This window comes from Pseudarthrobacter sp. NamE2 (assembly GCF_005796205.1).
Classification (GTDB): Bacteria; Actinomycetota; Actinomycetes; order Actinomycetales; family Micrococcaceae; genus Arthrobacter.
Map to the genome: position 1 here is coordinate 1 of NZ_VAHN01000011.1, position 108,971 is coordinate 108,971.

Annotated in this window: 108 protein-coding genes, 3 tRNA genes and 8 pseudogenes; 74 read left to right on the forward strand and 45 right to left on the reverse strand. The window is 66.5% G+C overall.

Annotated features, from left to right (window positions below; genetic code table 11):
* Positions 1–311: pseudogene (locus tag FDW83_RS19300) on the reverse strand (hypothetical protein); the annotation flags it as partial.
* A 127-nt stretch (positions 312–438) separates the two neighbouring features.
* Here FDW83_RS19300 and FDW83_RS13335 point away from each other — a divergent pair.
* Complete coding sequence (locus FDW83_RS13335) at positions 439–876, forward strand: hypothetical protein (protein ID WP_138138581.1); 438 nt, start codon at positions 439–441, stop codon at positions 874–876.
* 7 nt (positions 877–883) lie between these two features.
* On the opposite strand, the gene FDW83_RS13340 is transcribed toward FDW83_RS13335, so the two are convergent.
* Positions 884–1,918: an NAD-dependent epimerase/dehydratase family protein gene (locus tag FDW83_RS13340; protein WP_138138582.1), complete on the reverse strand. Its 1,035-nt coding sequence runs from the start codon at positions 1,916–1,918 to the stop codon at positions 884–886.
* A gap of 146 nt (positions 1,919–2,064) precedes the next feature.
* On the opposite strand from FDW83_RS13340, the gene FDW83_RS13345 reads away from it, so the two are divergent.
* From FDW83_RS13345 to FDW83_RS13395, 11 genes are all read left to right on the forward strand, one after another.
* A complete protein-coding gene (locus FDW83_RS13345) occupies positions 2,065–2,991 on the forward strand; it encodes a sigma-70 family RNA polymerase sigma factor (protein ID WP_240720981.1) in 927 nt (308 codons plus the stop codon).
* Positions 2,992–3,182: 191 nt separating this feature from the next.
* Positions 3,183–3,719, forward strand: a complete 537-nt coding sequence (locus tag FDW83_RS13350) for an HAD-IIIA family hydrolase (RefSeq protein ID WP_138138583.1) — start codon at positions 3,183–3,185, stop codon at positions 3,717–3,719.
* Positions 3,719–4,807, forward strand: coding sequence for a glycosyltransferase family 9 protein (locus FDW83_RS13355; RefSeq protein WP_138138584.1), 1,089 nt, complete (start codon positions 3,719–3,721; stop codon positions 4,805–4,807). The genes FDW83_RS13350 and FDW83_RS13355 overlap by 1 nt, the downstream gene beginning before the upstream one ends.
* The gene (locus tag FDW83_RS13360; protein WP_138138585.1) at positions 4,804–5,883 is read left to right on the forward strand and encodes a glycosyltransferase; all 1,080 of its coding nucleotides are present in this window, start codon (positions 4,804–4,806) and stop codon (positions 5,881–5,883) included. Before FDW83_RS13355 ends, FDW83_RS13360 begins: the two co-directional genes overlap by 4 nt.
* Positions 5,880–7,133: a glycosyltransferase gene (locus tag FDW83_RS13365; protein WP_138138586.1), complete on the forward strand. Its 1,254-nt coding sequence runs from the start codon at positions 5,880–5,882 to the stop codon at positions 7,131–7,133. Before FDW83_RS13360 ends, FDW83_RS13365 begins: the two co-directional genes overlap by 4 nt.
* Entirely contained in the window at positions 7,130–7,879 is a 750-nt protein-coding gene (locus FDW83_RS13370; RefSeq protein WP_138138587.1) for an SIS domain-containing protein, read from the forward strand. Before FDW83_RS13365 ends, FDW83_RS13370 begins: the two co-directional genes overlap by 4 nt.
* Positions 7,876–9,330 (forward strand): PfkB family carbohydrate kinase, encoded by a 1,455-nt coding sequence (locus FDW83_RS13375; RefSeq protein ID WP_138138588.1) that lies wholly within the window; start codon positions 7,876–7,878, stop codon positions 9,328–9,330. Before FDW83_RS13370 ends, FDW83_RS13375 begins: the two co-directional genes overlap by 4 nt.
* A gap of 50 nt (positions 9,331–9,380) precedes the next feature.
* Complete coding sequence (locus FDW83_RS13380) at positions 9,381–10,082, forward strand: SDR family oxidoreductase (RefSeq protein WP_138138589.1); 702 nt, start codon at positions 9,381–9,383, stop codon at positions 10,080–10,082.
* A 40-nt stretch (positions 10,083–10,122) separates the two neighbouring features.
* The gene (locus FDW83_RS13385) at positions 10,123–11,556 is read left to right on the forward strand and encodes an aldehyde dehydrogenase (RefSeq protein ID WP_138138590.1); all 1,434 of its coding nucleotides are present in this window, start codon (positions 10,123–10,125) and stop codon (positions 11,554–11,556) included.
* The gene (rfaE2, locus tag FDW83_RS13390) at positions 11,553–13,121 is read left to right on the forward strand and encodes a D-glycero-beta-D-manno-heptose 1-phosphate adenylyltransferase (protein ID WP_138138591.1); all 1,569 of its coding nucleotides are present in this window, start codon (positions 11,553–11,555) and stop codon (positions 13,119–13,121) included. Before FDW83_RS13385 ends, rfaE2 begins: the two co-directional genes overlap by 4 nt.
* Before the next feature lie 67 nt (positions 13,122–13,188).
* Positions 13,189–14,100 carry a spermidine synthase gene (locus tag FDW83_RS13395; protein ID WP_138138592.1) on the forward strand — a complete coding sequence of 304 codons (912 nt, stop codon included), beginning with the start codon at positions 13,189–13,191 and terminating at the stop codon, positions 14,098–14,100.
* Here the strand turns inward: FDW83_RS13395 and FDW83_RS13400 are convergent.
* On the reverse strand, positions 14,097–14,993 hold the full coding sequence (locus FDW83_RS13400) for a LysR family transcriptional regulator (protein ID WP_138138593.1): 897 nt from the start codon (positions 14,991–14,993) through the stop codon (positions 14,097–14,099). The genes FDW83_RS13395 and FDW83_RS13400 overlap by 4 nt on opposite strands.
* A gap of 129 nt (positions 14,994–15,122) precedes the next feature.
* Here FDW83_RS13400 and FDW83_RS13405 point away from each other — a divergent pair, with 129 nt between their 5' ends.
* Positions 15,123–16,505: an MFS transporter gene (locus FDW83_RS13405; RefSeq protein ID WP_138138594.1), complete on the forward strand. Its 1,383-nt coding sequence runs from the start codon at positions 15,123–15,125 to the stop codon at positions 16,503–16,505.
* A gap of 41 nt (positions 16,506–16,546) precedes the next feature.
* Positions 16,547–17,296: a 3-hydroxybutyrate dehydrogenase gene (locus tag FDW83_RS13410; RefSeq protein ID WP_138138595.1), complete on the forward strand. Its 750-nt coding sequence runs from the start codon at positions 16,547–16,549 to the stop codon at positions 17,294–17,296.
* 102 nt (positions 17,297–17,398) lie between these two features.
* Here the strand turns inward: FDW83_RS13410 and FDW83_RS13415 are convergent, their stop codons facing one another.
* The 3 genes and pseudogenes from FDW83_RS13415 to FDW83_RS13425 all read right to left on the reverse strand — a co-directional run bounded on the left by FDW83_RS13415 (position 17,399) and on the right by FDW83_RS13425 (position 19,760).
* On the reverse strand, positions 17,399–17,662 hold the full coding sequence (locus tag FDW83_RS13415) for a hypothetical protein (protein ID WP_138138596.1): 264 nt from the start codon (positions 17,660–17,662) through the stop codon (positions 17,399–17,401).
* A 355-nt stretch (positions 17,663–18,017) separates the two neighbouring features.
* Positions 18,018–18,224, reverse strand: a pseudogene (locus tag FDW83_RS13420) (LysE family translocator); the annotation flags it as partial.
* Between the two features lie 45 nt (positions 18,225–18,269).
* Positions 18,270–19,760 carry an amino acid permease gene (locus FDW83_RS13425; RefSeq protein ID WP_171027558.1) on the reverse strand — a complete coding sequence of 497 codons (1,491 nt, stop codon included), beginning with the start codon at positions 19,758–19,760 and terminating at the stop codon, positions 18,270–18,272.
* Between the two features lie 240 nt (positions 19,761–20,000).
* On the opposite strand from FDW83_RS13425, the gene FDW83_RS13430 reads away from it, so the two are divergent.
* The 4 genes from FDW83_RS13430 to FDW83_RS13445 all read left to right on the forward strand — a co-directional run bounded on the left by FDW83_RS13430 (position 20,001) and on the right by FDW83_RS13445 (position 24,761).
* Positions 20,001–20,822, forward strand: a complete 822-nt coding sequence (locus tag FDW83_RS13430) for an IclR family transcriptional regulator (RefSeq protein ID WP_138138598.1) — start codon at positions 20,001–20,003, stop codon at positions 20,820–20,822.
* Positions 20,823–21,015: 193 nt separating this feature from the next.
* The gene (locus FDW83_RS13435; RefSeq protein ID WP_138138599.1) at positions 21,016–22,767 is read left to right on the forward strand and encodes a urocanate hydratase; all 1,752 of its coding nucleotides are present in this window, start codon (positions 21,016–21,018) and stop codon (positions 22,765–22,767) included.
* A 2-nt stretch (positions 22,768–22,769) separates the two neighbouring features.
* Positions 22,770–24,362 (forward strand): histidine ammonia-lyase, encoded by a 1,593-nt coding sequence (hutH, locus tag FDW83_RS13440; protein WP_138138600.1) that lies wholly within the window; start codon positions 22,770–22,772, stop codon positions 24,360–24,362.
* A 162-nt stretch (positions 24,363–24,524) separates the two neighbouring features.
* Positions 24,525–24,761, forward strand: coding sequence for a hypothetical protein (locus FDW83_RS13445; protein WP_138138601.1), 237 nt, complete (start codon positions 24,525–24,527; stop codon positions 24,759–24,761).
* A gap of 91 nt (positions 24,762–24,852) precedes the next feature.
* Here the strand turns inward: FDW83_RS13445 and FDW83_RS13450 are convergent, their stop codons facing one another.
* Positions 24,853–25,113, reverse strand: a complete 261-nt coding sequence (locus FDW83_RS13450; RefSeq protein WP_171027559.1) for a hypothetical protein — start codon at positions 25,111–25,113, stop codon at positions 24,853–24,855.
* A gap of 231 nt (positions 25,114–25,344) precedes the next feature.
* On the opposite strand from FDW83_RS13450, the gene FDW83_RS13455 reads away from it, so the two are divergent.
* Positions 25,345–26,220, forward strand: coding sequence for a fumarylacetoacetate hydrolase family protein (locus FDW83_RS13455; protein WP_171027560.1), 876 nt, complete (start codon positions 25,345–25,347; stop codon positions 26,218–26,220).
* Here FDW83_RS13455 and FDW83_RS13460 read toward each other — a convergent pair.
* The 4 genes from FDW83_RS13460 to FDW83_RS13475 are packed head-to-tail and all read right to left on the reverse strand — an operon-like array spanning position 26,217 to position 29,723.
* Positions 26,217–26,609 carry a universal stress protein gene (locus FDW83_RS13460; RefSeq protein ID WP_138138602.1) on the reverse strand — a complete coding sequence of 131 codons (393 nt, stop codon included), beginning with the start codon at positions 26,607–26,609 and terminating at the stop codon, positions 26,217–26,219. The genes FDW83_RS13455 and FDW83_RS13460 overlap by 4 nt on opposite strands.
* Complete coding sequence (locus FDW83_RS13465) at positions 26,606–28,213, reverse strand: tripartite tricarboxylate transporter permease (RefSeq protein WP_240720982.1); 1,608 nt, start codon at positions 28,211–28,213, stop codon at positions 26,606–26,608. The genes FDW83_RS13460 and FDW83_RS13465 overlap by 4 nt, the downstream gene beginning before the upstream one ends.
* Entirely contained in the window at positions 28,213–28,716 is a 504-nt protein-coding gene (locus tag FDW83_RS13470; RefSeq protein WP_138138603.1) for a tripartite tricarboxylate transporter TctB family protein, read from the reverse strand. Before FDW83_RS13470 ends, FDW83_RS13465 begins: the two co-directional genes overlap by 1 nt.
* Entirely contained in the window at positions 28,713–29,723 is a 1,011-nt protein-coding gene (locus FDW83_RS13475) for a tripartite tricarboxylate transporter substrate binding protein (protein ID WP_138138604.1), read from the reverse strand. The genes FDW83_RS13470 and FDW83_RS13475 overlap by 4 nt, the downstream gene beginning before the upstream one ends.
* 294 nt (positions 29,724–30,017) lie before the next feature.
* Between FDW83_RS13475 and FDW83_RS13480 the strand changes: the two genes are divergently transcribed.
* Complete coding sequence (locus tag FDW83_RS13480) at positions 30,018–31,592, forward strand: sensor histidine kinase (protein ID WP_138138708.1); 1,575 nt, start codon at positions 30,018–30,020, stop codon at positions 31,590–31,592.
* On the forward strand, positions 31,589–32,254 hold the full coding sequence (locus FDW83_RS13485; RefSeq protein WP_138138605.1) for a response regulator: 666 nt from the start codon (positions 31,589–31,591) through the stop codon (positions 32,252–32,254). The genes FDW83_RS13480 and FDW83_RS13485 overlap by 4 nt, the downstream gene beginning before the upstream one ends.
* Before the next feature lie 24 nt (positions 32,255–32,278).
* Here FDW83_RS13485 and FDW83_RS13490 read toward each other — a convergent pair whose 3' ends face one another.
* From FDW83_RS13490 to hutG, 3 genes are all read right to left on the reverse strand, one after another.
* Entirely contained in the window at positions 32,279–33,289 is a 1,011-nt protein-coding gene (locus FDW83_RS13490) for a cation transporter (RefSeq protein ID WP_138138606.1), read from the reverse strand.
* Complete coding sequence (locus FDW83_RS13495; protein WP_138138607.1) at positions 33,286–33,777, reverse strand: ABC transporter substrate-binding protein; 492 nt, start codon at positions 33,775–33,777, stop codon at positions 33,286–33,288. Before FDW83_RS13495 ends, FDW83_RS13490 begins: the two co-directional genes overlap by 4 nt.
* A gap of 99 nt (positions 33,778–33,876) precedes the next feature.
* Positions 33,877–34,860: a formimidoylglutamase gene (hutG, locus tag FDW83_RS13500; RefSeq protein ID WP_138138608.1), complete on the reverse strand. Its 984-nt coding sequence runs from the start codon at positions 34,858–34,860 to the stop codon at positions 33,877–33,879.
* 175 nt (positions 34,861–35,035) lie between these two features.
* Between hutG and FDW83_RS13505 the strand changes: the two genes are divergently transcribed.
* The gene (locus FDW83_RS13505) at positions 35,036–36,340 is read left to right on the forward strand and encodes a sodium:proton antiporter (protein WP_138138709.1); all 1,305 of its coding nucleotides are present in this window, start codon (positions 35,036–35,038) and stop codon (positions 36,338–36,340) included.
* 2 nt (positions 36,341–36,342) lie between these two features.
* Here FDW83_RS13505 and FDW83_RS13510 read toward each other — a convergent pair whose 3' ends face one another.
* Positions 36,343–37,785 (reverse strand): NCS2 family permease, encoded by a 1,443-nt coding sequence (locus FDW83_RS13510; RefSeq protein ID WP_138138609.1) that lies wholly within the window; start codon positions 37,783–37,785, stop codon positions 36,343–36,345.
* Between the two features lie 109 nt (positions 37,786–37,894).
* Here FDW83_RS13510 and FDW83_RS13515 point away from each other — a divergent pair, with 109 nt between their 5' ends.
* Positions 37,895–38,509: a copper resistance CopC family protein gene (locus tag FDW83_RS13515; RefSeq protein WP_138138610.1), complete on the forward strand. Its 615-nt coding sequence runs from the start codon at positions 37,895–37,897 to the stop codon at positions 38,507–38,509.
* 12 nt (positions 38,510–38,521) lie between these two features.
* On the opposite strand, the gene FDW83_RS13520 is transcribed toward FDW83_RS13515, so the two are convergent.
* The gene (locus FDW83_RS13520) at positions 38,522–39,148 is read right to left on the reverse strand and encodes an NAD(P)-binding protein (protein ID WP_138138710.1); all 627 of its coding nucleotides are present in this window, start codon (positions 39,146–39,148) and stop codon (positions 38,522–38,524) included.
* 462 nt (positions 39,149–39,610) lie between these two features.
* Between FDW83_RS13520 and FDW83_RS13525 the strand changes: the two genes are divergently transcribed.
* From FDW83_RS13525 to FDW83_RS13545, 5 genes and pseudogenes are all read left to right on the forward strand, one after another.
* The gene (locus FDW83_RS13525) at positions 39,611–40,651 is read left to right on the forward strand and encodes a universal stress protein (protein ID WP_138138611.1); all 1,041 of its coding nucleotides are present in this window, start codon (positions 39,611–39,613) and stop codon (positions 40,649–40,651) included.
* 19 nt (positions 40,652–40,670) lie between these two features.
* A pseudogene (locus FDW83_RS13530) lies at positions 40,671–41,155 on the forward strand (PEP-utilizing enzyme); the annotation flags it as partial.
* A 52-nt stretch (positions 41,156–41,207) separates the two neighbouring features.
* Positions 41,208–42,386 (forward strand): hypothetical protein, encoded by a 1,179-nt coding sequence (locus FDW83_RS13535; RefSeq protein WP_171027561.1) that lies wholly within the window; start codon positions 41,208–41,210, stop codon positions 42,384–42,386.
* A complete protein-coding gene (locus FDW83_RS13540; RefSeq protein WP_138138612.1) occupies positions 42,383–43,375 on the forward strand; it encodes an ABC transporter ATP-binding protein in 993 nt (330 codons plus the stop codon). The genes FDW83_RS13535 and FDW83_RS13540 overlap by 4 nt, the downstream gene beginning before the upstream one ends.
* A 70-nt stretch (positions 43,376–43,445) precedes the next feature.
* A complete protein-coding gene (locus FDW83_RS13545) occupies positions 43,446–44,243 on the forward strand; it encodes an ABC transporter permease (protein WP_370281300.1) in 798 nt (265 codons plus the stop codon).
* A 9-nt stretch (positions 44,244–44,252) separates the two neighbouring features.
* On the opposite strand, the gene FDW83_RS13550 is transcribed toward FDW83_RS13545, so the two are convergent.
* The 3 genes from FDW83_RS13550 to FDW83_RS13560 are packed head-to-tail and all read right to left on the reverse strand — an operon-like array spanning position 44,253 to position 46,617.
* The gene (locus tag FDW83_RS13550) at positions 44,253–45,173 is read right to left on the reverse strand and encodes a cation diffusion facilitator family transporter (protein WP_138138613.1); all 921 of its coding nucleotides are present in this window, start codon (positions 45,171–45,173) and stop codon (positions 44,253–44,255) included.
* 10 nt (positions 45,174–45,183) lie between these two features.
* Positions 45,184–45,612, reverse strand: a complete 429-nt coding sequence (locus FDW83_RS13555) for a metallopeptidase family protein (protein WP_138138614.1) — start codon at positions 45,610–45,612, stop codon at positions 45,184–45,186.
* A gap of 9 nt (positions 45,613–45,621) precedes the next feature.
* Positions 45,622–46,617: a DMT family transporter gene (locus tag FDW83_RS13560; RefSeq protein ID WP_138138615.1), complete on the reverse strand. Its 996-nt coding sequence runs from the start codon at positions 46,615–46,617 to the stop codon at positions 45,622–45,624.
* A 126-nt stretch (positions 46,618–46,743) separates the two neighbouring features.
* On the opposite strand from FDW83_RS13560, the gene FDW83_RS13565 reads away from it, so the two are divergent.
* Entirely contained in the window at positions 46,744–47,424 is a 681-nt protein-coding gene (locus tag FDW83_RS13565; protein ID WP_138138616.1) for a thioredoxin domain-containing protein, read from the forward strand.
* 34 nt (positions 47,425–47,458) lie between these two features.
* Here the strand turns inward: FDW83_RS13565 and FDW83_RS13570 are convergent, their stop codons facing one another.
* On the reverse strand, positions 47,459–48,496 hold the full coding sequence (locus FDW83_RS13570) for a PHP domain-containing protein (protein ID WP_138138617.1): 1,038 nt from the start codon (positions 48,494–48,496) through the stop codon (positions 47,459–47,461).
* Between the two features lie 165 nt (positions 48,497–48,661).
* Here FDW83_RS13570 and FDW83_RS13575 point away from each other — a divergent pair.
* The 10 genes from FDW83_RS13575 to FDW83_RS13620 all read left to right on the forward strand — a co-directional run bounded on the left by FDW83_RS13575 (position 48,662) and on the right by FDW83_RS13620 (position 55,570).
* Positions 48,662–48,734: transfer RNA gene (locus FDW83_RS13575), tRNA-Glu, on the forward strand.
* Positions 48,735–48,825: 91 nt separating this feature from the next.
* A tRNA-Asp gene (locus FDW83_RS13580) sits at positions 48,826–48,899 on the forward strand.
* Positions 48,900–48,947: 48 nt separating this feature from the next.
* Positions 48,948–49,023 (forward strand) — tRNA-Phe (locus FDW83_RS13585).
* A gap of 185 nt (positions 49,024–49,208) precedes the next feature.
* Positions 49,209–51,077, forward strand: a complete 1,869-nt coding sequence (locus tag FDW83_RS13590; RefSeq protein ID WP_138138618.1) for a BCCT family transporter — start codon at positions 49,209–49,211, stop codon at positions 51,075–51,077.
* Between the two features lie 450 nt (positions 51,078–51,527).
* Entirely contained in the window at positions 51,528–53,126 is a 1,599-nt protein-coding gene (locus tag FDW83_RS13595) for a glycoside hydrolase family 68 protein (RefSeq protein ID WP_138138619.1), read from the forward strand.
* Between the two features lie 165 nt (positions 53,127–53,291).
* Positions 53,292–53,744, forward strand: coding sequence for an Asp23/Gls24 family envelope stress response protein (locus FDW83_RS13600; RefSeq protein ID WP_138138620.1), 453 nt, complete (start codon positions 53,292–53,294; stop codon positions 53,742–53,744).
* On the forward strand, positions 53,741–53,932 hold the full coding sequence (locus tag FDW83_RS13605) for a DUF2273 domain-containing protein (protein ID WP_138138621.1): 192 nt from the start codon (positions 53,741–53,743) through the stop codon (positions 53,930–53,932). The genes FDW83_RS13600 and FDW83_RS13605 overlap by 4 nt, the downstream gene beginning before the upstream one ends.
* Positions 53,929–54,309 carry a hypothetical protein gene (locus FDW83_RS13610; RefSeq protein ID WP_138138622.1) on the forward strand — a complete coding sequence of 127 codons (381 nt, stop codon included), beginning with the start codon at positions 53,929–53,931 and terminating at the stop codon, positions 54,307–54,309. Before FDW83_RS13605 ends, FDW83_RS13610 begins: the two co-directional genes overlap by 4 nt.
* Positions 54,306–54,962: a hypothetical protein gene (locus tag FDW83_RS13615; protein ID WP_138138623.1), complete on the forward strand. Its 657-nt coding sequence runs from the start codon at positions 54,306–54,308 to the stop codon at positions 54,960–54,962. Before FDW83_RS13610 ends, FDW83_RS13615 begins: the two co-directional genes overlap by 4 nt.
* A complete protein-coding gene (locus tag FDW83_RS13620) occupies positions 54,959–55,570 on the forward strand; it encodes a hypothetical protein (protein WP_138138624.1) in 612 nt (203 codons plus the stop codon). Before FDW83_RS13615 ends, FDW83_RS13620 begins: the two co-directional genes overlap by 4 nt.
* Positions 55,571–55,574: 4 nt before the next feature.
* Here FDW83_RS13620 and FDW83_RS13625 read toward each other — a convergent pair whose 3' ends face one another.
* Positions 55,575–57,374, reverse strand: a complete 1,800-nt coding sequence (locus FDW83_RS13625) for a glycoside hydrolase family 13 protein (protein ID WP_138138625.1) — start codon at positions 57,372–57,374, stop codon at positions 55,575–55,577.
* 139 nt (positions 57,375–57,513) lie between these two features.
* On the opposite strand from FDW83_RS13625, the gene FDW83_RS13630 reads away from it, so the two are divergent.
* From FDW83_RS13630 to FDW83_RS13650, 5 genes are all read left to right on the forward strand, one after another.
* Positions 57,514–58,803, forward strand: coding sequence for an ABC transporter substrate-binding protein (locus FDW83_RS13630; RefSeq protein WP_138138626.1), 1,290 nt, complete (start codon positions 57,514–57,516; stop codon positions 58,801–58,803).
* Positions 58,804–58,807: 4 nt separating this feature from the next.
* Positions 58,808–59,842, forward strand: coding sequence for a carbohydrate ABC transporter permease (locus FDW83_RS13635; RefSeq protein WP_138138627.1), 1,035 nt, complete (start codon positions 58,808–58,810; stop codon positions 59,840–59,842).
* Positions 59,839–60,735 (forward strand): carbohydrate ABC transporter permease, encoded by an 897-nt coding sequence (locus tag FDW83_RS13640; protein WP_138138628.1) that lies wholly within the window; start codon positions 59,839–59,841, stop codon positions 60,733–60,735. Before FDW83_RS13635 ends, FDW83_RS13640 begins: the two co-directional genes overlap by 4 nt.
* Positions 60,732–60,980 (forward strand): hypothetical protein, encoded by a 249-nt coding sequence (locus FDW83_RS13645; protein WP_138138629.1) that lies wholly within the window; start codon positions 60,732–60,734, stop codon positions 60,978–60,980. Before FDW83_RS13640 ends, FDW83_RS13645 begins: the two co-directional genes overlap by 4 nt.
* A gap of 121 nt (positions 60,981–61,101) precedes the next feature.
* Positions 61,102–62,163, forward strand: a complete 1,062-nt coding sequence (locus FDW83_RS13650; protein ID WP_138138630.1) for a LacI family DNA-binding transcriptional regulator — start codon at positions 61,102–61,104, stop codon at positions 62,161–62,163.
* Positions 62,164–62,199: 36 nt separating this feature from the next.
* On the opposite strand, the gene FDW83_RS13655 is transcribed toward FDW83_RS13650, so the two are convergent.
* The gene (locus FDW83_RS13655) at positions 62,200–63,084 is read right to left on the reverse strand and encodes a hypothetical protein (protein WP_138138631.1); all 885 of its coding nucleotides are present in this window, start codon (positions 63,082–63,084) and stop codon (positions 62,200–62,202) included.
* Positions 63,085–63,118: 34 nt separating this feature from the next.
* Positions 63,119–63,925 carry an exodeoxyribonuclease III gene (locus FDW83_RS13660; RefSeq protein ID WP_138138632.1) on the reverse strand — a complete coding sequence of 269 codons (807 nt, stop codon included), beginning with the start codon at positions 63,923–63,925 and terminating at the stop codon, positions 63,119–63,121.
* Positions 63,926–64,099: 174 nt separating this feature from the next.
* Here FDW83_RS13660 and FDW83_RS13665 point away from each other — a divergent pair, with 174 nt between their 5' ends.
* Genes FDW83_RS13665 through FDW83_RS13680 form a run of 4 tightly spaced genes read left to right on the forward strand, consistent with a single transcriptional unit; the run spans position 64,100 to position 68,463 of the window.
* The gene (locus FDW83_RS13665) at positions 64,100–65,599 is read left to right on the forward strand and encodes a CoA-acylating methylmalonate-semialdehyde dehydrogenase (protein WP_138138633.1); all 1,500 of its coding nucleotides are present in this window, start codon (positions 64,100–64,102) and stop codon (positions 65,597–65,599) included.
* Positions 65,599–66,693, forward strand: a complete 1,095-nt coding sequence (locus FDW83_RS13670) for an enoyl-CoA hydratase/isomerase family protein (RefSeq protein WP_138138634.1) — start codon at positions 65,599–65,601, stop codon at positions 66,691–66,693. Before FDW83_RS13665 ends, FDW83_RS13670 begins: the two co-directional genes overlap by 1 nt.
* Positions 66,686–67,690 (forward strand): 3-hydroxyisobutyrate dehydrogenase, encoded by a 1,005-nt coding sequence (gene mmsB, locus FDW83_RS13675; RefSeq protein WP_138138635.1) that lies wholly within the window; start codon positions 66,686–66,688, stop codon positions 67,688–67,690. The genes FDW83_RS13670 and mmsB overlap by 8 nt, the downstream gene beginning before the upstream one ends.
* Complete coding sequence (locus tag FDW83_RS13680; RefSeq protein ID WP_138138636.1) at positions 67,687–68,463, forward strand: enoyl-CoA hydratase; 777 nt, start codon at positions 67,687–67,689, stop codon at positions 68,461–68,463. Before mmsB ends, FDW83_RS13680 begins: the two co-directional genes overlap by 4 nt.
* Here FDW83_RS13680 and FDW83_RS13685 read toward each other — a convergent pair.
* The gene (locus FDW83_RS13685) at positions 68,450–69,427 is read right to left on the reverse strand and encodes an NAD(P)/FAD-dependent oxidoreductase (RefSeq protein ID WP_138138637.1); all 978 of its coding nucleotides are present in this window, start codon (positions 69,425–69,427) and stop codon (positions 68,450–68,452) included. The two genes, FDW83_RS13680 and FDW83_RS13685, sit on opposite strands and share 14 nt — an antisense overlap.
* A gap of 65 nt (positions 69,428–69,492) precedes the next feature.
* On the opposite strand from FDW83_RS13685, the gene FDW83_RS13690 reads away from it, so the two are divergent.
* From FDW83_RS13690 to FDW83_RS13700, 3 genes are all read left to right on the forward strand, one after another.
* A complete protein-coding gene (locus tag FDW83_RS13690; protein WP_138138638.1) occupies positions 69,493–70,077 on the forward strand; it encodes a helix-turn-helix domain-containing protein in 585 nt (194 codons plus the stop codon).
* A 97-nt stretch (positions 70,078–70,174) separates the two neighbouring features.
* Complete coding sequence (locus tag FDW83_RS13695; RefSeq protein ID WP_138138639.1) at positions 70,175–70,831, forward strand: DedA family protein; 657 nt, start codon at positions 70,175–70,177, stop codon at positions 70,829–70,831.
* A 137-nt stretch (positions 70,832–70,968) separates the two neighbouring features.
* Complete coding sequence (locus FDW83_RS13700; protein ID WP_138138640.1) at positions 70,969–71,946, forward strand: SDR family oxidoreductase; 978 nt, start codon at positions 70,969–70,971, stop codon at positions 71,944–71,946.
* Between the two features lie 74 nt (positions 71,947–72,020).
* On the opposite strand, the gene FDW83_RS13705 is transcribed toward FDW83_RS13700, so the two are convergent.
* The 4 genes and pseudogenes from FDW83_RS13705 to FDW83_RS19190 all read right to left on the reverse strand — a co-directional run.
* Positions 72,021–72,806 carry a MerR family transcriptional regulator gene (locus FDW83_RS13705; RefSeq protein WP_138138641.1) on the reverse strand — a complete coding sequence of 262 codons (786 nt, stop codon included), beginning with the start codon at positions 72,804–72,806 and terminating at the stop codon, positions 72,021–72,023.
* 55 nt (positions 72,807–72,861) lie between these two features.
* Positions 72,862–73,197, reverse strand: coding sequence for a hypothetical protein (locus FDW83_RS13710; protein ID WP_138138642.1), 336 nt, complete (start codon positions 73,195–73,197; stop codon positions 72,862–72,864).
* A 127-nt stretch (positions 73,198–73,324) separates the two neighbouring features.
* A complete protein-coding gene (locus FDW83_RS13715) occupies positions 73,325–73,528 on the reverse strand; it encodes a cold-shock protein (RefSeq protein WP_009357211.1) in 204 nt (67 codons plus the stop codon).
* Between the two features lie 133 nt (positions 73,529–73,661).
* Positions 73,662–74,032 (reverse strand): annotated as a pseudogene (locus FDW83_RS19190) (LuxR C-terminal-related transcriptional regulator); the annotation flags it as partial.
* On the opposite strand from FDW83_RS19190, the pseudogene FDW83_RS19535 reads away from it, so the two are divergent.
* Positions 74,033–74,098: pseudogene (locus FDW83_RS19535) on the forward strand (heme-binding protein); the annotation flags it as partial.
* Between the two features lie 195 nt (positions 74,099–74,293).
* Complete coding sequence (locus FDW83_RS19540; RefSeq protein WP_240720983.1) at positions 74,294–74,416, forward strand: ankyrin repeat domain-containing protein; 123 nt, start codon at positions 74,294–74,296, stop codon at positions 74,414–74,416.
* An 84-nt stretch (positions 74,417–74,500) separates the two neighbouring features.
* Here FDW83_RS19540 and FDW83_RS13730 read toward each other — a convergent pair whose 3' ends face one another.
* The 3 genes from FDW83_RS13730 to FDW83_RS13740 are packed head-to-tail and all read right to left on the reverse strand — an operon-like array spanning position 74,501 to position 77,105.
* Positions 74,501–75,694: an acetyl-CoA acetyltransferase gene (locus FDW83_RS13730; protein ID WP_138138643.1), complete on the reverse strand. Its 1,194-nt coding sequence runs from the start codon at positions 75,692–75,694 to the stop codon at positions 74,501–74,503.
* Complete coding sequence (locus FDW83_RS13735) at positions 75,691–76,362, reverse strand: CoA transferase subunit B (RefSeq protein ID WP_138138644.1); 672 nt, start codon at positions 76,360–76,362, stop codon at positions 75,691–75,693. The genes FDW83_RS13730 and FDW83_RS13735 overlap by 4 nt, the downstream gene beginning before the upstream one ends.
* Positions 76,363–76,388: 26 nt before the next feature.
* Complete coding sequence (locus FDW83_RS13740) at positions 76,389–77,105, reverse strand: CoA transferase subunit A (RefSeq protein WP_138138645.1); 717 nt, start codon at positions 77,103–77,105, stop codon at positions 76,389–76,391.
* Positions 77,106–77,286: 181 nt separating this feature from the next.
* Between FDW83_RS13740 and FDW83_RS13745 the strand changes: the two genes are divergently transcribed.
* On the forward strand, positions 77,287–78,069 hold the full coding sequence (locus tag FDW83_RS13745) for an IclR family transcriptional regulator (RefSeq protein WP_138138646.1): 783 nt from the start codon (positions 77,287–77,289) through the stop codon (positions 78,067–78,069).
* 100 nt (positions 78,070–78,169) lie between these two features.
* Here the strand turns inward: FDW83_RS13745 and nadE are convergent, their stop codons facing one another.
* Positions 78,170–79,024 (reverse strand): ammonia-dependent NAD(+) synthetase, encoded by an 855-nt coding sequence (nadE, locus tag FDW83_RS13750; protein WP_138138647.1) that lies wholly within the window; start codon positions 79,022–79,024, stop codon positions 78,170–78,172.
* A gap of 65 nt (positions 79,025–79,089) precedes the next feature.
* On the opposite strand from nadE, the gene FDW83_RS13755 reads away from it, so the two are divergent.
* The 4 genes from FDW83_RS13755 (at position 79,090) to FDW83_RS13770 (ending at position 82,822) form a co-directional block, all read left to right on the forward strand.
* The gene (locus tag FDW83_RS13755; RefSeq protein WP_138138648.1) at positions 79,090–80,328 is read left to right on the forward strand and encodes an FAD-dependent oxidoreductase; all 1,239 of its coding nucleotides are present in this window, start codon (positions 79,090–79,092) and stop codon (positions 80,326–80,328) included.
* Positions 80,329–80,346: 18 nt separating this feature from the next.
* Positions 80,347–80,931, forward strand: a complete 585-nt coding sequence (gene pyrE / locus FDW83_RS13760) for an orotate phosphoribosyltransferase (protein WP_138138649.1) — start codon at positions 80,347–80,349, stop codon at positions 80,929–80,931.
* Between the two features lie 163 nt (positions 80,932–81,094).
* Positions 81,095–81,712 carry a hypothetical protein gene (locus tag FDW83_RS13765; RefSeq protein WP_138138650.1) on the forward strand — a complete coding sequence of 206 codons (618 nt, stop codon included), beginning with the start codon at positions 81,095–81,097 and terminating at the stop codon, positions 81,710–81,712.
* Between the two features lie 69 nt (positions 81,713–81,781).
* Positions 81,782–82,822, forward strand: a complete 1,041-nt coding sequence (locus FDW83_RS13770; RefSeq protein WP_138138651.1) for an alpha/beta hydrolase — start codon at positions 81,782–81,784, stop codon at positions 82,820–82,822.
* Here FDW83_RS13770 and FDW83_RS13775 read toward each other — a convergent pair.
* Positions 82,819–83,649 carry an HAD-IIA family hydrolase gene (locus FDW83_RS13775; RefSeq protein WP_171027562.1) on the reverse strand — a complete coding sequence of 277 codons (831 nt, stop codon included), beginning with the start codon at positions 83,647–83,649 and terminating at the stop codon, positions 82,819–82,821. The two genes, FDW83_RS13770 and FDW83_RS13775, sit on opposite strands and share 4 nt — an antisense overlap.
* A gap of 70 nt (positions 83,650–83,719) precedes the next feature.
* Between FDW83_RS13775 and FDW83_RS13780 the strand changes: the two genes are divergently transcribed.
* The 3 genes from FDW83_RS13780 to FDW83_RS13790 all read left to right on the forward strand — a co-directional run bounded on the left by FDW83_RS13780 (position 83,720) and on the right by FDW83_RS13790 (position 85,973).
* Positions 83,720–84,382, forward strand: coding sequence for a TrmH family RNA methyltransferase (locus FDW83_RS13780; RefSeq protein WP_240720988.1), 663 nt, complete (start codon positions 83,720–83,722; stop codon positions 84,380–84,382).
* A gap of 148 nt (positions 84,383–84,530) precedes the next feature.
* Positions 84,531–85,550 carry a class II fructose-bisphosphate aldolase gene (gene fbaA / locus FDW83_RS13785; protein ID WP_138138654.1) on the forward strand — a complete coding sequence of 340 codons (1,020 nt, stop codon included), beginning with the start codon at positions 84,531–84,533 and terminating at the stop codon, positions 85,548–85,550.
* Positions 85,551–85,973, forward strand: a complete 423-nt coding sequence (locus tag FDW83_RS13790) for a DUF3151 domain-containing protein (RefSeq protein ID WP_138138655.1) — start codon at positions 85,551–85,553, stop codon at positions 85,971–85,973. It begins immediately after the preceding gene.
* A gap of 170 nt (positions 85,974–86,143) precedes the next feature.
* Here the strand turns inward: FDW83_RS13790 and FDW83_RS13795 are convergent, their stop codons facing one another.
* Both FDW83_RS13795 and FDW83_RS13800 read right to left on the reverse strand, forming a co-directional pair.
* Positions 86,144–86,773, reverse strand: a complete 630-nt coding sequence (locus FDW83_RS13795) for a uracil-DNA glycosylase (protein ID WP_138138656.1) — start codon at positions 86,771–86,773, stop codon at positions 86,144–86,146.
* 210 nt (positions 86,774–86,983) lie between these two features.
* A pseudogene (locus tag FDW83_RS13800) lies at positions 86,984–88,130 on the reverse strand (cobalamin-independent methionine synthase II family protein); the annotation flags it as partial.
* A gap of 123 nt (positions 88,131–88,253) precedes the next feature.
* Here FDW83_RS13800 and FDW83_RS13805 point away from each other — a divergent pair.
* The 5 genes and pseudogenes from FDW83_RS13805 to FDW83_RS13825 all read left to right on the forward strand — a co-directional run bounded on the left by FDW83_RS13805 (position 88,254) and on the right by FDW83_RS13825 (position 93,519).
* On the forward strand, positions 88,254–89,309 hold the full coding sequence (locus tag FDW83_RS13805; protein ID WP_138138657.1) for a M14 family zinc carboxypeptidase: 1,056 nt from the start codon (positions 88,254–88,256) through the stop codon (positions 89,307–89,309).
* Positions 89,310–89,550: 241 nt separating this feature from the next.
* Entirely contained in the window at positions 89,551–90,840 is a 1,290-nt protein-coding gene (locus FDW83_RS13810; protein ID WP_138138658.1) for an adenylosuccinate synthase, read from the forward strand.
* 322 nt (positions 90,841–91,162) lie between these two features.
* Complete coding sequence (locus FDW83_RS13815; RefSeq protein WP_138138659.1) at positions 91,163–91,504, forward strand: YegP family protein; 342 nt, start codon at positions 91,163–91,165, stop codon at positions 91,502–91,504.
* 271 nt (positions 91,505–91,775) lie between these two features.
* A pseudogene (locus FDW83_RS13820) lies at positions 91,776–92,306 on the forward strand (RNA polymerase sigma factor); the annotation flags it as partial.
* A 787-nt stretch (positions 92,307–93,093) separates the two neighbouring features.
* Positions 93,094–93,519 (forward strand): CoA-binding protein, encoded by a 426-nt coding sequence (locus FDW83_RS13825; protein WP_138138660.1) that lies wholly within the window; start codon positions 93,094–93,096, stop codon positions 93,517–93,519.
* Between the two features lie 21 nt (positions 93,520–93,540).
* Here FDW83_RS13825 and FDW83_RS13830 read toward each other — a convergent pair whose 3' ends face one another.
* A complete protein-coding gene (locus tag FDW83_RS13830) occupies positions 93,541–94,569 on the reverse strand; it encodes an isopenicillin N synthase family oxygenase (RefSeq protein ID WP_138138661.1) in 1,029 nt (342 codons plus the stop codon).
* A gap of 46 nt (positions 94,570–94,615) precedes the next feature.
* Here FDW83_RS13830 and FDW83_RS13835 point away from each other — a divergent pair, with 46 nt between their 5' ends.
* From FDW83_RS13835 to FDW83_RS13850, 4 genes are read left to right on the forward strand one after another with little or no spacing between them, the layout of a single operon-like run.
* Complete coding sequence (locus FDW83_RS13835) at positions 94,616–95,029, forward strand: MmcQ/YjbR family DNA-binding protein (protein ID WP_138138662.1); 414 nt, start codon at positions 94,616–94,618, stop codon at positions 95,027–95,029.
* Positions 95,026–95,580: a DUF1990 family protein gene (locus FDW83_RS13840; protein ID WP_138138663.1), complete on the forward strand. Its 555-nt coding sequence runs from the start codon at positions 95,026–95,028 to the stop codon at positions 95,578–95,580. The genes FDW83_RS13835 and FDW83_RS13840 overlap by 4 nt, the downstream gene beginning before the upstream one ends.
* Positions 95,577–95,894, forward strand: coding sequence for a putative quinol monooxygenase (locus FDW83_RS13845; protein ID WP_138138664.1), 318 nt, complete (start codon positions 95,577–95,579; stop codon positions 95,892–95,894). The genes FDW83_RS13840 and FDW83_RS13845 overlap by 4 nt, the downstream gene beginning before the upstream one ends.
* Positions 95,894–96,187, forward strand: a complete 294-nt coding sequence (locus FDW83_RS13850) for a DUF503 domain-containing protein (RefSeq protein WP_138138665.1) — start codon at positions 95,894–95,896, stop codon at positions 96,185–96,187. Before FDW83_RS13845 ends, FDW83_RS13850 begins: the two co-directional genes overlap by 1 nt.
* A gap of 5 nt (positions 96,188–96,192) precedes the next feature.
* On the opposite strand, the gene FDW83_RS13855 is transcribed toward FDW83_RS13850, so the two are convergent.
* The 4 genes from FDW83_RS13855 to purS form a co-directional block, all read right to left on the reverse strand.
* Positions 96,193–97,008 carry a GDSL-type esterase/lipase family protein gene (locus FDW83_RS13855; RefSeq protein WP_138138666.1) on the reverse strand — a complete coding sequence of 272 codons (816 nt, stop codon included), beginning with the start codon at positions 97,006–97,008 and terminating at the stop codon, positions 96,193–96,195.
* A 117-nt stretch (positions 97,009–97,125) separates the two neighbouring features.
* Positions 97,126–99,435 (reverse strand): phosphoribosylformylglycinamidine synthase subunit PurL, encoded by a 2,310-nt coding sequence (gene purL, locus FDW83_RS13860; protein WP_138138667.1) that lies wholly within the window; start codon positions 99,433–99,435, stop codon positions 97,126–97,128.
* Positions 99,432–100,205 carry a phosphoribosylformylglycinamidine synthase subunit PurQ gene (gene purQ / locus FDW83_RS13865; protein ID WP_138138668.1) on the reverse strand — a complete coding sequence of 258 codons (774 nt, stop codon included), beginning with the start codon at positions 100,203–100,205 and terminating at the stop codon, positions 99,432–99,434. Before purQ ends, purL begins: the two co-directional genes overlap by 4 nt.
* Before the next feature lies 1 nt (position 100,206).
* Positions 100,207–100,458 carry a phosphoribosylformylglycinamidine synthase subunit PurS gene (gene purS / locus FDW83_RS13870; RefSeq protein ID WP_050056479.1) on the reverse strand — a complete coding sequence of 84 codons (252 nt, stop codon included), beginning with the start codon at positions 100,456–100,458 and terminating at the stop codon, positions 100,207–100,209.
* A gap of 256 nt (positions 100,459–100,714) precedes the next feature.
* Between purS and FDW83_RS13875 the strand changes: the two genes are divergently transcribed.
* Both FDW83_RS13875 and FDW83_RS13880 read left to right on the forward strand, forming a co-directional pair.
* Entirely contained in the window at positions 100,715–100,900 is a 186-nt protein-coding gene (locus FDW83_RS13875) for a hypothetical protein (RefSeq protein WP_138138669.1), read from the forward strand.
* 278 nt (positions 100,901–101,178) lie between these two features.
* Positions 101,179–104,286, forward strand: a complete 3,108-nt coding sequence (locus FDW83_RS13880) for a S8 family serine peptidase (RefSeq protein WP_138138713.1) — start codon at positions 101,179–101,181, stop codon at positions 104,284–104,286.
* A 74-nt stretch (positions 104,287–104,360) separates the two neighbouring features.
* Here the strand turns inward: FDW83_RS13880 and FDW83_RS13885 are convergent, their stop codons facing one another.
* From FDW83_RS13885 to FDW83_RS13900, 4 genes and pseudogenes are all read right to left on the reverse strand, one after another.
* Entirely contained in the window at positions 104,361–104,696 is a 336-nt protein-coding gene (locus FDW83_RS13885) for a serine protease inhibitor (protein ID WP_138138670.1), read from the reverse strand.
* Positions 104,693–105,634, reverse strand: coding sequence for a 3-methyladenine DNA glycosylase (locus FDW83_RS13890; protein WP_138138671.1), 942 nt, complete (start codon positions 105,632–105,634; stop codon positions 104,693–104,695). The genes FDW83_RS13885 and FDW83_RS13890 overlap by 4 nt, the downstream gene beginning before the upstream one ends.
* Positions 105,603–106,163 carry an SSI family serine proteinase inhibitor gene (locus FDW83_RS13895; RefSeq protein ID WP_138138672.1) on the reverse strand — a complete coding sequence of 187 codons (561 nt, stop codon included), beginning with the start codon at positions 106,161–106,163 and terminating at the stop codon, positions 105,603–105,605. The genes FDW83_RS13890 and FDW83_RS13895 overlap by 32 nt, the downstream gene beginning before the upstream one ends.
* A 64-nt stretch (positions 106,164–106,227) precedes the next feature.
* Positions 106,228–106,695, reverse strand: a pseudogene (locus FDW83_RS13900) (MarR family winged helix-turn-helix transcriptional regulator).
* Positions 106,696–106,771: 76 nt separating this feature from the next.
* Between FDW83_RS13900 and FDW83_RS13905 the strand changes: the two are divergent.
* Both FDW83_RS13905 and FDW83_RS13910 read left to right on the forward strand, forming a co-directional pair.
* Complete coding sequence (locus tag FDW83_RS13905) at positions 106,772–107,014, forward strand: hypothetical protein (RefSeq protein ID WP_138138673.1); 243 nt, start codon at positions 106,772–106,774, stop codon at positions 107,012–107,014.
* Positions 107,015–107,165: 151 nt separating this feature from the next.
* Positions 107,166–107,381, forward strand: coding sequence for a hypothetical protein (locus FDW83_RS13910; protein WP_138138674.1), 216 nt, complete (start codon positions 107,166–107,168; stop codon positions 107,379–107,381).
* 97 nt (positions 107,382–107,478) lie between these two features.
* Here the strand turns inward: FDW83_RS13910 and FDW83_RS13915 are convergent, their stop codons facing one another.
* The gene (locus tag FDW83_RS13915; RefSeq protein ID WP_138138675.1) at positions 107,479–108,837 is read right to left on the reverse strand and encodes an aspartate kinase; all 1,359 of its coding nucleotides are present in this window, start codon (positions 108,835–108,837) and stop codon (positions 107,479–107,481) included.
* Positions 108,838–108,971: the final 134 nt, after the last annotated feature.

The window sequence follows — 108,971 nt, forward strand, 5'->3', positions numbered from 1 at the left end:
CTGAGGCCCTGCCTTGCCTGGTGCAACAGGTCCTGCGCACCCGACTTCGCCTCCGATGCGATGTTCGCGGCCTCACTCCTGGCCGTTTGCGCCACGCCTTGGGCCGACTCTTTCGCCGTGCGGGCTACATCCGCTGCTTCTTCCTTTGCCGCGTCCTTCCGGGACCCGCCTGTTGTGTCACCGGCCTGCGTAACCCCGGCCGGCGGAGTGGCGGCGGCTGGAAAGCTAGTGGCAGTCCGCTCGCCCGGAATTCCCGTAGAGGCCGGGGGAGCCGTGTAAGCAGGATCCTCGGGCCATTGGTTCTCTGTCATCTTCGCTCTCTCTTTCCAAGAAGGCCGGTTGTTGATCAAGAACCAGCAATACTGGCCGTAAAATAATAAGCATGATTACTAATAAAAGGTAAGTACCCTTGCTAAACCAGTTGTAACGAATTCAGTAGTGTCAGCCGGAATGGCGCAGGCCTGCCCGGTCACGTCGAAGTGGAAAGTGGTGGAAATTTTGGAAACAGCTCCATGGGTTTGGGTTGTGGTCGCCATTGTTGTGCTGGTGCTGATTGTGCTGCTGCTTGCAACCGGACGGCGCAGGAAAGCCCTGCAGCAAAAACGGGAAGAAGCGCATCGGGAAAAAGCGGCGGAAATCCGCCGTGAGGCAGAAAACATGGAACTCGACGCGCGGGAGCGCGAGGCAAAAGCAGCACGTGCACGTGCGGATGCGGAGCAGGCCCAGGTGAATGCTGCCCGGCTTAAGCAGGAAGCGGATCAGACATCCCGGGAGGCCCAATCGCTCCGGTCTGATATCGACAGCCACACCCGCAAGGCGGATGAGGTGGACCCCGATGCCGGCCGGGACCGGGACAATCCCCGGTCCGGGATCTGATACGTGGTCATCGCGGTTTGAGGACGGGGGAAGGGCCTACGCCCTTCCCCTTTCCCATGCCCTCAAGAACTTCCTTGACGGCGTCAACGGATGATGTGCGGGCCTCCCAGCCCAGGATCCGGCGTGCGCGGCCGGTATCCATGATGGGGGCACCCGCCGCCATGTCCACCCACCCGGAATCGGTGGGCACCAGCCGCAGTGTCCAGGCGAGGCCCACAAGCTTGTGGAGCAGCCTCATGGGCACCGGCAGGATCCTGCGGGCGCCGAGAATCCAGGCGAGCTCCCTGGATGTGAGAACTGGCTCGGCGGCGATATTGAAGGCCCCGCTGGCGCGCTGGTCGATGACGCGCCAGTATGCATCCGCCACGTCGTCAGCGTGGACCGCTTGGAAGATGAGGTTGTCCGGCGCGGGCAGCAGCGGAACCCGGGGCGCGGCCGGCAGGATCCGCGGGTATAGCGGCCCCAGGAAGTACCTGCCGATCTCACTGCCCGCGTCACCCTGGAAGATCAACCCCGGCCGCAGCCTGGCCACGGCAATGCCCGGCTCGGCTTCCATGAACCGGTTTAGGAGTTGCTCCTGTTCTGCCTTATGGCGGCTGTAATGCGAGCCGGGCATACCCGTCGCCGGCCATGACTCGTCCGTGCGCCGGTCCTTGGGGGCCTTGCTGTACGCTCCCACGGAGGAGGCGCAAACAACCTGCTTGACCCCTGCCCGCCTGGCCGCTTCCAGGACGTTCCGGGTGCCCTCGACATTGGTCCGGTACAGCTGCTCCAGGTCCCTGTTGGGCTGGATCTGCCACGCCAGGTGCACCACCGAATCCACGCCCTGCAGGGCCGCCTCCAATAGGGGCTTGTCACGTTCGACGCCAACGTCCAGGGTGTGCCACTCAATGCCCGCATAGGGCTCGCGGGACTGGTCCGGCAGCCGGCGGCTGATGCCTTTCACCTGCAGGCTGCCGGGTTTCAGGGACAGTTGGCCCTGCAGGTTCCGCAGCAGCGCTGTCCCTGCATTTCCGCTGGCTCCGGTGATGGCGATGCGCATGAAGGGGACTCCTCGGGCGGGGTGGGTGGTGCTGCTGACTTCGTGAGCCTATAGCGGCGAGGATTGTTTTATAAGCAACCTTATGATTTCCTACTTCTAAGTCTTGCCGCAGGCTTTCGGAACCAGACCGAGGGAATCTATCGATAATGCCCGAATACTTTGCCGCGCTTGCCGTGGATGCTACTCCAGACCACAGGCAACAGCCAGAACTCCCGCACCGGAACCCCTCGGCCGCCACCTCAGGACGGTTGCGGGAAACCTTCGAGAACGACCTGGTCCTGAGCTACCTGGACCTGGCCGAAGCCCTCGCCGGCCGCTTCGAGGCCCGGGGACGCGAACGGGCCGACCTCAACCAGGTGGCTTACCTGGGCCTGGTCAAGGCGGCCCGGGGGTTTGACCAAACCAAGGGCGAAAGTTTTCCCGCCTACGCCGCACCCACCATCACCGGTGAGCTGAAGCGGTACCTCCGCGACCGGACCTGGGTAGTCCGCCCGCCGCGGCACATCCAGGACCTCCGGACCCGGCTCTTCCGGGCCGAGCCGGAACTGACGCAGGCGCTGGGCCGGAACCCCAGCGTCGAGGAACTGGCTGGCGAGCTTGGGACGGACCCCGCGGAAGTCCAGGAAGCCATTTCGGCCTCGAGCAGCATGCATCCGGACTCCCTCGACGCCGTCAACCCGCATTCTGATGCGCCGTCCATCGGAGAAGTGCTGGCCTGCCCGGAAACGCCGCTGGAGCGCCTGGAAGACCTGGCCTGCCTGCGTGAGGCGATGCAGGACCTGGACGAAGCAGACCGCGAACTGCTGTACCGCCGCTATTTCTGCGAGGAGACGCAGGTGCAGTTGGGGCAGCGGCTGGGCATGTCGCAGATGCAGGTTTCACGGCGGCTGGCCCGGGTCCTGGTGGAACTCCAGCGCCGGCTGGAGAACAGCTCCCGCCTGGAGAGCAGCTCCCGCCTGGGTGGCGCTGCCGGAGATGCCGCCAGCGGCAGGCCGCGGCGTGCAACCAGGACGGGCCGAACCTCCGGCACTGCCGCATTGCGCTCCGCCCCCAGCGCTGTCAATCCTGCCTGACCCGTTAAAAAGCGCACACCCACCTACCCGCATCAAGCCTGAGGAGGGCAGCTTCCGGGTTCCGGAAAGCGACAACTGCATCCCATAATTTCCTATCTTGCCTGTTCAACGGCTCGTATCTTCCCGGTCCGAAAGCCGAGAAAAGCCTGCGGCCCTGTTTAGGAGAAGCAGGAGGAGGGAACGGGGTGGATATGGGAAGCTCCGAAACCTCCACGTTGCGCGCTGTCCTGTTCGACCGGGACGGGACTCTGGTTGTCGATGTGCCATACAACGGTGATCCCGCGCTGGTCATGCCTATGCCCGGTGCAAAGGATGTGCTGGACAGCCTCCGGGCCGAGGGGATCGCCACCGGCGTGGTCAGTAACCAGTCAGGCATCGCCCGCGGCCTTATCACCGGGGCGCAGGTGGCGGAAGTCAACGCCAGGGTGGAAGAACTCCTGGGACCGTTTGATGTGTGGGAGGTCTGTCCGCACGCGGAGCAGGACGGCTGCGCCTGCCGCAAGCCGGCGCCCGGCATGGTCCACAGCGCCTGCCGCAAACTGGGGATCCCCGAATCCGAGGCCGCATTGATTGGTGATATTGGAGCCGATGTCCGGGCCGCGGAAGCTGCGGGGGCAACAGGCGTGCTGGTTCCCACCCCGGTAACCCGGACCGAGGAGGTGGCCGCGGCCCGGCTGGTGGCCCGGGACCTGGCATCCGCCGTCGGACTGCTGCAGGGAATGCCCTGATGGGCCGCGTCCTTGTGGCACGGCTGGACAGCATGGGCGACGTCCTCCTGGCCGGCCCGGCTGTCCGTGCCGTCGCGCACGGCAGGAACCCCGACGGCAGCGGCGCGAACCATGTGGTGATGCTGTGCGGCCGGCAGGGGGAGGCTGCAGCCGGGCTGCTGCCCGGCGTCGCGGAGGTGTACAGCTGGGACAGCCCCTGGATCATGAACCCTGCGCCGAAGATGACCGGCCCGCATGCCGACCGGCTGATCGATTACGTCCGAAACTCCAGGATCACCGAAGCAGTCATCCTGACGTCCTTCCACCAGTCACCGCTGCCGCTGGCGCTGCTGCTCCGGTTGGCCGGGGTGGAGCGGATCGCGGGCGCGTCCACCGACTACGCCGGTTCCCTCCTGGATGTCCGGTTGAAACCGGGCGAGGACTTTCCGGAGGACCAGCCCGAGGCGGAACGGGCGCTGGGTATCGCCGAGGCAGCCGGATTCCGGCTCCCGGCAGGCGACGACGGCAAGCTCCGCGTGGCCTCCGTGCCGGACGTGCAGGACCTCGTCGGAACCGGTCCGTATATCGTGGTCCATCCGGGTGCCGCCGTCCCCGCAAGGGCCTGGCCGCCGCTGCACCACGCCGCCGCCGTCGAGCTCCTGCAGGGCGCCGGGCACCGGGTGGTGGTGACGGGCGGCCCGAACGAAACCTCCCTGACCGCCACGGTTGCCGGTCCGTCCGCACTGGACCTCGGCGGGCGCACGGACCTGCATGCCATGGCCGGTGTTATGGCAGGAGCCCAGGCAGTGGTCTCCGGCAACACCGGCCCCGCCCACCTCGCCGCCGCTGTCGGCACGCCTGTCGCCTGCCTCTTTTCCCCCGTGGTGCCGGCCATCCGCTGGGCACCTTATGGGGTGCCGCTGGAGTTGCTCGGTGACCAGAACGCACCCTGCCGGATGACCCGCGCCCGCGTCTGCCCGGTCCCGGGCCATCCCTGCCTGGCTTCTGTGTCCCCGGAGGACGTGGTTGCAGCGGTGGAACGCCTGATCGGCGGAGTGAGCTCCCTCAGCACCCACGTCAGCACCCGTAGAAAGGCCCGCAACAGATGAAAATCCTGCTCTGGCATGTTCACGGTTCCTGGACGGACGCGTTTGTCCGCGGCCGTCACGAGTACCTGCTTCCTGTCCTGCCGGGAGGTGGTGCCTGGGGACTGGGCCGTGCCGGCAGGGACTGGCCGGCGTCCGTGCGGGAGGTGGACGTGGCGGCGCTCGACGCCGACGCCGTTGACGCCGTCGTCCTCCAGCGCCCCGAGGAAATCGCGGAGGTGACCCGGCTGCTTGGCCGGACCCCGGGTGTTGACCTGCCGGCGGTCTACGTGGAGCACAACACCCCCAAGGGAAACTTCCCCTTCACCAGCCACCCGCTGGCGGACCAGCGGACGATCCCGCTGGTCCACGTGACGCACTTCAACAGGCTTGCGTGGGACAACGGTTCCGCCCCCACCAAGGTCATTGAACACGGCATCCCGGACCCCGGGCAGCTGTATACGGGAGAGCTGGCCGAGCTGGGCGTGGTCATTAACGAACCGGTGCGCCGCGGACGTGTGACCGGGACCGACCTGCTGGCCGGTTTCGCCGCCGTAGCGCCGCTGCAGGTGTTCGGGATGAAAACGGACGGACTTGCTGCCGCCACCGGCATTGACCCGTCCAGGCTGACTGCGCGCGGGGACCTGAAAACCCTTGAACTGCACCGGGAACTGGCCCGCTGCCGCGTCTATGTGCACCCCATGCGCTGGACCTCCCTGGGCCTGTCCCTGCTCGAGGCCATGCACCTGGGGATGCCGGTGGTGGCCCTGGCCAGCACCGAAGCGCCGCGGGCGGTGCCGCCGGAAGCCGGCGCCGTCTCAGCCGATATGGACGAGCTGGTCCGCTGCGCGCAGCGGCTCGTCGCCAACCCGGAGGAGGCCCGACGGCGGGGCCTCGCCGCCCGCGAGGCCGCGCTGGAGCGCTACAGCCTGTCCACTTTCCAAAACCGTTGGGACGAGCTGCTGGCGGACCTGCCCGGACTGGCCGGGCGCTTTATCCAGGAGCACTCCGGCAACGCGCACTCCGGCACGGAGCACTCCGTCAACGGGCACCAGGACGAGCGGATCCTCGTCCCCGCCCGAGAAGGGAAGTTGTCATGAAAATCGCCATGATTTCCGAGCACGCCAGCCCCCTCGCGGCCCTGGGTGGAGTGGATGCCGGCGGACAGAACGTCCACGTCGCCGCGCTCTCCGAAGCGCTCGCCAAGCGCGGCCACCATGTCACCGTCTATACCCGCAGGGATGCGACGGAGCTTCCCGCCCGGGTCCAGGTGGGCCGCAGGCTCGAGGTGGTCAATGTCGACGCCGGCCCTGCGCGGCATGTTCCCAAGGATGAGCTGCTGCCCTACATGGGGGAGCTGGCCGACGGCGTGGCCATGGACTGGGGCCAGCGGCCGCCGGACGTGGTGCACGGGCACTTTTGGATGTCCGGGCTCGCCGCGCTGGATGCCGCCAGGCGTCCCGACTCCGGGTACCGCGTCCCGGTCATCCAGACCTTCCACGCACTGGGCCCGGTGAAGCGGCGGCACCAGGGGGCGGAGGACACCAGCCCGGCCGAACGCCGCTGGCTGGAACCGGGAGTGGGCCGCTCCGCGGACCGCATCATCGCCACCTGTTCGGACGAAGTCTTCGAACTGAAGGCCATGGGTATCGCCACGGGCAAGATCTCCATCGCTCCCTGCGGCGTGGACCTGGGCTTCTTCTCCGCCGACGGACCCGCCCCGGCCCGCAAGCGCCGCTACCGGATCCTGTCCGTTGGCCGGCTGGTGCCGCGCAAGGGCGTGGACCTGGTGATCCGGGCCCTGCCCTACCTGCGCGAGGCGGGTTTTGACGACGTCGAGCTGCTGATCGTGGGCGGCGGCGGGGACTCGGGTGTGCTGCACGCCGACCCCGAGGTGCGGCGCCTGCTGGACCTTGCCGGCGAACTCGGCGTGGCGGACCAGGTGTCGCTGCAGGGCCAGGTGTCCCGTGCGGAAATGCCGGGAATCATCCGCAGCGCCGACGCCGTGGTGTGCGCACCGTGGTACGAACCGTTCGGCATCGTCCCGCTGGAAGCCATGGCCTGCGGTGTTCCCGTCGTGGCGGCAGCCGTTGGCGGGTTGCGGGACACGGTGGTGGACCACGCCACCGGCCTCCACGTGCCGCCGCGCGATCCCGAAGCCATCGCGTCGGCGCTCGCCCTGCTGCTCGAAAATCCGGACCTGCGGGCCGAGCTGGGGAAAGCAGGCCAGCGGCGCGCGCGGACCAGGTACTCCTGGGACCGGGTGGCTGCCGAAACCGAGAAGGCCTACCAGGCCGCCATGGCGGAAACCCCTGCCGGCATCGTCCCGATGGAAGGAGCAGCGCTGTGACTGCTGAATGGTCCCTGAGGGAATCCGACCTGCGGGTGCTCGCCACCGCCCCTGCCCTGCCCGCCGTGCTGCCGGGAGCTGCGTTCGTGGACCCGGACAGTGCCGAAGCAGTCCGGACTCACTTGGACAACGTGATGCCGGCGCTTGATTCGCTGCGCAGCCAGTCCGGCCGGCTTGCGGCCTGGGGTGTTGAGCTGGCCCAGCGGCTGCTGCGCGGCCAGCGGCTCCTCGCTGCCGGCAACGGCGGTTCGGCTGCCGAGGCGCAGCACCTCACCGCGGAGCTGGTGGGAAGGTTCGACGGCGAGCGGGTCCCGTTCTCCGCGATCTCCCTGCACGCCGAGTCCTCGGCCGTGACCGCCATCGCCAACGATTACGGCTTCGACGACGTCTTTGCCCGGCAGGTGCGGGCGCACGGCCGCTCCGGCGACGTGCTGATGCTGCTGTCCACCAGCGGCAAGAGCCCCAACCTGCTGCGCGCCGCGGAGGCGGCGTCCCGGCTCAATGTCGCAACGTGGGCGCTCACCGGTGCGGGACCCAACCCGCTGTCCGAGGCGTGCGACGAGGCAGTGATGATCGACGCGCTCAACGCCAACGCCCAGGAAGGCCACCTGATCGCCCTGCACGCCGTGTGCCGGGCGTTCGACCTGGAAGTCGCCCGCCGCAGCCCCACGCCCGTGGCGGCTGCCGGGCAGCCGAAAGCAGGCTTGCCCCAGGCCGGGTTGCCGAACGGAGGTGGCCGGGCATGAGGATGGTGGTGGTTGGCGACGTCATGCTGGACGTGGACCTCTCGGGCGAGGCCACCCGCCTTAGCCCCGATGCCCCGGTCCCGGTGGTGGACGTCTCAGGCGTCCGCCGTCGTGCCGGGGGTGCCGGCCTGGTGGCCAGGATGCTGGCCGAGGAAGGCTGGCCCGTCACCCTGGTGACAGTACTGGGCGACGACGACGCCGGGCGGCAGCTCCAGGACAACCTCGCCGGGGTGCGCCTCGTGGCAGGGCCCAGCGGCTACCCCTCGCCGGTGAAGACACGGGTCCGGGCCGGATCGCACGCAGTGGTCCGCTTCGACCAGGGCTGCGAAAAGACACCCGTTCCCGAGGTCAGTCCCGCCATGCTCCAGACCGTGGAAGAGGCGGGCGTCATCATCGTGGCCGACTACGGCAGGGGAGTGGCGGCCAACCCCCGGCTCCGGGAACTCCTGTCCCGCCAGGCCGGCCAGGTGCCCATCATCTGGGACCCCCACCCCTCCGGCCCGAAGCCCGTGCCGGGCGTCGCCGTCGTCACCCCCAACCTGTCCGAAGCCGTCAAGGCCGCCCAGGCCCTGGCGCACAAGGCGCCGCAGGGCGGCAGCGGGGACCAGGACCAGGCTGCGGAGGCCGGCCGGATCCTGCTGGAGCACTGGGGAAGCCAGTCCGTCCTGGTCACCAAGGGCGAACAGGGCGCCGTCCTGCTGAGGAACGGCAACCCGGTCCCGCACCCGGTCCCCGCGCCCCGCGTGGAAGCGGGCGACCCCTGTGGAGCCGGCGACCGGCTGGCGGCCGGACTGGCAGTACACCTTTTGGCCGGCAGGGACCTCGAGGAAGCTGCCGCGCTGGCGGTCCAGGACGCAGCCGACTTCCTCGCCGCAGGCGGTGTGTCCGCACTGCCGGACCGGGCGACAGGGGTTGCGGACCAGGAATCCTCCACCACCTCCCTCAACGAATCCAGGTTGCGTCTTGCAGCGGAACGCCCTTACGCCGGGCGCCGTCCCACAGAGCCGCTGCTGCTGGCGCGGACGGTCCGGAAGAACGGCGGAACGGTGGTGGCCACCGGCGGCTGCTTCGACCTGTTGCACGCCGGGCACGTCCGGTCCCTCTCCGCTGCACGCGAACTGGGTGACTGCCTGATCGTCTGCCTGAACTCCGACGACTCGGTCCGGCGGCTCAAGGGACCGGAACGTCCCATTATCGGCCAGCACGACAGGGCCGAGCTGCTGCTCGCCATGGAGTGCGTCGACGCAGTGCTGGTCTTCGACGAAGACACCCCCGAAGCCGCCCTCGAACGCCTCCGCCCGGACATTTGGGTCAAGGGCGGCGACTACAAGGGCGCCCGGCTTCCGGAGGCCGACCTGGTGGAAAGCTGGGGCGGACGCTGCCTCACCGTCCCCTACCACCCGGCACGCTCCACCACCGGACTTGCGGATGCTCTCGCCAAAGTGAGTTGACCCCGCACCCTTAGCTCCATCCGTTGTATTTCCCCTCTGAAAGGAACACCATGACTGCAGAGTCCACCTTCCCCGGCCGCGTACTGATCACGGGAGGAGCCTCCGGACTGGGCGCCGCCGTCGTCGACGCCGTGCTCAAGGCCGGCGGCACCCCGGTGGTGCTGGACCGCGATATCAGCAGCGTCTCCGGCGTGAAGGCCTTTGAAGTGGATGTCGCGGACCGGCCTGCCGTGGAGGCAGCCGTCCGCGAAGCCGCCGAAACCGTGGGCGGCCTCGACGCCGTGGTCACCGCTGCAGGCATTGACCGCTGCGGCAAGCTGGCCGACGTCGAAGCCGCCGAATGGGAGAAGGTCATCGGCGTGAACCTGATGGGCACGGTCTCGGTGGTCCGCGCCGCCCTGCCTTACCTTAAGTCCACCCATGGCCGCGTCGTCACGGTCGCGTCCACCCTCGGCAAGCGTGCAGTCTCCGACGCCACCGCCTACTGCGCCTCCAAGTTCGGGGTGGTTGGTTTCAGCCACGCGCTCGCCGCGGAAACCGGCGGGGAAATCGGCGTCACCACCATGATTCCCGGCGGCATGAAGACCCACTTCTTCGACGACCGCACCGAGCAGTACAAGCCGCAGGACGATTCGCGCCTCAACGATCCCGAAAACGTCGCCCAGGCCATCCTGTTCGCCTTGTCCCAGCCGAAGGGCTGTGAAGTCCGCGAGATGCTGATTTGCCATGAGGAAGAAGGCTCCTGGCCCTAAACCCGCAACCGGCCCAGCACAAACCGACGGGAGGACAACCATGCCCACAACAGCCACCGAAACCACTACCGGCCGGGAAGCCGCCAACAGCTCCGGCATCACCATCCGGGACCCGCGCACGGGGGAGGTCCTGTGGACCGTGCCTGAAGCCGGTCCCGGCGCCGTAAACCAAGCCGTGGAAGCGGCCCGAAGCGCCGCCGGTGAATGGGCAGCCACCGCTCCTGCAGAACGGGGCGCTGCGCTCCGTGCCGCCGCCAAGGCACTGGACGCTGCGGCCCGGGAGTTGGCCGGACTCAACGCCAGCGAAACCGGCCGCCCGGTGGAGGAAGCCCTGGCCGGTATCGCCGCAGGTGTGTCCACGCTGGAACAGTACGCCGAACTGGGCCCGGTGCACCGCGGCCACAGCCTCCGCGGCAACCGGCTCGCCTCGGACTACACCGTTGCCGAACCGCGTGGCGTGGCTGTCCTCCTGACCCCCTGGAATGATCCCGTCGCCGTGGCCTGCGGCCTGATCGGCGCGGCGCTGGTCACCGGCAACGCGGTCATCCACAAGCCCAGCGAGCGCTGCCCGCGGCTGGGCGAGGCGCTGGGCGAGGTCCTGGCTCCGGCCTTCCCGCCCGGCGTTTTCCTTACGGTGTCCGGCGGCGCCAAGGTAGGGGAGCTCCTCACACAGGCAAAGGTGGACGTGCTGGCCCACGTCGGCTCCAGCGCGTCCGGTACCCGCATCGCCCAGGCGGGAGCGATGACCGGAGCGCACGTGCTCCGGGAGAACGGCGGCAACGACCCCCTGCTGGTGGACAGCGATGTGGACCCCGTATGGGCTGCCGGGCAGGCCGCCATCGGCGCGTTCAGCAACAGCGGCCAGATCTGCACGGCGGTGGAACGAATCTACGTCCACGAGGCCATCGCCGCGGAATTCTGCTCGGCCCTGGAAGCCGAAGCAGCGCTGAGGAACAGTAACGGCACGGTGGCGCCGCTGGTGGACCTGCGCATGCGGGACGAGGTGCACACCCAGGTTGCAGCCGCCCTGCAGCAGGGCGCACGGGCGGTGGAAGGCGGCGCCCTGCCGGACGGACCCGGCTCGTTCTACCCCGCCACGGTGCTGCTCGGCTGCACCGACGACATGCAGGTCATGACGGAGGAAACCTTCGGCCCGGTGGCCCCGGTGCAGGTGGTCAAGACGTTCGACGACGGCCTGCGCCTTGCGTGCAGCGGCAAGTACGGCCTCGCCGCCACAGTCCTTAGCGGCAACATCGCGCACATCCAGCAGGCAGTGGCATCCCTCCCGGTGGGAACGGTCAAGGTGAACGAAGTGTTTGGCGGCGCCCCCGGCGGCGCAGCCCAGCCACGCGGCGAAAGCGGGCACGGGTTTGGCTACGGCCCGGAGCTGCTGGACGAGTTCACCCAGGTGAAGGTGGTGCACATCGCTGCGCCACCCGCTCCCAACGGCAAGCAGGACGAGGGCCGGCCATGACCCCGGCCCCGGAATCCCTGCCTGCCGGCCTGGAGGGTGCCGGACCGTCAGCAGTGGACCTTTCCACCCAGCGGGCGCTTGCCGAGTGGCTGCCAGGGCGCCTCGCGGCCGAGGAACCCCGGATCCTCGTTATCGGCGACGTGATGCTGGACGGCTGGTGGAGCGGCAGCATCGAGCGGCTGTGCCGGGAGGCGCCGGCTCCGGTGGTCGACCTGCAGGAGCGCGAGTCCGCCCCCGGCGGGGCGGCCAACACCGCCATGAACCTGGCCGCCCTGGGCGCCAGGGTCGCCGTAGCGGGAATCATCGGGACCGACGACGCCGGCGTGGACCTGCGGAACCAGCTGGTGGCGGCAGGAATCGACGTCCGGCACCTGCACCTGCATCCGGACATGGTGACCACCACCAAGATCCGGATCAGCAGCGGCGGCCAGGTGATGCTGCGCCTCGATGACTCGGCCAAGACCGTGCCGGCCGAGGCCTTGGCTGCGCTCGCCGCCTCGGTACGTTCCGCCGTCGAACGCCAGGACGCCGTGCTGGTGTGCGACTACGGCAACGGGGTCCTGGCCGGCGTCGTTCACGACGGGCTGGTGGAGGCCGTGGGTGCCCGGGACGGGGAAGTACGGCGGCCGCTGGTGGTTGTCGATTCCCACGATCCCCGCCCTTGGGCTCCGCTTCGCCCTGACCTGGTCACCCCTAATGCGCAGGAAACGGCCCGGCTGCTGGACCGGCGGCTGCCCGACGGCCAGGACCGGGTGGACGCCGTGGGCGGGCACGTCGGGGCGCTGCTTGAGGCGACCGGTGCCCGTGCCGTGGTGGTCACGCTGGACCGCGACGGTACAGTGCTGCTGACTCCCGACGGCGTCCGGCACCGGACGTGGGCACGGCCGGCAGCGGAAAAGCAGGCGTCCGGCGCGGGCGACACGTTCGTCGCCGCCCTCACCCTGGCCCGCTCGGCAGGCCTGCCGCTCACCGCAAGCCTGGACCTGGCGCAGTCGGCCGCGGACGTGGTGGTGCACCAGGCGGGCACTTCGGTCTGCAGCACAGAACAGCTCAGCCGCTACCTGAAGGCCTTCGCGGACACCGCACTGGACGCGGACGAACTGCAGCGCCAGATCGAGGTGCACCGTGCCCAGGGCCAGCGGATCGTGCTGACCAACGGCTGCTTCGACGTGCTGCACAGCGGCCACACCCGCTACCTAAACCAGGCAAAGCAGCTCGGCGACATCCTGGTGGTGGCGCTCAACAGCGATGCGTCCGTCCGCCGGCTCAAGGGTGCGGGCCGGCCGATCAACGCTGTGGCCGACCGGGCCGCCGTCGTGGCCGCGCTCAGCTGCGTTGACTACGTGACGGTCTTCGATACCCCCACCGCCGAACCGATCATCCGGCAGCTCCGCCCGGAGGTCTACGCCAAGGGCGGGGATTACACGCCGGAGATGCTCGCCGAGACGCCCGCCGTGGAGGAGTGCGGCGGCCGGGTGGCCATCCTGGATTATGTGGCCGAACGCTCCACCACGGCCGTCGTGAAGCGGATCAGGGAGGGCGAGGGGGCAGCGACGGCCAGCTAAGGCCTTCGCCGCGGGTGGCCTCGCCGGTCGTCTAGGGTTGAACCATGACTGAGGCGCGGCACGGGTAATGGCGAAACGCGGAAGGTCAGGGGGCCGGGGCGCCCGTCCGACGGCGGACGCTGCGGAAGTACCGAAGGGGACCAAAGCCAACGGGCCGGTGGAGGGTGTGCACTACATTGATACCGGCGACTGCGAACTTATCGCGGACCAGGACAACTCCACCGGCTGGCTCCTGAAGATCAACGGCGTAATGAGCTCGCACATCGACCTTGCCGATCCTCTGTTCCTCGAGTTCGAGTACATGCGGTGGATGGCGGCGCTGATCGAGTCCCGCTGGCCGCCGTCGACCGCTCCAGGGAGCGCCCCGCACAGGCTGCGGGGCCTGCACCTGGGCGGCGGCGCCTGCTCCCTGGCGCGCTACTTCGCCGCCGTGTACCCGGATGCGCGGCAGGTGGCGGTGGAGCTCGACGGGAAGCTGGCGGAGTACGTGCGCGGCTGGTTCGATCTTCCCAAGGCCCCGGCGCTGCGCATCCGCGTGGGAGAAGCGCGGGCGGTCACCGAAACCCTCACTCCGGACACCCGGGACTTCGTCGTCCGGGACGTCTTTGCCGGCGCCCTGACCCCGCGCGCCCTGACCACCGCCGAGTTCAACCAGCACGTCCGGCGGGTCCTTGCCCCGGGGGGGATGTATGTCGTGAACTCCGGGGACTCCCCTGACCTGAGGAGCGCGCGGGAGGACGCCGCCACGATCGCGGCATCGTTCGAACATACCGTCATCATCGCCGACCCCGCCATGCTGAAGGGCCGGCGCTACGGCAACATGGTGATGGCCGGCAGCGACGTGCCGTTCGGGGATGACCCGCAACTGGCCCGGCGGCTCCTGGGCGGAGCGGTGCCGGCCCATATCTGGAACGACGCCCAGGTCCGCGCCTTCGCCGCAGGATCGCCGGTGCGCCACGACCCGCCGGCGGAGCACTAGCCCCGCCCCAGCAGGGCGTCCCGGTGCTCGGCCATCCGGTCCCGCAGCGCCTGCACGACGGCGGCCACGGCCGGACGGCGCAGCGAGTCCGGTCGGAGGACCATCCAGTAGGGGAGCAGCTCCGCGATCTGGCCGGGCAGCAGCCGGACCAGGTCATCGTGCAGGTCGCCCATGAAGCACGGCAGGAATCCGATCCCTGCGCCGGCCCGGGTGGCCTCCACGTGGACGAAGACGTTGGTGGACGTCAGCCCGTCCCGCATGGCCGGAACCAGCCGGCGCGGCGCGTCCAGGTCATCCACCTGCAGCATCGAGTCCACGAAGTACACCAGCGGGTGCTCGTTGAGCTCTTCCACGGTGGCGGGCGTGCCATGCTCGGCAAGGTAGGCGCGGGAGGCATACATGCCCAGCATGTACTCACCGAGCCGGACTGCTTCGGCGCGGTGCACCTGCGGCTCGCCCACCACCACTTCAATGTCCAGCCCCGAGCGCTGCTGCAGTGCCCGCCGGGTCATGGTCACCACCTCCACGCTGAGCCCGGGATGGTCCCGGCGCAGCCGTGCCACTGCCGGAGCGGCGATGTAGGCGCTGAACCCGTCCGTCGCCGTCATGCGCACGACGCCGGTAATGGGGTCGGGTGCCTTGCCGGCCGGTCCCAGGGTGGCCAGGACAGCCTCCACCTGCTCGGCCACCCGGACAGCCTCCCCGCCCAGCTCGGTCAGCTCCCAGCCGCCGGTCGCCCTGGCCAGCACCCTGCCGCCAAGCGCCTTCTCCAGCGCGGCGATCCTGCGCGACACCGTGGTGTGGTTCAGGCCCAGGGCTTGGGCCGCCGTCGTAAATTTGGCAGAGCGGGACACCGCGAGCAGGACCATCAAGTCATCCGGGTTGGCGTTCATATCTGCAATTTTGCACACAACTGGTGCCGCTTTGGTCATTGAAGCGCCTTGTTTGTGCAGCAATACTCAGGAAAGTCGTTAGTGCTGTAGATCACAGCACGTGTCATCGTGGACACCTAAGGAGAACCAGTGAGTGTAGAGCAACGCCCGGCAAATGATGCCGCCGGGTCCGCAGCCAAGGGATCGGGGCTGAAGAAGATCGTGGCCGCCTCGATGGTGGGCACCGTTGTGGAGTGGTACGAATTCTTCCTCTACGCCACCGCCGCCACCCTGGTGTTCGGCAAGTACTTCTTCCCCTCCACGGGAAACGAACTGGACGGCATTATCCAGGCCTTCATCACCTACGCCGTCGGCTTCGTGGCACGTCCGCTCGGCGGCATCGTCTTCGGCCAGATCGGCGACAAGCTGGGCCGCAAGCCCACCCTGCAGCTGACCATCATCATCATCGGCGTCTCCACCTTCCTGATGGGCTGCCTGCCCGGCTTCGCGGACATCGGGTACCTTGCGCCGGCGCTGCTGGTGTTCCTCCGCTTCATCCAGGGTTTCGCGCTGGGCGGTGAGTGGGGCGGTGCCGTCCTGCTGGTGGCCGAGCACAGCCCGAACAAGTCGCGCGGGTTCTGGTCCAGTTGGCCCCAGGCGGCCGTGCCGGTGGGCAACCTGCTGGCCACGCTGGTGCTCTTCGTGATGTCCTCCATCCTCAGCAGCGAGGCGTTCCTTGGCTGGGGCTGGCGCGTGGCCTTCTGGCTCTCCGCCGTCATCGTCTTCGTGGGCTACTACATCCGCACCCACGTGACCGAGGCCCCGATCTTCCTGGAGGCCAAGGAACTCGTGGAGAAGGAAGAGGCCGTCAGCTACGGCGTGGGCGAGGTCATCCGCAAGTACCCCAAGGGCATCCTCCAGGCAATGGGCCTCCGGTTCGCGGAGAACATCATGTACTACCTGGTGGTCAGCTTCGCCATCGTCTACCTGAAGAACGTCCACAAGTACGACACCTCGTCGCTGCTGCTGGCACTGCTGATCGCCCACGTCATCCACTTCCTGGTCATCCCGCAGGTGGGTCGCCTGGTGGACAGCTGGGGCCGCAAGCCCGTCTACCTGGTGGGTGCCATCAGCGGAGCCACCTGGCCGTTCTTCGCCTTCCCGATGTTCGATACCCGCAACGCCGTGATCATCGTGCTTGCCGTGACCATCGGCCTGTGCCTGCACGCCTTTATGTACGCCGGCCAGCCCGCCATCATGGCCGAACTGTTCCCCACCCGCATGCGGTACGCCGGAGTCTCGCTCGGTTCCCAGGTGACCTCGATCTTCGCCGGTTCGCTGGCCCCGCTGCTGGCCACCCAGTGGCTCAAGGACACCGGGTCCTGGGTGCCCACCGCCGTCTACCTGGTGGTCGCCTGCGCCGTCACCACAGTCGCCGTCCTGAGCCTGCGCGAAACCAAGGGCATCGCGCTGGAGGACGTGGACAAGGCCGACGCCGCCCGCGAAGGCCTGCTGCCCGCCAGCACGCGCTGACCTGTTCCGGCCGGCCGCCGGGTGCACGAAGGAGATTTGCAATGGAACATGATTTGAACGGACGCAAGGCGCTGGTCACCGGCGGTGCCAGCGGCATCGGGGCAGCATGCGTGCGGGAACTCGCGGCACATGGGGCAAAGGTGGTGGTGGCCGACGTCGACGCCGCCGGCGCCGCCGCCCTCGCCGATGAGGTGGGCGGCACATCCTGGGCCGTGGACCTGCTGGATGTGGACGCGCTCGCCACCCTGAGCCTGGACTGCGACATCCTGGTGAACAACGCCGGGATCCAGCGGATAAGCCCCATCGAGGAATTTGACCCGGTGCAGTTCCGGCGGATCCTCACCCTGATGCTGGAGGCGCCGTTCCTGCTGGTCCGGGCCGCGCTGCCGCACATGTACGCCAACAAGTTCGGCCGCATCGTCAACGTGTCCTCCGTACACGGCCTCCGGGCCTCCCCGTTCAAGAGCGCCTATGTTTCCGCGAAGCACGGCCTGGAAGGGCTGAGCAAGGTGACGGCACTGGAAGGCGGGGAGCATGGCGTTACGTCGAACTGCATCAACCCCGGCTACGTCCGTACCCCGCTGGTGGAAAAGCAGCTCGCCGACCAGGCGGCCGTGCACGGCATCCCCGAATCTGAGGTCCTGGCCAAGGTGATGCTCACCGAGTCCGCTATCAAGCGCCTGGTGGAACCGGAGGAGGTGGCTTCCCTCGTGGCTTGGCTCGCGTCAGACCATGCGGGCATGGTGACCGGCGCCAGCTACACCATGGACGGCGGGTGGTCGGCAAGCTAGCCCCCCGCCACTGCGCCCCACCCCTGGAGTTCTTGGGCAGGTGCCACGACTTGGGAGCCTTCCAAGTCACGGTAACTGTCCGGAAACTCCGGGGTTTGTGGGTTAATCGTGGGGCTTGACCACCCGGTGGTCGTAGAAGAAGACACCGTGGGCGGTGTGGATGCCCACGGACGTTCCCCGGTGTGAGACGACGACGCCTTCACGCCTGCCGTTGAAGGGGTCATCGCCCACCACGGCATCCCCGGCGCGGTAGGGGGAGCGCGGGCGGAAACTGTTCTGCACCTTGCCCCACGTCCTGGCCACGGCAGCGCCAAAGCTGATGGGGCGTCCCAGGGTGGATAAGTCCTCCAGCTCGTTTCTGACCATGCGTACCAACTCCTTGGGCGGCAGCCGCCGCTAGCGGTGCTGATGGCCTGAACGCTCCCAGCAGAGGATGGTCCTCCCATTCCGGCCGGCACCTTACGCCCAAGCTATGCGCTATTCACACCAGTCACACCAGTAACAGGTACTCATGTTTTGGGCAGGCAGTACTTGGGGTGCCAACCACGCTGCGTACGCGGGTAGCCTGGCCGACTTCGCCGGACGGGGCGTCACCGTACGTGACGCAGCATCGGCCTAGCCAGGCGCGGTGGCGGCAGGTGCCCGGCCCCGGGTTTGAGAGCCAGGCACCTGCCGCTTTTCGGGTATCACGATTTGTTGCCCGTCAGGGCCAGCGTCCCGCCGACTGGTCCACCACGGTGCCGATGCCCAGTGCCACGGCTGCCGCCTGCAGCAGCTGTCCGCTGGCGTTGCCCGGGACGGTGAGGACGCCACCCTTCCTGCCGAGGGCGAGCGACCTGCCGATCACGAACAGCACGCTGGGTCCGGGAACGACGATGAGCACCACGGAAGCCAGCGAAGACGCCAGAACGTTGGATAGCGGCACCATGCCTGATGTTTGACTCGGGCAGGCCGCAACCGGCACCGGCACGGTCTATTCGCTGCTGCGGGCGGACGTTAGCACCGGCAGCGGCGAGGTCTCGTCCACGAGGTCGGCCCGCCGTCGTCCGTCCCCCTTAACCCACAAGCGGTAGGCGAGGACCAAGAAGACAAGCCAGGCGCCGCCCACGTAGAGGGCGGTCCGGGTGTCCTCGAATGCGCCGAGGACCGCGATGACCAGCACCATGAACGCGATGGTGAGGAGGGAAGCGGCGGGCCACCACGGTGACGGAAATTCCGACGGCGGCAGGTTGCCGCGGGCGATGTCCCGCTTCATTGCCACGTGCGAGGCGAGGATCATCACCCATACCCAGACGGTGGCGAAGGTGGCGATCGAGGCGATGATCACGAAGACGTCCTCGGGAATGACGGCGTTCAGGACGACGCCCACCAGAAGGATCGAGGCCATCATCACCACGGTCATCCACGGGACGCCGTGCCGCGAGATTCGGCCGAATGCGGCGGGAGCGTGGCCCTGGCGGGACAGGCCAAAAAGGATGCGGCCGGCACCAAAAATGTCGCTGTTGATCGCCGACAGGGCCGCGGTGATCACCACGGCGTTCAGGATATGCGGCGCCGCCGGGATGCCCAGGCCGCTGAAGATCTGCACGAACGGGCTGCCGTTGCTGCCGACCGCGTCCCATGGGAAAAGGCTCATCAGGACCCCGAGTGTCAGGACGTAGAACAGGAGGACGCGCACGGGGACGGTATTGACCGCCTGCGGAATGACCTTCTTGGGGTTGTCGGCCTCGCCGGCGGTGATTCCGAGCGTCTCGATCCCGCCGAAGGCGAACATCACCACGGCGAAGGAAGCCAGCAGCCCCTCAAAGCCGAAGGGGAAGAAGCCGCCGTGCTCCACGAGATTGCCCAGGCCCGGTTCCACTGTGGACCCTCCGGCCTGGAAACCGAACACTATGATCGCGGCGCCGCCGGCAATCATGGCGATGATGGCTGTTACCTTGATTAGCGAGAACCAGAATTCCAGTTCCCCGAAGACCTTGACGCTGAAGAGGTTTAGGGCGGCCAGGAAGAAGATGATCGCCAGGATCCAGATCCAGCGTTCTACCTGCGGGAACCAGAAGCCCATGTAGATGCTGAAGGCGGTGACGTCGGCGATGGCAACGATGGCCATTTCGAAGACGTAGGTCCAGCCGGTCACGAAGCCGGCCAGCGGTCCGAGGTACCGGCTGGCGTACTGTCCAAAGGAGCCGGATACCGGGTGCCGGACGGCCATTTCACCAAGTGCGCGCATCACCATAAAGACGGCAGCGCCGCCGATGATGTACGCCAGGAGTACCGCCGGGCCGGCTTTCTGAATGGCGGAAGAGGAGCCGTAGAAGAGCCCGGTGCCGATTGCCGAGCCCAGGGCCATGAAGCGGATGTGGCGGACATTGAGGCCCCGGTTGAGGACGCTTCCAGCGGCGGCAGCGGGGGACTGCATTCCGGCCGGACTCTCGTGCCTGGTTGGGGATGGTGCTGCTTGCATACGTTTACCTTCTCGTCTTTGGGAGGTGGGCCGGTAACCAGCAGACCACTTCCGGGCCGGACGTGATCAGCCTCACGGGCAGTTGGTGTCTTTCATCTCAGACTTCCATTCCCGTGCCTCATGCAGGTCTGGGATTCCGGACACGCCTTTCTTATATCCGTAGTAGGCCTTGTGGTGGAGGGCGCATCCTTGTGTATGGGATACCGGACAGGGCCGGGAGCCCCCGAGGAAGGAGATGACATGGTGGTGGCGGAAGCGCAGCCCCCGGCCGCGCGTGAGGGCAGGGCGGCGTCCAAGGTGCCTGCTGCGGAGAACACGCTGCGGATCCTCAAGCTGCTGGCCTCGCGGCGCGGTCCGATGGCTGCCTCGCAGATCGCCTCCACCCTGGGCCTGCCACGGTCCAGTGTCTACCATCTCCTCGGCGTCATGGAGGCCAATGGATTCGTCCTGCACCTGCACGAGGAACAACGCTACGGGCTGGGCATCAGCGCCTTCGAGCTCAGTTCGGCGTACTCCCGGCAGGAGCCGCTCTCGCGCCTGGGCCGGCCGCTGCTCGCCTCGCTCGTGGATGCCCTTGGGGAGAGCGCCCACCTCGCCGTCCTGCACGGCCGGGACGTGCTGTACATCGTGGAGGAACGGGCCAAGAACCGTCCCTCTCTGGTGACCGACGTCGGCGTTCGTCTTCCCAGCCACCTCACGGCCAGCGGCCGGGCCATCCTTGCCGCACTTCCCAAATCGCAGGTCCGCGCCCTGTACCCCAACACAGCCGCCTTCACGGCACGGCACGAGGTGGAGGGCGCAATCATGAAGTACTCGGCGCTGTCCTCGCATCTGGACCATGTGCGGCAGCGCGGCTACGCCACCGAGCATGGCGAGGTGACCCCTGGCTTCGGTTCCATCGCAGCCGCCGTGACGGACCATGTGGGGTGGCCGACGGCCGCCGTCGCCGTCACCTTCCTGGAGGACAAACTTGAGCCTGCAGAGTGGCCGGTGCTCGCCGCCCGGGTCCAGAAAGTGGCCGACGAGTTGTCGGTCCGGCTCCACGGGCGCCCCGCAAAATAACCTTCACATGCTCTATCACTTATGGCTCCTAAACCCCTTTTAGGGACCAAAAGTTATAGCGCAACAGAAAGGTGACTGTGTCTGGAATACCGGACAGCGCCCCGCCAAAACCCCTGTTTGGCCCTCCGGTAAAGGGCTTTAGTTGATACAGAAGTTTTTCGCCATCACAGACACACGATGAAAAGGAGCCACCATGGCACCCGCCGATTTCACCACCGGTGCCCGCCCGGTCAAAGCAGCCCGCGGCACTGCGCTCACTGCCAAGTCCTGGCAGACCGAAGCCCCGCTGCGCATGCTGATGAACAACCTGGACCCGGAGGTCGCCGAACGGCCGGACGACCTTGTGGTCTACGGCGGCACCGGCCGCGCCGTCCGCTCCTGGGCCGCGTTCGACGCCATCACCCGCACCCTGGAGACGATGGAAAAGGATGAGACCCTCCTGGTGCAGTCCGGCAAGCCCGTGGGTGTGTTCCGCACCAACGAATGGGCGCCGCGCGTGCTGCTGGCCAACTCCAACCTTGTGGGCGACTGGGCAACGTGGCCAGAGTTCCGCCGGCTCGAGGCCGAAGGCCTGATGATGTACGGCCAGATGACGGCCGGGTCCTGGATCTACATCGGCACCCAGGGCATCCTGCAGGGGACCTTCGAAACCTTCGCCGCGATCGCCCGCAAGCTCACCGGGGACGAGAACGGCACCCTCGCCGGCACCTTGACCCTCACCGGCGGCTGCGGCGGCATGGGTGGGGCCCAGCCGCTCGCCGTCACCCTGAACGAGGGCGCCTGCCTGATTGTCGACGTCGATGAGACCCGCCTGCGCCGCCGCGCCGGCAAGCGCTACCTGGATGAGGTGGAAACGGATCTCGACACCGCCATCGCCAAGGTGCTCAAGGCCAAGGAAGAGCGCCGCGGCTGGTCGGTGGGCTATGTGGGCAACGCCGCCGAGGTCTTCCCGGAGATCCTGCGCCGCCACAATTCAGGCGAACTGACCGTCGATATCGTCACGGACCAGACCTCCGCCCACGATCCCCTGTCCTACCTCCCCGAGGGTATCCCGGTGGATGAATGGCACCGGGAAGCCGAGGCCGACCCGGAGGGCTTCACCAAGAAGGCCCAGGCCTCGATGGCACGGCACGTGCAGGCCATGGTGGAATTCCAGGACGCCGGCGCCGAGGTGTTCGACTACGGTAACTCCATCCGCGACGAGGCCCGCAAGGGCGGATACGAGCGTGCCTTCGACTTCCCCGGCTTTGTTCCGGCCTACATCCGCCCGCTGTTCTGCGAGGGCCTTGGCCCGTTCCGCTGGGTGGCCCTCTCCGGCGATCCGGAGGACATCGCCGTCACGGACCGGGCCATCAAGGAACTGTTCCCGGACAACAAGCACCTGCACCGCTGGATCGACGCCGCCGGTGAGCGCGTGGAATTCGAAGGCCTGCCGGCACGCATCTGCTGGCTGGGCTACGGCGAACGCCACAAGGCCGGACTGCTGTTCAACCAGCTCGTCAAGGAAGGAAAGGTCAAGGCACCCATCGTGATCGGCCGCGACCACCTGGACTCCGGCTCAGTCGCCTCGCCCTACCGCGAAACCGAGGCAATGGCGGACGGCTCCGACGCGATCGCCGACTGGCCGCTGTTGAACGCCCTGCTCAACACCGCCTCCGGTGCCACCTGGGTCTCGCTGCACCACGGCGGGGGCGTCGGCATTGGCCGCTCCATCCACGCCGGCCAGGTGTCGGTGGCCGATGGCACCGAGCTTGCCGCGGAGAAGCTCGAGCGCCTCCTCACGAACGACCCCGGCATGGGCGTCATCCGCCACGCCGACGCCGGCTACGACCGCGCCCTCGACGTCGCCAAGGAACGCGGCGTCCGCATCCCCATCCCCACGCGCCCCCTAACCTCGCAAGTTCGGCCAGGGAACCCTGCGCGCGTGGCCCCAAAAGGAAAGTAACCATGACCATCACCACCCATGAACCGCTGACCGTCACCCTCGGGGCCGGCGGCGTCACGCCTGAGGATGTTGTCGCCGTCGCGCGTCACAGCGCCAAGGTCGCCATCTCCCCGGAAGCCCTGGAAACCGTCGCCAAGGTCCGCGCGCACATCGACAGCCTCGCCTCCAGCGACACCCCCGCCTACGGCATCTCCACGGGCTTCGGGGCGCTGGCGAACCGGCACATCCCCAACGACCTGCGCACCCAGCTGCAAAAGTCCCTGATCCGCAGCCACGCCGCCGGCATGGGCCCGGCCGTGGAGCGGGAAGTGGTGCGCGGCATCATGTTCCTGCGCGCCAAGACCCTGGCCTCCGGCCGCACCGGCGTCCGCCCCGTGGTCCTGCAGACCATGGTGGACGTCCTCAACGCTGGCGTCACCCCCGTGGTCCGTGAGTTCGGCTCGCTCGGCTGCTCCGGCGACCTTGCCCCGCTTTCGCACTGCGCCCTGGTCCTGATGGGCGAAGGCGAGGCGGAAGGGCCCGACGGCGCCCGCTACGGCGGGAGCGGAGAGCCGCCCGTTGCCGAGCTGCTGGCGCAGCACGGCATCCAGCCGGTTATCCTCGCCGAGAAGGAAGGCCTCGCCCTGGTCAACGGCACCGAGGGCATGCTGGGCATGCTCCTGATGGCCATCGTGGACCTCCGCAAGCTGCTGACGACGGCGGACATCACCGCCGCGCTCAGCGTCGAGGCCCTGCTGGGCACGGACCAGGTGTTCCTGCCCGAGCTTCACGCAGCACTGCGGCCGCACCCCGGACAGGCCGCCAGCGCGGACAACATGCTGCGCGTCCTGTCGGATTCCCCGATTGTTGCCTCCCACAAGGTGGGGGACAACCGGGTGCAGGACGCCTACTCGCTGCGCTGCGCCCCGCAGGTGGCCGGGGCCGCCCGCGACACCGTTGACCACGCCGAACTGGTGGCCACCCGCGAACTCGCGGCCGCCATCGACAACCCCGTGGTGCTGCCTGACGGCCGCGTCAGCTCCAACGGCAACTTCCACGGCGCACCGGTGGCCTACGTCCTGGACTTCCTTGCCATCGCCGTCGCCGACCTGTCCTCCATCGCCGAGCGCCGGACCGACAGGATGCTGGATCCGGCCCGGTCCCATGGCCTGCCCGCCTTCCTCGCAGCGGACCCCGGTGTCGACTCAGGGCTCATGATCGCGCAGTACACGCAGGCCGGGCTGGTCTCGGACAACAAGCGGCTGGCCGTGCCGGCGTCCGTGGACTCCATCCCGAGCTCCGCCATGCAGGAGGACCACGTGTCCATGGGCTGGCACGCCGCCCGGAAGCTCCGGAAAGCCGTGGACAACCTCCGCCGCGTCCTGGCCATCGAACTGGTAACAGCCGCACGTGCCCTGGATATCAGGACGCAGCTCTCGGGCGGTGTCCTGACGCCGGGACCGGCGGGCGCCGCCGTCGTGAACGTCCTCCGGGACGTTGTCGAGGGGCCGGGGACGGACCGCTTCCTTGCACCGGAACTCGGAGCGGCTGACAAGCTGGTGGACTCAGGCGAGGTGCTCCGGGCAGCGGAATCCGCCGTCGGAACCCTGGCCTGAGCCCGAAGAAGATTCGGCATACGGGCGGGGCGTGTCCAAGGAATGGACTTTCCGGCGACAGGGCCCGCCCGGGGCCGGAGAGTGTAGTAGAACTGAAGTTGTAGTGAAAGTCACATCAAAGAGGCTGTGGCGCAGAACGTATACAAAGGGGTAGAAGTTCACATGAAAGCACGTGGGGCAGTCCTGTCGAGGCGCAATGCCCATTCCGCCACGGTGTCCGACTGGAAAACCCTCCAGGTTGGCGACCATGTCGAGATCATCAAGCATGCGCACGTAGTAGCCGCCGGGGAGGTGGAAGAAATTTCCCAGAGCGGCAACGTTCTCTGGCTTGTGCCGGCAGGTCCGGCAGAGAAGCAGCTCTTCCTGAAGTCTGACGGCGTGCAGGTCCGGCGCGGCTAGCAGTCAGTCCCAAGGAATCAAGCACCGAATCCCCGCCCTGCCGGAAAGCAAGGCGGGGATTCGTGGTTCTAGCCTGGTGGCCGGCGGCGGATCAGGCGGCAAAGGCCTCGTAGGTCTCGCCGAACGGAACTGATTCATCCAGGGCCACGGTGTAGCGTCCCGGGTTGAGCCGGGTCACCAGGATGCCGCAGGATGCGTCCTTGCTGGCGACCTCGATCAGTTCGGCAACCGCGTCTTCCAGCCCGGCGTTGACGTCGCGGCCGCTGGTGAATTTCAGGTCGATGGACCGGATTACCGGTTCTTCCGGGAACTGCGCGGGCTTTGCGATGCGTTCCAGAGTGGCTGTAGTCATGTGCTGAACTTTCTGTGTCTCATGCCTGAGGGCCGAACCAGTTTACCCGCTGCCGGGACAAATGTCAGATGACTGTTGTTTCCTACCCCGAGCAAAGATGATTCAAACAGCCCTGGTGGGGTCTCGCCCAACGGCGGCCAGTCACAAACCGCGGATTTGGCGGCAGTGCAACCGCAGGGCCACGATGGAAGTCCGTTCGCCAATGAACCGCGGGATCAAAGGAGCTGCACCGTGAAAATCATGCGCCTGGGCGACGCCGGCAAGGAACAGCCGGTTGTAATGGTGGACGCCGCCGACGGCTCCCGGCGGTACTTCAGCCTCTTGCCCCTGACCCGGGACGTGAACGGTGCTTTCCTGGCGGCCGGCGGCCTGCAAAAGGTCCGGGAAGCGCTGGCGGCCGGAGCGCTGCCCGCCCTGGAAGGGGCGGAGCTTCTCCGTGTTGGTGCTCCTGTGGCCAGGCCGGGAGCCCTGGTGGGCATCGGCATGAACTATGCGGCCCATGCGGCCGAATCCGGCTCCGCGCCGCCGGAGGTTCCGGTCATGTTCCTCAAGCCCGGTAATACTGTCACCGGACCGTACGATCCGGCCGCGGTCCCGCCGCTCTCCAGCAAGTTCGACTGGGAGGTGGAGCTTGGCATCGTCATCGGCAGGGAAGGGAGCTACCTGCCGGACACAGAAGCCGCCCGGCGGTGCATCGCCGGCTACGTCACGGCAAACGACTTTTCGGAGCGCGAATACCAGCTTCCCGGTGCGGCCGGCCAGTGGACCAAGGGCAAGACCCTGCCCGGCTCCACCCCACTGGGCCCCTGGCTGGTTCCGGTGGACGATATCGACGGCGGGAACCTGCCCCTGCGCAGCTGGGTCAACGGCGAACCGCGGCAGGAGTCGAAGACGTCGGAGCTGATCTTCGACGCGCCCACGCTGGTCCACCACTGCAGCCAGTACATGCGGCTGGAGCCCGGTGATGTCATTCTCACCGGGACTCCAGAGGGGGTGGCGCTGAGCGGCCGTTTCCCCTACCTCCAGCCGGGCGATGTGGTGGAGGTAGAGGTGGACGGGCTGGGCCGCCAGCGCCAGGAACTGTACCGCGCTGGTCGAGGCGCCTAGCCTGCCTTGACGGCGAGGACGGGGCAGTTTGCCTCCAGCAGGATCCGCTGGGACACGCTCCCCATGATCAGCTTGCCCACCGGGGTTCGGCGGCGCAGGCCGATCACGATCAGCTCCGCGTTGTGTTCTTCCGCGGCGTCAAGCACCTCGGCGGCGGCATCGTGTCCACGGACCGGCTGCTTGATCACGTGGTCGATGCCCTGGGTGGCCAGGCGGTCCTCAATGCTCTGGATCTCCGGCTCCTGGGCGTAGCGGTTGTCAACCAGTGCGTCCCCCTTGGACGAGTTGATCACCAGCAGTTTTGTGTTGTTCTTCCGGGCTTCGGCGATGGCCTGCGTGAGGGCTGCTTCGCCTTCGGGGGTCGGGACGTATCCCACCACGATGGTCATGACCGCTCCTTGTTGTCTGAGTGATGTACGTGCACCTCGTGCGATCCGTGGTCGCCTGCGTCCGCGCGCCTCGCACGGGCTTCGGTTGCGTCTGCGGGCGTCGGCACTGCTGCCGCCGCCGGCCGGTTGCGCCGGATCAGCTTGAACAGCAGCGGCCAGACCAGGATGAGGGCCACGATGATGTAGATGACGACGGCGATCGGCTCGCTGAACAGGCCAACGGGGTCGCCGGCGCTGAGCTGCAGGGTCTTGCGCAGCTGGCCTTCAATCCGAGGGCCAAGGATGACGCCGAGGATCAGCGGCAGCACCGGAAGGCCGAAGCGCCGCATCATGAACCCGAGCGCGCCGAGCACCAGCAGGATCACCAGGTCGAACGCCTGCAGGTTCACCGAGTAGGCGCCCAGGGTGGCGAAGAAAAGGATGCCTGCGTAGAGGTACGGGCGGGGCAGCTGCAGCAGCTTGGCCCACAGCGGCGCCAGGGGCAGGTTGATCAGCAGGAGCAGCAGGTTGCCGATGAACAGGCTCGCGATCAGTGCCCACACCAGCGGTCCCTGGCTGGAGAAGAGCTGGGGCCCGGGCTGGATGCCGTAAGTGGTGAAGGCGGCCAGCATGACGGCGGCTGTGGCGTTGGTGGGCAAACCGAGGGCCAGCATCGGGGTCAGGGTGCCGGCGGCGGCTGCATTGTTGGCAGCTTCCGGTCCCGCCACGCCCTCGATGGCACCCTTGCCGAATTCTTCGGGGTGCTTGGACAGGCGTTTCTCGGTCACGTAGGACAAAAACGTGGGGATTTCGGCGCCGCCGGCGGGCAGGGCGCCGAAAGGGAAGCCGAAGGCAGTCCCGCGAAGCCACGGCTTCCAGGAGCGGCCCCAGTCTTTTCGGCCCATCCAGGGCCGGCCCACCGGGATGACGTGCAGGGGAGTGCGGCGCAGGTGTGCTGCCACCCAGAGTGCTTCACCCACGGCGAAGATGGCTACCGCCACCACCACGATGTCAAGGCCGTCGGCGAGCAGCGGCTGGCCAAAAGTAAGGCGCCGCTGGCCGGTGACGGAGTCGATGCCCACCAGGCCGATGGCCAGGCCAAGGCCCAGCGAGGCGAAACCGCGGAGCCGGGACGAACCCAGCACGGCGGTGACGGCCAGCAGGGCCAGCACCATGATCGCGAAGTAGCTGGGGGCGCCGAGGCTGACGGCGAATTGAACCACTATCGGGGCGAAGACGGCCAAAAGGGCCGTGCCAATGGTGCCGGCAACGAACGAGCCGATGGCCGCCGTCGCAAGCGCCTGGGCCGCGCGGCCGGCCTTGGCCATCCTGTTGCCTTCGATCGCCGTCACCACCGAGGACGACTCGCCGGGGGTGTTCAGCAGGATGGAGGTGGTGGAGCCGCCGTACATGCCGCCGTAGTAGATTCCGGCGAACATGATGAAGGCGCTGGTGGGTTCCAGGGCGTAGGTGACAGGCAGGAGCAACGCGACGGTCATGGCCGGGCCGAGGCCCGGCAGGACGCCGACGGCGGTGCCCAGCAGGACGCCGATTACGGCGTAGAGGAAGTTCATGGGGGTGAGGGCGGTGGCGAAACCGTCCATCAGTGAGGACCAGACGTCCATCAGAGGATCCCTTCCAGGAGACCGGCCGGCAGTGCGATGCCCAAACCAAGGTAGAAGCCGTAGAAGGTCAGCAGTGCCAGGACCACTGAGATGATGCCGTCCCGGATGTAGTGGCGGCTGCCCAGTGCCAGGACGCTGCCCCAGAACAGCAGCGTGCCGGAGATGACCCAGCCGGCCCAGTCGATCAGCAGGATATTAAGGATGAAAGCGCCAGCAAGGGGCAGGACGGTTTTCCAGTCGGCCGGATGGCCGAGTTCGATATCCTCGCCGCCTTCGGCTTCACCCTTGCCGCCGCGCAGGACGTTGATTGCGAGCAGTACGGCACAGACAATCAGCAGTCCGGCAACGATATACGGAACGGCTTTGGGCCCCACCGGATCGGACTGCGAGTAGGGGACAGACAAGCGGTTGGCATCGAGGAAAACCAGGACGCCGGCCGCGCCGAGCAGGAGGGCGACCCCCAGCTCGGCACGGCCTTTCAGACCAGTGGCCAGTGAGCTCACGCCAGGCCCAGTTTCGTCAGGACGTCCGCCACCCGCTTGTCCTGCTCGGCGAGGAAGGACTCGAACTCGTCGCCGGTGATGAAAGCGTCGGACCAGCTGTGGGTCTTCAGGGCTTCCTTCCAGCCTTCGGTGGCGTGCATCTTCTCGAGGGCGGCGATCAGGGATGCCTTGTCCTCCTCGCTGATGCCCGGAGGGGCCACGATGCCGCGCCAGTTGGTGAACACCAGGTCGATGTTGGATTCCTTCAGCGTGGGCGCGTCGACGCCCTCGAGCCGCTCTTCGCCACTGGTGGCCAGGACTCGTACTTCACCCGACTCGATCTGCTGCAGGTACTCGCCTGCGCCGGAGGCGGCAAAGCCGAGCTTGTTGCCGAGGATCGCCGGCAGGAGGTCGCCGCCGCCGTCGTAGGAGACAAAGTTGACCTTGGTGGCGTCGATGCCCACCGCGCCGGCCAGCTGCATGGGCAGCAGGTGGTCCGGTCCGCCGGGGGAGGAACCTCCGCCCACGGAGATGGAAGCCGGGTCTGCCTTCCACGCCTTGACCAGGTCGTCGATGGTCTTGAACGGGGAGTCCTTGCTGACCATGATGGCGCCCGGCTCTTCGATCAGGCGGGCCAGCGGAGTGGTCTCGGTCAGCTTCGACTCGGACTTGTTGGTGTAGCTGGCGCCCACCACGCCCAGGCCCATCAGCATGGCGAGATCGCCGTTGCCCTTTTCGTTGACCACGCGGGCCAGCCCGACGGTACCGCCGGCGCCGGCGAGGTTGAACACTTCGGTGTTGCTGGTGATCTTCTCGTCCTCGAGGACCTTGGCCGCTGCGCGGGCAGTGGTGTCGTAACCGCCGCCCGGGGTGTTCGGGACCATGATCTGAAGTCCGGTAATGGGCCCGGCGGCGGCGCCGGAGCTTTCCGAACCCGTGGAGCTATTGCCGGTGGCACCGCAGCCGGTGGCCATCAGGGCGATGCCGGCGGCGACGGCGGCGATACGCAATGCGCGGATCTGGCGCATGGTGTTCCTCTTCTCTGAAAAACGGGCAGGACTGACTTGGTGATTCGATGCTAGGTTCCGCCGTGATGCCGGTCACTCTTATGTACGCAGAGAAAGTTAAGTTCATTTCGTTCACGTTTCCGGAGCCCCACCGTGGCCGGGCCGGCGCTCCCGCCGAAGTCCCCGCCGGCCGGGCGGTGCCTGGGGTATAGTTCCGGTACGCCGGGCGTGATGCGGAGTCCGTGCGACTGTGCGCATACCCTTGGCATCAAGACCACCACTAAAGGAATCCAAGCAGTGACTCGACGAAGAGGGATGTCCCTCGCGGGGCAGTACCTCGTGCTGCAGTTGCTGATAGTCCTGGCCGTGCTGGTGGCTGTCGTCGCCATCTCGCTGGCCCAGTCCGCCGCCACGTTCGAACGTGTGGAAGGCCGCCGTGCGCTCTCCGCCGCCGAGGCCCTCGGCAGCAACCCGGCCGTGCGCGAACTGCTGCCCACCGCCGAGCCCCGGACCGGAGCCGCGCTTCCCGCCGTAGCCGAATCCATCCGTACCGTCTCCGGGTCGAGCCAGGTGGCGCTGGCCAAAAAGGACCGGACAGTCGTTGCCTCCTCGGATCCCAGCCTTCTGGGCCAGCAGCTGGAGCTGGGGGAGAGCCGGGTCATGGAGGGCCGCGCCTGGACCGGGGTGGTCGATGGGTCCGGGGCCGCCATGCTGTCCGCGCACGTCCCGGTCCTGAATGACGCCGGAGAGATGATCGGTATCGCCGCCATCAGCAGGAACTACCCCACCACGCTGGAGCGCCTGGGCGACGCCGTCCCGAACCTGCTGACCTATGTGGGTGTGGCCAGCATCCTGGGTATCGCCGGATCATTCCTGCTGTCGCGGCGGGTTAAACGGCAGACCCTGGGCATGGAACCGAGCGAGATCACCGGCCTGGTGGAGAACCGGGAGGCAATGCTCCACGGGCTCAAGGAAGGCGTAGTGGCCCTCGACCCGCACGAGCGGATCACCGTGGCCAACGGCAGTGCCCGGGAGCTGCTCGGACTGCCCGCGGACTGCGTGGGCAAGAGGCTCGCCTCCCTTCCCGTTGACCCGGCAGTGAAGGTGGTGCTCACCCGGAACCAGCAAGAGCCCGACCAGCTGGTGCTCGTGGGGGAGCGGCTGGTGGTCTTCAACCGCGTCCCCATCCGGTCGCGCGGCCGGGAGATAGGCTCCGTCACCACACTGCGTGACAGGACGGAGCTGTCGGAGCTGGAACAGGAATTGGGAACCACCCGCACGGCCACGGACACCCTCCGGGCCCAGGCCCACGAGTTTGCCAACCAGCTGCACGTGATCTCCGGGCTCATCCAGATCGGCGACTATGATTCCGTGGTGCAGTTCGTCAACGGGGCTACGGTGGACCGCACCCGGCTCAACGACGAGGTGACCGCACGGATCCAGGATCCCGCGCTGGCCGCGCTGCTCATCGCGAAGTCCAGCCAGGCCACTGAACGCAACGTCGCGCTCCTGCTGGATCCTGAATCCCGGCTGGCGCCCGTCAGCGATGAACTTTCCCGCGACCTGGTCACGGTGGCGGGCAACCTGGTGGACAATGCGTTCGACGCCGTCTCCGGGGCGGGTGCGGCATCCGTGCAGGTGCTGGTGGAGGACAGCGGCGGCCAGGTCACGCTCACCGTCCGGGACAGCGGGCCCGGGGTACCCGCAGGGGCAGCGGATGACATCTTCAAGCAGGGGTTCACCACCAAGGATTCCATGCGGGAGGGCGGCCGCGGGTTCGGCCTGGCGCTCTCCCGCGTGGTGTGCCGCCGCTCCGGCGGCGACCTGACGGTGGACAATGACAACGGAGCCGTCTTCACGGCCCGCTTCACAAGGGGTGCGCGGAAATGATCAAGGTCCTGATTGTCGATGACGACTTCATGGTGGCCAAAGTCCATGCCGGGTTCATCCAGCGGACGCCCGGCTTCACCGTGGTGGGTGCTGCGCACACCGGCGCCCAGGCCGTCGTCGAAACCCAACGCCTCCAGCCGGACCTGGTGCTGCTGGACATCCACCTGCCGGACATCAACGGACTGGAGCTCATGCAGCAGCTGCGCGGGGTCGCCCCGGAACTCGACGTCCTGGTGATCAGCGCTGCCCGGGAAGTGGAGATGGTGCGGAAGGCGCTGCGCGGCGGCATTGTGCACTACCTCATCAAGCCTTTCTCACAGACCGACCTGCAGGAGCGGCTGGAGCATTACCGCAGCGCCTACCAGGGGCTTGACTCCTCCAAGGACGTGGCCGAGCAGTCGGACGTCAACCGGGTGTTTGGACTTGACCGCACCGAGCGGCCGCTGCCCAAGGGCTGCAGCGTGGAAACACTGAAGCTGGTGGAGGCGGCGCTGAAGGAGGCCGACGGCGACCTGTCGGCTGCGGAGGTTGCCGAACAGTTGGGTACATCCCGGGTCAGCGCCCGGCGCTACCTTGAGTATCTGCACGACGAAGGCCTCCTCGAGGTCCGCCTCAAGTACGGGGTGGGGCGCCCCGAACGCAGGTACCTGCTCAAGGCATAGCGGCGGATGGCGCGGTCGGAAGGTTCAGCGCTCGCCGCCGGAAGTTGGGCCGGGCAGGAATTCGTTGGGAAGTTCCGATACCGGGACGATGACCATGTCCTGGACCTTCCAGTCCATGGCAATGCAGGCCTCGCGCGCCTGCTCCAGCTGTTCCAGGCCCGGCATGCTCCCACCCGCAGGGACCACGAAGGACTCCACGTGGAACACATGCCCCTCGTCCCGGATGCGTGACCGGGCGTCTTCCGTCCAGGGCAACCCCCGGAGATAGGCATCCAATTGCCGGCCGAGCGGGTGGGGTTCGCTGTCGTCGTAGGTCATGGCCCGTTTATCCATCAGGGCGGACACGGCGGCCCGGGTGTTCCGGATCCCGTCGTGAAGGATGCTGGCGGAAATAACCAATGCCGCCGCGTAGTCAGCCCACCACAGGCCCAAACCGATTCCGGCCACGCCGGCCACTGCCGCCACAGCCGTCATCCAGTCGGCCTTGTTCATGTCTGCGTCCGCGTACAGAACCTTGTCGTGCAGTTTCTTGGCGAGCTTCATCTTGGCCCTGCCCAGGAAGACGGGTGGTGCCGCGGTAAGAAGCATGACGCCCATCATCAGCCAACCCAGCCAGATGGTGCTTCCGAACAGTTCGATTCCGCCAATCGTGGGATGTTCTGCCTTGAGCAGTCCCAGGCCGGACTCGACGAGCAGGTAGGCACCCATGGCGGTGAGGGCCACGGCGGCTACCAGGTGTGCAACACCGGTGGACCGGTGGTAGCCGTAGGGGTGGTCCTCGGAGGGGAGTTTCCGGATGATGCGGGTGGCCAGCAGGAAGGAAAGGGGCGGAAGGAAGGACAGGAGATCTTCAATCCAAGCCGCCTTCATCGCCTGGGAATTGCCCAGTACCAGAAACACCAGGGTGGTGGTGATGGCAAGGAAGCCCATGGTGGCCCACTCGAGTTTGACTGCCTTGCGCAGTGCCTCCCGCTGCTCCGCCGGCAGTTCCGTATGTCCGAAGCGGAGGGCGCCACCGCTGCTGAGACCGGTCATGGCTGTTTCTTTTCTTCCAGCAAAAACTTATCCAGCTCGAGCAGGAAGGCATTTTCGCCAAGGGGCACCAGCATGACATGTTTGTGCAGGTTCCCCCGCTGGTCCTTTGACTCCGCGTAGGGACGGGTCAATCCGGCGTGGGAAACCCACGGCGTCTTGTCATCCAGCCCGCCTATCACCAGGTCCAGCCCGCCATGCTTCAGCTCTTCAGCCAGGCCTTGTTCCGTTCCCACCACCCATTCCACGCCGGCCCCCAGTTGCTGCGCGAACCGTTCAACCAGGTTGGCTTCGATGCCCTCCACCCGGACCGGGCTGGTGTCGCTGCCCGCAGGGATGCGTACCCAGTCGCCATTCGGGCTGGCGCCCACACGCAGCGTCCCTCCCCGTACCCGGTCCAGGGTGCCCTCCGGGTCCGCCGGATAGGCGCCGCAACCGGAAAGGGCCAGCAGCGCTGCCAGCATAAAGGCCAGGATGTTGCCGCGCCTCATTGGCCGCTCCTTCCACCAGGTTGTTCAGCATCATGATAGGCAGCATGCTTATCAGTCGAAAAACGCCATGGTCCGGTGCGCGCCCGAAGGCCGGAGACGTCAGCGCAGCAGTATGTCCAGCAGCCGGGCTGCCACCCGCGCCGTCCGGCCGTCCACGTCGAAGGCCGGGTTGAGTTCGGCGATGTCCAGGTGGATCAGCTTCCCGCTCAGCACCACCTGCCGGCACACGGCGCTGATGACGGGCAGCGGTACACCAAAAGCCGCAGGGGCGCTGACCCCGGGGGCCGTTGCTGCCGGCAGCACGTCCAGGTCGATGGTCAGGTACAGCACGTCGATGTCCGCAAGGAAGGATGCCACGAACGCGCGCACCCGGTCAGCCTCGCAGTCCTCGTCCAGCAGGTACGGCACGCCCAACCGGCGGGCGGTGTCAAAAAGGGCCCGGGTATTGCCGGCCTCGGAAATGCCGACGACGCCGTAACGGAAACCGCGCCCGGCGGCGGCTTCGGCGCGGGCCATCTGGAGGAACGGCGTTCCGGACGTCGGGACCGGCTCGTCACGCAGGTCGAAGTGGGCATCCAGGTTCAGCACGCCCAATCGGCTGCCCTCCTGCACCGCCCGGCACGCGCTCACCCCCAGGTAACTGGCAAAGGCTGTTTCATGGCCGCCGCCCAGGACCGCCGTCAGGTGCCCGGCGTCGAGCAGCTCCGTCACCGCGTTCCCGAGCCGCGCCTGGGCATCCTCCAGCCTGCCTCCGGACACCGACACATCTCCGGCATCCAGCACGGTCCGGTCGAGGTGGAAGGCCAGGGGCGCCAAAGCCTTGCGGATGGCGGCCGGCGCGGCGGAAGCTCCGGTCCTGCCTTTGTTGCGGCGCACCCCTTCGTCACTGGCGAAGCCCAGCAGGGCGGCTGGCCTGGAGGGTGAACCGGGCACCGACGGCGCCGCCCCGCCTGCTGCACCCTCGGTTGCACCGGCAAACGGTGCCACCGCCTGCCACCAGCGGCGGTGCTCCGGGCCGTCCCCATCAAACCGTCCGGTCCAGGGCTGGGGCGGGAGGTCAACGGCAGGTTTCACGAAAGCCATGCTTCAAGCTCACCCCATGCCAGGACGTAAAACCAGCCGCGCCGCCGTCGACGTGTCTGGAATGCAAGAACCGGGCGATAAAGGGTACGGGCTATGGTGGTGCAATCCCTCCCTGCGGAAGGTACCACCCTTGCCCGCGCCTGATGGCGCAACCAACCAGGCCGGAGAACAGCACGTGTTTGAAGCCCCCAGCATCCTGTTTGCCGCCGCCGGCGTGGCGGTGTTCATCGCGGCCGTATTGCCGAAACTGCTGCGCGACATGCCTTTTTCCATGCCAATGGTGTTCCTGGGAGCCGGGATGGCGGCCTTCGCCCTGATCCCGACGCTTCCTGACCCGGATCCGCTGGCACACAGCGACTTCGTGACCCACTTTTCGGAGATATGCGTCATTATCTCGCTGATGGGTGCCGGGCTGGCTTTGGACCGGCCGCCGGGACGAAGAAGCTGGTCCACCACGTGGCGGCTCCTTGGAATCGCCATGCCGCTGTGCATCATCAGCCTGACGCTGCTGGGCCTGTGGTTCCTGGGGCTGGGCCTTGGCGCTGCGCTGCTCATTGCCTCCAGCCTTGCACCCACTGACCCGGTGCTGGCTTCCGAAGTGCAAGTTGGGGAGCCTGCCGATGAGGAGGAGGGCGCCGAAAAAGAAGACGAGGTGCGGTTCGGCCTCACCTCGGAAGCGGGGCTCAATGACGGACTGGCGTTCCCGTTCGTCTATCTGGCGATAGCGATCAGTATCGTGGGAGCCTCCCCGGCCGCCTGGTTCCCCGAATGGTTTGCCGTGGACGTGCTGTGGCGGCTGGCAGTCGGCCTCCTGCTGGGATTCCTCACCGGAAAGCTGCTGGCGCGGCTCTTCTTCTCGGCCCGAAAGGAAAGCCTAAGGCTGTCCAACCACTCGGAAGGCTTCGTGGCGCTGGCCGCGACATTCCTGGCCTATGGGCTGACGGAGATGGTGGAGGGCTATGGGTTCATCGCAGTGTTCGTCTGCGCTGTGACCATCCGCGCGGCGGAACGCACACACGGCTACCATCGCATCCTGCACTCCTATGTGGAGCAGCTGGAACGGCTCCTGACGGTGGTGATCCTGGTCCTGCTCGGCGGAGCCATTGCCCGCGGGCTCCTGGCGGAAGTCGGGATCGCAGAGGTGCTGGTGGCGCTGGCATTCCTGCTGCTGGTCCGGCCGCTGGCGGGATGGCTGGGGTTGCTGCGCGGGAAGACGGGCCCCCGGGAACGCATCGCCCTCTCGTTCTTCGGCATCCGCGGGATCGGCTCGCTCTACTACCTCTCCTACGCGCTGGGCAAGGGAGAGTTCGGGGACCAGGCGGAGTGGCTGTGGGGGTTTGTGGGCCTGGTGGTGGCACTGTCCATTGTGATCCACGGCGCCACCACGTCACCGCTGATGAACCGGCTGGACCGGCTCCGCGAGCAGAAGGCCCGGGCTGTGTCCGGGGACGAGGGCCTCGCCCCGAACACTCCCGTCTAGGGCTACATGCCCAGTGCAGCCTCGATGGGTCCGACTGCGAAGAACAGCAGGAATGCCCCCGCCACCGCCCACATCAGCGGGTGGATTTCCTTGACCCGGCCCTGGAACGTGCGGATCAGGACGAACGAGATGAAGCCGGCGCCCAGTCCGTTCGCGATCGAGTAGGTGAAGGGCATCAGGGTGAAGGTCAGGAACGCGGGAATGGCGATGCCCCAGTCCTGCCAGTCGATCTTGCCCACCTGCGAGACCATCATGAAGCCCACCACCACCAGTGCCGGGGCAACGGCTTCGAACGGGACGAGGTTGATGAGCGGCGTGAAGAACATGGCCACCAGGAACAGCAGGCCGGTGACGATCGAGGCCACGCCGGTGCGGGCGCCCTCGCCGATGCCGGCGCCGGCTTCGACGTAGATTTGGTTGGAGGACACGGAGGCGCCGCCGCCGGCGATCGCGCCCAGCGCGTCCACCTGGAGGACGCGGTCGACGTCGGGAATGTTGCCGTGTTCGTCCACCGTGCCCGCCTCATTCGCCAGGCCCACCATGGTGCCCATAGCGTCGAAGAAGATGCTGAGCAGGATCACGAAGGCCAGCAGGGTGGCGGCCACGAAGCCCAGGTGCTCGAACGCGCCGAACGGGTTCGCCTTGCCGAGCAGGGACAGGTCGGGGGCAGCCCATCCGGAGAACGCCGGTGCCACCAGGGACCAGCCCTGCGGGTTGAACGGCTTGCCTTCCTGCACGCTGGGTCCGATGTGCAGGGTCAACTCCAGGAGCACGGCGATGACGGTGGAAGTAATGATGCCGATCAGGATGGCGCCCTTGACCTTGCGGACCACCAGCGCGATGGTGAGCACCAGGCCAAAGACGAACACGGCCGTCGGCCAGCCCAGGAGCTTGCCCTCAAAACCCAGTCCCACCGGGACGGTAGTGCCGGCGACGTCAGGAATGCGGCGGACAAAGCCTGCGTTGACCAGGCCGATCAGCGCGATGAACAGGCCGATGCCCACCACGATCGCGGTCTTGAGCCCGTCCGGAACGGCTTTGAAGACAGCGGTGCGGAAACCAGTGAGGACCAGGATCAGCATGGTGACGCCGGAGAGGACCACCAGGCCCATCATGTCCGGCCAGGTGAGGCCGGGGTTCGTGGCAACAGTGACGGCAACGAAGGCGTTGACGCCCAGGCCGGTGGCCAGCGCGAACGGGTGCTTGGCCCAGGCCCCCATCAGGATGGTCAGGATCCCCGCGACGAACGCGGTCACAGCCGCAACAGCGGTGAATCCCAGCGAGTTGCCGCTGGAATCGGGCCCGGAGAGGATCAGCGGGTTCAACACCACGATGTAGCTCATGGCGAAGAACGTGGCGAAGCCGCCACGGACTTCGCGCGACCAGTTGGAACCGCGCTCGGTGACCTTGAAATACCGGTCGAGGGCAGAGCCTTGCTTAAGCATGAGTCCTCCGGGGGAGTTTGGGGATAACTGCATCCTATGGGCGCTGCGGCGGGACGGCCGGCAAATTCCCCTAGTCTGTAAGGAAGCCAACACAAGGAGCAGTCCCCGCATGCGCCCCATCCGCCGCCACCTGCTGAGCCTCCTGCTCGGTTCCTTCTTTCTTGCCGCCGCCCTGGGCTTTGCAGGTCCCGCCGCCGCCCATGACGCTGCCGAATCCAGCAACCCGGCACAGGGAGCCTCCCTGCCTGCCCCGCCGGAACAGGTGTCGGTGACCTTCAACAACAACCCGCTTGGCATCGGCGCCTCCATCTCCATCAAGGACGCAGCAGGCACGGAATGGGCGGACGGCCCGGTGCAGATCGTGGACAACGTGGCGTCGCAGAAACTACGGGCTGGAGGGCTTGCGGGCGAGTACACGGTGTCCTGGCGCGTGGTCAGCTCGGACTCGCACCCCATCGAAGGCAGCTTCGGCTTCACCGCGGCCGGCGCGGCAGGGGGGACGCCCCAGGCAACAGGCACGACGGCGCCCGCTGCAGTTCCGGGCATGGGCACAGCTGAGCCCGGGGTAACCGCCGAACCGTCCGTGCCGGCAGACTCCGGCGAGCCGTTCCAGTGGAGCATTGTGGTCTTCGCCGCGGCGGCCCTGGGCCTGCTCGCGGCCCTGGCCGTGATTGCCAGGCGCCGGCTCTCCGTAGGGGGCGAAGAACAGGCCAGCGGGGAGTAGCCGGACGGCAAGCTAGCAGGTCAGCATCGCAAAGCTTCCCGTTGCGGGAGCTGGCACCGTGTCCGGATGGACCTTGGCCGAGATGGCCTGGCCCACTGTTTTGGCCTGGCGCAGTACCTCCTTGGGAGAGGGGGTAATGAGTTCGCCAACGCCCACCAGGTAAATACCGATGGCCCGCATGGCTGCCGCCAGGTTCCGTCCCACGGCGATGCCGAAGTCGTTGATCATCCGCCGGAGCTGGCTGTGGGCGCACCGGGTCAGGACAATATGGTCCGCCACCAGGATGCCGGTGGGAGTGTGGACCTCCCACTGCGGCTGGGCGGCCTCGGGCGGGGACTGAGCCACCATGGTCAGCTGCACCGCGCGGGTGGTGTTGCGCACATCCACCTGGTGGCTGGCCGCGTAGTTGCGCAGGTGCCGGAGGATTTCATTCCGTTCCCGCAGGGTACCGGAGTCGGCCGCATCACAGCGCTGCAGGGACGTGGTGTTCGCCGGTTGGGCCGCACCCAGGATGTCCAGTCCGTCCACCACGATGGAATCAATTCCGCGCCGCCGCAACTCTGCGGCAACGGCCAGGCCGGAGAGGCCTGTCCCTATGATCACGGTGGTGGTCTGTTCGGTCCCGGCATTTCCAGGCATGCTTGACACCACAGTTTCCCTCCTTCGAAGTTTCGGCAGGTGCCGGCATCCTCGCCGGCGCGCGTCCCGTGTTCCCCAAAGTCCGGCCGCAGCACGTTGGCAGGCAGCTGCCAACGGAAGTTGAAGCTGGCGTCCCCGACCAACAATGTCTGGAAGACTACAGAACATTTCCAGCCATGGGTAGCCCAAATCACCAACATTTTTCTGCCGGTGAACGCGCTTTCCGACGGCCTGTGGAAAGACCCCCGCGGGGCCGTGGAAACGGTGTGGAAAGGCTGTGGATAACGTGTGGATCACGGCGGCGTTACGCGCTTGCTAAGCAGGACGCGACGGAGAATAGTGAGAAGCGGAAGCGGGCGTATCACAGGTGCCTTGCGGCTGTTGGCGAGGTGCACGGGGAACGTCCCGCTTCTGGCAGAATAGCCGCAACATCTGGCAGGCACAGCGCAAGGAGGCGGCCCCATGGGCGCACAAGAGTTGCATCCGGACCCGGCCCGGGACGGTGGTGGAACCTCTGCCGCACCCGAAGGGATCGTGGTGGGCGTCGACGGCTCCGACCATGGCCAGTGCGCGCTGGTGTGGGCAGCCCGTGAAGCACAGCGCCGCCGTCGTCCCCTGCATGTTGTCACTGCTTACTCGGTGCCGATTTTCGCTGCCTCCGGTTTGGACGGTGGCTACGCCACCGTCGACGACTCCGTCATCCGCGAGGGCGCCGAGGCGATCGTCAGGCAGGCGCTCCAGAAGGTGTCCGCCTACGACATCGAAGTGACTTCTTCCGTCGAGAACGGCGATGCCTCGGGCGTGCTGCTGGACATGTCGCATACCGCGGAGCTGCTGGTGTTCGGCACCCGAGGACGCGGCGGCTTCGTGGGCCGGCTCCTGGGCTCCGTGAGCAGCGCCCTGCCCGCACACGCCAAATGCCCCACGGTAACCGTGCCGCTCGTCTGCTCGGACCGGCTGGGGGAGACCACGGAGGACCGGCGCATCAAGGCCGAACAGGCAAAGGCCGGGCACCAGCGCGTCGAAAACGTGGTGGTGGCGGGCGTGGACGGATCCGAACAGGCCCGGGTCGCCGTCCTGGAAGCAGCCGAGCAGGCCGAACGCCTCGGCGCCACGCTCCGGGTGGTGTGCGCCGTGCCCCAGTACAGCGGTTCGCTGGCCTGGGTTCCCGCGCCAATGGACCGGAAGGCGCTTTTCGCAGACATCCAGGTGACCCTTGATGCAGGAATGGCCTGGCTCCGCAGCCACTATCCCGGTCTTCCCACGGAGTCCCAGTTGCTCGACGGCTCGCCCGTGGATGTCCTGGTGGAAGCCAGCCGGCACGTGGAGCTTGTGGTCGTGGGTACGCGCGGCCGGGGCGGCTTCACGGGAATGCTCCTGGGATCAACCTCGGATGGCGTGCTGCACCATGCCAAAGGTCCCGTCATGGTGGTCCCGGACCGGGATGACCCACGCCTGGCGGACCGGTCCCGTTTCGGGCCCATGCTCGACGACGCCGCCTGACGGCCACGCTGGCCGCTGCCGGCGCTTGGAAAAACCGGAGGACATCTTCTTCGTGGACTTCGGCGAGGCCGCCCGTGCGGTTTCCGGGCAGGAGGGCGACGGCGGAACCGGGGACATACGCAGGCTGGTGGCGGAGCGCAGGGCTTCCTACGAATGGGAACTGGGGCGCCGGCGCATCCCGCGGGTGCTGCTCTCTGACGGCACCGAGCCCGAGGCGCTGCACGCTGCCGGCGCAGCGGGGTGCCGGGGGCACTGGCGGGCAGCCCCGCGTCCGCAGGATCCGTCACCGCCCCCGCCCGGGTGATCCTCGATCCGGTGGGTGCGCGCCTCGAGCCCGGCGAGATCCTGGTGGCCCTCGAGTACGGCATCCCGGCCGTGGTTGGAGTGCCGGACGCGACGGCCAGGATCAGCACGGGGCAGAGAATAACGGTCGACGGCGGCTCGGGCACCGTAGTGCCGGCACGGCCCGAAGGGGACGGCTGGGCGGCGGCGGAATTACCCTGAGGAGGGGATTCGGGCACGTGTCCTGCCGCCGCCGCAGGCGTAATCTTGAGCTATGGGCTCATGGGTGCGCTGGATTCCAGCCGTCGCCGCTCCTGCAATAATCGCCGCCGGTGTCCTGGCGGGGACCATCCCGGCACGTGCCGGCAACCCCCTGCCCGAAAAAACACCCGCAGAAGTCCTGGCCGCGGTCCAGGAGCACAAGGCCCACACGTTCTCAGGCACTATCGAGCAGTCCTCGGACGTGGGGCTGCCGGAACTGCCGGCCGGACCGTCTTCCGGGCCGGCTTCAGCCGGCGGAGCAGCCTCGATGATCGAACTCCTCACGGGGGAGCGCACTGCACGCGTGTACATGGACGGCAAAACCAAGGTCCGACTCCAACTGGTGGACCGTCTGGCTGAGCGTGACCTCGTCCGCCGGGACCGGGACGTCTGGTTCTACTCCTCCAAGGACAACTCCACGGCACACGTGACCTTGCCCGCCACGCCGGAGGACCTGCCCCTGCCTGTCCACCCGGACCAGCCGGCCCCTGGCACCCCGCCTGCTGACCGCCCGGAACCGGGTGCCGCCGAGTTGCCCACGCCCGGGGACATCGCGGAGAACCTCCTCGCCAAAGTTGACCCCACCACGGCCGTCACGGTGGGCGAAGACGTGGAAGTGGCAGGCCGCACCGCCTACAACCTGCTGCTTGAGCCGCGCACGGAAGCAACCCTGGTGGGCCAGGTTGCCATCGCCGTAGACGGCGAAACCGGGATGCCACTGTCCGTCGAGGTGACCCCACGGGGTGCAGCCGCGCCTTCCTACACCGCCGGGTTCACCAGCCTGTCCCTTGACGTGCCGGACGATTCGCTCTTTACCTTCGTGCCGCCGCCGGGCAGCACGGTGAAGGAACTGCAGGCAGCGGATTCCCCCCGCTGGCCGCTCAGCTTCCGGGCCCCGGGCATGATCATCACACCCGAGCAACTGACCGCCATCCGCACACACCCCGCCCGCCCGTCTGTTACCGGCAAGGGGTGGGAAGCCGTGGTGGAAATCCCTGCCGCGGCAGCGGGCGGAACGCTGGCTGAATCCCTGATGAGGGATCCGCTGCTCGCCCATGCCGCCGTCGTCGTTCCCGGCGGGCGGCTGCTGTCCACGACGCTCCTCAATGTCCTGATCGCCGACGACGGCCGCATCTTTGCCGGCATGGTGCCGCCGGACCAGCTGCAGGCTGCCGCCTCGGCGGCTCCGTGAGCCCGGCAGGCGGTACGGGCTCCGGTACGCCCGGGCTGACCATCGAGACGCAGGGCCTGACCAAACGCTTCGGCCACCAGGTTGCCGTGGACGGGGTGGATCTCGCCGTGCCACCGGGTTCCGTGTTCGGTTTCCTCGGCCCCAATGGTTCCGGCAAGACCACCACCATCCGCATGCTGCTGGGGCTTGCCGCGGCGTCGGCCGGGACCGTCAGCCTGCTGGGCATGGAGATGCCGGCGCGGTTCCGCGACGTGCTGCCACGGGTGGGAGCGCTGGTGGAGGGGCCGGCGTTCTACCCTTTCCTGTCAGGAGCCGGGAACCTCCACCGGCTGGATGCCGCAGGCCCCCGCACCGTGCCTGCCACCCGCAGGGCAAGGGTCAACCTGGCCCTGGAACGGGTGGGGCTTTCACACGCTGCCGGCAAGAAGGTCCATGCCTATTCGCTGGGAATGAAGCAGCGGCTGGGCATAGCCAACGCGCTGCTTTCGCACCGCGACCTGCTCGTCCTGGACGAGCCCACCAACGGGCTTGACCCCCAGGGCACCCGCGAAGTCCGCAACCTGGTCCGTTCCCTGGCACGTGACGGCGCAACCGTCTTTGTGTCCAGCCACCTGCTGGCCGAGGTGGAACAGATGTGCACGCACGCTGCCGTGATGAGCGCCGGCAGGCTGGTGGCGCAGGGACCGCTGGCCGACCTGCGCCGCGCCGGGCACGTCCGGATCCGGCTGGTGACGCCCGACGGCGGAAACGCGCGCACCGTCCTCACCCGGCTGGGCCTGGTGCCGGAGGGCGGGGGAGTTGAGCCCGACGGTGACGTCCTCCTCGCCGGGCTCGGTGCACCGTCCGCGGACGGCGGCCACCTCCCCGAGGACATCGTGGGACACCTGGTGGGTGCCGGCATCCGGGTCCGGGGGTTCACGATGGAACGCGAAAGCCTGGAGGACCGCTTTGTCGCGTTGACGGGGGAGGGGTTTGACGTTGCCCAGTAGCATTCCGGCGGAGCTTTCCGGAGCGGCCGTCCAGCAGGCGGGCCGGGCGAAGGAATCCGGGTTCTCACTGATGCTGTCCGAGCTCAGGGTGCTCTTCGGGCGGCGCCGTACGTGGGCGCTGCTGCTGGCGCTCGCCGCCATTCCTGTGCTGGTGGCTGTCGCGGTGCGGGTTTCCTCCACGGTGCCGCCGGGCCGCGGACCGGCATTCCTTGACCGGATCAGCCAGAACGGGCTGTTTGTTGCATTCACGGCCATGCTGGTGTCCGTGCCGCTGTTCCTGCCGCTCACCGTGGGTGTGGTTGCCGGGGACACGATTGCGGGCGAGGCAAGCCACGGAACGCTGCGGTACCTGCTGGTGGCACCGGCAGGGCGCGTGCGGCTGCTGCTGGTCAAATATGCGGGTGCGCTCGTGTTCTGTGTGGTGGCGCCGTTGACCGTGGGCGTCGCGGGCGCGGCCATCGGTGCGGCCCTTTTCCCCGTGGGTCCCGTCACGCTGCTGTCGGGAGACGTCATCCAGCCGGCGGAAGCAGCCGTGCGGATCCTCCTGATCGCCGCGTACCTGGCCGTTTCGCTGGCAGGCCTCTCCGCCGTCGGTCTGTTCCTCTCCACCCTTACGGTTGTTCCGGTGGGGGCGATGGCCGCCACCGTGGTGGCCTCCGTTGTGTCCCAGGTCCTGGACCAGCTGCCGCAGCTTGAATGGCTGCACCCGTGGCTGTTCAGCCATTACTGGCTGGGGTTCGGTGACATGCTCCGCCAGCCGCTCTTGTGGGATTCCTTCATCGACAACGCGCTGCTGCAGGCCGGCTACATTGCGGTTTTCGGGGCGCTCGCATACGGCCGGTTCGTGACCAAGGACGTCCTGAGCTGACCCGTGCTGCTAGGCGTGCTGCCGCGCCTCGTGTTCGGAGTGGCTGGCCGGTTCAAGCTGGAAGGTGCAGTGGTCCGTGTCGAAGTGCGAGCCCAGGCAGGTGATGAGCTTGTCCAGCAGCTGGTCCGCGCCGCGGGCGTTGAGTACCCCGTCTTCCACCACCACATGGGCGGAGAAGACCGGGACGCCGGACGTGATGGTCCAGATGTGGATGTCGTGGACGTCGGTCACCCCGTCAACGGACAGGATGTGCTCGCGGATCATCTGTACTTCCACGCCCTTGGGGCTCGCCTCCAGCAGTACGTCTACTACATCGCGGAGCAGGCTCCAGGCCCTCGGCAGGATCAGGACGGCAATCACCACCGAGGCTATGGTGTCCGCGGCATTGAACCCGGTGAGCATGATCACCACCGCCGCGGCGATCACCGCGAAGGAAGCCAGGAGGTCGCCGAGGACCTCCAGGTATGCCCCGCGGACGTTGAGGCTGTCCCGGTGCGCACCATGCAGGATCAGCAGGGACACGATGTTCGCCACCGCGCCGAGGACGGCGGCGAAGAGCATGATGCCGGTTTCCACCTCGGGCGCGGAACCGATCCTGCGGACCGCTTCGGTGAAGATCACCACCGAGATCACCACCAGGATGAGCGCGTTGGCCAGGGCGGCGAGCACCTCGGCCCGCTGGTAGCCGTAGGTGCGGGCGTCGCTGGCCGGCCGGCCGGCGATCCACGCGGCCAGGAGCGCGATGGTCACCCCGGCGGCGTCGGAGAGCATGTGCCCGGCATCGGCCAGCAGCGACAACGACCCGGAGAGGATGGCGCCAACCACCTGGATGAGGACCACCGCAACGGTGATCGCCAGGACGGCCACGAGCCGCTTCCGGTGCTGGCCCGTGGCGGTGGCGGTGATGCCGTGGCTGTGGTCGTGTCCCATGCCTACAAGGCTAGCCCCAGCCCAGCTCGTGGAGCCGGTCGTCGGAAATGCCAAAGTGGTGTGCCACCTCGTGGACCACTGTCACCGCCACTTCATGGATCACGTCCTCGCGGGACGAGCAGATTTCCAGGATGGGCTCGCGGAAGATCGTGATCCGGTCCGGCAGGGACCCGGCGTCCCACCACGAACCGCGTTCGGTGAGCGGAACCCCCTCGTAGATTCCCAGCAGGACGGTGTCCGGATCTTCGTCCGGCCGGGGCACGTAGTCGTCCTCGATGAACACCGCCACGTTGTCCATGGCGCGGGCCAGCCTCTCCGGAATGCTGTCCAGGGCGTCGGAGACGGCTGCCTCAAACTCGTCCGCGGACATGCGGAAGCCAATAGGTTCGTGAGGACCTTCAGGAATGATGGGAAGGCCGGGCGGGAGGCTGGCAGGCATACCACGACCTTAGCGCTGAAAACCGCCCTGATACCCGGGCCGCGGGCGGATCCGGCGGCGGGTAAGGCCCACCCCCACCAGGCAGATCAGGCCGCCCGCCAGGCCCAGGGTTGTGGGGATCTCACCGAGGAGGAGCCACGAAATCAGGACAGTGGTGCCCGGCACCAGGTACGTGGTGGCTGCCAGTTTCCCGGCGTCCACGAGTGAGAGCGCATAGGCCCAGGTGGTGAAGGCAATTGCGGTAGGGAAGATGCCGAGGTAGACCAGGCCTGCGGTCGCCTCCGCCGGGGCCGCCTGGACCTCGGATACCAACTGCCCGGTGAATGGCAGGCAGCACAGTGCCCCCACGAGGATCCCGAACCACGTCGCCTGCGCTGCCGGGACCTTCCGCAGGACCGGCTTCTGGACAATCACGCTGACCGCGGCGAGCACGGCGGCAAGGAGGCAGAGCGCCACGCCCGCCATGTCCGCCGTCGTGCCTTCCCCTGCCCCCGGAACCTGCCCCGCCGCCTGGCCTGAAGATCCCACCGCGATCAGCGCCACCCCGGCGAACGCCACCATGCTGCCGATAAGCAGCCAGCGGGGAAAGCCCTCCTTCAGGACAACCCCCGCCATGATGGCCACCAGGATGGGGTTGACATTGATCAGCAGGGCGCTGGTGCCCGCGTCCAGGACGTGTTCGGCGGCGTTCAGTGCCACGTTGTAGCCGCCGAACCACATCACTCCGTACGCCAGGATGGGCCACCATTCGCGTCCGCGCGGCATGTACCGGCTCTTCAGCAGCTGCGGCAGGACCAGCAGGGAAAGTACGACGGCGGCAATCGCCAGCCTGCCCAGGGTCAGGGAGCCGGGGGAGAAGTGCGGCCCGATGGCACGGATCCCCACGAAGGCCGAGGCCCACAGGACCACGGTGACAATCATGGCCGCCACGCCAAGGGCCTTGACCGGCGCGGGCGCGGGCGGCGTGACGGATTCCGTGGTATCGGCGGGGGTGGTTGATGCCATGGAGCCAATGTATCCGGGCGAAGGAGCCTGTGGCTGGCGGAAATCGGCCACGTCTGGCCAACTTCCTGCCAAAGTTGCGCCTACCTTGAGCCGGTGCTGCCTGGCCCCTCGGCTAGGATGCGGGTTATGGTCTCAAACCCCGCTCCACCCCGCGATTCCGCACGCCTAGCCAGAACAATTATCTGGATCCTGCTGGCCGTGACTGTGGCGGGCGGGCTTGCGTGGTACGCCATGTTCACAGCAGGCAGGCAGCAGGCCGTGCCGCCTGTTCCTGGCTCCGAACAGCTGGTCCGGGCGGACAGCCACCGGCTCACTACACCCTCCGTGGAGAAGGCCCAGCTGGTGGAGTTCCTCGATTTCGAATGCCCTTCCTGCGGTTCCATCCATCCGGTGGTGGAGGAGCTCAAAGCGGAGTTCGGGGACCGGATAACGTTTGTGCACCGGCACTTTCCGCTGTCCATGCACCCGAACTCGGGGCAGGCGGCGCTGGCCGCCGAGGCCGCCGGGCAGCAGGGCCAATACCAGCAGATGGCCAACCGGCTGTTCGAGACCCAGCCCCAGTGGGCCGGGAGCCAGCAGTCCCAGGCGCCGCTGTTCCGCACGTACGCGGAGGAACTCGGGCTGGACCTTGCCCTGTATGACGCCGCCGTGGCTGACCAACGGACGGAAGAACGCGTGCTGGCGGACATCGCGGACGGCAAGGCCCTGGGCGTGAGCGGCACGCCGACGTTTTTCCTGAACGGCGAGAAACTTACCCTAACCACCAAGGCGGACTTCCGGCAGAAGCTGGCCGACGCCGTCGGTTAGCCTTTTCCCCAGCCGGGATGGGCTGCCGTTCCGGCTACTTTGCTGCCCACTCCAGCAGCCGGTCCACCGGCCATGTGGTGATGATCCGGTCCTCCGGGACGTCGTTGCGGGCGGCACGCTCAGCACCGTACTGGAGGAAGTCCAACTGCCCGGGCGCATGTGCGTCGCTGTCGATGGAGAACAGGCAGCCGGCCTCGAGGGCGAGCTGGATCAGCGGGTCCGGCGGATCCTGCCGCTCGGGCCGCGAGTTGATTTCCACCGCCACATTGTTCTCGGCGCACGCGGCGAAGACTTCTTTGGCGTCGAATTCCGACGGCGGACGCGTCCCGCGCGAGCCCTCGACCAGCCGGCCCGTGCAATGGCCCAGGACGTTGGTGTGCCGGGCAGTGATCCCGCCCAGCATGCGCCGGGTCATGGTTTTCCGGTCCGCCCGCAGTTTCGAGTGGACGCTGGACACCACAATGTCCAGCCGGTCCAGCAGATCCGGCTCCTGGTCCAGCTCGCCCGACTCAAGGATGTCCACTTCGATGCCCGTCAGCAGGCGCACCCTGTGCGGCCGGCCGTCCCCCGCGGATTGGCCGTCGGCATTGATTGCGGCCACCGCGTCCAGCTGGTTGAGCAGCCGTTCCGGGGACAGGCCGTTGGCGATGGTGAGGTTCGGCGAGTGGTCCGTGAGGGCCAGGTATTCGCGCCCCAGCACCTCGGCGGCCGCGACCATCAGCTCGATGGGGGAACCGCCGTCGGACCAGTCGCTGTGGCTGTGGAGGTCGCCGCGGAGGGAATCCCGCAACTCCGCACCGCCGGTGGCCAGCGGCTGGGCCCCCTTTTCGCGGAGGTCCGCCAGGTAGTCCGGGACCCCGCCTGCCACTGCCTGCTGGATGACCTGGTACGTCCGGTCGCCGATGCCCTTCATGGATTTCAGCCGGCCGGTCCTGGTCCGTGCCGCCACTTCCTCCGGAGCCAGGGGGGTGATGGCGGCGGCGGCCTTCCGGAAAGCTTGGACCTTGAACGTGGCAGCGCGTCCGCGCTCCAGCCAAAAGGCAATCTCATTGAGCGCTGCAACGGCATCCATCCGTCCATCTTCACCTGTCTTTCCCGCCCAGGCACGCTGTTTTTGACCGATTTTGGATATTCCATGAGTAGGCCCTATAGTTGTGGAGTCCCGTTCGGAGAAACGCAGAGGACAAAGACGGAAAGCTTTGCTTTACGCCTTTTATTTTGTTCCGGACAGGTTCTGGCCCCCATCGTCTAGCGGCCTAGGACACCGCCCTTTCACGGCGGCGGCACGGGTTCGAATCCCGTTGGGGGTACGCAAGGAACTGGTCAGACAGGCTAAAAAAGTCTGGTAGGCTGGAAGCCTTGAAAAAAGCAGTAGGAATACTGCCAAAGCAAGAAACGCAAGGCCCTGTAGCGCAGTTGGTTAGCGCGCCGCCCTGTCACGGCGGAGGTCGCGGGTTCAAGTCCCGTCAGGGTCGCTCTGATTGCTGGAAGCATTTCCGGCTCTCAAGGTGACTAGTCACCTAGGCTCTGTAGCTCAGTTGGTAGAGCGTTCGACTGAAAATCGAAAGGTCACCGGATCGACGCCGGTCGGAGCCACCACTGGGAAGCATCAGTTCTTTGGAACTGGTGCTTTTCTGCTTTAAGGCCCGTTTCACCGGTCCAAATGGCCGCACCGCAAACGCACCGGTGCACACAACACATTCGGGGCACGGACTACAGACGAATACACAAGAGTTTGATATCAAAAGCAATTTGAACGCTTCCAGCAGCCTAAGGAGAGCAGAATGTCCGCCATACGCAGCGCAGGCCCAACCGGCCAACAGGATGGGAAAGGGCGGCCGGCGCCCGGGAAAGGGTCGCCGGCCGGGGGACCGAAGCAATCAACCGGCCGCGGCACAAGGCAGCTGCCCGCCTGGGTCTTCTGGCCTGCCGCCGCAACGATCTTGGCCTTCGTCCTCTTTGCGGCTGTCTTCCCCGGGGCGGCAACTGCGATGTTCTCGGCCATCCAGGGGAACGTCATTAATTGGTTCGGCTGGTACTACGTGGCAGCCGTCGCGCTCTTCGTCGCTTTCTCTCTCTGGATCGGTTTGAGCCACTACGGGGACATCAAGTTGGGTAAGGATGACGACGAGCCGGAGTTCTCCGTCATGTCCTGGTTCGCGCTGCTGTTCGCGGCAGGCATGGGAATCGGCCTTGTCTTTTTTGGCGTGGCCGAGCCCCTGAACCACTTCGCATCGCCGCGTCCTGGAGTCGAAGGAACACCCATCGTCCTCGCCCAGCAGGCCATGACGCAGACTTACCTGCATTGGGGGTTGCATGCTTGGGCAATCTATGTTGTGGTGGGCGTTTCCATCGCCTACGCCGTGCACCGGAAGAACCGGCCCATCTCCATCCGTTGGACGCTTGAGCCCCTCCTGGGCAGCAAGCGCGTGGCCGGCGGCTGGGGCAATGTTATCGACGTCGTTGCGCTTGTTGGGACGCTGTTCGGCGTCGCAACGTCGCTCGGCCTCGGTGTCCTGCAGATTTCCGCGGGACTGGATCAGGCGAACATCCTCCAGGCCACCACCATGACGCAGATCGGCCTGATCCTCGGCATTATCACCTTGACCATCATTTCCGTGGTCTCAGGAGTCGGCAGGGGAATGAAGTGGCTGTCCAACACCAATCTCGTCCTGGCCGCCCTGCTGATGCTGGTTGTGCTGTTCACGGGGCCCACTTTGTTCCTCCTCCGTGAGTTCGTCCAGTCCATCGGCAATTACCTCCAGAACGTCGTGGGCCTCACCTTCAATACCCTGGCTTTCTCCGGCGCGGAGGGCGAGGCCTGGCAGGCGGCCTGGACCACCTTCTACTGGGGCTGGTGGATGTCCTGGGCACCATTCGTAGGCATTTTTATCGCCCGGATTTCCAAGGGCCGCACCGTCAGGCAATTCGTAGCCGGGGTCCTGCTGGTCCCCACCACCGTAGGATTCCTGTGGTTCGCGGTAATGGGCGGCGCGGCGATCCATCGCGAACTGTTTGGCGCCGGGGGCCTGATCGGCGAGGACGGCAGTGTGGACACCGAGGGGGCTTTGTTCACCATGCTGGGCAGTCTGCCGGGCGGAACCCTACTGACCATTGGCGCCGTTCTCCTGATTGCCATCTTTTTCATCACCTCAGCGGACTCGGGTGCCCTCGTCATGGGCATGATCTCTACCGGAGGGGATGTGGAACCCAAGAACTGGCTCCGCATCTTCTGGGCCCTTTCCGCTGCTGCAGTAGCCATTGTGCTGCTGCTCGCCAACGGACTCCAAGCCATCCAGACCGCAGCAATCCTTACCGCAGTGCCCTTCAGCGTGGTGATCATTCTGATGTGTGTGGCCACCGCCCGTGCTTTCCACGTGGAACACGAAACCTTCATGCGCGCCCAGCGCAGGTTGGCCCGCGACCAGCTGGCGGCCCAGGTTACCGAGCGGATGCAGGATTCCATGCAGGATTCGGTGCAGGAGCACTACCAGGAGCACGTTGCAGGGCAGCTCCACGAGTCCGTGCAGGAGCACGTGGCCGAAGCCGTGGAGGCGCAGCTGGCCGAACGGCTGGCTACTTCAGTCGCTCCGGCGGCAGCAGATACCCCGTCCGGGGCCAAGAATCCCGCTCGGGGAAGCCGGCCCCTTTAGGCCGCGGAACCGCTCGGCAAGCCCTCTGCAGGATCGTAAGGGGAAGCGCCTGTTCTTTTGCGCCGGCGCTTCCCTTCACCTGTTTTTGGCCTCCAAAGGTGGGATTTGTCCCCCTCGCAACTTCAGGAAAGAAACATTTGACGGCTTTCAGATGGTGTGGCACGCGCGCGCTGTGGAATGCGTAAGCGCTTGCACAACGAGGTCCGGCAAGGTTTTCCGGCCCACGAAACATGGTTTGAGTTCCGGCCCTGGCGCTGCCTAGCGTGTAACCCGGCCCGGATATCCCCGGTATCCGCAAGGGCCCGCACCGGGACCCCACCCAGGTCCCGCCCCTCGACACGAAGGCGTCCTCGATGACGCCTGCGGTGTTACCGGGACGCCGGAGTGCGGAGGAACCAGGGCGCCCGCCCGTCTTCCACGAACAGTTTCAACTCCGCGAGAAGAGCAACCATGCACAAGCACCCCCAATCACCCCGGACGCTGCGGTGGCGGTCTGCCGCCGCGGCACTGGCGGCATCCGTTGCGGCTTCGGCTTTCCTGGCCGTGCCGTCGGCGCAGGCGAACGAGCCCGCCGATCCGCCTGCCTCAGAGCAGATGCCTGCCCCCACCCCCGGGTTCCCGCTTCCCACGGAACACTCCCAGCAGGCCTTCGACCCGGCGTCGGACTTTACCGCAAAGTGGACCCGCGCCGATGCCAGCCAGATCATGGCGCAGAGCAATCCCTCTGTTGCTCCCGGCCAGAACTCCATGAGCCCCGACGTCACCATGCCGGAAATCCCCGAGGACTTCCCCGCCATGAACGAGGATGTGTGGGTCTGGGACACCTGGTCCCTGACGGACGAGCACGCCAACCAGATCAGCTACAAGGGCTACGACGTCATCTTCTCGCTCGTCGCGGACCGCCACGCCGGGTACAACTTCGACCAGCGCCACTGGAACGCCCGCATCGGCTTCTTTTACCGGAAGACCAACGCCGATCCGGCCAAGGACAAGTGGAACTACGGCGGACACCTCTTCGTGGACGGCTCGTCCATCGGCAACACCGAATGGTCCGGCTCCACCCGCCTGATGCAGGGCAACCACGTCAACGTGTTCTACACCGCAACCACCTTCCACGACGTGGCTGAACGCAACGCCGGCGGCGGGGGGATTGCCCCGGACGCCGCGATCGCCAAGGCGCTGGGCAATATCCACGCCAACGAGGAGCGCGTGTGGTTCGACGGCTTCGAGCACACCAAGCTGCTGGAGCCGGACGGCAAGATGTACCAGAACAAGGAGCAGAACCCCGGCTTCGCGTTCCGCGACCCGTTCACCTTCGCCGACCCCGCCCACCCGGGCAAGACCTTCATGGTCTTCGAGGGCAACACCGCCGGCAACCGCGGCGAGTACCGCTGCACCGAGGAGGACCTGGGCTATCGCGAGGGCGACGCCAACGCAGAGTCGCTCAACGGGGTGAACAGCAGTGGCGCCTACTACCAGACCGGAAACGTGGGCCTGGCCGTGGCGGACAACAAGGACCTGACCAAGTGGTCCTTCCTCCCGCCGATCCTGTCCGCGAACTGCGTCAACGACCAGACTGAGCGGCCGCAGATCTTCATCCAGAACGAAAACGGCAGGAACAAGTACTACCTGTACACAATCAGCCACCAGTTCACCTACGCGGACGGCATGCGCGGCCCGGACGGAGTCTATGGCTTCGTGGGCGACGGCGTCCGTTCGGACTACCAGCCCGTGAACAACTCGGGGTTGGCCCTTGGTTCCCCGACCGACCTCAACCTGCCGGCCAACAACCCGAGCGGGACCATCTCGGGCCAGCAGAACGGCCGCCAGTTCCAGGCCTACTCGCATTACGTGCAGCCCAATGGCCTGGTGCAGTCGTTCATCGACAACGTCAACGGCGTCCGGGGCGGGTCACTGTCACCCACGGTGAAGATCAACTTCAAGAACGGCGTCACCCAGGTGGACCGCAGCTTCGGCCAGAACGGCCTCGGCCCGTTCGGCTACCTGCCCACCAACGTAAAGGTCGGCGGCAAAGGCCACTACAAATAAACCGCGGTTCCTGCCGTGATGCCGGTCGAGGCGCGCGGCTCCGCCCGGGCGGGGGTGTCCTTGGGGGACGCCCCCGCCCGGCCCCTTCAGCCACAACGCCTCGGGGCACCAGCACATCCGGGCATGCTGGGGATAGGGTTGGATCAACAGAAGGGGGAGTGCCTGATGGAATACCAGAATCCGCAACCCGGGCAGGGCGTCCATGGCGCCGCAGCGCCTGTTCCCGGCCTTGGCCGCACCGTAATCTCCGAGACAGCCGTAGCCAAAGTGGCAGGGATAGCGGCACGCGCAGTGCCGGGTGTCTACTCCCTTGGCTCGGGTCCGTCCCGGGCGCTTGGCGCCATCCGTGACGCAGTGGGCAGCAGCACAGACCACGCGGCGGGCGTCCATGCCGAGGTAGGCGAAACCCAGGTGGCAGTGGACATCAACCTGGTGGCAAGCTACGGAACGCCCCTCCATGCCCTCGCCAACCAGGTGCGGGCGGCTGTCTACCGGGCGGTGGAGGAACTGGTGGGACTGCAGGTCATCGAAGTGAATGTCGAAGTCACCGACGTCTATGTGCCTCCTCCCGTAAAACCATCCCCTGCAGGCACCACCGAACGGGAGGCGCTGCTGTGAACCTCACTGTTGCAGGTGCCGTGATGGGCGCCTTTGTGGCTTTTATGTCCCTCCAGTTCGGCCTGTGGGGTTTCCTGGTGTCCCTGCTCTTTATAGCCATAGGTGCGCTCCTGGGCCGCGCCGCCGAGGGCAAGCTGGACCTCCGTGGGGTCCTCGACGCCATCATCGGCCGGCGTTCCTCATCATGAGCACGCCCGCCCCGGCCGTGCGGGGGCAGGCATTCAGCGGCCACAACCGCATCAGCACGCAGGCGTTGACCAGCCTGGCCAAGGCTGCGGCGGCCTCTGCCCTGGGCGTCGACCCCCAGGATGTGAGGGCAAATTGGACGGACGACGACGGCCTGCTGGCTTTGTCCCTCGTCACGCCCATCAGCATCCCGCCGCTAAGGGCGGTGGCCCTGGACCCCGGGCGGGTCCAGGCTTTCGGCGGTTCCATCTGGGAACGCACCGTCCAGGCAAAAGCCCGCATTCTTGAGACCGTCACGGAACTCAGTGGTGCCCGCCTCAGCCGCGTGGACATCAGGATCAGCGGCGCCAGTATTCATGAAGGAGGCCGGGTCCAGTGAGCAGCAGCGTGGACGCCGGGACCAAACAGTCCCGCACCAGGCAGAGCCGCCGCAGCAGCGGCCAGGGCCCGGACATGCGCCGGGTGCTGCATCGGGAGACCCACTCGTCACGTGCGGCCGTGGCCGTGGTCGCCGCGGTCCTGGTCATAGTGCTGGCCGCGTACGGTCTCCTGGAAGCAGCAGTGCATGCCATCGGCCAGCCCGCGTGGCTGATCGAACCGCAGGTGGCGGCGCAACGGCTTGTGGAACTCCCTGCCGGGATATCACCGCTGCTTCTGGCCGCCATAGGCGGCGTCGTGGCCATGGCCGGCCTGGTCTTCCTCCTCAACGGCATCCTGCCGGGCCGGCGTGCCCGCCACCTCCTTCCGGGAGCGGGGCTGACCGCCGCAAGTCCCGCCGTCGTCGTTGACGACGAAGTCATTGCTTCCTCCCTCGCCCGTCGTGCCCAGCTTGCGGCCAACGTGACCCCCGAGCAGGTCATGGTGGTGGTCTCCCAGCGGCAGGTACTGGTGAACGTCCGGCCCACGTCAGGAGTGCCGGTGGACGAAGGCACGGTCCTGGCCGCCATTGAAGACGAGCTCGGGCAAATGGCGCTGGAGCCGGCACCCTCAGCACGTATCAACGTGACGGCGTCAGGAGTGGTGGGCGCATGAACAGCACCCCAAGCCTCCTGAACCGCATCCTGCTCACGCTGCTGGGACTGGTGCTCCTGGCTGCCGGTCTCCTGCTGGTCCTCCTGGCAACCGCGCCGGCGGTCGCGAACTGGTGGCAATCCTGGTCCCCGGGAGTGTGGGCCGGGATCAACCAGGCCTTCAACGCCACCAGGTTCCCGGGACGGGGCGAAAGCTGGCTTTGGATTCTGGTGGCGCTGGCCCTGTTGCTGCTGATTGGGCTCATGGTGGCCTGGATCGCCCAGCAGGGCAAAGGCCGGGACAACCTGCTGGCCGCCGAGTACGATCCCGGCGAGGTTCCCGGCGATGTGCGGGTTGGCGGGGGAGTGGCGGAGCAGGCTTTGAAGCACGCACTCGCCGGGCGCCCGGACCTGGCCGGGGCAAGCGTTACCACGTACAGCGTCAAGGGCTCGCCCGCCCTGAAGGTACGGCTCCTGCCGCGGCAGGGGGTGGCACCCCACCTGCTGGCTGCCGAGGTTTCCGGACTGCTGTCCGCCCTTGAAGCGGTGGTGGGCAGGGAAACCCCGGTGCTCATCCACATCGCTGCCGGAGCGCGGACGCGCTTCGGCAGGGCCGAGCGCGTCCGCTGACACGTCACTCCCGGCGCAGGTAAACGGCCGAATCCACCGGAACTTCGCGTACAGTTGCCAGCTCCCCGGCGGGAACGGGGCCGCTGGCCAACACCACTGTGTACCCTTCCGGAACCGGCGCGGACGCAAAGCCCATGTTGGCAACAACCAGGACGTCCCCGTTCTGGAATGCCAGCAGCCCGCTCTCCGGCGCGTTGATTTCCGCCCACTCCAGGCTGCCGCGGCCCAGATTCTGTTCGGCGCGGAAAGCAAGGGCAGCACGGTACAGCTCGAGGGTTGATCCCTCCTCGCCGTCCTGAACGTCGGCGGCGAGGGGACCGAAGCTTTCGGGCTGGGGAAGCCACGGCTGTGCGCTCCCGTTGCCCGCGGTCCCGAACCCGTAGCCCGGCAGCTTCGCGGCCCAGGGCAGCGGAACACGGCAGCCGTCGCGTCCTGTTTCGGCGCCCTGCGTGCGGAAGAAGGTGGGGTCCTGGCGGGCGTCTGCCGGGAGCGTAGTGTGCTCCGGCAAACCGAGTTCCTCGCCCTGGTACAGGTACGCTGAGCCAGGCAGCGCCAATGACACGAGGGTGGCAGCACGGGCGCGGGCCAGTCCCAGTGCTGCGTCCGGCTGTTCATCGTCCGCCGCAATGCCTTTCGGGAACGTGGTGGGATCGGAGAGCCCGAACCGGGTGGTATGCCGGACGGTGTCATGGTTGCTCAGCACCCACGTGCAGGGCGCGCCCACGGAGGCCGCCGCTGCCAGGGAGGCGTCGATGGCCTCTGCCATGCGCTCGGCGTTCCATCCCGCCAGCAGGAAATCGAAGTTGAAGGCCTGCTGCATCTCGTCGGGCCGGACATAGCGGGCCAGCCGTTCTGCCGGTTCCACCCACGCCTCGGCCACCATCATCCTGTCGCTGCCGTATTCGGCCAGGACCCGGTGCCAGTCACGGTAGATATCGTGGACACCGTCCTGGTCAAAGAAGGGCGACGGTGGGTAGACCGGCGACACCGCACGGTGCGGTTCCTCGGCGTCGGTATGGGCGCCCGGGGCGTCACCGGGCGGGGCGGGCTCCCTTGGCACGGCCGATGTCCCCTCCACCATGGCTGCTGCGCCGTCCCAATCGGGAAGGCCCTTTTCCTTGACCATGCCGTGCGCCACATCCACCCGGAAACCGTCCACGCCCCGGTCAAGCCAGAAGCGCAGCACGGAGCGCATCTCCTCATGGACCTCGGGGTTTTCCCAGTTGAGGTCGGGCTGCTTGGTGTCGAACAGGTGGAGGTACCACTCGCCCGGTGAACCGTCCGCCTCCGTCACCCGGCTCCAGGCGGGACCGCCGAAGATCGACTTCCAGTTGTTGGGTGGCCTGTTGCCGTCGCCGGAGCCGGGAACCGAGTCCTTGCCGGAGCGGAAGATGTACCTGTCGCGGGCGCGCGAGCCCGGTTCCGCCGCCAGCGCTTCCTGGAACCACACATGTTCGTCCGAGGTGTGGTTGGGCACGAGGTCCACGATCACCTTCAGCCCCCGGCGGTGAGCCTCCAGCAACATCGCGTCGAAATCCGCCAAAGAGCCAAAGAGCGGGTCCACCTGGCGGTAGTCCGCAACGTCGTACCCGCCATCGGCCTGGGGCGATTTATAGAACGGCGACAACCAGATTGCGTTAACGCCCAACTTCTCAAGGTAGGGCAGGCGGTCCATAATGCCCCGGAGATCGCCCATCCCGTCACCGTTCCCGTCCGCAAAGGAACGCGGGTAGATCTGGTACACAACGGCATCGGCCCACCATTGAGGGGGTTGGCCGGAAACCGGAAAGGTCTGCTTGGACATTTGGTTCCCCTGAGATAACTTTTTGATGTAAACGCTTGCACCGAACGCAGCAACCTTACTAGTGTGACAGTCACCACATCAACCTCACTAGCAAGCGCACTGTCGACTTACTTGTTACTCAGCGAGGAGCTTCAAGCTAATGAAAACCCCTAGATTCCTATTTCCGGCAGCCACTGCCGGCATCCTTGCCCTGACGCTGACCGCCTGTGGCGGCGGCGGAGGCGGCGGGACCACGGGCGGCGGGAGCGACGCCGAGGCAAACCTCGATGGCCGGGGTCCCATTACGTACGTGCAGGGCAAGGACAACAACAACGTGGTGCGTCCGCTGATCGAAAAGTGGAACGCCGAGCACCCGGACGAGAAGGTCACCTTCAAGGAGCAGACCGACCAGGCCGACCAGCAGCACGATGACCTGGTCCAGCGTTTCCAGGCCAAGAGCACCGACTATGACGTGGTGAGTGTCGACGTGGTCTGGACGGCGGAATTCGCCGCAAAGGGCTGGCTGCAGCCGCTCAAGGACAAGATGGCGATCGATACCAACGGCATGCTTGAGGCGCCCGTCGAGTCGGCCTCCTACAAGGGCACGTTGTACGCCGCTCCCAAGGACTCGGACGGCGGCATCCTCTACTACCGCAAGGATCTGGTCCCCGAGCCCCCCAAGACGTGGGACGAAATGATGGAGATGTGCTCCATTGCCAAGGAAAACAACATCGGCTGCTACGCAGGCCAGTTCAAGCAGTACGAAGGCCTGACAGTGAACGCTTCCGAGGCCATCAACTCCGCAGGCGGATCCGTGCTGGACGACGAGGGCAAGCCGAGCCTGAACACCCCGGAGGCCGAGGAGGGCCTGAACAACCTGGTGGAGGCTTTCGCGAACGGCAACATCCCCGCAGAGGCCATCACCTACCAGGAAGAGGAAAGCCGCCGCGCCTTCCAGGAAGGCAAGCTGCTGTTCCACCGCAACTGGCCCTACATCTACAGCCTGATCAGCACTGAAGGTTCCTCGCAGGTGAAGGACAAGTTCGGCATGGCGCCACTGCCGGGCAAGGATGGACCCGGTGCTTCTTCCCTCGGCGGCCACAGTGCGGCCATCAGCGTCTACTCCAAGAACAAGGCGACAGCCCTGGACTTCATCAAGTTCCTCACCAGTGAGGAACAGCAGAAATTCTTTGCAAACCAGGCGTCCCTCGCCCCCGTCCTGAGCTCCCTGTACGAGGACCAGGAACTGGTCTCCAAGCTGCCGTACCTCACCGTGCTGCAGGAGTCGATCGCCAATGCAGTTCCGCGTCCTGTCACCCCGTTCTACCCGGCGGTCACCCAGGCCATCCAGGAGAACTCGTACGCGGCGCTGAAGGGCGAAAAGAGCGCCAAGCAGGCTCTTGAAGACATGCAGAAGTCCATCGAGTCGGCCGGCGCAGGATCGCAGTAAGGCCATGGCAACCGAATTGGGCCCGACGCCGGTCAAGCCGGCGTCGGGCGCCCCCGCCGTTCATCACGGCCCCAAGGGCGTAGGTGAAGACAACAGGATCCTCAGCCAGGGCAAGTGGGCATCCTGGCTGCTGGCTCCCACCATCATCGCCTTGGGCGTCGTGATCGTTTACCCGATCATCAGTGCTATTGTGATGTCCTTCCAGAAGGACGCCGGGCTGGACCCGGCAACCGGCCTGTTCACTGCAGGCGGGCCCGCGGGTATCCAGAACTATGTCAACTGGCTGGGCCAGCAGTGTGCAGCTCCCGGTGGCGGCACGGTGGCTTGTCCGCCCGGCACCTTGGGCGGCCAGTTCTGGTCAGCAACCGGAACGACCTTCCTGTTCACCGTTATCACAGTGGCGCTGGAAACCGTCCTTGGTTTCTGGATGGCCATGATCATGGCACGAAGCTTCAAAGGCCGCGGCCTGGTGCGGGCAGCGGTGCTGGTTCCGTGGGCCATCCCCACTGCTGTCACGGCCCAGCTGTGGCTCTTCATGTTCGACTTCAATGGCATCATCAACAAAGTGTTCAGCGCGTCCATCCTGTGGACCGGCAGCGAATGGCCGGCCAAGTGGGCGGTCATCATCGCCGACACCTGGAAGACCACGCCGTTTATGGCGCTGTTGATCCTTGCCGGCCTGCAGATGATTCCTGCCGAGGTTTATGAGGCGTCCAAGGTGGACGGCGCCAGCGCCTGGCAGCGGTTCCGCCTGATCACGCTGCCGCTGGTGAAGCCGGCACTCATGGTGGCCATCCTGTTCCGAACCTTGGACGCGCTCAGGATGTTCGATCTTCCGTACATCCTCACCGGCGGCGCGAACAACACAACTACGCTGTCCATCCTGGTGATCAATCAGATCCGGCAAGGCTTCAATTCAGCCGCCGCGCTGTCCACCATCACGTTCCTGATCATCTTCCTGGTGGCGTTCATCTTTGTCCGCTTCCTTGGGGCAAACGTGGTGGAACAGAGCGGGGCAACCGGTAAGGGGAAGAAATGACAACTGCAACTGCTTCCTCCAGCGTTGGTGCCGGGCAGGGCACTGCAAGCAGGGCATCGCAGAGCCGGGAACAATGGGCAAGCGTCCGCACGTACATCAGTGCGGCCGTCATCCTGATCTGGTGCCTGGCCCCGGCGTACTGGATGGTGGTGACCGCGTTCCGCCAAGTGGGCTTCACCTACGACACCACGCCGTGGCCCACCCACGTGACCCTGGACAACTTCCTCACCGCGTTCGATACCTCGTTCGGCAACCGGTTCGGCCAGGCCCTGCTGAACAGCATCATCATTGGTGTCACGGTGACGGTGATCTCGCTGATCATCGGTGTCTTCGCGGCCTACGCCCTGGCCCGGCTGAACTTCCGGTTCAAGTACCTGGTGCTGGGCTTCATCCTGGGCGCTTCCATGTTCCCGGGCGTTGCCCTCATCACCCCGCTGTTCCAGCTGTTCACCAACATCGGCTGGATGGGCACCTACCAGGCGCTGATCATCCCGAACATTTCGTTCGTGCTGCCGCTGACCGTCTACACCCTGACGTCCTTCTTCCGCGAGATGCCGTGGGAACTTGAAGAATCAGCCCGTGTGGACGGCTGCACCCAGGGGCAGGCTTTCCGGAAGGTCATCATGCCGCTTGCCGCTCCGGCAATCTTCACCACGGCAATCCTGGCGTTCATCTCCTCGTGGAACGAGTTCCTGATCGCCAGCCAGCTGTCCAACGAGGCCACCCAGCCGGTCACGGTTGCGATCGCCAGCTTCGCCGGTGCGCAACCCAACCAGATCCCGTACACCGCCATCATGGCCGCGGGCACCATCGTCACCATTCCGCTGGTGATCCTGGTGCTCGTCTTCCAGCGCAAGATTGTGGCCGGCCTGACAGCCGGTGCAGTCAAGTGACGGGCGATGCTTCCCGCTCCCGGAACCCGGGGGCGGGAAGTAACCGCCGGCGGGTCCGGTCCGGCGAGGATTTTGACATCATCATCGGGTTCCTCGGCTTTTGGGCCCTGGTCCTGCTGGTGGTCACCGTTTGGATGGAAGTGACAGCGCAGCCTGCCCTTGGTTGGGCCCTTGGCCTGCTGGCAACGCTCCTTGCCCTGTACGGCATGGTGCGGCTGCGCCGGAAGCTCCCGGATCGCAGGTAACAGGGCAGGGGCGGTCCTGTCGCAGTTAACACTGCACTGCCGCTGAGTGCGAAGATACGAAGCGCCGGGGGCTACGAGGGGCAAGCAGCCTTACGCTGCAAGGAGTAATTGAGGGGACGCCGTGGCACGCACAACAGAAAGATCCCAACGGGGCGGCCACAACGGAGTCAGCATCGAGGACGTGGCTGCAGCCGCGGGTGTATCCACGGCCACCGTGTCCCGCGCAGTCCGGGGGCTGCCCCGGGTCTCGCCGGCCACGCGGGAGAAAATCCTTGAGGTGGCCGGAAACCTCGGCTACGTGGCCTCCTCCTCGGCTTCCGGCCTGGCAACAGGCCGCACCAAGACCATAGGGGTCCTGGCCCCGTTCGTCAGCCGGTGGTTCTTCTCGAAAGCCATCGAGGGCGCCGACCGCGAGCTTCATGCACGGCAGTACAACCTCTCGCTCTTCAACCTGGGCGGCCACGGCAGCCACCGGGAACGGCTTTTCAGCAAGACCATGGTCTACAAGCAGATCGATGCCCTGCTTGTCCTGTGTATGGCACTGACCCACGAAGAACTGGACCACCTGCAGAAAATCGACATCCCGCTGGTGGTGGTGGGCGGCCACGTGGAGGAATGCGCCTACATCGGCATCGACGACTACGCCGCCGCCTCAACAGCGGTCCGGCATTTGATCGACCTGGGCCACCGGGACATCGCACTGCTGCACGGCGACGACGAGACGGACCTGAACTTCGATGTTCCCCGGGTACGGATCCTCGCCTTCAAGGACGTGATGGCCGCGGCAGGCCTTCCCACCCCGCCCGAGTGGGACGAATGGGGCGACTTCACCGTCCGAAGCGGGCAGGAAGCGTTCCGCCGGCTCTGGTCCAAGCCCGGTCCCAAGCCGTCCGCCATCTTCTGCGCGTCGGACGAGATGGCCATGGGCGTCATTTTCGAGGCGGCCCGGATCGGTGTCCGCGTCCCGGAGGACCTCTCGGTGGTGGGCATCGACAACCATGATTTTGCCGACGCCATGGGACTGACCACCGTCGGCCAGCGGCCTGACGAGCAGGCGGAGCTTGCCACCAAGATGCTCCTGGACGAACTGGACGGCGTGGCCGGATCGGTGCAGTCAGCGGTTGCACCCCACGAGCTCATCGTGCGCCGGACCACAGCGCCGCCCATGGATCAGCGCCCCTGAATCAGGGCGTTCCCCCGGTCAAGACGCAGGCCAGGCTCAGGACGCGCGGGCCAGTTGGCGGATGGGGATCCAGCGGGACGCGAGCCGCCGATAGGCAGCTGCGGCGCCGGTCATGTCCCCTTCCGCAAGGCACTCAATGCCCAGCCGGATGTCCATGGGCGAATCGTCCGGGTACACCTTGTCCGCCACGGCCCCGTAGTCCAGCTCCACCATCGATTCCACATGGAACTGCTCAAGCCACTCCGTGAGCTGGGCAAGGTCGTCCAGCATGTCGAGGTCGGGAGCGGCCAGTGCCAGGTTGGCCACGGCGTAGCGGGCGCGTTCCAGTGCCTCGGTGATGGGCGCCCACACGCGGACGGTGAGGATCCGGCCGGCGGCTTCCACAACGTCCTTGTGGTCCGACTCCATGAACAGGGAGAACCAGCTGAACGGGATGCCCCAGGTGGAGGCGCGGGTGTGCACGCGGATGGAACCATCCCGGGCCTTGACCTGGTCGATCCGCTCCTGGTGCTTGTCCCGCTGTTCTTCCGGGATCAGCAGCTCCGCGAGCGGACCGTGGATCCCTTCCATCAGCGCGTTGGCGGCCAGCCCGGCCCGGAGGACCAACTGGCTGGGACAGTAGAGGAGCACCGGCTCTGCGTCAGCGCCGTCGTCGGACGCTCCGTCCTGGGCGGCAGGGGCAGTAGTGACGCGGACCAAGTCGGTGCGCCCGGTGGGGAAGGGATCGCCGCCCGAACGGGTGATGCGCCCCAAAGACGCCAGCAGCTCGGCGTTCTCGACGGCGGCGCGCGAGGCGGTGCGCGCGCCGGCGGCTTGGATGGCCGGGCGCTGTTCCTCCGGGAAAGCCTCCAGCGGCTCGTAGACGCGGAGGGTGGAAGAAAACGGCAGGCCTGCCTGGCCCCGGTAGAGGTTTCCCGTCATTGCGGTCTCCTTTGCTGGGTCCAGGTGGCTGCCATCAGTTTGCCAGTTCCACCAGCACGGGGGCGTGATCCGAGGCGCCTTTGCCCTTGCGTTCCTCGCGGTCGATGGACGCGCCGGTCACCCGGCTGGCCAAAGCAGGGGAGGCAAGGACGAAGTCGATCCGCATGCCTTCGCGCCTGGGGAAACGCAGCTGCGTGTAGTCCCAGTAGGTGTAGACGCCGGGCCCGGGAGTGTAGGGGCGGACAACGTCGGTGTAGCCGGCGGATTCGAACGCGTGGAACGCGGCACGCTCGGGCGGGCTGACGTGGGTGTACCTGTTGTTGACGAAGAGGTCGATGTCCCAAACGTCCTCATCGAAGGGCGCAATGTTCCAGTCACCCATCAGCGCCACCTGGGCCTGCGGGTTCTCGGCGACGAGTCCCTGCGCGTGCGTCTTCAGGCTCTCAAGCCACTTCAGCTTGTAGGGCATGTGCTCGTCGTCCAGGGAGCGGCCGTTGGGTACATACAGGCTCCAGATCCGGATCCCGGCACAGGTCGCGGCCATCGCACGGGCTTCCTGGACGGGGTCCTTGCCGGCCTTGCCGAAGGCGGGCTGGTCCAGGAAGGTGCGCTCCACATCTTCCAGCCCCACACGTGAAGCGATGGCCACGCCGTTCCACTGGTTCACTCCGAAGTGGGCCACCTCGTAGCCCATGCGCTCAAAGAGCTCCCACGGAAAGTTGTCGTCCTTGCACTTGGTCTCCTGGATGGCCAAAACGTCGCAGTCGCTGCGCTGAAGCCAGGCTTCAACGCGGTCGGCGCGGGCACGGAGCGAATTTACATTCCAGGTAGCGATCTTCACAGTTCCTAACTTACCGTGGCGGCCGCGCCGGGGGTAAAGCAACGCGGAACGCTCCGAATTCCCCGGTTCCAAGCCGTGCCGGGTCCATGGAACTTGCCGGGAAGCCCGGGTATATTCGCAACCAGGCATGACCTGGGCCACATCCAACTGGACCAATGCGAAGGAGCATCAGCCATGGTGCGCGAGCTCTCCCATTACATCGGCGGCCGGCACGTGGAAGGCGCCTCCGGACGCTTCGCCGACGTCTTCGACCCCTGTACCGGCGACGTCCAGGCCCGGGTCCCGCTCGCCGACCAGGACGAGGTGCGCAGCGCGGTAACCACCGCGTGCGAGGCTCAGGCTGCATGGGCGGGAACCAATCCACAGCGGCGGGCCAGGATCCTGCTCAAATTCGTGGACCTGGTCAACCGGAACATGGACGAACTGGCCCGGCTGTTGTCCTCGGAACACGGTAAAACCCTCGCGGATTCCAAGGGGGACATCCAGCGCGGCCTGGAAGTGGTGGAGTTCGCCGCCGGGGCTCCGCACCTGCTCAAAGGGGAGTTCTCAACGGACGCGGGCCCGGGCATCGACATCCACTCGCTCCGCCAGCCGCTGGGCGTGGTGGCGGGCATCACCCCCTTCAACTTCCCCGCCATGATTCCGCTCTGGAAGTCGGCGCCTGCCTTGGCCGCCGGCAACGCCTTCATCCTCAAGCCCTCGGAGCGGGACCCGTCGGTGCCGCTCCGTCTGGCCGAGCTGTACAGCGAGGCAGGTGTTCCTGACGGCGTCTTCACCGTGGTCAACGGGGACAAGGAAGCCGTGGACGCGCTGCTGGAGGACCCGCGGATCAAGGCGGTGGGCTTTGTGGGTTCCACCCCCATCGCCCGGTACATCTATGCCACCGCCACCGCGCACGGCAAGCGGGCCCAGTGCTTCGGCGGCGCCAAGAACCACATGGTGGTCATGCCGGACGCCGACCTTGACCAGGCCGCGGACGCCCTGGTGGGCTCCGGTTACGGCTCGGCCGGCGAGCGGTGCATGGCCGTCTCCGTGGCCGTGCCGGTGGGCGAAGAAACCGCGGACAAGCTGGTGGCGAAGCTGCAGGACCGGGTCAAGCAACTTCGGGTGGGCCACAGCCTGTCGCCGGACTCCGACTTCGGGCCGGTGGTCTCTGCAGCGGCGAAGGAACGCATAGAGGGCTACATCCGGTCAGGCGTTGACGACGGCGCAGCCCTCCTTGCCGACGGGCGCGGCCTGACGGTGGAGGGCCACGAGAACGGCTTCTGGCTGGGCGCCACTCTTTTCGACCGAGTCACCCCGGAGATGGCCGTCTACCGGGACGAGATTTTTGGGCCCGTCCTCAGCGTTGTGCGGGCGGCCGGGTATGAGGAAGCCCTCCGGCTGTGCACCGATAACCCGTACGGCAACGGCGTGGCCATCTTCACCCGGGACGGTGACGCCGCCCGCGACTTCGCCACCAGGGTGGACGTCGGCATGGTGGGAATCAACGTCCCCATCCCGGTTCCGCTGGCCTACTACACGTTCGGCGGCTGGAAGGCCTCCGGCTTTGGCGACTTGAACCAGCACGGCGCGGACGCCTTCCGCTTCTACACCAAAACCAAGACCGTCACCACGCGCTGGCCTTCCGGCATACGGCAGGGGTCCAGCTTCGTCATGCCGGAAGGAAGCTGATGACAGACATTGCACCGAACGGAAACGACGTGCTGTTTGAGCGGCGGGGCGGGCTGGCGGCCATTACGCTCAACAGGCCGAAGGCGGTCAACGCGCTCACCGCCGGCATGGTGGAGGCGGTGCTGGGGCAGCTCACGGCATGGGCGGACGACGACGGCGTTGCCACGGTTTTGGTGCAGGGCGCCGGAGAGCGGGGCCTGTGCGCAGGCGGTGACATCGTGGCCATCTACCAGGACATTCCGCAGGGCGGAGCACGCACGGCGGATTTCTGGCAGACCGAATACCGCATGAACTCATTAATCGCCCGCTACCCCAAACCCTACGTGGCGCTGATGGACGGCCTGGTGCTGGGCGGGGGAGTGGGAATCTCCGCGCATGGCTCGGTCCGGGTAGTCACCGAACGGACCAGGACAGGAATGCCTGAGACTACGATCGGCTTCGCCCCCGACGTCGGCGGCACCTTCCTGCTGGCCCGCGCACCCGGGGAAACGGGGACGCATGCAGGCCTGACGGGCGCCCACCTGGACGGACCTGACGCGCTGTACCTGGGGCTTGCCGACCACTTCGTCCCCTCCTCGGAGCTGCCCCGCCTCGTGGCCGCGCTGGAGGACCAAAGCGCGGAAGCCGCCGTCGGACGCTGCGCCCGGGAGGCACCGCCCTCTGCCCTGGCCGGGCAGCGGGAGTGGATCGATTCCTGCTACGCCGGGAACGACGCCGGGGACATCGTGGGCAGGCTCCGCGCCTGGCGGGGCGACGGCGCGGCCGAGGCTGCCCGGGCCGCCGACAGCATAGAAGCGAAATCACCCACGTCAGTGAAGGTCACCCTGGAATCGCTGCGGCGGGCCAGGACGCTGACGCTGGACGAGGTTCTGGCCCAGGAATACCGGGCCGGGCTGCATTTCCTGACGCACCCGGATTTCCGGGAGGGAATCCGTGCGCAGGTGGTGGACAAGGACCGCACGCCGCGCTGGAATCCACCCGGCCTCGGAAGGGTGCTGCCGGAACACGTCGCCCGTTTTTTCGAACCCGGCGGCAGGGAACTGGACCTGCAGGCAGGCGGGGACCTGCCGGTAAAGGAGGCGGACCATGTCTAGGACGTATACCGTGGCGTTCCTGGGCCTGGGGCACATGGGCGGACCCATGGCCGCGAACCTTGTCAGTGCCGGTCATTCCGTTGCCGGCTTCGACGTGGTTCCGGCAGCCCTCGACCAGGCACGCGCGAACGGTATCCCGGTGGCACCGGGCGCAACGGAAGCGGCGGCCGGCGCCGACGTGGTGCTGACGATGTTCCAGAGCGGCCAGCAGGTGCTCGACGCCTACCGCGGGACTGCGGGGCAGCCAGGGCTCCTGGCCGCGGCGGATCCAGGGACCGTGTTCCTGGACTGCTCCACCATCAATGTGGATGAGGCGCGGGAAGCTGCCCGCCTGGCAACCGGCGCCGGGCACCGGTCGGTGGATGCGCCCGTCTCCGGCGGAGTGGTGGGTGCGGAAGCGGGCACCCTCACCTTCATGGTGGGCGCCGAAGAAGCGGATTTCGACGCCGTCCGGCCGCTGCTGGAGGTGATGGGCAAACGCGTGGTGCATTGCGGGACGCACGGCGCCGGCCAGGCGGCGAAGGTCTGCAACAACCTCATCCTGGGTGTGTCGATGATCGCGGTGAGCGAGGCGTTCGTGCTCGGCGAGAAGCTGGGCCTGAGCCACCAGGCCCTGTTCGACGTGGCATCAGCAGCATCGGGCCAGTGCTGGGCATTGACCACCAACTGCCCTGTGCCCGGGCCAGTTCCCGCCAGCCCGGCAAACCGCGACTACCAGCCCGGCTTTGCGGGCGCGCTGATGGCCAAGGACCTCAATCTCGCGGTCAACGCCCTGCGCAGCACCGGGGTGGCGGGCCGGATGGGCCCCCTCGCCGCCGAAATCTACGATACGTTTGCCGCGGAAGGCGGTGCCGGCCGGGACTTCTCCGGGATCATCACGGACATCCGGAAGAAGTCGGAACAGATTGCCGGGCACATGGAATCAGGGGCGCCCGGCGCCCGGGCCCAGGGGCATCACCACGCCGCAACAGCGCACGACGACGGGAGTCCTGAATGACGGAGTACGCCAACATCCTGGTGGAGCAGCGGGGCAGGGTGGGGTTGGTGACCCTCAACCGGCCGCATGCCCTGAACGCACTGGACAGGGCCACCATGGAGGAACTGGTATCCGCCGCCACCGCCATGGATGCCGATTCCGGCGTGGGTGCCGTGGTGATCACCGGCTCCGGCAAAGCGTTTGCAGCAGGGGCCGACATCAAGGAAATGGCGTCCCAGGGCTACATGGACATGTACGCGGCGGATTGGTTCCGCGGCTGGGAGGACTTCACCCGGCTGCGGATTCCGACCATCGCCGCCGTGTCCGGCTTCGCGCTGGGCGGCGGCTGCGAACTGGCCATGATGTGCGATCTCATCATCGCCGGCGACAACGCCAAGTTCGGGCAGCCGGAGATCAACCTGGGCGTGCTCCCCGGCATGGGCGGGTCGCAGCGCCTCACCCGGGCCGTGGGGAAGGCCAAGGCGATGGATCTCATCCTCACCGGCCGGTTCATCGGGGCGGAGGAGGCCGACCGGTGCGGCCTGGTATCCCGTGTTGTTCCTGCCGAGGACGTGGTGGATGAAGCCCTCAAAGCCGCCGAGGTCATCGCCTCGAAGTCGAAACCGGTGGCCATGGCGGCCAAGGAAGCCGTGAACGCCGCCTTCGAGACCGGACTTGCCCAGGGGGTCCTGTTCGAGCGCCGGCTCTTCCATTCGCTGTTTGCCACCGAGGACCAGAAGGAAGGCATGGCGGCGTTCACGGAGAAGCGGGAACCCGCGTTCAGGCACCGGTGAGGGCCGCGGAAGTCCGGTAGGCCAGGAGGTCACGTTCCAGTTCCTCCGCCATCAGGTGGTTGTTGATCACGACGGCGGTCCACGCCGCGGAGGCGGCGGACGCCAGCACCTGGGCCCGCAGGTCCGTCACGTTGCCGGCAGCCCAAACACCCGGAACAGCAGTGGCGCCCTCGGCGTCGGTTTCGAGGTAGTCGCCGATGCCCATCGGGTGCGGCGTGGCTCTCAGGCCCAGGCCGGTGAATGCGCCAAGTCGGGCATGGACACGCGACCCCGCCACCACGGCGTCCACGGCCACCTCCGGTCCGCCCGCCAACACGACGCCGCGGAGGAAGCCGCCCTCTACCCTGAGGGTTTCCACCGCCCCTTCCACCACCTTGATTCCCCGTGCCGCCATTTGCTCGAGATCCCCGTCGCCGGGGGTGACGGTGTTGTTCAGGAACAGCGTGATGTTGTTGCTCCATTGCCTGAACAGCAGGCTCTGGTGGACTGACCACGGCCCGGTGCCCAGCACCCCGATCACCTGGTCGCGCACCTCCCAGCCGTGGCAGAACGGGCAGTGCAGGACATCTTTGCCCCAGCGTTCACGAAGCCCGGGGATATCGGGCAGCTCGTCCGTCAGCCCGGTAGTAATCAGGAGCCGCCGCCCGCGGAGCACCGCGCCGCCGTCGAGCGTTACTTCGAAGCCCCGGTGCACGTCACCGGCGGCTGCGACCACTTCTCCCGGCACAATGGCCGCGCCGTATCGTTCTGCCTCTGCCCGCCCCACGGCCAGCAGTTCCGCCGGACTGATCCCATCGCGCGAGAGGAAGCCGTGCACTTCCTCGGCCGGGGCGTTGCGCGGCTCGCCGCTGTCCACCACCGCCACAGATCGGCGGGTGCGCCCAAGCATCTGGGCCGCACTCAGGCCTGCGGCGCCACCACCCACGATTACAACGTCATACATTGTTTCCGTTCGTTCAGTCATGCATCCATGCTCGATCCCGCTTCGCCAAGTGGCAAAGTATTTTGCTGTTCTGGCAAAATGACCGTGTGGACGAAAACCTTGACGACGTATTGGCCGCCGTTGGTCCCAGGTTGAAAGCCCTCCGCCTGGCCCGCAACATCACGCTGGCCGAGCTGGCTGAAACCACCGGAATATCCGTGAGCACGCTGTCCCGGCTGGAAGCAGGGCAGCGCCGGCCCAACCTCGAACTGCTCCTGCCGTTGGCCAAGGCCTACCAGGTGCCGCTGGATGAACTGGTGGGCGCGCCCGAAACGGGCGATCCGCGGGTGCACCTGCGGCCCATCGAGGCCCACGGCATGACCATCATCCCGCTCACCCGGAAACCCGGCGGCATCCAGGCGTACAAGCACATCCTGCCTGCGGGCCGACTCGAAGCACCCAGCCCCAAGGTGCATGAGGGGTACGAATGGCTGTACGTCCTGAACGGCAAGCTGCGCATGGTGCTCGGCAGCCAGGACCTCGTCCTGCGGCCGGGTGAGGCAGCGGAATTCGATACGCGCATCCCGCACTGGTTCGGCAGGGCGGACGGCAGGGCCGTGGAGTTCCTCAGCCTTTTTGGAACCCAGGGGGAGCGGATGCATGTCAGGGCCAAGCCTTCCTCCGGACGGTAGGGGGCATGGCGGGGCTGTCAGGTTGCCTTCAGGCCCGTAAGGTAGACAGGACCGCAGGAAAACGCATAGGCGATGCCGCGGACATTGGGGAGACATCATGTGGGGAGCAGCAGCCGCGGAGCCGGCCGGTCCGACTGACGGACTTGGAGGCCTGGTAGGCGTTGCCGCCCGGGCCATCGACAGGCTGGGGGAGTGGGGCGTAGGGGCTTTCACCCTGGCCGAGACAATGGTCCCGCCCATACCCAGCGAGGTGATCCTGCCCCTGGCCGGCTACCTTGCACGGCAGGGTGCCCTTAACCTGGTCCTGGTTTTCGTCACCAGCACGCTGGGTGCCTACGCGGGCGCCCTGCTCCTGTATTGGCTGGGGGCGAAACTGGGGCTGGAGCGGTCCATTCGCGGGCTGTCCAGGCTTCCGCTCGTGGACAGGGAGGACTTCGAGCATGCTGCGGCATGGTTCCGCCGGCACGGCAGGCCATCGATTTTTTTCGGCCGCCTGCTCCCCGGGGTCCGCAGCCTCATCTCGCTTCCCGCCGGCGCGTCCGCCATGCCGCTGGGTACCTTCAGCCTGTACACCCTGGCCGGCAGCAGCGTGTGGAACGGGGCGCTGATCGGGCTCGGTTACCTGCTGGGCACCCAGTACAGGCTGATCGAAGAGTACTCCCGGTTCCTCAACTACGCCGTGTACGCGGCACTGGTCATCACGGTGGTGCTGCTCGTGGTCCGGCGCTTTCGGCGCGCGAAGGCGAACCGCTGACTTCGCAACCCCGCGAATATAGCGGGGCGCCCATCGGTTTGGAACGTTGTCCTCTGAGCCGGGCCTCGCTAGCATCGAAGCGGTAAGCATACTTACTGTTCTGTCCTCCTCGATGAGGAAGCAGGAAGGGAAGCCGGATGCGCGTCAAAAAGTCAGTCATTGTGATTACCGGTGCGTCGAGCGGGATCGGGCGCGCCACCGCCCTCCGTTGCGCGGACAAGGGGGCGCGGCTGGTGTTGGCAGCGCGCGGCGGAAAGGCTCTTGAGTCGGTTGCCCGGGAGTGCAGGAAACGCGGTGCGAAGGCCATTGCCGTGGTCACCGATGTGACGGAGCCGGCCATGGTGGACGACCTTGCGGCACGTGCCGTGGCGGAGTTCGGGCGCCTGGATGTGTGGGTCAACAACGCAGCGGTCGCAGCCTTCGGACGCCTGACCGAGATCCCGCCCGCGGACTTCCAGCGGGTATTGGACGTCAACATCTCCGGCTACGTAAATGGGGCCCGTGCGGCCCTGAACCGCTTCGCAGGGCAAGGAACGGGTGTCCTGGTCAACGTGGCATCCGTGGTAGGGGAAACGCCGCTGCCCTACAACGCGGCCTACTCCATGTCCAAGGCCGCGGTCCGTTCGCTGAGCGTCAGCCTGCGTTCGGAACTGGCACTTGAAGGTGTGTCCGGCGTGAAGGTGTGCACCGTCCTGCCCGCCACGATCGACACGCCGTTCTACCAGCACGCCGCCAACTACAGTGGCCGCCGGCTTGCGCCCATGCCCCCCGTCTACACTGCCGAACGGGTTGCGAAGGCAGTTGTCCAGGTCATCGCCCGCCCGCGCCGCGAAACAGTGGTGGGCGGCCTGGCCGGGCGCCTGCTGGTCCTGCTGCACAAAGTCACGCCGAAAAGGGTTGAAGCGGCCGCGGCCCGGCAGGTGGACAGGAAGCAGTTGCCCCGCCGCAAGCCTGCCCCGGTGACCCCGGGCAACCTGCACCGGACGTCCGAATCAATCAGGAAGGGGTCCGTCGGCGGCAACTGGCACGGCCGGCGCCGGACCGCCCAGCGCAGGATTCTCACGGCAGCCGCGCTGGCCGGGGCCGCGGCTGCCGCAGGAAAGCGGCTGCGCTGACGCGGTCACGCCCCGGCCAACCAAAGATTTTGGTGAGTCGGGGTTCCGTGCGCCCGGGACCGCGGGCCGCGCAACTAGAGGTTCTGCTCCACATAGGCACGCAGCGCGTCCCGGACAAATCCGGCGCCGGACTCTCCGCCGTAGTTCGCCGCAAAACGGGGATCGGCAACATACATGTCAGCGAGGCCCGTTACGTAGCCCTTGACGTCGCCGCCCGTTTCCGCGGCCAGGGTACCCGGGACGGACTTCAGCCAATCAACGTGCCGTTTGGCCAGGTCCTGCGCTTCAGGGCTGCCCGCGGCCACACCGGATCCGGCGGCAGCCACCCAGTCCTGCCCCAGTTTTTCCGAGCGGGCCGTCCACTCCTGCCTTTCGTCATCACCCATGCCCCGCCACCAGGAATCACCCTTGGCGTAGGCGTCCTTGCCCCACCGCTCCTCCACCTCGTCCTTGTACCGCGTGTGGTCAAAGCCGTCGAACATCTTCTCCGCCATGAGTTCGCCTCCTCCTTGTACTGTTTCGATCGTTTGCCGGACGGACCGGATCTGCAGGGACAGCCGTTCCTGTTCCTGCCGCAGCCACTCCAGGTGGCGTGACAGGGCCTGCACTGTGTCCGTGTGTTGCTGGAAGACCTCCGCGATGGCCGGCAGCCCCAGCCCAAGCCCGCGAAGGAGCAGGATCCGCTGCAGCTGGAGGAGGGCGGCGCCGTCGTAATAGCGGTAGCCGTTGCCACCCACCCGGCTGGGCTTCAGGAGCCCGACGTCGTCGTAGTGCCGGAGCGTGCGGCTGGTGGTGCCGGCCATCCGGGCCACGTCCTGGATGGACCAGTCCCTTCCCGGCCCGGCAATGCTGTCTTCCATGGTTTCGAGCGTAGGTGTTGACGCAGCGTCAAGGTCAAGGGACAAAGGTAAGCAGTTAGCGGGCGGGCCGGTGCCGCGGGGACCGGGTCCGGGCCTGGGCAACAAGCCGGGTGAACGCGAGGATGAAGACCGCTTCGATGAGGAGCATCAGCCCAACCAGCAGCCACTGCTCCTGGGCGATGAATACGATGCAGCCGGTCAGGGCCAGGATGGTGCCCAGTGCCAGGGTGTAGGCGGCGAATCCGACGGCTACACGTGCGCTCCGCACGCCCGTGCGGAAGCCGAAGCCCTGGGGCTCACCGCCGGGGTAGCCGGGAACCCGGTCCGGCGCGGCAGGCCCGAGTGCATCGAACTCTTCCCAGGGATCCTTGTCCCGGGCATTTCCGGTCATGCTCCAATTATCCCAAACATGCGCGTCGGCCGGGGCTGGTGTCCGGGCATGAAACAGCGGCCCCGCCGGCATGAGCCGGAGGGGCCGCTGAAGGGTGCTCCGGCCGGGGGCCGGAACTTTCCAAGCTTTAGAGCGGGCGGATGTTTTCTGCCTGCGGGCCCTTGGGGCCCTGGGTCACATCGAATTCGACCTTCTGGTTCTCGTCCAGGGAGCGGTAACCGCTGGTGGCGATTGCCGAGTAGTGGGCGAAAACGTCAGCGGACCCGTCATCGGGGGCAATGAAGCCAAAACCCTTTTCGGCGTTGAACCATTTAACTGTGCCTGTTGCCATGGCTGCATTCCTTCATGTGACTCTGATTCTCCCCCCGGCACGTCAGGCCGGAGTGCGCGGAGAACGTCCCCCGCAGTCCCCAAAGTACGGGGACAACGCCCTGCTTGCAAGGGTCTTGCCCGGTATGGCGTCTTCAACGCATGCCTTCCCGGCGTATCGCGGTGGTGATTGCCGCAGTCCTCGTCTCAACTCCGAGCTTTGCGTAGATGTGGGCGAGGTGGGTTTTCACCGTCGATGGCCCAGTTCGCGGTTGCTGAGGCCCTGCGTAAGGAGGCTGAGCAGTTCGGCTTCGCGCGGCGTCAGGATCTCGTCCGGGTTTCGCAGCTGCTGAAACAGCCGGGATGCCACGGGCGGGCTCATGACGCTCCTGCCTTGCACTGCGCCGCGGATGGCGGCGAAGATCTCGTCCGGCGCCGCGTCCTTCAGGAGATAGCCCATGGCGCCGGCATCAACCGCCCGCACGATGTCGACATCCGAATTGTAGGTGGTGAACACCAGGATCGCCTCCCCGGTACCCTTTTCCTGGCCGGCGGTGTCCCGCTCAAGGTGAACGGTGTTTCCGTGGCGGGCAACGCCGGCGCCTACGGCCGCCGAAAGCACGACGGCGGCGCCCGCCACGTCAGCCCCGCCAGCTCTTTCGGAGGCGGAACAGCCGCGGCTTGACCAGGAACTGGTTGCCGCAGCAAAAGCGAACAAGGCGCCCCCGGTGGCCGGACTGATCAGCGGCGGCAGCAACGTCACTACGGCCCACGCCAGCAGGAGGTGGTGCGCCTGCTCCTCCGGCCCGGTGCTGATCCGGACATCCGCGAACCCGAAGGCAGGACCGCATTACAGAACGCCGAGCGGCTGGGGTTCACCGGGATTGCGGCCCTGATCCGAAACCGCTAACCCCCGTCGGGCTGGAAGTTTTTGTCCAGATATGCAGGGCTAAAGGCCCCTCAAGCCTGCATATCTGGACAAAAACTCAAGGGGTTAGACCGCTTCGAGGACGCTGACGTAGTTGGCGATTCCCACGCCGCCCATGTTCTGGACAGCGGCGCGGCGCGGGTTGGCCAGCTGCATGGCGCCGGCGGTTCCGGTCAGCTGCATGGCCGCGAGGACGTGCTGGGACACGCCCGTTGCACCCACCGGATGCCCCTTGGACTTGAGGCCGCCGGAGACGTTGACAGGGAGTTTCCCGTCCTTGTACACCCAGCCTTCTTCGAGTGCCCGGGCGCCCTGGCCGGCTTCGGTGAGTCCCATGGCCTCGTACATGAGCAGTTCGGCGATGGTGAAGCAGTCGTGCACCTCTGCGAGGTCCAGGTCTTCAAGTCCGACGCCGGCCATCGCCAGGGCGCGCTGCCAGGACACCCGGGTGGCCTCGAAGGCTGTGGGGTCACGGCGGTCGGCGGGGAAGAAGTCGTTTGCGTGGCCGAATCCGGCGAGCCGCACGGGTGCAGTTGCGCCGCCGGTGGGCGCAGTGGACAGCACGACGGCGGCAGCACCGTCCGAGACGGGCGAACAGTCCGTGCGGCGGAGGGGATCGGCGACGACCGGGTTCTTGTCCGAAACCGTCCGGCAGAACTCTTCGCCCAGGTCCTTGCGGAGCTGGGCGTAGGGGTTGTCCACGCCGTTGCGGTGGTTCTTGGCTGCGATGCTGCCGAGGACGTCGCCGAGTTTGCCCTCGGCGTCGTAGCGTTTGGCGTAGTGTTGGGCCACCTCGGCGAAGAGGCCCGTGAAACCGGTGGTGGACGGCCTGCCGGCCATCTCGTAATCGGCTCCGAGCAGGCCCGCCCCCACCACGTCGGCCCCGGCGTGGGTCATCTTCTCGGCGCCGATGACCAAAACCGTCCCGGCCGTGCCGGCCAGCAGCGACTTGGTGCCCTGCTGGAACGCTGCCGAACCGGACGCGCAAGCGTTCTCCACGCGTGTTGCCGGCACGTTCGCGAGCTCCGGTGAGACCTGCAGGGCCAGCGAGGACGGGAAGGCCAGCGGCACCATGCCGGAGTTGAAGTGGCCCACATAGATTTCGTCGATCTGCCCGGGCTCGAGGCCCGCGGTGCTGATGGCATCGGTGGCAACCTTGACGATCAGGGATTCCAGGGTCTCATCGGCTAGTTTTCCAAAAGGGCTGTGCCCCCATCCGGTGATCAGGACATCCTTGCCGAACTGTTCTTGCAGGCTCATGCCGCCACTTCCTCGTTTTCCAGCTGGACATCGAATTCCGCTTCGGTCTTTTCGCGGATCTCCTCCACGGTGACCCCCGGCGCCAAACGGGCCAGCGTGAGCTGCCGCCCGCCGTCGTCGTTCTTCACCAGGTCGAATACGGCGAGGTCGCTGATGATCCGGTCCACGCAGCTCAGGCCTGTCAACGGCAGGGTGCATTCGCGGACGATCTTGGCGCTGCCGTCCTTGGCGTTGTGTTCGGTGAGGACCACGACGCGCGGGGTCCCGGCCACCAGGTCCATGGCGCCGCCCATGCCCTTGACCATCTTGCCCGGGATGGTCCAGTTGGCGAGGTCGCCGCTGCCGGACACCTGCATGGCGCCCAGGATAGCCACTTTGACGTGGCCGCCGCGGATCATGCCGAACGAGGTGGCGGAGTCGAAGATGCTGCCGCCGGGCAGGACGGTGACGGTTTGCTTGCCGGCGTTGATGAGGTCCGCGTCCTCCTCACCCTCGTACGGGAACGGGCCCATGCCGAGAAGGCCGTTCTCGCTCTGCAGGACCACCCGGACGCCGTCGGGCAGGTTGTTGGCGACGAGGGTGGGAATGCCAATGCCCAGGTTCACGTAGTCGCCGTCGTTGAGTTCCTCGGCCGCGATGGCGGCCATTTCATCCCTGGTCCAGGCCATGGGGTTCTCCTTAGGTAAGTGGTGGTTTAGCCGGCCAGCGCTTCACTGCGCGTGCGGACGGTCCGCTGTTCGATGTCCTTGATCCGTGCGGTGGCCCGCACCAGGCGCTGGACGAAGACGCCGGGGGTGATGATGTGGTTGGGTTCCAGTCCGCCGAGGGGGAGGATGACTTCGGCTTCGGCAATGGTTACCTTTCCGGCAGTAGCCACCACCGGGTTGAAGTTCCGGGCTGTGTAGCGGTAGATGAGGTTGCCGTCCGTGTCCGCGGTGTGGGCGTGGACCAGTGCGACGTCGGCGGTGATGGCCCGCTCCCGGACGTACGTCTCGCCGTCGAAGACTTCGTGCGGCTTGCCTTCCGCGACGAGGGTGCCGGCGCCTGTTTTGGTGTAGAAGGCCGGGATGCCTGCCCCGCCGGCGCGGAGCCGCTCAGCAAGGGTGCCTTGCGGCGTGAACTCCACCTCGAGCTTGCCCGCGAGGTACTGCTCGGCGAACAGCTTGTTCTCACCCACGTAGGAAGCGATGACCTTCCGGACCTGGCCGGCCTCGATCAGGATGCCCAGTCCCTTGCCGTCCACACCCATGTTGTTAGACACCACCGTCAGGTCCTGCACGCCGGAATCACGGACTGCCTCGATCAGGTCAGCGGGGATCCCGCTGAGTCCAAAGCCGCCCACGGCAAGGGTCATTCCGTCATGCAGCACCCCTTCCAGGGCAGCGGCTGCGGTTTGCTGAAGTTTAGTCATGGCGTCTCCTCGTTGAGCTGTGGGACACTGCTCCACTTTGTGGACAGCAGGGCTTCTTAAGGGGACGTTACGGGTGCGGAAAAGGGTCTGTCAATGTTCTCTTTGCAGGTTTATCAGCGGTCTTTTACACTGTGGACCGGAGACGCTGTGTTCTCCATATTGTGGACAGTAAAGGCGGAAAATGAGCAGTACACCCGTCCAGGGCGCCCAAGTGGTAAGCCGGATCGCCGGATTGTTACGGCTGGTGGGGCGCAGTGCCGAGGGCATGCCGCTGGCAGTCCTGGTCCGGGAGTCCGGGCTGACCCGACCCACGGTCCACAGGCTGCTCACCTCACTGGCCTCTGAAGGACTGCTGGACCAGGATTCCGCCACCCGCAACTGGATCCTGGGGCCCGAGATCCTCCTGATGGGCTCGGTGGCCTCGGCGCGCTTCCCCCTGGAGGACATCGCCAGGCCCAGCCTGCGCCGGCTGGCCGAAGCCACCGGTGAGAGCGCCTTCTTCTCGATCCGCCGCGGCGATGAGACAGTCTGCCTGCTCCGGGAGGAGGGCAGCTTTCCCGTCCGGTCCTTCGTGCTGCACGAAGGTGTCCGGTTTCCGCTCGGTGTGGCGTCAGCCGGGACGGCCATCATGGCGTTCCTGCCGGAGGCCGAACAGGAGGACCTGCTGAAGGACTGGCCGGCGCATGCCGGGCCGTACGCCGTGCACCACACCGAGGAGATCGTCAGGGAGAACCTCGCCCGGACCAGGCTGCACGGCTATTCGGTGAACCCGGGGCTGGTCCTGGAAGGCAGCTGGGGCATGGGGGCTGCTGTATTCGACCGCTCCGGCCGGCCCGCCTGGGCCCTGTCACTGACCGGCATCGAACCGCGCTTCCGGCCGGAACGGCAGGAGGAACTTGGCGGCCTGCTGATGGCGGAGGCACACCGGATCACCCAGCAGCTGGGCGGCGGGGAGGCACGCTGAAGCAGCCCAACTTCGCCGGTAAACGGCGACGGCGCGCCGCACCTTTCCGGTGCGCCGCGCCGTCGTGCTACCCAAAAGTGGGCTGGTTTCGGCTACAGGCCTACAAACCTGCCCGGGGCTCCTCGGGGCCCTCGTGCTTCCACCAGGTGTCGAAGATGGTGACGGGAACGGTGCGCTTGTGGCGGGTGCGCAGGTACTTCTGCTCAATAAGTTCCGCGACGTGATCCGGAACGTCGCGGCCCTCCAGATAGTCGTCGATCTGGTCGTAGCTTAAGCCAAGCTCGTCCTCGTCGGTGCGGCCGGGCTTGTCATCCAGCAGGTCAGCGGTGGGCACCTTGTCCCATACCCGGGCAGGGGCGCCCAACTCCGCCAGCAGCTCCCGGTTCTGCCTCTTGTTCAGCCCGAAGAGGGGCAGGATGTCCGCGCCGCCGTCGCCATACTTGGTGAAGAAGCCGGTGACGGACTCTGCGCCGTGGTCCGTGCCGAGCACCAGGTAGTTGTGCTCGCCGGCCAGGGCGTACTGGGCGATCATGCGGGTGCGGGCCTTGGTATTGCCTTTGTGGAAGTCTGAGATCTCGGTGCCCACGGTCTTCTCGAACTCATCCTCGAACCCGTCCACGGCCGCGGAGATGTTGAAAGTCCATTCAGTCTTGGCCTGGATAAAGTCCAGCGCCGCCTGGGCATCCTCCTCGTCATGCTGTACGCCGTAGGGCAGCCGCACGGCCACAAAATTGGCCTCCACGCCCTCGGCTTCCAACTCCTCAACGGCGAGCTGGGCGAGCTTTCCGGCCAGGGAGGAATCCAGGCCGCCCGAGATACCCAGGACAAAGCCCTTTGTCTGCGTGGCCTTGAGGTAGTCCTTGAGGAATGTGACGCGCTTGCGCACCTCCCCTGCGGGATCGATCCGGGGCTGAACGCCCATTTCTTCGATGATTTTCGCCTGAAGTTCGCGCATGTGATCCACACTAGCCGCCGCGCCCGCTGCTGCGCAGTAAGTGCTGCCCGGCGTAGCGTGGGTTCATGGAGCAGGCGGGATGCGTTGTTGTGGGCGGCGGACCGGCGGGCATGGTGCTGGGCCTGTTGCTGGCCAGGGCAGGGGTAAAAGTTGTTGTCCTCGAAAAGCACGGGGACTTCCTGCGGGACTTCCGCGGCGACACGGTCCACCCTTCCACCATCCGGCTCATGGACGAGCTGGGGCTGGGGGAGGGCTTCCGTCAACTGCCCCAGAGTCGGCTGGACCGGGTGGCCCTCCCTGTTCCAGGAGCGGAACCGGTCACGCTCGGCGATTTCACGATGTTGAAGCCTCCCTACAACTACATCGCGATGATGCCGCAATGGGACTTCCTGAATTTCCTTGCTACTGAAGCGGCTGCAGAGCCCACTTTCATGCTGTTGATGGAGCATGAGGCCACGGGCCTGGAGTTCGACGGCGGCCGCGTCGCCGGAGTGCGCTACCGGAAAGGCGGCGACGGGGCGCACAGCGGCGAGGGAGTGCTGCGGGCCGGACTGGTAGTGGCCGCCGACGGGCGAAAGTCGGTGCTGCGCCGGGCGGCAGGGCTGCGTCCCAAGGAATTCCCGGTACCCTTCGACACCTGGTGGTTCAAGCTGCCGAGGCACGCTTCCGAAGAGGGGGTGGTGGCCGGAGTCATGCCTGCCTTCGGGGACCGGGAGGCGATGATTGCCCTGACGCGGACGGGCTACTACCAAATGGGATACGTCCGCGCCAAGGGTGACGACGCCAGGATTCGGGCCGAGGGAATTGAACGCTTCCGGGAACGCATCGCCAGCCTGCGCCCGGACCTCGCGGACCGCGTTGGCGCCATCCGCTCCCTCGACGACCTGCACTGGTTGGACGTCCGGCTGGACCGGCTCCGGCGGTGGTACGTGGATGGCTTCCTATGCATTGGCGATGCCGCCCACGCGATGTCCCCTGTGGGCGGCGTGGGGATCAACCTGGCCATCCAGGATGCCGTCGCCACCGCGGCACTCCTGGTGCCGGACCTGCGCCGGGGGAAGGTGCCCGTGAAGAGCCTGGCCGCCGTGGAACGCCGGCGCCGGATGCCCACTGTTGTTGTGCAGACCGTCCAGCGCGTCATGCACCGGGCAGTGTTCGTGCCGCTGTTTTCCGGAAGGACGCCCGCGGTCCAGCCGGTAGTGAAATTCATCGTGCGCCACGCCCCTGTGGTGAGGCGTGTCCTGCCCCGGCTCATCGCGTTCGGCCCCCGTCCGGAACACGCCCCCGGTTTCGCCCGCCGCTGACCCACTAAACTGGAGCGCATGACTTCCCCCAGTGAGACTGCAGTGCACTCTGCAGCCGCCCGCGCCCGCCTGCTCGAACTGATCAAGGAACTTGCCGTGGTCCGCGGCAAGGTCATTCTCTCCAGCGGAGCGGAAGCCGACTACTACATCGACCTTCGCCGCATCACCCTGCACCATGAGGCGTCCAGGCTGGTGGGCCAGGTCATGCTGGCGCTGGCGGACGAGGCCGGCATCGACTTCGAATGTGCCGGCGGGCTCACCATGGGTGCTGATCCCGTTGGCACCGCAGTGATGCACGCAGCTGCCGACGCCGGCCGGACCGTGGACGCCTTCGTGGTCCGCAAGGCACAGAAGTCCTATGGCATGGGCCGCCAGGTGGAAGGCCCCTCCGTGGAAGGCCGGAAGGTGCTGGTCCTGGAGGATACGTCCACTACCGGCGGCTCGGCACTGACCGCCGTGGAGGGCGTGCGCAAGGCAGGCGGCAACGTTGTAGCAGTGGCCGTGATTGTGGACCGCGATACCGGGGCCAAGGAAAAGATCGAAGCCGAAGCGGGCGTCCCCTATCTGTTCGCCTTCGGCAAGGACGAACTGGGACTCTCTTAGCCGGTTCCCGGCTGGCCCCGACCCGCCCCGGCCCATGCCGCGGTGGGAACCGCCAGCAGCTGCCGATGCGGCCCCATGTTACCGGCGGGTTGTGCCCGGCTCCTGAGGGGGTTAGGCTTGCCGAGGTTGAGCCGACAGCCATAGACCTTCTTTTGGAGTACCTATGGACCGGGCCCTGAGCGCTTTTGTTCACCTGGATGTCCCCGCCGATACCGTCCGCATCGACGTCCGGGGAACCCTCACCCACGAATCGCGCCCCGACCTTATCCACATCATCCGCCGCATCAGGCGTATGGGGCTGCGCTCGCATATCCGCGTGGACCTCTCCCAGGCCGCACTGGTCGAATCCCCCGCCCTGGCGGGGCTGCGGGCCGATCTGACGGCAATGGACGTCCACGCCACTCCCGGCATCTCCAGCCCCGGCGTGTCCCTTCACCTCACACCTGCCGCTGAAACTGCGGCACTACCCGCAGCCCCGGTTGCCCGGCCCCTGGTCCTCGTGGACGACGACGGCCCTTTCCTGCTGCTGGACAGGATGGACGAATTTCCGGATCTTCCGGCCGCTAAGCTTGAAGAGCTGTTTGGCCGGGCGCTGGTTGAGTATTCGGACGAGGAACTGCTGGACGCCAGTGACTCCCTCTTCGCGCTGCTGGATAACCCCAGCGCGTTTGGAGGACCGGACCTGCTGGGGCGGTACAACGACATCGGCCAGGAAATCCTGCGGCGCCAGCAGGATCCACAGGAACCTTTCCCGGCAGCCGAAGGGCAGGCGGCCAGCTGACCTGGCGTCATTGAATGGTTACACTCCGGTCCTTGCGGGGGTGTCTTCGGTTGTGCCTACGGTAGTGGCGTGCCGTATGAGGGGGAGGTAAATCCGCAGGACCGGCGCGGCGCACCCGCAGCACGCCTGCTGACGGACGCCGCTGCCCTAAAGCAGTTCTCGCGCCGCGCCTTCCTCACCGGGGCGGGCGCCTCCGGCCTGCTTGCCGCGGACATGCTCCTCACCCGCCAGGTCCAGTCGCAGCGCCAGACGGAAAAAATCCTCCCCGTTTCCGACCAGTTCGCGGACCTGTACTACCCGGATGCCAGCTGGTTCCTGTTTCCCGGTTACAAAACCAGCTGGGAGGAAGCCCAGTGGATCCTGAATTCGCTCCGCGGCTCCCTCAACAAGCGGGCCCGGCTGGCCGCCGTCGGCTATTCCAACCAGGGGCTGGACATCGACGACGTGGTCATCGCAGTGATCGAGTACGTCCGGGCCCAGAAACTCACCAAGCTGTACTTCTACGGCCACAGCTTTGGCGGGATGGTGGCTACGCAGGTGGCGGCGCGCCTGCTGGAGATCCACGGCGTGGAAGTGGAATTCATCGTGCTGGACTGCAGCCCCTACAGCAAGCACGACGTCCTGGACCAGAGCTGGTTCGACGGCGTGGTGTTCCTTTACGAGCGCGGCTTCCGGTTCCCGTCCACCCTTCGCGGCGGATACGAGCTGGGTGAACGGGTCATCCACAAGGATGAGCGAAGCTGGCGGCAGATCCTGGACCAGACGTTGGAGCAGCTGTCGCCGATCGCACCGTCCAGCGTGCTGGTCCAGACGGAGTCCGCGTACATCTACCATTTCGATGGTGCCCGCTTCGCCGGGAAGATCGGCGATGCGAAGATGGCGTACATCGGAAACCCCAGGGACCGCACTGTCCGTTACCAGACGGCAGCCGAGGCCTGGGCGGTGGCGTACAAGGACAACATGGTGTCCACGGATTTGCAGACCACCGGCGCCGCCCCGGCCCACGCCAGCCCCGGCTGGAACCCCAACGTGTACAACCCGCTGTTGGAGGCGCTGCTGGACGGGTTCTTCCCGCTGCCCCGCGGCGGTTCCCGGGTGAGCGTGTTCTAGATCTGGTTCTTGAGGTCGGCCACGGAGTTCAGGACCTGGTTGGGCCGGAACGGGTACGCACCGATGTCCTCGCGCCGGGTGATGCCGGTCAGGACCAGGACGGTGTGCAGGCCGGCTTCCATGCCGGCGATGATGTCCGTGTCCATGCGGTCGCCGATCATGGCGGTCGTCTCTGAATGTGCGTCGATCTGGTTCATGGCGGAGCGGAACATCATCGGGTTGGGCTTGCCCACCACATAGGGTTCCCGGTCCGTGGCCTTGGTGATGAGGGCGGCGATGGCGCCGGTTGCCGGCAGGGGGCCGTCCTTGGACGGGCCCGTGGCGTCCGGGTTGGTGGCGATGAACCGTGCTCCGGCAAGGATGAGGCGGATGGCGGTGGTGATGGCCTCGAAGGAATACGTGCGCGTTTCGCCGAGCACAACGAAGTCCGGGTCCTGGTCGGTGAGAATGAAACCTGCCTCGTGCAGCGCCGTCGTCAGCCCTGCCTCGCCGATGGTGTACGCGCGGTTGCCGGACCCTGAGCCCTGTACCTGGTCCTTCAGGAACTGTGCGGTGGCCAGGGCGGAGGTCCAGATGTTTTCCTCCGGTACCTCAAGTCCGGAGGCACGGAGCCGGGCGGCCAGGTCGCGGGGCGTGAAGATGGAGTTGTTGGTGAGGACCAGGAAACGCCTGGACGTGTCCACCCACCGCTGGATGAGCTCCGCGGCGCCGGGAACGGCCTGGTTTTCGTGCACGAGCACACCGTCCATGTCCGTCAGCCAGCACTCGATCTCCTGGCCGCTGCGGTAAACCGCCGGGTTGCTAACTACCTGGTCTGCTTCTGCCACGCTTGCCTCCACCGGTGATGATTGGTCCAGTGGTCCAGTCTAGTGTTGAGGGGTGGACCAAACGCCTGGCATGCCTGACCCCGCCAACCCGCAGCCCGAGGAGGCCGGGGCACCCAAGGCGGAGGTCGGCGTCGGGCCCTGGGAAGGTGAGCTTCCCGAAGGCGACCACTGGGATCCGGACCTGCTGGCCGACGGCGACCGGCGCAATGTGCTGGACAAGTACCGTTATTGGAAGCACGAGGCGATCGTGGCGGAGCTGGACTCGCGCCGGCACAACTTCCACGTGGCCATCGAAAACTGGCAGCACGACCTCAACATCGGCACGGTGGTGCGCACCGCCAACGCCTTCCTCGCCAAGGAAGTGCACATAATCGGACGACGGCGGTGGAACAGGCGCGGCGCCATGGTCACCGACCGCTACCAGCACGTCCGCCACCACCCCACGGTGGAGGACTTCGTGGCGTGGGCGCAGGGGGAGGGCCTGGCGATTATCGGGGTGGACATCTTCCCGGACTCGGTGCCGCTGGAGACCTACGACCTGCCGCGGGACTGCGTGCTGGTATTCGGGCAGGAGGGCCCCGGGCTGACGCCGGAGGTGCACCAGGCCGCGGAGGCGACGTTGTCCATTGAGCAGTTCGGGTCCACACGGTCCATCAACGCCGCCTCCGCCGCGGCAATTGCCATGCACGCGTGGGTGCGGCGGCACGTCTTCAACCAGCACGTCCAGCGCTAATCCGGCGCCGAATGCCAACTCGCGGGAGTGTTACCGCCCGCAGACCCGAATCCTCCGGCGCTGTGGCGGATATCGCTAGGATGGGTGCTAGCCGTACAGCGCTCTTCGGGTTACCAGCCCTCGAACGAAACTCAGCATAGGAGTCAGCATGCCCATTGCAACCCCAGAGATCTACTCCGAGATGATCGACCGCGCGAAGGCCGGCGGCTTCGCTTACCCGGCCGTGAACGTGACGTCCTCGCAGACGCTGAACGCAGCGCTGCGCGGTTTCGCCGAGGCTGAGTCGGACGGTATCGTCCAGGTGTCCACCGGCGGTGCCGCGTACTGGTCAGGCGCGTCCACCAAGGACATGGTTGCCGGTTCGCTGGGCTTCGCAGCTTTTGCCCGCGAGGTGGCCAAGAACTACGGCGTCAACATCGCGCTGCACACGGACCACTGCCCCAAGGACAAGCTGGACGGCTTTGTCCTGCCGCTGCTGGCCGCTTCCGAGGCCGAGGTCAAGGCCGGCCGCAACCCGCTGTTCAACTCCCACATGTGGGACGGCTCCGCCGAGACGCTGCAGGAGAACCTGCGCATCGCCCGGGAACTGCTGGAGCGCACGGCTGCCGCCAAGATGATCCTCGAGGTTGAGATCGGCACTGTCGGCGGCGAAGAGGACGGCGTTGAGAACGAGATCAACGAAAAGCTCTACACCACGGTTGAGGACGCCCTGGCCACCGTCGAGGCCCTGGGCGCCGGTGAGAACGGCCGCTACATCACGGCGCTGACCTTCGGCAACGTGCACGGCGTGTACAAGCCCGGCGGCGTGAAGCTGCGCCCGGAGATCCTGAAGGACATCCAGGCCCAGGTGGGCGCCAGGATCGGCAAGGAGAACCCGTTCGACCTGGTGTTCCACGGCGGCTCCGGTTCCTCGGACCAGGAAATTGCCGACGCCGTCTCCTACGGCACCATCAAGATGAACATCGATACGGACACCCAGTACGCCTACACGCGCCCGGTGGCCGACCACATGTTCAAGAACTACGACGGTGTCCTGAAGGTCGACGGCGAAGTGGGCAACAAGAAGACCTACGACCCCCGCGTCTGGGGCGCCTCCGCCGAAGCCGGTTTGGCAGCCCGCGTGGTCGAGGCCACCAAGCAGCTCGGCTCGGCCGGAAAGACCTTCTAGATGTCGGACGAGTTCCGCAAGAACCTGATGGGTCCGGAGCCCACGCTCCTGCCTGCGGAGACTGAGGTGTACCAGCACCTGGCCCTCGGCCAGGAAGCTGTGGACCTCGTGGCCAAGCATCCCACGTCGTCCCTGTTGTGGGCGATCCTCGCCGAAGAGGCGTGGACGGAGGGGCGCACCATCGACTCCTACGCCTACGCCCGCGTGGGCTACCACCGGGGTCTGGATTCCCTGCGCCGGAACGGCTGGCGGGGCGCCGGTCCCATCCCGTGGGAGCACGAGCCCAACCGCGGGTTCCTGCGCGCCCTGTACTCGCTGGGCCGGGCCTCGGCCGCCATCGGCGAGGCGGAAGAGCCGGAGCGCATTGCGAAGTTCCTCCAGGACTCAGATCCCGCAGCCAAGGCTGCGATCGAAGGCTACTGACTTCCGGGCCCACGCACGCAGGGTTCCCTGGCCGAGCTTGCGAGGCTAGGGAGCGGGTGGAGACGACGGCGGGCGGTCACCTTTCGGGAAAGGTGACCGCCCGCCGTCGTCGTTATTCCGTCCTGGTTGAGTCTGTCGAAACCTGGATTTCGACAGGCTCAACCACCGACTTATGGGCGCTGCAGTCCCGTGCGGGCCATGGCGTCGGCGTAGGCTACGCGCATTTCCTGGAGGTACTCCTCCTGGCGGGCCGGGGAACCGGCGAAGGCGCGGCCGCTCAGTGAACGGACCTTGTAGGTCTTCAGGCCGCGCCGCCAGAGGAGCGGCACTTCGGTCTTCAGCAACAGGTTGGCCAGGCGGTTTGCCTCGGTGCCGTGCGCGACAATGACGGAGGCGCGGGGAACCAGCGCCAGGAACTTGAGCAGCGGCTTGAGGCCGGCCTGGATCTGGTCCGGGGTGAACTTGCCGTTGGGCTTACCCGGAGTGTGCCAGGGGTGCACGTTCCACGGCATAACGTACTCGGGGCGCAGGCCCAGCTTCCACTGGATGCCAAGCATGCGGGTGGCGGCGTCCTGGTCGCCGGCGGTGATGAAGCCGGACTCGTCCGCCTCGCCGATGTTGGAGAACAGGCTGACGATCCGGCATTCTTCGACGTCGTGCATGGGATCCGCATAAGGCACCACGCTGCCGGGCCTGGCTTCCTGGAGGGAATCGCACAGCTCGTTGACGGCGGCGACGTTGGGTTCGTAGCGGCGGCTGAGGAGCTGCTCATGGAAGGATTCGGGGGCCAGGGTTGTCATGTACTGCTGGTTCTCCTGCGGGGATTGGCGGTGCTTTCCGCCGGCGGAATTGGGCGCGCGAGGGCGCGACGCATCAGCGGCGGTGATTTGGGGTGGGCCGGCTCTTGGCCGGCCTTGTCCAGTCTAGCAAGCCCCGGGAACGGAAACGCCGGCTGGGCCTTCCGGTGATTGTAGGCACAGCCGGCGTATCCGGTTTGAGCAGGTGGCTGGTTACCAGAGGCGCTTGGTGGCGCGGCGCGCTCCTTCTCCGAGCCACTCGAGCTTGGCGAAGGCTATCTGCGGATGGACCCTTCCGCCCAGCCCGCAGTCCGTGGAGGCGATGACGTTTTCACGGCCCACAACCTCGGCGAAACGGACAATCCGGTCCGCCACAAGGTCGGGGTGCTCTACCACGTTGGTGGCGTGGGACACGATGCCGGGGATGATGGCTTTACCCTCGGGGAGCTTGGTGTCTTCCCAGACGCGCCACTCGTGCTCGTGGCGCACGTTCGCAGCCTCGAAGGAGTAGCCGCCGGCGTTGATCTGCAGCATCGTGTCCACCAGGTCCGCAAGGGGGAGGTCGGTAGTGTCCGGGCCGTGCCAGGAGCCCCAGCAGAGATGGAACCGGACCTGCTTCCTCGGGGAAGCCGCGGAGGGCGTAGTTCAGTGCCTCCACCCGGATCTGCGTGAACTTGAGGTAGTTTTTGACGCTGGGCTCGGGGCTGATCTGGTCCCAGTTTTCGGCGATGGATGGGTCATCGATCTGCAGGATGAGGCCGGCGTCGATGATGGCCTTGTACTCTTCGCGGAGCGCATCGGCGCAGGCGTAGATGTACTCCTCTTCCGTGGCGTAGTACCCGTTGGTGATGCGGGACGCGCTTCCGGGGGAGAGCGCGGCAACGAACCCTTCCTTCAGGCCTGAAGCTTCAAGGCCTGCCTTGAGGTTCGCGATGTCGGAGGCAACGGCCTCGTGGGCGGTGTACACCAGCGGACCGGTGACCTTGGGGCCGCCCGTGAAGATGCCGCTGGCGGGATCGTTGTAGGCCTCGGCAAAAATGGTGCGGTCGCGGCGGCGGATGAAGCCGGTGAGCTGGACGTTGCCTGGGCTGGATTCCTTGGGTTCCACTGCCCGCTTGGCATCATTGTCCAGCTCCAGCCCGCCCAGCCGGGCGAAGGAGTAGGACCACCAGGCGCCGTAGTCGACAGCGGCTGCTATGGCGTGGCCGTACTCGCCGTCATTGGCAATGTCCACGCCCACGCTTTGCTGGCGCTGCACGAGGTCCACCACGGATGCTGCCAGGAGCTCATTGAAGCCCTCGGCGTCGGCAGGGTTCTGCTCACGCGCGGCATTGGCCGCAATGAGTTCGGGCGTACGCGGCGGGACGACTAATTAGTCGAATTGATTGACAGAAAGCGTTTACTTTGCTTGGCTGTTGTCACAGTTCGAAATGGGGGACATGGCGGACTGGAGCACCTATGCACTCGAAAGAGGTAACGCACTGTGAAAAAATCCTTCAAGACCCTTGCCGTTTCCGGAGCCCTGGCACTGGCCGTCCTGGCCGGTCCCGCTCCGCTGGCGCACGCCGTGGGCGAGGGGCCGAACTACGACGGCAACGGCCAGATCACCACCTCCAAGCTGGCCACCTATGACCAGATGGTTTCCTTCCTGAAGGACCAGGACGCCCGCCAGCCGGCAATGGAGCTGGAAGTGATCGGGCAGACGGTCAAAGGCCGCGACATCCATTTGGTCAAGTACATCTCGGACCCGGCCAAGCCGACCATTCTGTACCTGACCCAGCAGCACGGCAATGAGCAGCTCACCACCGAGGGGGCGCTGCAGTTCATCAAGCACCTGGGGACCGGTAAGTCCGCTGACATCCTGGAAGGCGTGAACATCCTGGTGGTCCCCATGCTCAACGCCGACGGCGCCATGGGCGATGTGAACTTCTCGCTGGAAGACTACATCGCAAAGGGCGACCGCAACATGACCCGCTACAACGCCGAGGGAGTGGACCTCAACCGGGACCACGTAGCCAAGATCCAGCCCGAAACCCAGGCGCTGCATAACAACGTCATGAGCAAGTACCACATCGACTACATGATCGACCTGCACCACCAGGGCACGCGCAGCCAGCGGGACGGTGAACTGGTGTCCGGTTCCATCCTGTACCCCACCACCCCGAAGGCCGATCCTGCCGTCGTCGAGAGGTCCAAGCAGCTTGGCGCCGTGGTCTTCGACAACGTTGACTCCACGGGCTGGGGCCACCTGGGCAAATACGTGGGCGGCAGCGCCGAGACCATCAGCCGCAACGGCCTCGCCGTCGAATACGGCATTGCCACACTGCTGTTCGAGATGCGCGGCATGTCAGACCACTACCTGGACGGCTACGCCCTGGGCCTGCGCAGCAACGGCTACCTGATCAAGCAGACGGTGACCACCCTGACGGCCACCGCCGCTGCGATCGCGGACGGTTCCATCGCCGACGCCGACACCTCCTTCTGGGACAGCCTTGCCGAACAGACGTCCCGGCCGGGTGAGGAAGCCGACGACGAGTAAAACCGCGGCGTGCTGCTCTTTCGCTCCTTTACCTTCCGTAAAGGAGCGCAAGAGCGGCACCAGTGGACAAAGTCGGCCATCCGCTAAACTTGGGTGGTAAGAGCCCCGGGGCCATCGCGCTGCTGTTCCCTTGCGGAACGGCGGAAAGCCGGTCCACTCGGGGCATTCTCATGAACGGCGCCGGCCGGACCGCCACGCAATGGCCGGGCCCGGGCAGCCCGAACGAATGGGGGAGGATCCCATGCCAGCAATTGTGATCGTAGGAGCCCAGTGGGGCGACGAAGGTAAGGGCAAGGCCACCGACCTGCTGGGCGGCCGCGTCGATTACGTCGTCAAGCCGAACGGCGGCAACAACGCCGGGCACACCGTCGTCGTAGGCGGTGAAAAGTACGAACTCAAACTCCTGCCGGCAGGCATTCTCAGCCCCAACGCCGTCCCTATCATCGGCAACGGCTGCGTGGTGAACCTCGAAGCACTCTTCCAGGAAATCGACGGCCTCCAGGCCCGCGGCGCCGACACCTCCAAGTTGCGCGTCTCCGCCAACGCCCATCTGGTTGCCCCATACCACCAGGTCCTGGACAAGGTGACCGAACGCTTCCTCGGCAAGCGTGCCATCGGCACCACCGGACGCGGCATCGGTCCCGCCTACATGGATAAAGTGGCCCGCCTCGGCATCCGCGTACAGGACGTCTTTGACGAGTCCATCCTCCGCCAGAAGGTGGAAGGCTCGCTGCGCCAGAAGAACGAACTGCTCGTCAAGGTCTACAACCGCCGCGGCGTGGTGGTGGACGAGATCGTGGAGTACTTCCTGTCCTTCGCCGAGCGCCTCCGCCCCCTGGTCATCGACAGCACCCTGGTCCTTAACGCCGCGCTGGATGAAGGCAAAGTTGTCCTGATGGAAGGCGGCCAGGCGACATTCCTGGACGTTGACCACGGCACCTACCCGTTCGTCACCTCCTCGAATCCCACGGCCGGCGGCGCGTCGGTGGGCTCAGGCATCGGCCCCACCCGGATCTCCCGCTCCATCGGCATCATCAAGGCGTACACCACGCGCGTCGGCGCCGGGCCCTTCCCCACGGAACTCTTCGACGACATGGGCCTGTACCTGCAGAAGACCGGCGGCGAATTCGGCGTCAACACAGGCCGCCCGCGGCGCTGCGGCTGGTACGACGCCGTCCTGGCCCGCCACGCCTCCCGCGTCAACGGCTTCACGGACTACTTCGTCACAAAGCTGGACGTCCTTACCGGCATCGAACAGATCCCCGTCTGCGTGGCCTACGACGTGGACGGCGTCCGCCACGACGAAATGCCCATGACGCAGACCGAGTTCCACCATGCCAAGCCCATCTTCGAGTACTTCGACGGCTGGACCGAGGACATCACCGGTGCCCGGACGCTCGCTGACCTTCCGGAGAACGCACGCAACTACGTGCTTGCCCTGGAGAAGCTGTCAGGTACCCGCTTCTCCGCAATCGGCGTGGGGCCGGACCGGGACCAGACCATCGTGGTGAACGACCTCATCAACGACTGACGTGTGGGCCCACGCCCGCAGGGTTCCCTGGCCGAGCTTGCGAGGCTGGGGAGCGGATGGAGACGACGGCGGCGGGTCACCCTTGCGGGTGGCCCGCCGTTGCCTTTGGGTTCAGGAGGGTTACGAGTGCATGCAATTTACACAGGCTTTACTTGCCCGGTCTTGTTGGGGGTGCGGTGCGGACCGCACACTCGTAACCACCAGGTGAATTGCTCACCAGACGGTTCCACCCACAACCCGCGGAAGACAACGCAGCGATGCGACCGGACCATCCGGCACGACGACGTCGCCAGCAGGATCCCGCAGACCGGAAGGATTCGCTATGGCCGGGAACTTTGAAGTGTTTGTTGACTCAGAGTCGCTGTTCAGGTTCCGCCTCCTGGGCCCTGACGGCACAGTTATGGCCGTTTCACGACCGTTCGAGGATAAGACCGCGGTGGCAGCCGGGATCGCCGCAGTCCGGGAGTGCGCCGGCACGGGGCTCGTCACGGACCTCTGCCCCTCAGGTGCGGTTGCCCGCCCGGCTCCTGCTGCTGATCCCGTATCCGTCGCCCAGCCGGACTGCGGCGTGCGCATGCCCGTGAAAGCACACTCGTCCGCCCTTGCCGCAGGGCCCCGGAAACTGGCCGCTACACCACACTGGATCCGCGTCCTGGCATCCTGAGCGCAGCGCCGTCCAAACATTCTTAAAAGTTTTTCAATAACCGCGTAACCCTTTCGGCCTCCGCAGCGATTACCCAGATGTAGCGCCGGCCTGGAACATGTCCCCCATCACGTTCCAGGCCGGCTCTTTCATTGCCGGTGGCAGGGACAGCTGCGTTGTGCCGGACCGGTAGCGCCCGTGGCGGTTCCGGACGCGCCAGTTACTGAAGGGTGAAGTAAGGCGGGGCAAAGGCATTCCCGGTGTGGACTGCCAACCCAGCCGGCATCCCTCCTTGACTGAAAGCACTACGTCCAGGACCGATGCACTGACTGACGAGGCTCTGCGGGACGAACCCCGCCAAGCCGTCTTCAGCCTCGTTTACCGGACCTATGCATCACAGGTACTGGGTTATCTCACGGCCCGGGGAGTCGGGGATCCAGAGGCCGCAATGCAGGGAGTGTTCCTGGCCGTCCTGCCGCGGCTCGACTCGGTCCAAGGCGGCGTAGCCGGGTTGCGCACATTGCTCTTCTCGGTGGCCCACGCGCGGATGGTGGACGACCACCGCCGGCAAAGTCGCGTCCCCGTGAAATTGCCCCTTGAACCGGACCTGGACCAGCGCGAGGATTCCTCGGCGGAAACCCAGGTGCTGGAACGCATAGCGCCGCAGGAGGTCCTCGGCCTCCTGGACGGCCTTGCCGACGACCAGCGGGAGGTCCTGTCGCTCCGCCTCGTGGCCGGTCTCACCGTGGACCAGTCAGCAGAGGCCATGGGCAAGAGCGCCGGCGCCGTTAAGCAGCTTTCGATCGGATCGCTTTCGTCCCTTCCTGCCCCCGAACCAACCGGTGACCTCGCCAGGCTGATCACCGCCGCCGGTGCGCCTGCAGACGAACTGGCACGCCGCCGTCGCCGTCCCTTCATGCGTCCCACTGCCCTGGGACTTGCCCTGCTGGCCGGGATGGGGACCGGCATTGGCGGCGTTGCTGCCAGCTCAGCCGTTTCCGTCCAGGCAGGCAACAGCTTTTCGGTGCAGGACATGCTCGAAGACTGGACGCCCTCCTGGTCCATCCGGGCACAGCTGCCGGAACCTGATTTCCTGCACCCCGCTGCCGTGTCATCGGTGGTTGAGGTCCCTCCTACGCCTACTCCGGTAGTGGATCCTGAACCAGCCGGCAGCCATACTCCCGAACCGGCCGGCGGGCAGTTGCCCGTAGCCGAAGAACCACAGTCCGGGCTGCCCGTTATGGCGGCCGGGAATCCGCCGCCGCTGGCATCGAACGCCGGGGCCGGCAACCCGGACAGCAGCGGGCAGGGCGCGGCCCGCGTGTATGACGGGGACGGCAGGAAAGGTCCGGCACCGGCCAATCCTGGTGCCGGACAGCCGGAAGGCGCAGATCCTGCCGTCCCGGCCAAAGCACGCACGGCGGGGGAAAGCGACGGCCCGGTCAGGCGTCTGGTGGAGCCCTTGGCAGAAGTCCTCCGGCCGGCCCGGGCTGCTTCCGGAAATCCTGCCGGAACGCCCGTGGATGCCTGGCTCCAGAAGTTCCAACGATAGTTCAGGAAGCGCGCGGGCATTTGGCAGGTGGCTTCGTTCCCGCAGGTAGGCTGGGTGCATGCCGCACATTAACGATCCCGCTGTCATCGAACGCCTGATGCGGACCAAGGGGCGGTGGGCAATCGTGGGTCTCACCACCAACAAGTGGCGCGCCGCCTACGACACGTCACTGTTCATCAGGGACCGCATGGGGATGGAAATCATCCCCGTTAACCTGCCCGGCGATGCTGTGCACGGCGAACAGGGGTACCGCAGCCTCCGTGACATTCCCGCTGAAAAGCACCCCATCGACGTCGTTGACTGCTTTGTTAATTCCCAACGGGTGGGTGGCGTGGTGGACGAGGCGATTGCGGTGGGTGCGAAGTCCGTCTGGCTTCAACTGGGAGTTATCGACGAGGCCGCGGTGGCCCGGGCAAAGGCCGCCGGGCTGGACGTGGTGATGGATGTCTGCCCGGCGCAGCAGGCCTGGAGGTACAACCTCTGACTTTAGGGCGGAAACGCGTACCTATCGCTTCAGCAGGTGCGGGTAGTGGCGTTCGGTCACATCCGGGTGCGCCCGCATCCGGCCCTTGAGCATGTTGAGCCCGAAGGTGGCCAGCAGGGGATTGGCGGGATCGTCCGTGATGCCCCTGGCCGCCGCCTTCAACTCCGGCGGCAGCGGGACAGGCTCGATGACTGCGTCCAGCCGCGGCGACCAGAAGAAGGGCACGGAGTAGCGGTCCACGCCCGGCGGGGGAGCCTGCACGCGGTGGATGGTGGCCGCCAGGTATCCCTCGGTGGCCACCTCGAGCATCTCGCCCAGGTTCACCACCAAGGCACCGGGAATGGGTTCAACGGGCAGCCAGCCCAACGTGCCGGGAGGCTGCACTTCAAGTCCGCCCACCTGGTCCTGCAGCAGGAGGGTGACAAAACCGTAGTCCGCGTGCGAGCCCACGCCCTGGTCGCCGGCTTCCTCCACCACGCCGCCTACGTAGTGCACGAGTTTCCCCATCCACGCCGGGGCGTCACGGAAAGGCTCGTCGAAGTAGTCTTCGGGAAGCTGGAGGGATACAGCGATGGCCCGCAGCAGTTCCATGCCCACCGTGGACATCAGCCCGGCCCATTCCATTGCAGCGGGCTTCAGCTCCGGAAGGGACTCGTCCGGCCACAGGTTGGGCCCCTGGAGCAGCCAGTACGGCTCATCCGGCGGGTAGTCGATGACAGGTTCACGTTCGGGGGAGTAGTCGATTTGTTCCCGGGCGTCCGCCCGGCCCTGGGTCACCTCCGTGCCCATGCGTGTGTATCCGCGGAAGTGCGGGGACAGCCGGTTATCGAGCTTCAGGCGCTCCTCGAGGGGCAGGTCGAAGAAACGCCGGATCACGTCCAGCAGGTGTTCGGCCTGCCCCGGGGACCCTCCGTAACCGGTGACCTGGAAGAAGCCCACGTTATGGGTGGCGTAGCGCAACTGCTCGATGAATTCCGGACTGAAAGACCCGTAGGGCTGCCTTGCGGTGCTCAGGTCCAGAACAGGTATGGGGCCCTGATCGTGTGACATCCTCGCAGACTAGCACCGCTCCGGCCCGCTTTATAGGCTGTCTTGCATGGACCCTGACGCGCTAAGGGCAATCTGCCTCTCGTTTCCCGGCACCTACGAGGACTATCCGTTTGGACCGGAGACGGCTGTATTCAAGGTGCGGGCGCGGACCGCCGGCGGCGGGCAGGAAGGAAAGCTGTTCGCACTGTCCTCTCTGGATCTTCGTGACTTCTACGTGAACCTCAAGTGTGAGCCGTCCCTGGCGGTGCAGTTGCGCGCCGCCCATCCAGAGATCACGGGTGCCTGGCACATGAACAAGACCCACTGGAACGGCGTCCGGCTGAACGGTTCGCTGCCGGACAGCATGGTCCGCGACATGGTGGAGGATTCCTATGACCTCGTTGTTGCCGGACTGAGCCGGAAGCAGCAGGAACAGCTGGGCTGGGCGCGGCTCGCAGGCTCCGAAGGTGGGGGCTCTTGACCGGCAGGCAGGTGGCGAAAGGTGCGTTGAACTACCCGGGTGTGGGGAGCACCGAACAGGGGACGGTGCCGCAGGGGTATGCCCAGGTTTTGGAAGAGGCGCATTTGGGCAACGGGATGCACGTTTACCGCCGCGTGGCAGTTGGGATCCTCGCCTGGGACCTGCACCGGCGGGCCGGCCTGCGCGTGCAGGCGGATTCACCAACGGTTGTGCCCGGTGCACGCGTGGTGAGCGGATTCGGCATCGGACCCTTCCGGCTGCCTGCCCCATGCCAGGTGGTGTGGGTCCGGGAGCCGCTGCCGGACGGCACGCCCCAGTCAGCCGGCTTCGGCTACGGGACCTTGCCCGGCCACCCGGCGCGCGGCGAGGAATCGTTTGAGGTCCGCATTAACAAAGCCGGTGATGTGTCCCTCCGGATCACGGCTTTCAGCAAGCCGGCCAACTGGTTTTATGCCACGGGCGGACTCGTGACCCGGGCGGCACAGCGCTACGTAACGTCCCGGTACATTGAAGGGGCACGCCAACTCGCCTCGGAAGGAACATCCCCGTGATCTTCATCGTCGTCAAGTTCAAGGTCAAGCCGGATTGGTCGGAGCGGTGGCCGGACCTCGTTGCCGACTTCACGCGGGCAACGCGCGCGGAGCCGGGCAACCTTTGGTTCGAATGGTCCCGCAGCCTCGAAGACCCGGATGAGTACGTCCTGGTTGAGGCCTTCAAGGACGACGCGGCGGGCGACCATGTCAACAGCGACCACTTCAGGAAGGGCCTTGAGGACATGCGCCAGGCCCTCGCCGAAACCCCCAGGATCATCAGCCGCCAGCTCGACGGCGATGGCTGGGATCGGATGGGGGAGCTCACCATCTGATGTGGATCGGCTGGATCGAGTTCGACATCCTGCTCGGCGATGTCCACAGCCTGAAGGGAAAGCGGTCCGTCATCAGGCCACTGCTCGCCGAACTCAAGCGCCGCTTTGATGTGTCCGTCGCCGAGGTGGGGGACCACGACCAGTACCGGCGCACCAAAGTCGGCGTGGGCATGGTGGCAGCAGACCGGGCGCACCTCGTGGAGGTGCTTGAAGCCGTCGACCGCTTTGTGGCCGGCCGCCCCGAGATCGAACTCCTCAGCGCCCGGCAACGGGAGCTGCACAGCGAGGACTGATCCTGTCAGCGTTGCCAGGCCTCGTTCCAGGTGATCCCGGCAAGGAGGGCCTGGCCGCTGACACCCGGGTGGAAGTAGTCGAGGGTGCTGATGTCGCTGGCAGCGAATGTGTGGGCGTAGACAGCCCCGCCATCATCACGGCAGCGCTCGTACCGCGCGCAGGTTTCTGCCAGCACCGCGTTGAAGGCGAGTTGGCGCTCGACCACCTGCCGGCGCATCTCCTCCGTGTTGGAGCCAGCGAGCATCGACGGGCAAAGTCCCGCGGACCAGGCTGCCCGTGCGGCAGGGTCGTCCTGCAGGACATCCCACAACTGGTAAAGGTTGGGAATGCTGCTCACGAAGACCAGCGGTCGCGGCCGCATCCGGTCCAGGATGGCCAGGGCCTCGTCCACACTGGCCTGGAAGGCGTCAACCGCCGTCATGCTTCCCGCTGAAGCCGCACAGAGGTCGTTGGCGCCCACCAGGATCGTCACGTATTCGGCTTGTTGGCTGGCGGCTGCGGCTGCCTGGCGGGGCAGGTCGGACACCCTCGCCCCGCTGACGGCGTTATTGAAATTTTGTCCCCTGATTCCGGGATTGAGCTGCAGGAGCCGTTCGTAGTGGCTGATAACGCCGTCGTCCGCGCCGCTACCTGTTGACCAGGATTGTTCCGGGCGGTCGCCCGGGCCGCAGCAGGCATTGTTGGCCTGGGTGATGGAGTCGCCCAGGGCAGCCATGCTGCGCGGGTAGCCGTCTTCAGGCACCTGCGGAGTCGGCGCCGCCGCGACGATGACGAGGGCCGGCAGCATCAGCAGTGCCAGGAACCTCGCCACCTTGCCCATAGGTTGATTAAAGCCGAACCGCGGCGGTTCCGGACTTCTGCGCCCGTGTGGGGTGCGAGGTCCGGACCGCCGCGGTTCGGTTGCGTTGGGTGGGGAGGATGCGTTAGGTGGGGAGGATCAGCCGAAGTACTTCGGCAGGGTTCCTTCGTGGGCTTCGCGCAGGGCATCGAGGGGCATGCTGTCCACGCCGTTGATCTCCAGCTTTCCGCTGGCCGCGTCCACCACGCCGATACGGGCGTGGGCGAAACCCCGGGCCTTGCACATGTCAGTGAACCGGACCTCTTCCGAGCGCGGGACACCCACGATGGCGCGGCCCTGCGACTCGGAGAACAACGCCGTGAACAGGTCCACGCCGTCGCGGTCCAGGATGTCCTGCAGCGCAATCCGGGCACCGACGCCGTAACGCAGGGAGGACTCCACCAGGGCTGCGGCCAGGCCGCCCTCGGAGAGGTCGTGCGCGGAGTCGATCATGCCGTCGCGGGACGCGTTGATCAGGATCTCGCCCAGGGCGCGTTCGGCCTCGAGGTCCACCTTGGGCGGCTGGCCGCCCAGGTGGCCGCGCAGGTTGGCCCACTCCGAACCGTCCAGCTCGGCAGCGGTGGTGCCCAGCAGGTAGATCGCCTGGCCGTCCTCACGCCAGCCCGACGGCGTGCGGCGGGCGACGTCGTCGAGCTTGCCCAGGACCGCCACCACGGGGGAGGGGTGGATGGGGGTGGTGCCCGTCTGGTTGTACAGGGACACGTTGCCGCCGGTGACCGGGATGCCCAGCACCTGGCAGGCGTCGGACAGGCCGCGGATGGCCTCGGCGAGCTGCCACATGACGTCCGGGTCCTCGGGAGAACCGAAGTTCAGGCAGTCGCTGACGGCCATGGGAACCGCGCCGGAGGTGGCGACGTTCCGGTACGCCTCGGCCAGTGCCAGCTGCGCACCGTGGTACGGATCCAGGTAGGTGTAGCGGCCGTTGGCGTCGGTGGCCAAAGCAACACCCAGGCCCGTCTCCTCGTCCACGCGCACCACGCCGGCGTCGTCGGGGAACGCCATGGAGGTGTTACCGCCCACGTAGCGGTCGTACTGGTCGGTGATCCAGGACTTAGAGCACATGTTCGGGGATGCCACGAGCTCGGTCACGGCGGCGGCCAGCTCGGCCGGAGCGGAGGGGCGGCCGGCGTCCTGCACAGAGCCGGTGAACGTGTCAGCCTGGACACCGTCCTGCCACTCGGGCCGGGCGTACGGACGGTCATAGACCGGGCCGTCGTGTGCAACGGTGCGGGGATCGACGTCGACGATCACCTCGCCGTCCCAGGTGATGATGAGGCGGCCGGTGTCGGTCACTTCGCCGAGCCAGGCGTACTCAACAGCCCACTTATCCATGACGGCCTCGAACGCTTCCACGTTCTCCGGCTTGACCACGGCCATCATGCGTTCCTGCGACTCGGACATCAGGATCTCGCCCGGGGTCAGCGTGGGGTCGCGCAGCAGCACGGAGGTCAGCTCAACCTGCATGCCGCCGTCGCCGTTGGAGGCCAGCTCCGAGGTGGCGCAGGAGATGCCTGCCGCTCCCAGGTCCTGGATGCCCTCAACCAGCGAGCCCTTGAACAGCTCCAGGCAGCACTCAATCAGGACCTTCTCGGCGAACGGGTCGCCCACCTGGACGGCGGGGCGCTTGGACGGCTTGGTGTCGTCGAAGGACTCGGAGGCCAGGACGGACGCGCCGCCGATGCCGTCGCCGCCGGTGCGGGCACCGAACAGGACCACCTTGTTGCCCTTGCCGGAAGCGTTGGCCAGGCGGATGTCCTCATGGCGCATGACGCCAACGGCCAGCGCGTTCACCAGCGGGTTGCCCTGGTACACGGAATCAAAGACCATCTCGCCGCCGATGTTCGGCAGGCCGAGGGAGTTGCCGTAGCCGCCGATGCCGGCAACAGCACCGTGCATTACCCGCGCGGTGTCCGGGTGGTCGATGGCGCCGAAGCGCAGCGGGTCCATGACGGCAACCGGGCGGGCACCCATGGAGATGATGTCGCGGACAATGCCGCCGATGCCGGTCGCGGCGCCCTGGTAAGGCTCAACGAACGACGGCGAATTGTGCGATTCGATCTTGAAGGTTACGGCCCAGCCGTCCCCCAGGTTGGTCACGCCGGCGTTTTCGCCGATGCCCACCAGCATGTCCTTCTTCATCTCCGGGGTCACCTTCTCGCCGAACTGGCGCAGGTGGTTCTTGGAGGACTTGTAGGAGCAGTGCTCGCTCCACATGACGGAGTACATGGCCAGCTCGGCGCCGGTGGGGCGGCGGCCCAGGACCTTGACGATCTCGTCGAACTCGTTCTGCTTCAGGCCCAGCTCGGCCCAGGGCAGCTCGGTGTCCGGGGTCTTAGCGGCGTTCTCGACGGTGTCGATGTTGAACTTTTTGGTGGTTTCGATGCTCACTTGTCGCCTCCCACAATCTTGGTCAAAACGGAGGTGAAGAAGCCGAGGCCGTCCGTGTCCGACCCGCCGATGCCGTCCAGCGATTCGGGGCCGAAGCCGGGCTCGGTGGCGTGCTCGGGGTGCGGCATGAGGCCCACCACGTTGCCGGCCTCGTTGGAGATGCCGGCGATGTCGCGGCGGGAGCCGTTCGGGTTGAAGCCCACGTAGCGGAACACCACGCGGCCCTCGGCCTCCAGGGCATCCAGGGTCTTCTCGTCCGCGATGTACTGGCCGTCCTGGTTTTTCAGCGGGATGGTGATTTCCTGGCCCGCCTGGTAGTCCAGCGTCCAGGCGGTGGCGTTGTTCTCCACCCGCAGGACCTGGTCGCGGCACAGGAATTTCAGGTGGTCGTTCTTGATCATCGAACCTGGCAGCAGGTGCGATTCGGTGAGGATCTGGAAGCCGTTGCAGATGCCCAGGACGGGCAGCTTCGCGTCGCTGTTGGCGGCGTCGATGATCCTGGACATCAGCGGGGCGAAACGGGCGATGGCGCCGGCGCGCAGATAATCGCCATAGGAGAAGCCGCCGGGAATAACGACGGCGTCCACGTCGCCAAGTTCGGTATCGGCGTGCCAGAGTTCGACGGCGGTGCCGCCGGCGAGGCGGACGGCACGGGCGGCGTCGCGGTCATCAAGGGTCCCGGGGAAGGTGACAACGCCGATGCGCGCGCCGGCCAGCCGCGGTTCGGCGGCGACGGCGATGGCTTCGCCGAGCAGGGGAAGTTCAGTCATCTCAGGCCTCGACGACCTCGACGTTGACGACGTCTTCGATGACGGGATTGGAGAGGAGGGTGGCAGCGGCGTCGCGGGCCTGGGCCAGGATGTCCTCGGTCACCTCACCGTCGACCGTCAGTTCGAAACGCTTGCCCTGGCGGACAGAGCTGAAGCTGGTGAAGCCCAGCCGGGGGAGAGCGCCAACAATTGCCTTCCCCTGCGGGTCCAGAATCTCGGGCTTGGGCATGACGTCAACAACGATCCGGGGCATCCGGTAACTCCTGTGCGTGAGCTTGGGTAAGGGCGCAGCGGAGTGATGCCGTCTCACGCCGTACCGGGGTGCTGGGGACAATGTGGTCAACAGTGAGGACGGGCGCTCCGCGAGCTTGCCATACCATTCTACCGGCCGGAATGGCCATACCTGTATTCGGCGGTTTGCAGCCTCCTTCAGCGCTTGCCTGCGCCACAAGGGGGCTTCGCAGGCCCTGGTTCTGGAGTTGCCGGGACGGCTTCACTAGGATTGCTGAATGACAGAAAAATCGAAGTCCGTCCTGTTGCCGATGGTCGCTGCGGCCGTGTTCGCGGGCCTCGGCAGGATGGTGCTGCAGAAGGTGAAGGCGGACCGGCTGGCCCGGCAGAATCGGGTTGCCGGTCCCGTTGACGAGAAGACGCGGCAGTGGATCAGCGACGTTGTCCGGACGCCGCGGCAGTAAGCCGATCCCGATTCTTTCTTCAGTGACATAGGGCGCCCCGGGGGCGCCATTTTTCGTGCTCGCCGTCCATGCCCCAGGCTTCCTGTGACAGGCGCAAAATACCCGGTTACGCCCTATGTCATATTCCGCTCTCACTCTGTACTGTTTGAACCGGTTGGTCTCACCGGTTTACAAGATCTGTAACTCGATGTGCCATGCCTGTCGTTTCCGGTCCGCAGCACTTGGTGGGCCGGTACATCATGAAAGGGTTGCACGTGAGATCAACTGGAAGAAACCCCATCCGGGACGGGGGATTCCGGAAGGCGGCGGCCCTGGCCGTCGGTTTGCCGTTCCTCCTGGGCGCAATGGCCACAGGTCCCGCCCTTGCGGCGCCGGCCAGCCAGGACAAGGGGACGGCCGCAACCAGTCCGGGAGCTGCGCAGTTCAAGGACGGCCGGTACATTGTGGTGCTGGCCGGCGCTGCTGCAGCAGCCTATGAGGGGGAGACTCCCGGCCTCGGGGCGACCAAGCCGCAGAAGGGAAGGAAGCTTGACGCCGGCAGTGCCAACTACAAGGCCTATGACGCGCACCTCCGCAAGCAGCAGCGTGAAGTGGCGGCAAGCCAGGGCGTCACACCTGCCAAGCACTACACTGCGGCCCTTAACGGTTTCTCGGCTGCGCTCACCGCAGCGCAGGCCACTGCCCTCGCAAAGGACAACCGGGTCCTGGCGGTAGCCCCGGACGTGGAAAACAGCCTGGACTACACCACCACGGATTTCCTTAGGCTCACCGGCCCCAACGGTGCCTGGGCCAAGCAGTTCGGCGGCGAAGCGAACGCGGGCAAGGGTGTGGTGGTGGGCGTCATAGACTCCGGCTACGCTCCCGACAACCCCTTCCTGCAGGGCGACCCGGTGCAGCCCCTCCAAGGTCCTGCCCAGGTCGGCGTTCCCTACCGCACCGCCGACGGCAATATAGCCATGCTGAAGGCCGACGGCACCACCTTCGAGGGTGACTGCCAGAAGGGTGAGGGAACCGGCGCGTGGTTTGACGGCTCCCTGTGCAACTCCAAGGTCATCGGCGCCCGCTACTTCGCGGACTCGTTCCTCCAGTACGTCACGCCCGGGAACCGTGCCCCCGAAGAGCTGATCTCGCCTGTGGACGTCGGCAGCCACGGCACCCACACGGCTACCACTGCCGCCGGCAACGCCAACGTGGAGCAGGTCATCGACGGATCCGGTTTCGGCAAGAGCTCCGGGGTGGCGCCGGCCGCCAAGGTGTCCGTGTACAAGGTGTGCTGGGAAGACACGAACCCGGACACCGGCGGCTGCTACTCCTCCGCCTCGGTGGAGGCGGTGGAGGCTGCAATCAAGGACGGCGTCGACGTCCTCAACTACTCCATCTCCGGCAACAACAACAGCACCGTTGACCCTGTGGCCCTGGCATTCCTGAACGCTGCCGCTGCCGGGGTCTTCGTCTCGGCCTCCGCCGGCAACTCCGGGCCCACGGCGTCCACCGTCAACCACGCCTCGCCGTGGCTCACCACCGTCGCAGCCTCCACATTCCCCAGCGACCTGCTGGGAACGGTCAAGGTCTCCGACGGCTCGCTGTACCGCGGTGCGTCCATCATGAAGGCGGAGGTGGTGGACAAGTCCGTCATCCTCGCCGCCGGTGCTGCGGCGGCGGGAGCAACAGGCGCCAACCTGTGTGGACCGGGCTCACTGGACCCGGCGAAGGTGGCCGGCAAGGTGGTCGTGTGCGACCGCGGTGTGATCGACCGGACGGCAAAAAGCCAGGAAGTCCTGGACAAGGGCGGGGCAGGGATGATCCTGGTAAACCTCACCAGCAGCTCGGAGGACGCGGACAACCATGCGCTGCCCACCGTCCACGTCAATGCACCCAAGAGCCTGGAAATGAAGTCCAAGCTTGAGGCAAACCCCGGGCTGACAGTCAGCCTGGTCAAGGGCGACCTGACGGGCGAACCGGCTGCACCGGCGCCGCAGATCGCAGGCTTCTCCTCACGCGGTCCCACACTTGCCTCAGGAAGTGACCTGCTGAAGCCGGACGTGGCAGCCCCCGGGGTCAACGTGCTGGCCGGCGTCTCCACCATCGGCAACGGCGGCGACCAGTTCGGTTTTATGTCCGGCACCTCCATGGCAGCTCCGCACATTGCAGGTTTCGGCGCCCTGGTTCTCAGCAGGCAGCCCGCCTGGACGCCGGCCACGGTGAAGTCCGCCATGATGACCACGGCCTACCCGCTGGTCCATCCGGACGGCTCGCCCAACAGGGATCCGTTCCAGGGCGGAGCCGGCCACATCGACTCCACGCGCGTCCTCGATCCGGGCCTCGTCTACAACTCCGGCATCCGGGACTGGCTGGGCTTCCTCAACGGCCAGGGAATGGAGACGGGTGCTCCGCAGGCTGGAGCCATCGCCGCCCGCGACCTTAATGTGCCGTCAATCGCCCTGGGCAGCCTGGTGGGCGAAGTCCAGGTCAAACGCCAGCTGACCGCACTGGTGCCCGGTATGTACCGTCCTGAAATCGACCTGCCGGGCTTCAACGTCCAGGTGGAACCGCAGTCACTCAACTTTGCCAAGGCGGGCCAGACCCGCGAGGTGACTTTGACCATCCGGAACGTCAATGGTCCAATAGGCAAGTTCAGCACGGGCACGCTGACCTGGAAGGGCCCGCGCACTGTGACTTCGCCCCTGGCCGTCCGGCCGGTGGACGCCCAGATCGCGCCGTCGTTCTCCTTCAGTTCCCCCGCCGGCTCCGGCAGCGGAACCATGGAACTGGTCTCGGGCTCGGGCACGCCCATCCCGGTGGGGGTGGAAGGTCTGGCACCCCTGAGCCAGACTGCCATCACCAAGACGCCGGGTGAGTACGCGCCCACCAATGACACGCATAATGCCCTGCTGCAGGTGAACGTTCCGGAAAATGCAACCTTCGCCCGGCTGGGCATCCAGGCCCAGCCCGAGGATGTTGACTGGGACATGGTGGTATATGGGCCGAATGGTTCCGGCGGGCTGACGGCCACGCAGGTGGCAACGGCGTCCGCCGGCGAGTTCCTGGACCTGGAGGCACCGCGGGCCGGGACGTACTACATTGTGGCAAACCTGTACTCGACACCGGACAACGGGGCGGCGACGGCAACCGTCCAGGCCGTGACTTTCACCGGCAGTGCCGGAAACCTTGCGGTGGAACCCAACCCCATCAGCGCTCCGAACGGCACTGCCACCTCAGCCGCTCTCTCCTGGGCAGGGTTGGCCGACGGGACCTATGCCTCGCGCTTGACCCTTGGCGGCAACGGTATCCGCACCTGGATCACCGTCCAGGTGGGGGCCGCGGCTGTCCGGGCTCCGGCCGGCGGCTCTCCCATTGCCCTGGCGCAGACTGTGCCGGCGGCCTGACAAGCTAATCGAAAAGAAAAGGACCCCGGGCGGCAGCCACCGCCCGGGGTCCTTCCGTTAACCCGTGCCCCGCGTCAGACGTCCCGTCCACCGCCGAACAGCGGCGCCATGGTGTTCCACCGGGAAATTTCGCAGCCGTCAGTCCGCTTAAACACCGCTTCCACCGGGCGGTCATGGAAGGTTCCGGTGACCACCGCCACCTGGGGTCCGCCATACTGCTGCGTGCAGAGCCGGGGCGGTCCGGGCTGCGGGAAAAAGATCCGCTCTCCGAACTCCTGCACCACCATCAGCGCTGCTTCCGCGTTTGGAAGGGTGGTGGCGTCGGAGAGTATCCCGTCCTCCGCTGCCAGCCGGAATACGTGTTCGACGGAGCCCGGGTCCTCCCTTAGCCTGATGGTCAGGTTGATCATCGGGCTTCGACCGCCGTTGCGGCGGACAGCGCCCCGGCGAGCCTTTGCCGCAGCAGCGCGGCCTCGGCGGCGAAAGAGCGCTGGTGTTCCACATAGGCGGCCTTGCCCTGCGGTGTCTCGATGGCGATCGCGGGATAGCCCCACTCCTCCAGGTCGTAAGGGGACGCCTGCATGTCCATGGCACGGATCCGCCAGGAGAGTTCGAAGCAGTCCATGACCATTTCACTTGGAAGCAGGGGCAGCAGCTTGTAGGCCCACTTGTACAGGTCCATGTTGGCGTGCAGGCAGCCCGGCTGCTCCATGTGCCGCTGGTTTTCGCGGCTCGGTGCGAACTCGTTCAAGACAGTGGCATCAGGTGTGTAGAAGCGGAAGGCATCAAAGTGCGTGCAGCGGATCCGGTTGTCCTCCACCACCTTGTCCGTTCCTGCAGATCCCAGCCGCAGTCGAAGGTATTCGTGCCGCAGGTCGAACCTGTCCTGGTGGTAAACCATCGCCCACTCGTGCAGGCCGAAGCAGCCAAACTGCGCGGGCCGGGCTGCGGTGTTCCGGAGGATGATTCCGGCAAACGCCACCGCTTCCTTGCGGTCGGCAAGGAAGCCGGCCACGTCAACGGTAACCGCAGTGCTGCCCGCAGGCAGCCCCAGAGAGGCGAGCGCGCCGTCGTCGAGCCTCCTGTAGTGCTTCCATTCAGCGCGGGCTATTGCCTTGTCCCCCAGCAGGATGGTGCCCGCACCGGGATGCCAGCGGCGGAGCTGTCCGGGTTTCTGGGTGTAGTAGGTGAAGAGGAAGTCCTCAACGGGGTGCTTTTGCCCGGCGGAGCGCCGTGCAAGGTAGGGGTCGGCGTAGCGGCTGACACGCTGTTGGTGGGCATCCTCAAGTGCCCGCCATTCGTCCGCCGCCAGGACCCTAAGCTGCTCCACCGGCGTGGCCCAGGACATCCCTGGCCGCATCCCAGGCGCTGATCTCACAGCCGTTGGTACGCGCGAATTCCGCGTCCACCGCCACTCCGTCCACAACGCCGGAGACGGCGGCCGTCTGGGGCCCGCCGTATTGTTGCGTGCACGCCTGCGCAGTGCTGCGGGTGTTGGGGCTCAGCAAGGAGGGGTTCTCCTGGATGGCAGCGCAGGCAGCGTCAGGTGCAGGATGGCTGCTCTCTGCGGCCGGTACGCCGGCCTCGCACACCAGCGTGTAGCTGACCTCCGGCTCACCCTCAGCGGGTATGACCGTGATAGCGAGCTCCGCGTTGCCCTGCCCGGGACCTGCCGGAGGCGCGGAGTTTTCGGGGGCGGGCGCGGGGACGGATGTTTCCGTGTCTGGAGATGGCGACGGCGTGGCACCGGCTGCCGCTGACGGGGACGTAACCGGGGCCGAAGACGCAGCGGAGCCGCCGACCGGCGCGGTTGAGCAGGACGACAACAATGCGGCAGCGGTTGCCAGTGCTGCCAGCTGCGGCCATATCTCACGCATTGACGGGTGCCTTCCCATCCTTCGATTCTAGCTGCAAGCGTTGTCCTCCCGGCCCTGGGGGCGGTCAGGAATTGCCCTCCGAGGTTGCGGCAATAAGTCCCATCATGGACGCGTGCAGTTCGGTGACCTGGCTCCGGGTCAGCCCAAGCCGTTCCATCATGGTGCCTGGAACCTCAAGGGCCTGCTGCCTCAGGGCCGCTCCCTAGGCCGTCAGGTCCACGGCCAACGCGCACTCGTTGCCATTGGCCCGGCCGCGGGTGATGAGCCCGAGCGGCCTCCAGCCGGCGCAGGAGGGGTGAGATGGTGGCCGGGTCCTGCGCCAGTGCTTCACTGATGTTCCGCACCGTCCGCGGCTGTTCTCCCACAGGCACAGCATGACGAGGTATTGCGGGTGGGTCAGGTGGAGCTTCTCAAGGACGGGCTTATAGGCCCCCACAACGCTTCTGGCCGCCACCGTCAGGGCGAAACGGAGCTGGTGTTCCAGGAGCAGGTCCTCTTCCTGCGCCGCAGCTGGCGTTACGGCAGTCGTCATGGCGCCTCCAATTGACAGTGCATTAATTATTAGCGCACAGTTTAGGCGCAGCAGTGACAGCGGAAGGAGCCGGCACATGGGCAAGGGCAACGTGGAACACAAGGGCAGCGCATCACAGCGCTTCATGCGGGCTACCGGCAAGCTGCGCGCAATCTTCGGTCCGGCCAACCGCTCCTCCCTGGTGCACGAAATGACCGATGAGAACCGCAGGCTGCTGGCGCAGCGCCAGGCGGAAACGCAGCAGTGGGAAACGGTTTCCCGGCCGGACGGCAGTACTTATGTGGTGCCCCGCAACCCGGAGGACAAGTCCCTGCGCTGATCCGCCGGCACTGGTTCCGCGGGCCGCCTTGCAGGCCCCGGTTTGCCTTGCGCCCGGCTCCGTTTCCTGCCCGGGGGCGTAAAATTAGGGCACTGCCTCCCCCATGAGGCAGCAGCTTTCGGCCCGATTACCGGGAAGGGGGTGGGAAACAGTGGCACATGTAGTCAGCGGGTTAATGAACGTTACGGAGAGGCTTCGGTTTTTCTTCGGGCCTGCCGCCCGGCTGGACGTCGATTCGCCAGTAGTGCACAAGCATGACGAGTTCGAGCAGGCCTCCGAGGAGGATCTCTCGCACTTCGTGGTGGAAACCGATTCGTCCGGCCACCATTACGCTGTCCGCCGCGAGGACCTTGAGCGGTATACCTAGGCAACCGGCCCGGCATCCCGCACTAACGTCAAAAGCCGGTCCGCCGTCCGATAATACGGAATGGCGGACCGGCTTTTGACGTAATTACGCAGCCAGGCTACCGGCCAGTGCCGCCGTAAACGGTGGCTTCCTGTTCGACATCCAGGCCGAATGCCTTATGGATTACGCGCACCGCTTCATCCAGCAGGTCGGCGTGGGTGACCACGGAGATGCGGATCTCCGAGGTGGAGATCATGTTGATGTTGATGCCGGCGTCGGACAGGGCCTTAAAGAATGTGGCGGAAACCCCCGGGTGGGAGCGCATGCCAGCACCGATCAGCGAAAGCTTGCCGATTTGCTCGTTGTACTCGATGCTTTCGAAGCCGATCTGGTCCTGCGCCGCGTGCAGGGCGGCGAGGGCGTCGGCGCCCTCAACGATCGGCAGCGTGAACGAGATATCCGTACGGCCGGTGCCGTGCGTGGACACATTCTGCACGATCATGTCGATGTTGGAGTGGGCGTCTGCGATGACCTGGAAGATGGCGGCCGCCTTGCCGGGGATGTCCGGAACACCAACAACGGTGACCTTGGCTTCGGAACGGTCGTGTGCAACGCCGGAGATGATTGGCTGCTCCAAGGCAACTCCCTCTTGTGTGGTGATCTTGTCTTCGGCGCTGGGGATGACCCAGGTGCCTTCGTGCTGGCTGAATGAGGAGCGGACGTGCAGGGGCACGCCGAACCTGCGGGCGTACTCGACGCAGCGAAGGTGCAGGATCTTTGCGCCGGATGCGGCCAGCTCGAGCATTTCCTCGCTGGAGATGGTCTCGATCTTTTGTGCCGAGGGAACCACGCGCGGATCGGCGGTAAAGATACCGTCAACGTCCGTGTAGATCTCGCAGACGTCGGCTTCCAGGGCGGCTGCCAGCGCCACGGCCGTGGTGTCCGAGCCGCCACGGCCCAGCGTGGTGATCTCGTTGGTGGCCCGGCTCATACCCTGGAAGCCGGCCACGATGGCGATGTTGCCCTTATCCAGTGCGGTGCGGATGCGGTGCGGATCGACGTCGATAATCCGGGCCTTGCCGTGGATACCGTCCGTGATCATGCCGGCCTGGGATCCGGTGAAGGACTGCGCGGAGGCACCCAGCTTGTTGATGGCCATTGCCAGCAGCGCCATGGAGATGCGCTCGCCTGCGGACAGCAGCATGTCCAATTCACGGGCGGGAGCGGAATCGGTCACCTGCGCGGCGAGGTCAAGGAGTTCGTCGGTGGTGTCACCCATGGCGGAGACCACAACCACTACCTTATTGCCGGCCTCCTGCGCGTCGACCACACGCTTGGCCACCCGCTTGATGCCGTCTGCGTCAGCCACCGAGGACCCGCCGAACTTCTGCACGATGAGCTGTTTGGTCACCGCACGGCCCGTGGGCAGCACCTGCGGCTGGGTTGCTTTGTGCACTTCGGTGGTGGGCGTACTCATGCGCGTACCTTCATTGGATCGGTGTGGAGGCCAGGCAGCCTGACGCCGGAACGGCGGGACTTCCTCCGACAGTTTATCGCCGCGTGCAGTGCGGCGTGGAATTGTGACCCGAACTCAGCCGGCAGGCCGCCGGG

What these genes read in the sequence shown, in the direction of transcription:
- FDW83_RS13340 (WP_138138582.1), bottom strand. Translation starts at nt 1,918, where the DNA reads ATGCGCATCGCCATCACCGGAGCCAGCGGAAATGCAGGGACAGCGCTG.
- FDW83_RS13345 (WP_240720981.1), top strand. Translation starts at nt 2,065, where the DNA reads ATGCCCGAATACTTTGCCGCGCTTGCCGTGGATGCTACTCCAGACCAC.
- FDW83_RS13350 (WP_138138583.1), top strand. Translation starts at nt 3,183, where the DNA reads ATGGGAAGCTCCGAAACCTCCACGTTGCGCGCTGTCCTGTTCGACCGG.
- FDW83_RS13355 (WP_138138584.1), top strand. Translation starts at nt 3,719, where the DNA reads ATGGGCCGCGTCCTTGTGGCACGGCTGGACAGCATGGGCGACGTCCTC.
- FDW83_RS13360 (WP_138138585.1), top strand. Translation starts at nt 4,804, where the DNA reads ATGAAAATCCTGCTCTGGCATGTTCACGGTTCCTGGACGGACGCGTTT.
- FDW83_RS13365 (WP_138138586.1), top strand. Translation starts at nt 5,880, where the DNA reads ATGAAAATCGCCATGATTTCCGAGCACGCCAGCCCCCTCGCGGCCCTG.
- FDW83_RS13375 (WP_138138588.1), top strand. Translation starts at nt 7,876, where the DNA reads ATGAGGATGGTGGTGGTTGGCGACGTCATGCTGGACGTGGACCTCTCG.
- FDW83_RS13380 (WP_138138589.1), top strand. Translation starts at nt 9,381, where the DNA reads ATGACTGCAGAGTCCACCTTCCCCGGCCGCGTACTGATCACGGGAGGA.
- FDW83_RS13385 (WP_138138590.1), top strand. Translation starts at nt 10,123, where the DNA reads ATGCCCACAACAGCCACCGAAACCACTACCGGCCGGGAAGCCGCCAAC.
- rfaE2 (WP_138138591.1), top strand. Translation starts at nt 11,553, where the DNA reads ATGACCCCGGCCCCGGAATCCCTGCCTGCCGGCCTGGAGGGTGCCGGA.
- FDW83_RS13395 (WP_138138592.1), top strand. Translation starts at nt 13,189, where the DNA reads ATGGCGAAACGCGGAAGGTCAGGGGGCCGGGGCGCCCGTCCGACGGCG.
- FDW83_RS13400 (WP_138138593.1), bottom strand. Translation starts at nt 14,993, where the DNA reads ATGAACGCCAACCCGGATGACTTGATGGTCCTGCTCGCGGTGTCCCGC.
- FDW83_RS13410 (WP_138138595.1), top strand. Translation starts at nt 16,547, where the DNA reads ATGGAACATGATTTGAACGGACGCAAGGCGCTGGTCACCGGCGGTGCC.
- FDW83_RS13415 (WP_138138596.1), bottom strand. Translation starts at nt 17,662, where the DNA reads ATGGTCAGAAACGAGCTGGAGGACTTATCCACCCTGGGACGCCCCATC.
- FDW83_RS13425 (WP_171027558.1), bottom strand. Translation starts at nt 19,760, where the DNA reads ATGCAAGCAGCACCATCCCCAACCAGGCACGAGAGTCCGGCCGGAATG.
- FDW83_RS13430 (WP_138138598.1), top strand. Translation starts at nt 20,001, where the DNA reads ATGGTGGTGGCGGAAGCGCAGCCCCCGGCCGCGCGTGAGGGCAGGGCG.
- FDW83_RS13435 (WP_138138599.1), top strand. Translation starts at nt 21,016, where the DNA reads ATGGCACCCGCCGATTTCACCACCGGTGCCCGCCCGGTCAAAGCAGCC.
- hutH (WP_138138600.1), top strand. Translation starts at nt 22,770, where the DNA reads ATGACCATCACCACCCATGAACCGCTGACCGTCACCCTCGGGGCCGGC.
- FDW83_RS13445 (WP_138138601.1), top strand. Translation starts at nt 24,525, where the DNA reads ATGAAAGCACGTGGGGCAGTCCTGTCGAGGCGCAATGCCCATTCCGCC.
- FDW83_RS13450 (WP_171027559.1), bottom strand. Translation starts at nt 25,113, where the DNA reads ATGACTACAGCCACTCTGGAACGCATCGCAAAGCCCGCGCAGTTCCCG.
- FDW83_RS13460 (WP_138138602.1), bottom strand. Translation starts at nt 26,609, where the DNA reads ATGACCATCGTGGTGGGATACGTCCCGACCCCCGAAGGCGAAGCAGCC.
- FDW83_RS13465 (WP_240720982.1), bottom strand. Translation starts at nt 28,213, where the DNA reads ATGGACGTCTGGTCCTCACTGATGGACGGTTTCGCCACCGCCCTCACC.
- FDW83_RS13475 (WP_138138604.1), bottom strand. Translation starts at nt 29,723, where the DNA reads ATGCGCCAGATCCGCGCATTGCGTATCGCCGCCGTCGCCGCCGGCATC.
- FDW83_RS13480 (WP_138138708.1), top strand. Translation starts at nt 30,018, where the DNA reads ATGTCCCTCGCGGGGCAGTACCTCGTGCTGCAGTTGCTGATAGTCCTG.
- FDW83_RS13485 (WP_138138605.1), top strand. Translation starts at nt 31,589, where the DNA reads ATGATCAAGGTCCTGATTGTCGATGACGACTTCATGGTGGCCAAAGTC.
- FDW83_RS13490 (WP_138138606.1), bottom strand. Translation starts at nt 33,289, where the DNA reads ATGACCGGTCTCAGCAGCGGTGGCGCCCTCCGCTTCGGACATACGGAA.
- FDW83_RS13495 (WP_138138607.1), bottom strand. Translation starts at nt 33,777, where the DNA reads ATGAGGCGCGGCAACATCCTGGCCTTTATGCTGGCAGCGCTGCTGGCC.
- hutG (WP_138138608.1), bottom strand. Translation starts at nt 34,860, where the DNA reads ATGGCTTTCGTGAAACCTGCCGTTGACCTCCCGCCCCAGCCCTGGACC.
- FDW83_RS13510 (WP_138138609.1), bottom strand. Translation starts at nt 37,785, where the DNA reads ATGCTTAAGCAAGGCTCTGCCCTCGACCGGTATTTCAAGGTCACCGAG.
- FDW83_RS13515 (WP_138138610.1), top strand. Translation starts at nt 37,895, where the DNA reads ATGCGCCCCATCCGCCGCCACCTGCTGAGCCTCCTGCTCGGTTCCTTC.
- FDW83_RS13520 (WP_138138710.1), bottom strand. Translation starts at nt 39,148, where the DNA reads ATGCCTGGAAATGCCGGGACCGAACAGACCACCACCGTGATCATAGGG.
- FDW83_RS13525 (WP_138138611.1), top strand. Translation starts at nt 39,611, where the DNA reads ATGGGCGCACAAGAGTTGCATCCGGACCCGGCCCGGGACGGTGGTGGA.
- FDW83_RS13535 (WP_171027561.1), top strand. Translation starts at nt 41,208, where the DNA reads ATGGGCTCATGGGTGCGCTGGATTCCAGCCGTCGCCGCTCCTGCAATA.
- FDW83_RS13545 (WP_370281300.1), top strand. Translation starts at nt 43,446, where the DNA reads ATGCTGTCCGAGCTCAGGGTGCTCTTCGGGCGGCGCCGTACGTGGGCG.
- FDW83_RS13550 (WP_138138613.1), bottom strand. Translation starts at nt 45,173, where the DNA reads ATGGGACACGACCACAGCCACGGCATCACCGCCACCGCCACGGGCCAG.
- FDW83_RS13555 (WP_138138614.1), bottom strand. Translation starts at nt 45,612, where the DNA reads ATGCCTGCCAGCCTCCCGCCCGGCCTTCCCATCATTCCTGAAGGTCCT.
- FDW83_RS13560 (WP_138138615.1), bottom strand. Translation starts at nt 46,617, where the DNA reads ATGGCATCAACCACCCCCGCCGATACCACGGAATCCGTCACGCCGCCC.
- FDW83_RS13565 (WP_138138616.1), top strand. Translation starts at nt 46,744, where the DNA reads ATGGTCTCAAACCCCGCTCCACCCCGCGATTCCGCACGCCTAGCCAGA.
- FDW83_RS13570 (WP_138138617.1), bottom strand. Translation starts at nt 48,496, where the DNA reads ATGGATGCCGTTGCAGCGCTCAATGAGATTGCCTTTTGGCTGGAGCGC.
- FDW83_RS13590 (WP_138138618.1), top strand. Translation starts at nt 49,209, where the DNA reads ATGTCCGCCATACGCAGCGCAGGCCCAACCGGCCAACAGGATGGGAAA.
- FDW83_RS13595 (WP_138138619.1), top strand. Translation starts at nt 51,528, where the DNA reads ATGCACAAGCACCCCCAATCACCCCGGACGCTGCGGTGGCGGTCTGCC.
- FDW83_RS13600 (WP_138138620.1), top strand. Translation starts at nt 53,292, where the DNA reads ATGGAATACCAGAATCCGCAACCCGGGCAGGGCGTCCATGGCGCCGCA.
- FDW83_RS13610 (WP_138138622.1), top strand. Translation starts at nt 53,929, where the DNA reads ATGAGCACGCCCGCCCCGGCCGTGCGGGGGCAGGCATTCAGCGGCCAC.
- FDW83_RS13620 (WP_138138624.1), top strand. Translation starts at nt 54,959, where the DNA reads ATGAACAGCACCCCAAGCCTCCTGAACCGCATCCTGCTCACGCTGCTG.
- FDW83_RS13625 (WP_138138625.1), bottom strand. Translation starts at nt 57,374, where the DNA reads ATGTCCAAGCAGACCTTTCCGGTTTCCGGCCAACCCCCTCAATGGTGG.
- FDW83_RS13630 (WP_138138626.1), top strand. Translation starts at nt 57,514, where the DNA reads ATGAAAACCCCTAGATTCCTATTTCCGGCAGCCACTGCCGGCATCCTT.
- FDW83_RS13635 (WP_138138627.1), top strand. Translation starts at nt 58,808, where the DNA reads ATGGCAACCGAATTGGGCCCGACGCCGGTCAAGCCGGCGTCGGGCGCC.
- FDW83_RS13640 (WP_138138628.1), top strand. Translation starts at nt 59,839, where the DNA reads ATGACAACTGCAACTGCTTCCTCCAGCGTTGGTGCCGGGCAGGGCACT.
- FDW83_RS13655 (WP_138138631.1), bottom strand. Translation starts at nt 63,084, where the DNA reads ATGACGGGAAACCTCTACCGGGGCCAGGCAGGCCTGCCGTTTTCTTCC.
- FDW83_RS13665 (WP_138138633.1), top strand. Translation starts at nt 64,100, where the DNA reads ATGGTGCGCGAGCTCTCCCATTACATCGGCGGCCGGCACGTGGAAGGC.
- FDW83_RS13670 (WP_138138634.1), top strand. Translation starts at nt 65,599, where the DNA reads ATGACAGACATTGCACCGAACGGAAACGACGTGCTGTTTGAGCGGCGG.
- mmsB (WP_138138635.1), top strand. Translation starts at nt 66,686, where the DNA reads ATGTCTAGGACGTATACCGTGGCGTTCCTGGGCCTGGGGCACATGGGC.
- FDW83_RS13680 (WP_138138636.1), top strand. Translation starts at nt 67,687, where the DNA reads ATGACGGAGTACGCCAACATCCTGGTGGAGCAGCGGGGCAGGGTGGGG.
- FDW83_RS13685 (WP_138138637.1), bottom strand. Translation starts at nt 69,427, where the DNA reads ATGACTGAACGAACGGAAACAATGTATGACGTTGTAATCGTGGGTGGT.
- FDW83_RS13695 (WP_138138639.1), top strand. Translation starts at nt 70,175, where the DNA reads ATGTGGGGAGCAGCAGCCGCGGAGCCGGCCGGTCCGACTGACGGACTT.
- FDW83_RS13700 (WP_138138640.1), top strand. Translation starts at nt 70,969, where the DNA reads ATGCGCGTCAAAAAGTCAGTCATTGTGATTACCGGTGCGTCGAGCGGG.
- FDW83_RS13705 (WP_138138641.1), bottom strand. Translation starts at nt 72,806, where the DNA reads ATGGAAGACAGCATTGCCGGGCCGGGAAGGGACTGGTCCATCCAGGAC.
- FDW83_RS13710 (WP_138138642.1), bottom strand. Translation starts at nt 73,197, where the DNA reads ATGACCGGAAATGCCCGGGACAAGGATCCCTGGGAAGAGTTCGATGCA.
- FDW83_RS13715 (WP_009357211.1), bottom strand. Translation starts at nt 73,528, where the DNA reads ATGGCAACAGGCACAGTTAAATGGTTCAACGCCGAAAAGGGTTTTGGC.
- FDW83_RS13730 (WP_138138643.1), bottom strand. Translation starts at nt 75,694, where the DNA reads ATGAGCCTGCAAGAACAGTTCGGCAAGGATGTCCTGATCACCGGATGG.
- FDW83_RS13735 (WP_138138644.1), bottom strand. Translation starts at nt 76,362, where the DNA reads ATGGCCTGGACCAGGGATGAAATGGCCGCCATCGCGGCCGAGGAACTC.
- FDW83_RS13740 (WP_138138645.1), bottom strand. Translation starts at nt 77,105, where the DNA reads ATGACTAAACTTCAGCAAACCGCAGCCGCTGCCCTGGAAGGGGTGCTG.
- FDW83_RS13745 (WP_138138646.1), top strand. Translation starts at nt 77,287, where the DNA reads ATGAGCAGTACACCCGTCCAGGGCGCCCAAGTGGTAAGCCGGATCGCC.
- nadE (WP_138138647.1), bottom strand. Translation starts at nt 79,024, where the DNA reads ATGCGCGAACTTCAGGCGAAAATCATCGAAGAAATGGGCGTTCAGCCC.
- FDW83_RS13755 (WP_138138648.1), top strand. Translation starts at nt 79,090, where the DNA reads ATGGAGCAGGCGGGATGCGTTGTTGTGGGCGGCGGACCGGCGGGCATG.
- pyrE (WP_138138649.1), top strand. Translation starts at nt 80,347, where the DNA reads ATGACTTCCCCCAGTGAGACTGCAGTGCACTCTGCAGCCGCCCGCGCC.
- FDW83_RS13765 (WP_138138650.1), top strand. Translation starts at nt 81,095, where the DNA reads ATGGACCGGGCCCTGAGCGCTTTTGTTCACCTGGATGTCCCCGCCGAT.
- FDW83_RS13780 (WP_240720988.1), top strand. Translation starts at nt 83,720, where the DNA reads ATGCCTGACCCCGCCAACCCGCAGCCCGAGGAGGCCGGGGCACCCAAG.
- fbaA (WP_138138654.1), top strand. Translation starts at nt 84,531, where the DNA reads ATGCCCATTGCAACCCCAGAGATCTACTCCGAGATGATCGACCGCGCG.
- FDW83_RS13790 (WP_138138655.1), top strand. Translation starts at nt 85,551, where the DNA reads ATGTCGGACGAGTTCCGCAAGAACCTGATGGGTCCGGAGCCCACGCTC.
- FDW83_RS13795 (WP_138138656.1), bottom strand. Translation starts at nt 86,773, where the DNA reads ATGACAACCCTGGCCCCCGAATCCTTCCATGAGCAGCTCCTCAGCCGC.
- FDW83_RS13810 (WP_138138658.1), top strand. Translation starts at nt 89,551, where the DNA reads ATGCCAGCAATTGTGATCGTAGGAGCCCAGTGGGGCGACGAAGGTAAG.
- FDW83_RS13815 (WP_138138659.1), top strand. Translation starts at nt 91,163, where the DNA reads ATGGCCGGGAACTTTGAAGTGTTTGTTGACTCAGAGTCGCTGTTCAGG.
- FDW83_RS13825 (WP_138138660.1), top strand. Translation starts at nt 93,094, where the DNA reads ATGCCGCACATTAACGATCCCGCTGTCATCGAACGCCTGATGCGGACC.
- FDW83_RS13830 (WP_138138661.1), bottom strand. Translation starts at nt 94,569, where the DNA reads ATGTCACACGATCAGGGCCCCATACCTGTTCTGGACCTGAGCACCGCA.
- FDW83_RS13835 (WP_138138662.1), top strand. Translation starts at nt 94,616, where the DNA reads ATGGACCCTGACGCGCTAAGGGCAATCTGCCTCTCGTTTCCCGGCACC.
- FDW83_RS13850 (WP_138138665.1), top strand. Translation starts at nt 95,894, where the DNA reads ATGTGGATCGGCTGGATCGAGTTCGACATCCTGCTCGGCGATGTCCAC.
- FDW83_RS13855 (WP_138138666.1), bottom strand. Translation starts at nt 97,008, where the DNA reads ATGGGCAAGGTGGCGAGGTTCCTGGCACTGCTGATGCTGCCGGCCCTC.
- purQ (WP_138138668.1), bottom strand. Translation starts at nt 100,205, where the DNA reads ATGACTGAACTTCCCCTGCTCGGCGAAGCCATCGCCGTCGCCGCCGAA.
- purS (WP_050056479.1), bottom strand. Translation starts at nt 100,458, where the DNA reads ATGCCCCGGATCGTTGTTGACGTCATGCCCAAGCCCGAGATTCTGGAC.
- FDW83_RS13875 (WP_138138669.1), top strand. Translation starts at nt 100,715, where the DNA reads ATGACAGAAAAATCGAAGTCCGTCCTGTTGCCGATGGTCGCTGCGGCC.
- FDW83_RS13885 (WP_138138670.1), bottom strand. Translation starts at nt 104,696, where the DNA reads ATGATCAACCTGACCATCAGGCTAAGGGAGGACCCGGGCTCCGTCGAA.
- FDW83_RS13890 (WP_138138671.1), bottom strand. Translation starts at nt 105,634, where the DNA reads ATGTCCTGGGCCACGCCGGTGGAGCAGCTTAGGGTCCTGGCGGCGGAC.
- FDW83_RS13895 (WP_138138672.1), bottom strand. Translation starts at nt 106,163, where the DNA reads ATGCGTGAGATATGGCCGCAGCTGGCAGCACTGGCAACCGCTGCCGCA.
- FDW83_RS13905 (WP_138138673.1), top strand. Translation starts at nt 106,772, where the DNA reads ATGGGCAAGGGCAACGTGGAACACAAGGGCAGCGCATCACAGCGCTTC.
- FDW83_RS13915 (WP_138138675.1), bottom strand. Translation starts at nt 108,837, where the DNA reads ATGAGTACGCCCACCACCGAAGTGCACAAAGCAACCCAGCCGCAGGTG.